Origin of the sequence: Mycobacteroides sp. LB1, assembly GCF_013449725.1 — a bacterium.
Taxonomy (GTDB): domain Bacteria; phylum Actinomycetota; class Actinomycetes; order Mycobacteriales; family Mycobacteriaceae; genus Mycobacterium.
Genome location: NZ_JACCFF010000003.1, coordinates 340,340 through 454,420 on the forward strand (window position 1 = coordinate 340,340; position 114,081 = coordinate 454,420).

At 63.5% G+C, this 114,081-nt stretch carries 109 protein-coding genes, 1 tRNA gene, 2 pseudogenes and 3 riboswitches (2 of these 115 only partly in view); of the genes and pseudogenes, 66 read left to right on the forward strand and 46 right to left on the reverse strand.

What is annotated here, in order from left to right; all coding sequences use genetic code 11:
- Positions 1-142, reverse strand: the 5' portion of a protein-coding gene (locus MLB1_RS15355; RefSeq protein ID WP_180750682.1) for a phage holin family protein. It extends 380 nt beyond the left edge of the window; 142 of the gene's 522 nt are visible here — the first part of the coding sequence; it begins with the start codon at positions 140-142; its stop codon lies off the left edge, out of view.
- A gap of 257 nt (positions 143-399) precedes the next feature.
- Between MLB1_RS15355 and MLB1_RS15360 the strand changes: the two genes are divergently transcribed.
- On the forward strand, positions 400-1,116 hold the full coding sequence (locus MLB1_RS15360) for a serine protease (protein ID WP_180750683.1): 717 nt from the start codon (positions 400-402) through the stop codon (positions 1,114-1,116).
- Positions 1,117-1,131: 15 nt separating this feature from the next.
- Here the strand turns inward: MLB1_RS15360 and acs are convergent, their stop codons facing one another.
- Positions 1,132-3,078, reverse strand: a complete 1,947-nt coding sequence (gene acs / locus MLB1_RS15365) for an acetate--CoA ligase (protein WP_180750684.1) — start codon at positions 3,076-3,078, stop codon at positions 1,132-1,134.
- 182 nt (positions 3,079-3,260) lie between these two features.
- Between acs and MLB1_RS15370 the strand changes: the two genes are divergently transcribed.
- The 5 genes from MLB1_RS15370 (at position 3,261) to MLB1_RS15390 (ending at position 9,232) form a co-directional block, all read left to right on the forward strand.
- Positions 3,261-4,877: an ABC transporter substrate-binding protein gene (locus MLB1_RS15370; protein WP_180750685.1), complete on the forward strand. Its 1,617-nt coding sequence runs from the start codon at positions 3,261-3,263 to the stop codon at positions 4,875-4,877.
- A 125-nt stretch (positions 4,878-5,002) separates the two neighbouring features.
- The gene (locus tag MLB1_RS15375; protein WP_180750855.1) at positions 5,003-5,926 is read left to right on the forward strand and encodes an ABC transporter permease; all 924 of its coding nucleotides are present in this window, start codon (positions 5,003-5,005) and stop codon (positions 5,924-5,926) included.
- Positions 5,919-6,833, forward strand: coding sequence for an ABC transporter permease (locus MLB1_RS15380; RefSeq protein ID WP_180750686.1), 915 nt, complete (start codon positions 5,919-5,921; stop codon positions 6,831-6,833). The genes MLB1_RS15375 and MLB1_RS15380 overlap by 8 nt, the downstream gene beginning before the upstream one ends.
- A gap of 7 nt (positions 6,834-6,840) precedes the next feature.
- Positions 6,841-8,496 carry an ABC transporter ATP-binding protein gene (locus MLB1_RS15385; protein ID WP_371750632.1) on the forward strand — a complete coding sequence of 552 codons (1,656 nt, stop codon included), beginning with the start codon at positions 6,841-6,843 and terminating at the stop codon, positions 8,494-8,496.
- Positions 8,489-9,232: an oxidoreductase gene (locus tag MLB1_RS15390; RefSeq protein ID WP_180750687.1), complete on the forward strand. Its 744-nt coding sequence runs from the start codon at positions 8,489-8,491 to the stop codon at positions 9,230-9,232. The genes MLB1_RS15385 and MLB1_RS15390 overlap by 8 nt, the downstream gene beginning before the upstream one ends.
- 447 nt (positions 9,233-9,679) lie before the next feature.
- Here MLB1_RS15390 and MLB1_RS15395 read toward each other — a convergent pair whose 3' ends face one another.
- Positions 9,680-10,561 (reverse strand): HAD-IB family hydrolase, encoded by an 882-nt coding sequence (locus MLB1_RS15395; RefSeq protein ID WP_180750688.1) that lies wholly within the window; start codon positions 10,559-10,561, stop codon positions 9,680-9,682.
- A 372-nt stretch (positions 10,562-10,933) separates the two neighbouring features.
- Between MLB1_RS15395 and ssd the strand changes: the two genes are divergently transcribed.
- The 7 genes from ssd to MLB1_RS15425 are packed head-to-tail and all read left to right on the forward strand — an operon-like array spanning position 10,934 to position 15,430.
- On the forward strand, positions 10,934-12,019 hold the full coding sequence (ssd, locus tag MLB1_RS15400; RefSeq protein ID WP_219603119.1) for a septum site-determining protein Ssd: 1,086 nt from the start codon (positions 10,934-10,936) through the stop codon (positions 12,017-12,019).
- Entirely contained in the window at positions 12,016-13,176 is a 1,161-nt protein-coding gene (locus tag MLB1_RS15405; protein ID WP_180750689.1) for a TadA family conjugal transfer-associated ATPase, read from the forward strand. Before ssd ends, MLB1_RS15405 begins: the two co-directional genes overlap by 4 nt.
- Entirely contained in the window at positions 13,173-13,949 is a 777-nt protein-coding gene (locus MLB1_RS15410) for a type II secretion system F family protein (RefSeq protein ID WP_180750690.1), read from the forward strand. The genes MLB1_RS15405 and MLB1_RS15410 overlap by 4 nt, the downstream gene beginning before the upstream one ends.
- Entirely contained in the window at positions 13,946-14,527 is a 582-nt protein-coding gene (locus tag MLB1_RS15415) for a type II secretion system F family protein (protein WP_180750691.1), read from the forward strand. Before MLB1_RS15410 ends, MLB1_RS15415 begins: the two co-directional genes overlap by 4 nt.
- A 51-nt stretch (positions 14,528-14,578) precedes the next feature.
- Entirely contained in the window at positions 14,579-14,770 is a 192-nt protein-coding gene (locus MLB1_RS15420) for a DUF4244 domain-containing protein (protein WP_180750858.1), read from the forward strand.
- Between the two features lie 53 nt (positions 14,771-14,823).
- Positions 14,824-15,096 carry a TadE family type IV pilus minor pilin gene (locus MLB1_RS24095; protein ID WP_358146950.1) on the forward strand — a complete coding sequence of 91 codons (273 nt, stop codon included), beginning with the start codon at positions 14,824-14,826 and terminating at the stop codon, positions 15,094-15,096.
- Complete coding sequence (locus tag MLB1_RS15425; RefSeq protein WP_371750637.1) at positions 15,044-15,430, forward strand: Rv3654c family TadE-like protein; 387 nt, start codon at positions 15,044-15,046, stop codon at positions 15,428-15,430. Before MLB1_RS24095 ends, MLB1_RS15425 begins: the two co-directional genes overlap by 53 nt.
- Positions 15,431-15,451: 21 nt before the next feature.
- Here MLB1_RS15425 and MLB1_RS15430 read toward each other — a convergent pair whose 3' ends face one another.
- Positions 15,452-16,087 carry a TetR/AcrR family transcriptional regulator gene (locus tag MLB1_RS15430; RefSeq protein ID WP_180750693.1) on the reverse strand — a complete coding sequence of 212 codons (636 nt, stop codon included), beginning with the start codon at positions 16,085-16,087 and terminating at the stop codon, positions 15,452-15,454.
- A 203-nt stretch (positions 16,088-16,290) separates the two neighbouring features.
- Between MLB1_RS15430 and MLB1_RS15435 the strand changes: the two genes are divergently transcribed.
- Together MLB1_RS15435 and MLB1_RS15440 are read left to right on the forward strand one after the other, a co-directional pair.
- Positions 16,291-16,752, forward strand: a complete 462-nt coding sequence (locus MLB1_RS15435; RefSeq protein WP_180750859.1) for an MmpS family transport accessory protein — start codon at positions 16,291-16,293, stop codon at positions 16,750-16,752.
- On the forward strand, positions 16,749-19,691 hold the full coding sequence (locus MLB1_RS15440; RefSeq protein ID WP_180750694.1) for an RND family transporter: 2,943 nt from the start codon (positions 16,749-16,751) through the stop codon (positions 19,689-19,691). The genes MLB1_RS15435 and MLB1_RS15440 overlap by 4 nt, the downstream gene beginning before the upstream one ends.
- Before the next feature lie 88 nt (positions 19,692-19,779).
- Here MLB1_RS15440 and MLB1_RS15445 read toward each other — a convergent pair.
- Positions 19,780-20,140, reverse strand: a pseudogene (locus MLB1_RS15445) (TetR/AcrR family transcriptional regulator); the annotation flags it as partial.
- Positions 20,141-20,233: 93 nt separating this feature from the next.
- On the opposite strand from MLB1_RS15445, the gene MLB1_RS15450 reads away from it, so the two are divergent.
- Both MLB1_RS15450 and MLB1_RS15455 read left to right on the forward strand, forming a co-directional pair.
- The gene (locus MLB1_RS15450; RefSeq protein WP_180750695.1) at positions 20,234-21,193 is read left to right on the forward strand and encodes an alpha/beta hydrolase; all 960 of its coding nucleotides are present in this window, start codon (positions 20,234-20,236) and stop codon (positions 21,191-21,193) included.
- Between the two features lie 78 nt (positions 21,194-21,271).
- Positions 21,272-22,375 (forward strand): NADH:flavin oxidoreductase/NADH oxidase, encoded by a 1,104-nt coding sequence (locus MLB1_RS15455; protein ID WP_180750696.1) that lies wholly within the window; start codon positions 21,272-21,274, stop codon positions 22,373-22,375.
- Here MLB1_RS15455 and MLB1_RS15460 read toward each other — a convergent pair.
- Positions 22,372-24,711, reverse strand: coding sequence for a DEAD/DEAH box helicase (locus tag MLB1_RS15460; RefSeq protein WP_180750697.1), 2,340 nt, complete (start codon positions 24,709-24,711; stop codon positions 22,372-22,374). The two genes, MLB1_RS15455 and MLB1_RS15460, sit on opposite strands and share 4 nt — an antisense overlap.
- Positions 24,712-25,025: 314 nt before the next feature.
- On the opposite strand from MLB1_RS15460, the gene MLB1_RS15465 reads away from it, so the two are divergent.
- The 3 genes from MLB1_RS15465 to topA all read left to right on the forward strand — a co-directional run bounded on the left by MLB1_RS15465 (position 25,026) and on the right by topA (position 28,898).
- Positions 25,026-25,229 carry a cold-shock protein gene (locus tag MLB1_RS15465; RefSeq protein ID WP_155941032.1) on the forward strand — a complete coding sequence of 68 codons (204 nt, stop codon included), beginning with the start codon at positions 25,026-25,028 and terminating at the stop codon, positions 25,227-25,229.
- Between the two features lie 146 nt (positions 25,230-25,375).
- On the forward strand, positions 25,376-25,954 hold the full coding sequence (locus tag MLB1_RS15470) for a hypothetical protein (protein ID WP_180750698.1): 579 nt from the start codon (positions 25,376-25,378) through the stop codon (positions 25,952-25,954).
- Positions 25,955-26,129: 175 nt separating this feature from the next.
- Positions 26,130-28,898, forward strand: coding sequence for a type I DNA topoisomerase (gene topA, locus MLB1_RS15475; RefSeq protein WP_180750699.1), 2,769 nt, complete (start codon positions 26,130-26,132; stop codon positions 28,896-28,898).
- A gap of 57 nt (positions 28,899-28,955) precedes the next feature.
- On the opposite strand, the gene MLB1_RS15480 is transcribed toward topA, so the two are convergent.
- Positions 28,956-30,515 (reverse strand): adenylate/guanylate cyclase domain-containing protein, encoded by a 1,560-nt coding sequence (locus MLB1_RS15480; protein ID WP_180750700.1) that lies wholly within the window; start codon positions 30,513-30,515, stop codon positions 28,956-28,958.
- A gap of 93 nt (positions 30,516-30,608) precedes the next feature.
- On the opposite strand from MLB1_RS15480, the gene MLB1_RS15485 reads away from it, so the two are divergent.
- From MLB1_RS15485 to MLB1_RS15520, 8 genes are all read left to right on the forward strand, one after another.
- Complete coding sequence (locus tag MLB1_RS15485) at positions 30,609-31,814, forward strand: DNA polymerase III subunit delta' (RefSeq protein WP_180750701.1); 1,206 nt, start codon at positions 30,609-30,611, stop codon at positions 31,812-31,814.
- A gap of 57 nt (positions 31,815-31,871) precedes the next feature.
- A tRNA-Thr gene (locus MLB1_RS15490) sits at positions 31,872-31,944 on the forward strand.
- Positions 31,945-32,151: 207 nt separating this feature from the next.
- The gene (locus MLB1_RS15495; protein WP_180750702.1) at positions 32,152-32,469 is read left to right on the forward strand and encodes a WXG100 family type VII secretion target; all 318 of its coding nucleotides are present in this window, start codon (positions 32,152-32,154) and stop codon (positions 32,467-32,469) included.
- Positions 32,470-32,476: 7 nt separating this feature from the next.
- Positions 32,477-34,441 carry an endonuclease gene (locus MLB1_RS24100; protein WP_255485959.1) on the forward strand — a complete coding sequence of 655 codons (1,965 nt, stop codon included), beginning with the start codon at positions 32,477-32,479 and terminating at the stop codon, positions 34,439-34,441.
- Positions 34,442-34,443: 2 nt separating this feature from the next.
- On the forward strand, positions 34,444-34,851 hold the full coding sequence (locus MLB1_RS15505; protein ID WP_180750703.1) for a hypothetical protein: 408 nt from the start codon (positions 34,444-34,446) through the stop codon (positions 34,849-34,851).
- Between the two features lie 25 nt (positions 34,852-34,876).
- The gene (locus MLB1_RS15510) at positions 34,877-35,143 is read left to right on the forward strand and encodes a hypothetical protein (protein WP_180750704.1); all 267 of its coding nucleotides are present in this window, start codon (positions 34,877-34,879) and stop codon (positions 35,141-35,143) included.
- A gap of 83 nt (positions 35,144-35,226) precedes the next feature.
- The gene (locus tag MLB1_RS15515) at positions 35,227-35,649 is read left to right on the forward strand and encodes an immunity 63 family protein (RefSeq protein ID WP_255485960.1); all 423 of its coding nucleotides are present in this window, start codon (positions 35,227-35,229) and stop codon (positions 35,647-35,649) included.
- 155 nt (positions 35,650-35,804) lie between these two features.
- Positions 35,805-36,509: a DUF4352 domain-containing protein gene (locus MLB1_RS15520; RefSeq protein WP_180750705.1), complete on the forward strand. Its 705-nt coding sequence runs from the start codon at positions 35,805-35,807 to the stop codon at positions 36,507-36,509.
- A gap of 64 nt (positions 36,510-36,573) precedes the next feature.
- Here MLB1_RS15520 and MLB1_RS15525 read toward each other — a convergent pair whose 3' ends face one another.
- The 8 genes from MLB1_RS15525 to MLB1_RS24110 form a co-directional block, all read right to left on the reverse strand.
- The gene (locus MLB1_RS15525) at positions 36,574-36,981 is read right to left on the reverse strand and encodes a hypothetical protein (protein WP_180750706.1); all 408 of its coding nucleotides are present in this window, start codon (positions 36,979-36,981) and stop codon (positions 36,574-36,576) included.
- 96 nt (positions 36,982-37,077) lie between these two features.
- Complete coding sequence (locus MLB1_RS15530) at positions 37,078-37,761, reverse strand: DUF2625 family protein (protein WP_180750707.1); 684 nt, start codon at positions 37,759-37,761, stop codon at positions 37,078-37,080.
- A 23-nt stretch (positions 37,762-37,784) separates the two neighbouring features.
- Positions 37,785-40,058, reverse strand: a complete 2,274-nt coding sequence (locus MLB1_RS15535) for a NucA/NucB deoxyribonuclease domain-containing protein (RefSeq protein WP_180750708.1) — start codon at positions 40,056-40,058, stop codon at positions 37,785-37,787.
- Positions 40,059-40,411: 353 nt separating this feature from the next.
- A complete protein-coding gene (locus MLB1_RS15540; RefSeq protein WP_180750709.1) occupies positions 40,412-40,798 on the reverse strand; it encodes a hypothetical protein in 387 nt (128 codons plus the stop codon).
- A 63-nt stretch (positions 40,799-40,861) separates the two neighbouring features.
- Positions 40,862-41,425: a hypothetical protein gene (locus tag MLB1_RS15545; RefSeq protein ID WP_255485961.1), complete on the reverse strand. Its 564-nt coding sequence runs from the start codon at positions 41,423-41,425 to the stop codon at positions 40,862-40,864.
- Positions 41,406-42,887, reverse strand: coding sequence for a phage portal protein (locus MLB1_RS15550; RefSeq protein ID WP_180750710.1), 1,482 nt, complete (start codon positions 42,885-42,887; stop codon positions 41,406-41,408). Before MLB1_RS15550 ends, MLB1_RS15545 begins: the two co-directional genes overlap by 20 nt.
- Positions 42,887-44,026 (reverse strand): terminase, encoded by a 1,140-nt coding sequence (locus MLB1_RS24105; protein WP_255485962.1) that lies wholly within the window; start codon positions 44,024-44,026, stop codon positions 42,887-42,889. The genes MLB1_RS15550 and MLB1_RS24105 overlap by 1 nt, the downstream gene beginning before the upstream one ends.
- A 98-nt stretch (positions 44,027-44,124) precedes the next feature.
- On the reverse strand, positions 44,125-44,724 hold the full coding sequence (locus tag MLB1_RS24110; protein WP_255485963.1) for a hypothetical protein: 600 nt from the start codon (positions 44,722-44,724) through the stop codon (positions 44,125-44,127).
- A gap of 130 nt (positions 44,725-44,854) precedes the next feature.
- Between MLB1_RS24110 and MLB1_RS15560 the strand changes: the two genes are divergently transcribed.
- Positions 44,855-45,925: a hypothetical protein gene (locus tag MLB1_RS15560; protein WP_180750711.1), complete on the forward strand. Its 1,071-nt coding sequence runs from the start codon at positions 44,855-44,857 to the stop codon at positions 45,923-45,925.
- A 201-nt stretch (positions 45,926-46,126) separates the two neighbouring features.
- On the opposite strand, the gene MLB1_RS15565 is transcribed toward MLB1_RS15560, so the two are convergent.
- Positions 46,127-46,402 carry an HNH endonuclease domain-containing protein gene (locus MLB1_RS15565; protein ID WP_180750712.1) on the reverse strand — a complete coding sequence of 92 codons (276 nt, stop codon included), beginning with the start codon at positions 46,400-46,402 and terminating at the stop codon, positions 46,127-46,129.
- Between the two features lie 44 nt (positions 46,403-46,446).
- Here MLB1_RS15565 and MLB1_RS15570 point away from each other — a divergent pair, with 44 nt between their 5' ends.
- The gene (locus MLB1_RS15570; protein ID WP_180750713.1) at positions 46,447-47,034 is read left to right on the forward strand and encodes a hypothetical protein; all 588 of its coding nucleotides are present in this window, start codon (positions 46,447-46,449) and stop codon (positions 47,032-47,034) included.
- Positions 47,035-47,142: 108 nt separating this feature from the next.
- On the opposite strand, the gene MLB1_RS15575 is transcribed toward MLB1_RS15570, so the two are convergent.
- From MLB1_RS15575 to MLB1_RS15585, 3 genes are all read right to left on the reverse strand, one after another.
- The gene (locus tag MLB1_RS15575) at positions 47,143-47,379 is read right to left on the reverse strand and encodes a hypothetical protein (RefSeq protein ID WP_180750714.1); all 237 of its coding nucleotides are present in this window, start codon (positions 47,377-47,379) and stop codon (positions 47,143-47,145) included.
- Positions 47,380-47,542: 163 nt separating this feature from the next.
- Positions 47,543-48,379, reverse strand: a complete 837-nt coding sequence (locus MLB1_RS15580; protein ID WP_180750715.1) for a hypothetical protein — start codon at positions 48,377-48,379, stop codon at positions 47,543-47,545.
- 41 nt (positions 48,380-48,420) lie between these two features.
- Positions 48,421-49,092, reverse strand: a complete 672-nt coding sequence (locus MLB1_RS15585; protein ID WP_180750716.1) for a hypothetical protein — start codon at positions 49,090-49,092, stop codon at positions 48,421-48,423.
- A gap of 156 nt (positions 49,093-49,248) precedes the next feature.
- On the opposite strand from MLB1_RS15585, the pseudogene MLB1_RS15590 reads away from it, so the two are divergent.
- The 4 genes and pseudogenes from MLB1_RS15590 to MLB1_RS15605 all read left to right on the forward strand — a co-directional run.
- Positions 49,249-49,422, forward strand: a pseudogene (locus MLB1_RS15590) (site-specific integrase); the annotation flags it as partial.
- 318 nt (positions 49,423-49,740) lie between these two features.
- Positions 49,741-50,253 (forward strand): hypothetical protein, encoded by a 513-nt coding sequence (locus tag MLB1_RS15595; RefSeq protein WP_180750717.1) that lies wholly within the window; start codon positions 49,741-49,743, stop codon positions 50,251-50,253.
- Positions 50,250-51,407, forward strand: coding sequence for a hypothetical protein (locus MLB1_RS15600; protein WP_371750633.1), 1,158 nt, complete (start codon positions 50,250-50,252; stop codon positions 51,405-51,407). The genes MLB1_RS15595 and MLB1_RS15600 overlap by 4 nt, the downstream gene beginning before the upstream one ends.
- Positions 51,404-52,561 (forward strand): hypothetical protein, encoded by a 1,158-nt coding sequence (locus MLB1_RS15605; RefSeq protein ID WP_180750718.1) that lies wholly within the window; start codon positions 51,404-51,406, stop codon positions 52,559-52,561. The genes MLB1_RS15600 and MLB1_RS15605 overlap by 4 nt, the downstream gene beginning before the upstream one ends.
- Here MLB1_RS15605 and MLB1_RS15610 read toward each other — a convergent pair.
- A complete protein-coding gene (locus MLB1_RS15610; protein ID WP_180750719.1) occupies positions 52,501-52,923 on the reverse strand; it encodes a transcriptional regulator in 423 nt (140 codons plus the stop codon). The genes MLB1_RS15605 and MLB1_RS15610 overlap by 61 nt on opposite strands.
- 272 nt (positions 52,924-53,195) lie before the next feature.
- Positions 53,196-53,888: a GAP family protein gene (locus tag MLB1_RS15615; RefSeq protein ID WP_180750862.1), complete on the reverse strand. Its 693-nt coding sequence runs from the start codon at positions 53,886-53,888 to the stop codon at positions 53,196-53,198.
- Positions 53,889-54,164: 276 nt separating this feature from the next.
- On the opposite strand from MLB1_RS15615, the gene MLB1_RS15620 reads away from it, so the two are divergent.
- On the forward strand, positions 54,165-54,860 hold the full coding sequence (locus tag MLB1_RS15620; RefSeq protein WP_180750863.1) for a CPBP family intramembrane glutamic endopeptidase: 696 nt from the start codon (positions 54,165-54,167) through the stop codon (positions 54,858-54,860).
- Here the strand turns inward: MLB1_RS15620 and MLB1_RS15625 are convergent.
- On the reverse strand, positions 54,857-55,291 hold the full coding sequence (locus tag MLB1_RS15625; protein ID WP_180750720.1) for a DoxX family protein: 435 nt from the start codon (positions 55,289-55,291) through the stop codon (positions 54,857-54,859). The genes MLB1_RS15620 and MLB1_RS15625 overlap by 4 nt on opposite strands.
- Positions 55,292-55,374: 83 nt before the next feature.
- Here MLB1_RS15625 and MLB1_RS15630 point away from each other — a divergent pair, with 83 nt between their 5' ends.
- Entirely contained in the window at positions 55,375-55,935 is a 561-nt protein-coding gene (locus MLB1_RS15630) for a TetR/AcrR family transcriptional regulator (protein ID WP_180750721.1), read from the forward strand.
- On the opposite strand, the gene MLB1_RS15635 is transcribed toward MLB1_RS15630, so the two are convergent.
- From MLB1_RS15635 to MLB1_RS15645, 3 genes are read right to left on the reverse strand one after another with little or no spacing between them, the layout of a single operon-like run.
- Complete coding sequence (locus MLB1_RS15635) at positions 55,932-56,495, reverse strand: DUF4352 domain-containing protein (protein WP_180750722.1); 564 nt, start codon at positions 56,493-56,495, stop codon at positions 55,932-55,934. The genes MLB1_RS15630 and MLB1_RS15635 overlap by 4 nt on opposite strands.
- Positions 56,492-58,138: a CocE/NonD family hydrolase gene (locus MLB1_RS15640; RefSeq protein ID WP_180750723.1), complete on the reverse strand. Its 1,647-nt coding sequence runs from the start codon at positions 58,136-58,138 to the stop codon at positions 56,492-56,494. The genes MLB1_RS15635 and MLB1_RS15640 overlap by 4 nt, the downstream gene beginning before the upstream one ends.
- 10 nt (positions 58,139-58,148) lie before the next feature.
- Positions 58,149-59,930, reverse strand: coding sequence for a hypothetical protein (locus tag MLB1_RS15645; RefSeq protein ID WP_180750724.1), 1,782 nt, complete (start codon positions 59,928-59,930; stop codon positions 58,149-58,151).
- A 70-nt stretch (positions 59,931-60,000) separates the two neighbouring features.
- Here MLB1_RS15645 and MLB1_RS15650 point away from each other — a divergent pair, with 70 nt between their 5' ends.
- On the forward strand, positions 60,001-60,933 hold the full coding sequence (locus MLB1_RS15650) for a GDP-mannose 4,6-dehydratase (RefSeq protein WP_180750725.1): 933 nt from the start codon (positions 60,001-60,003) through the stop codon (positions 60,931-60,933).
- On the opposite strand, the gene MLB1_RS15655 is transcribed toward MLB1_RS15650, so the two are convergent.
- A complete protein-coding gene (locus tag MLB1_RS15655) occupies positions 60,889-61,284 on the reverse strand; it encodes a DUF2304 domain-containing protein (RefSeq protein WP_358147051.1) in 396 nt (131 codons plus the stop codon). The two genes, MLB1_RS15650 and MLB1_RS15655, sit on opposite strands and share 45 nt — an antisense overlap.
- Positions 61,284-61,994, reverse strand: a complete 711-nt coding sequence (locus MLB1_RS15660) for a glycosyltransferase family 2 protein (RefSeq protein WP_180750727.1) — start codon at positions 61,992-61,994, stop codon at positions 61,284-61,286. The genes MLB1_RS15655 and MLB1_RS15660 overlap by 1 nt, the downstream gene beginning before the upstream one ends.
- A gap of 43 nt (positions 61,995-62,037) precedes the next feature.
- Between MLB1_RS15660 and MLB1_RS15665 the strand changes: the two genes are divergently transcribed.
- Both MLB1_RS15665 and MLB1_RS15670 read left to right on the forward strand, forming a co-directional pair.
- Positions 62,038-62,442, forward strand: coding sequence for a DUF2628 domain-containing protein (locus MLB1_RS15665; protein WP_180750728.1), 405 nt, complete (start codon positions 62,038-62,040; stop codon positions 62,440-62,442).
- A 71-nt stretch (positions 62,443-62,513) separates the two neighbouring features.
- A complete protein-coding gene (locus MLB1_RS15670; protein ID WP_180750729.1) occupies positions 62,514-63,899 on the forward strand; it encodes a wax ester/triacylglycerol synthase family O-acyltransferase in 1,386 nt (461 codons plus the stop codon).
- 20 nt (positions 63,900-63,919) lie between these two features.
- Here MLB1_RS15670 and MLB1_RS15675 read toward each other — a convergent pair whose 3' ends face one another.
- From MLB1_RS15675 to MLB1_RS15685, 3 genes are read right to left on the reverse strand one after another with little or no spacing between them, the layout of a single operon-like run.
- Positions 63,920-65,182 carry a hypothetical protein gene (locus tag MLB1_RS15675; protein ID WP_180750730.1) on the reverse strand — a complete coding sequence of 421 codons (1,263 nt, stop codon included), beginning with the start codon at positions 65,180-65,182 and terminating at the stop codon, positions 63,920-63,922.
- The gene (locus MLB1_RS15680; RefSeq protein WP_180750731.1) at positions 65,179-66,531 is read right to left on the reverse strand and encodes a M1 family metallopeptidase; all 1,353 of its coding nucleotides are present in this window, start codon (positions 66,529-66,531) and stop codon (positions 65,179-65,181) included. Before MLB1_RS15680 ends, MLB1_RS15675 begins: the two co-directional genes overlap by 4 nt.
- Positions 66,528-70,568 (reverse strand): Pls/PosA family non-ribosomal peptide synthetase, encoded by a 4,041-nt coding sequence (locus MLB1_RS15685; protein WP_180750732.1) that lies wholly within the window; start codon positions 70,566-70,568, stop codon positions 66,528-66,530. Before MLB1_RS15685 ends, MLB1_RS15680 begins: the two co-directional genes overlap by 4 nt.
- A gap of 145 nt (positions 70,569-70,713) precedes the next feature.
- On the opposite strand from MLB1_RS15685, the gene MLB1_RS23940 reads away from it, so the two are divergent.
- On the forward strand, positions 70,714-70,956 hold the full coding sequence (locus MLB1_RS23940; RefSeq protein WP_219603127.1) for a hypothetical protein: 243 nt from the start codon (positions 70,714-70,716) through the stop codon (positions 70,954-70,956).
- Here the strand turns inward: MLB1_RS23940 and MLB1_RS15695 are convergent.
- Positions 70,953-71,924, reverse strand: coding sequence for a TerC family protein (locus tag MLB1_RS15695; protein ID WP_180750733.1), 972 nt, complete (start codon positions 71,922-71,924; stop codon positions 70,953-70,955). The two genes, MLB1_RS23940 and MLB1_RS15695, sit on opposite strands and share 4 nt — an antisense overlap.
- A 233-nt stretch (positions 71,925-72,157) precedes the next feature.
- A riboswitch (SAM riboswitch) is annotated at positions 72,158-72,270 on the forward strand.
- A gap of 32 nt (positions 72,271-72,302) precedes the next feature.
- Between MLB1_RS15695 and MLB1_RS15700 the strand changes: the two genes are divergently transcribed.
- The 4 genes from MLB1_RS15700 (at position 72,303) to MLB1_RS15715 (ending at position 76,762) form a co-directional block, all read left to right on the forward strand.
- Complete coding sequence (locus MLB1_RS15700) at positions 72,303-73,652, forward strand: aminotransferase class V-fold PLP-dependent enzyme (RefSeq protein WP_180750734.1); 1,350 nt, start codon at positions 72,303-72,305, stop codon at positions 73,650-73,652.
- Between the two features lie 72 nt (positions 73,653-73,724).
- Positions 73,725-75,314, forward strand: coding sequence for an NAD(P)/FAD-dependent oxidoreductase (locus MLB1_RS15705; RefSeq protein ID WP_180750735.1), 1,590 nt, complete (start codon positions 73,725-73,727; stop codon positions 75,312-75,314).
- Positions 75,311-76,279: an SDR family NAD(P)-dependent oxidoreductase gene (locus MLB1_RS15710; protein WP_180750736.1), complete on the forward strand. Its 969-nt coding sequence runs from the start codon at positions 75,311-75,313 to the stop codon at positions 76,277-76,279. Before MLB1_RS15705 ends, MLB1_RS15710 begins: the two co-directional genes overlap by 4 nt.
- A 63-nt stretch (positions 76,280-76,342) precedes the next feature.
- Positions 76,343-76,762 (forward strand): hypothetical protein, encoded by a 420-nt coding sequence (locus tag MLB1_RS15715; RefSeq protein WP_180750737.1) that lies wholly within the window; start codon positions 76,343-76,345, stop codon positions 76,760-76,762.
- A gap of 15 nt (positions 76,763-76,777) precedes the next feature.
- Here the strand turns inward: MLB1_RS15715 and MLB1_RS15720 are convergent, their stop codons facing one another.
- A complete protein-coding gene (locus MLB1_RS15720; RefSeq protein ID WP_180750738.1) occupies positions 76,778-77,299 on the reverse strand; it encodes a 2-oxo-4-hydroxy-4-carboxy-5-ureidoimidazoline decarboxylase in 522 nt (173 codons plus the stop codon).
- Between the two features lie 128 nt (positions 77,300-77,427).
- On the opposite strand from MLB1_RS15720, the gene MLB1_RS15725 reads away from it, so the two are divergent.
- A complete protein-coding gene (locus MLB1_RS15725; protein ID WP_180750739.1) occupies positions 77,428-78,114 on the forward strand; it encodes a hypothetical protein in 687 nt (228 codons plus the stop codon).
- Between the two features lie 6 nt (positions 78,115-78,120).
- On the opposite strand, the gene MLB1_RS15730 is transcribed toward MLB1_RS15725, so the two are convergent.
- Entirely contained in the window at positions 78,121-78,609 is a 489-nt protein-coding gene (locus MLB1_RS15730) for an inorganic diphosphatase (protein WP_180750740.1), read from the reverse strand.
- A gap of 95 nt (positions 78,610-78,704) precedes the next feature.
- On the opposite strand from MLB1_RS15730, the gene dacB reads away from it, so the two are divergent.
- The 3 genes from dacB to tilS are packed head-to-tail and all read left to right on the forward strand — an operon-like array spanning position 78,705 to position 82,179.
- Positions 78,705-80,159 carry a D-alanyl-D-alanine carboxypeptidase/D-alanyl-D-alanine-endopeptidase gene (gene dacB, locus MLB1_RS15735; protein ID WP_180750741.1) on the forward strand — a complete coding sequence of 485 codons (1,455 nt, stop codon included), beginning with the start codon at positions 78,705-78,707 and terminating at the stop codon, positions 80,157-80,159.
- Complete coding sequence (locus MLB1_RS15740) at positions 80,159-81,229, forward strand: zinc-dependent metalloprotease (RefSeq protein WP_180750742.1); 1,071 nt, start codon at positions 80,159-80,161, stop codon at positions 81,227-81,229. Before dacB ends, MLB1_RS15740 begins: the two co-directional genes overlap by 1 nt.
- Before the next feature lie 56 nt (positions 81,230-81,285).
- Positions 81,286-82,179: a tRNA lysidine(34) synthetase TilS gene (tilS, locus tag MLB1_RS15745; protein WP_180750864.1), complete on the forward strand. Its 894-nt coding sequence runs from the start codon at positions 81,286-81,288 to the stop codon at positions 82,177-82,179.
- A 55-nt stretch (positions 82,180-82,234) separates the two neighbouring features.
- Here the strand turns inward: tilS and MLB1_RS15750 are convergent, their stop codons facing one another.
- Positions 82,235-83,731, reverse strand: a complete 1,497-nt coding sequence (locus tag MLB1_RS15750; RefSeq protein ID WP_180750743.1) for an NAD(P)/FAD-dependent oxidoreductase — start codon at positions 83,729-83,731, stop codon at positions 82,235-82,237.
- Positions 83,732-83,820: 89 nt separating this feature from the next.
- On the opposite strand from MLB1_RS15750, the gene hpt reads away from it, so the two are divergent.
- Complete coding sequence (gene hpt, locus MLB1_RS15755) at positions 83,821-84,402, forward strand: hypoxanthine phosphoribosyltransferase (RefSeq protein ID WP_180750744.1); 582 nt, start codon at positions 83,821-83,823, stop codon at positions 84,400-84,402.
- Positions 84,403-84,429: 27 nt separating this feature from the next.
- Here the strand turns inward: hpt and MLB1_RS15760 are convergent, their stop codons facing one another.
- From MLB1_RS15760 to MLB1_RS15785, 6 genes are all read right to left on the reverse strand, one after another.
- Complete coding sequence (locus MLB1_RS15760) at positions 84,430-85,038, reverse strand: SIMPL domain-containing protein (protein ID WP_180750745.1); 609 nt, start codon at positions 85,036-85,038, stop codon at positions 84,430-84,432.
- Positions 85,039-85,041: 3 nt separating this feature from the next.
- Positions 85,042-85,791 (reverse strand): SIMPL domain-containing protein, encoded by a 750-nt coding sequence (locus tag MLB1_RS15765; protein ID WP_180750746.1) that lies wholly within the window; start codon positions 85,789-85,791, stop codon positions 85,042-85,044.
- Positions 85,792-85,816: 25 nt separating this feature from the next.
- Complete coding sequence (locus MLB1_RS15770; protein ID WP_180750865.1) at positions 85,817-86,878, reverse strand: zinc-binding dehydrogenase; 1,062 nt, start codon at positions 86,876-86,878, stop codon at positions 85,817-85,819.
- Positions 86,878-88,053, reverse strand: coding sequence for an LLM class flavin-dependent oxidoreductase (locus MLB1_RS15775; protein WP_180750747.1), 1,176 nt, complete (start codon positions 88,051-88,053; stop codon positions 86,878-86,880). Before MLB1_RS15775 ends, MLB1_RS15770 begins: the two co-directional genes overlap by 1 nt.
- The gene (locus MLB1_RS15780; protein ID WP_180750748.1) at positions 88,050-89,015 is read right to left on the reverse strand and encodes an alpha/beta fold hydrolase; all 966 of its coding nucleotides are present in this window, start codon (positions 89,013-89,015) and stop codon (positions 88,050-88,052) included. Before MLB1_RS15780 ends, MLB1_RS15775 begins: the two co-directional genes overlap by 4 nt.
- A 217-nt stretch (positions 89,016-89,232) precedes the next feature.
- Positions 89,233-90,060, reverse strand: coding sequence for a Coq4 family protein (locus MLB1_RS15785; protein WP_180750749.1), 828 nt, complete (start codon positions 90,058-90,060; stop codon positions 89,233-89,235).
- Between the two features lie 105 nt (positions 90,061-90,165).
- Here MLB1_RS15785 and MLB1_RS15790 point away from each other — a divergent pair, with 105 nt between their 5' ends.
- Positions 90,166-90,828, forward strand: coding sequence for a helix-turn-helix domain-containing protein (locus tag MLB1_RS15790; RefSeq protein WP_180750750.1), 663 nt, complete (start codon positions 90,166-90,168; stop codon positions 90,826-90,828).
- Here the strand turns inward: MLB1_RS15790 and MLB1_RS15795 are convergent.
- On the reverse strand, positions 90,825-92,393 hold the full coding sequence (locus MLB1_RS15795) for a substrate-binding domain-containing protein (protein WP_255485988.1): 1,569 nt from the start codon (positions 92,391-92,393) through the stop codon (positions 90,825-90,827). The genes MLB1_RS15790 and MLB1_RS15795 overlap by 4 nt on opposite strands.
- Before the next feature lie 617 nt (positions 92,394-93,010).
- Between MLB1_RS15795 and ftsH the strand changes: the two genes are divergently transcribed.
- From ftsH to MLB1_RS15865, 14 genes are all read left to right on the forward strand, one after another.
- Positions 93,011-95,290 (forward strand): ATP-dependent zinc metalloprotease FtsH, encoded by a 2,280-nt coding sequence (gene ftsH / locus MLB1_RS15800; RefSeq protein ID WP_180750752.1) that lies wholly within the window; start codon positions 93,011-93,013, stop codon positions 95,288-95,290.
- Between the two features lies 1 nt (position 95,291).
- The gene (gene folE, locus MLB1_RS15805) at positions 95,292-95,906 is read left to right on the forward strand and encodes a GTP cyclohydrolase I FolE (protein ID WP_180750753.1); all 615 of its coding nucleotides are present in this window, start codon (positions 95,292-95,294) and stop codon (positions 95,904-95,906) included.
- Between the two features lie 7 nt (positions 95,907-95,913).
- Positions 95,914-96,951: a dihydropteroate synthase gene (gene folP, locus MLB1_RS15810; RefSeq protein WP_180750754.1), complete on the forward strand. Its 1,038-nt coding sequence runs from the start codon at positions 95,914-95,916 to the stop codon at positions 96,949-96,951.
- Positions 96,948-97,334, forward strand: a complete 387-nt coding sequence (gene folB / locus MLB1_RS15815; protein ID WP_180750755.1) for a dihydroneopterin aldolase — start codon at positions 96,948-96,950, stop codon at positions 97,332-97,334. Before folP ends, folB begins: the two co-directional genes overlap by 4 nt.
- On the forward strand, positions 97,331-97,864 hold the full coding sequence (gene folK, locus MLB1_RS15820) for a 2-amino-4-hydroxy-6-hydroxymethyldihydropteridine diphosphokinase (protein WP_180750756.1): 534 nt from the start codon (positions 97,331-97,333) through the stop codon (positions 97,862-97,864). Before folB ends, folK begins: the two co-directional genes overlap by 4 nt.
- Complete coding sequence (locus MLB1_RS15825) at positions 97,864-98,331, forward strand: DUF3180 domain-containing protein (RefSeq protein WP_180750757.1); 468 nt, start codon at positions 97,864-97,866, stop codon at positions 98,329-98,331. Before folK ends, MLB1_RS15825 begins: the two co-directional genes overlap by 1 nt.
- A 70-nt stretch (positions 98,332-98,401) precedes the next feature.
- The gene (locus tag MLB1_RS15830; RefSeq protein WP_180750758.1) at positions 98,402-99,883 is read left to right on the forward strand and encodes a DUF6779 domain-containing protein; all 1,482 of its coding nucleotides are present in this window, start codon (positions 98,402-98,404) and stop codon (positions 99,881-99,883) included.
- Between the two features lie 155 nt (positions 99,884-100,038).
- A complete protein-coding gene (locus tag MLB1_RS15835; RefSeq protein ID WP_180750759.1) occupies positions 100,039-100,995 on the forward strand; it encodes a DUF2520 domain-containing protein in 957 nt (318 codons plus the stop codon).
- A complete protein-coding gene (gene panC, locus MLB1_RS15840) occupies positions 100,992-101,924 on the forward strand; it encodes a pantoate--beta-alanine ligase (protein ID WP_180750760.1) in 933 nt (310 codons plus the stop codon). The genes MLB1_RS15835 and panC overlap by 4 nt, the downstream gene beginning before the upstream one ends.
- A gap of 12 nt (positions 101,925-101,936) precedes the next feature.
- Positions 101,937-102,359: an aspartate 1-decarboxylase gene (panD, locus tag MLB1_RS15845; protein WP_180750761.1), complete on the forward strand. Its 423-nt coding sequence runs from the start codon at positions 101,937-101,939 to the stop codon at positions 102,357-102,359.
- A 2-nt stretch (positions 102,360-102,361) separates the two neighbouring features.
- Positions 102,362-103,177: a type III pantothenate kinase gene (locus MLB1_RS15850; RefSeq protein WP_180750762.1), complete on the forward strand. Its 816-nt coding sequence runs from the start codon at positions 102,362-102,364 to the stop codon at positions 103,175-103,177.
- Between the two features lie 45 nt (positions 103,178-103,222).
- Positions 103,223-104,725 (forward strand): lysine--tRNA ligase, encoded by a 1,503-nt coding sequence (gene lysS, locus MLB1_RS15855; protein ID WP_180750763.1) that lies wholly within the window; start codon positions 103,223-103,225, stop codon positions 104,723-104,725.
- 162 nt (positions 104,726-104,887) lie between these two features.
- Complete coding sequence (gene lsr2 / locus MLB1_RS15860) at positions 104,888-105,232, forward strand: histone-like nucleoid-structuring protein Lsr2 (RefSeq protein WP_180750764.1); 345 nt, start codon at positions 104,888-104,890, stop codon at positions 105,230-105,232.
- Between the two features lie 266 nt (positions 105,233-105,498).
- Complete coding sequence (locus MLB1_RS15865) at positions 105,499-108,033, forward strand: ATP-dependent Clp protease ATP-binding subunit (RefSeq protein ID WP_180750765.1); 2,535 nt, start codon at positions 105,499-105,501, stop codon at positions 108,031-108,033.
- A gap of 54 nt (positions 108,034-108,087) precedes the next feature.
- Here MLB1_RS15865 and MLB1_RS15870 read toward each other — a convergent pair whose 3' ends face one another.
- The 4 genes from MLB1_RS15870 to MLB1_RS15885 are packed head-to-tail and all read right to left on the reverse strand — an operon-like array spanning position 108,088 to position 111,810.
- The gene (locus tag MLB1_RS15870; protein WP_180750766.1) at positions 108,088-108,954 is read right to left on the reverse strand and encodes an LLM class flavin-dependent oxidoreductase; all 867 of its coding nucleotides are present in this window, start codon (positions 108,952-108,954) and stop codon (positions 108,088-108,090) included.
- Positions 108,955-108,986: 32 nt separating this feature from the next.
- On the reverse strand, positions 108,987-109,979 hold the full coding sequence (locus MLB1_RS15875; protein ID WP_180750767.1) for an ABC transporter substrate-binding protein: 993 nt from the start codon (positions 109,977-109,979) through the stop codon (positions 108,987-108,989).
- Positions 109,976-110,752, reverse strand: a complete 777-nt coding sequence (locus tag MLB1_RS15880; protein WP_180750768.1) for an ABC transporter ATP-binding protein — start codon at positions 110,750-110,752, stop codon at positions 109,976-109,978. Before MLB1_RS15880 ends, MLB1_RS15875 begins: the two co-directional genes overlap by 4 nt.
- Positions 110,752-111,810 (reverse strand): iron ABC transporter permease, encoded by a 1,059-nt coding sequence (locus tag MLB1_RS15885; RefSeq protein ID WP_180750769.1) that lies wholly within the window; start codon positions 111,808-111,810, stop codon positions 110,752-110,754. The genes MLB1_RS15880 and MLB1_RS15885 overlap by 1 nt, the downstream gene beginning before the upstream one ends.
- Before the next feature lie 110 nt (positions 111,811-111,920).
- Positions 111,921-112,144, reverse strand: a riboswitch (cobalamin riboswitch).
- A 5-nt stretch (positions 112,145-112,149) separates the two neighbouring features.
- Positions 112,150-112,274: riboswitch (cobalamin riboswitch) on the forward strand.
- Positions 112,275-112,301: 27 nt separating this feature from the next.
- On the opposite strand from MLB1_RS15885, the gene MLB1_RS15890 reads away from it, so the two are divergent.
- Together MLB1_RS15890 and MLB1_RS15895 are read left to right on the forward strand one after the other, a co-directional pair.
- Positions 112,302-112,508, forward strand: coding sequence for a CbtB-domain containing protein (locus MLB1_RS15890; protein WP_180750770.1), 207 nt, complete (start codon positions 112,302-112,304; stop codon positions 112,506-112,508).
- Between the two features lie 19 nt (positions 112,509-112,527).
- Positions 112,528-113,322, forward strand: a complete 795-nt coding sequence (locus MLB1_RS15895; protein WP_180750771.1) for a CbtA family protein — start codon at positions 112,528-112,530, stop codon at positions 113,320-113,322.
- 8 nt (positions 113,323-113,330) lie between these two features.
- On the opposite strand, the gene MLB1_RS15900 is transcribed toward MLB1_RS15895, so the two are convergent.
- Positions 113,331-114,081, reverse strand: partial view of an oxygenase MpaB family protein gene (locus MLB1_RS15900; protein ID WP_255485965.1) — the 3' portion only. 626 nt of this gene lie beyond the right edge of the window; the window shows 751 of its 1,377 coding nt (coding positions 627-1,377); the start codon falls outside the window, past its right edge — the gene reads right to left on this strand; it ends in the stop codon at positions 113,331-113,333.

The window sequence follows — 114,081 nt, forward strand, 5'->3', positions numbered from 1 at the left end:
GGCTGGTGGCATCGCGGACCAGATTGCCGATGGTGGGTTCGCCGGTGCCGGTGGCATGCGGATCAGACAGGGGGATGGCGGCGACGGTGATCGGAACACCATTGTTGTCTGTGCGGTAGTTGCGGCTTCCAGGGCTGCTCACTGTGCTCCCTCCGTGTCCCTTGCGGGTCGGGTGTGATTCCGGTGAATCTAGTGCGGCCTATGTTGCCACGTCGGCAGTACCGGGGCTGCGCCGCGTCTGTGCTGAGGGTGTCGTTACCCAATCGATAGGTCTGCGACAGAAGTGACCAGTGTGAATGTTGATTACAATGACGGCAGACGTGGCCGACAGGGGGAGAGATGCGGCCGTTATGAGAAAGGGCGATGAGCCGCATGCGTGAAGAGCATGGGCGCCGGCCAATGAGGTCACTCGGGCGGCGTACGGGTTACGGATTGCCGGTCCTGATGGCGCTGTTTGGCCTCGTCACGGGCGCGATCCCGGCCGTTGCGGCGCCCGCTGCCGGTGCCGACGACAAGGTGCCGATGGGCGGTGGCGCCGGGCTGATCATCAACGGCGACACCCTGTGCACACTGACGACGATCGGCCATGACAACAAGGGCAATCTGGTGGGCTTCACCTCGGCTCACTGCGGTGGTGCGGGCTCACAGGTGGTCTCGGAGGACTTTCCCAAGAAGGGTGTGCTCGGAAAGTTCGTCAACGGCAACGAGCAGTACGACTACGCGACCATCCAGTTCGATCCCGCGAAGGTGGAGCCGGTTTCCACCTACAAGGGGTTCGCCATCACCGGTATCGGACCGGATCCCCAGCCGGGTGATATCGCGTGCAAGCTGGGTCGCACCACCGGGAACTCATGCGGGGTGACATTCGGGGCGGGGGCTGAACCCGGCACGTTCATCAACCAGGTCTGCGGACAGCCGGGCGACTCGGGTGCACCGGTCACCGTCAACGGACAGCTGGTGGGAATGATCCATGGCGCCGCCACCAAACTTCCGGTGTGCATCGTCAAGTACATCCCGTTGCACACGCCGACCACCACGTACTCGATCAACACCGTGCTGGCCGATATCAATGCCAAGAACCGCACCGCCGGAGTGGGTTACACCCCGGTCGGGTAGGCGTGCGTATCGCGGCTACTTGCTGGCCCTGATCGCCTCGAAGACGCTGGGGTCGACCAACGTCGAGGTATCGCCGAGTTCGCGGCCCTCGGCCACGTCCCGGAGTAGTCGTCGCATGATCTTGCCGCTGCGGGTCTTGGGCAGCTCGGGCACCACGTGAATCTCGCGTGGTTTGGCGATGGGCGAAATCTCCTTGGACACCTGGGCTTTCAGATGTGAGACGAGCTCATCGCCTTCGACGGTATGGCTGGCCTTCAGGATCACGAACGCCACGATGGCCTGCCCCGTGGTGTCGTCGGAGGCGCCGACCACGGCGGCCTCGGCAACTCCGTCGTACCCGACAAGCGCGGATTCCACCTCGGCGGTTGAGATCCGGTGGCCGGAGATGTTCATAACGTCGTCGATGCGGCCCAGCACCCAGATGGCGCCATCGCTGTCGTAGCGTGCGCCGTCGCCGGCGAAATACCAGCCCTTGTCGGCGTAGCGGGACCAGTAGGTCTCCTTGAACCGCTCAGGGTCGCCCCAGATGCCGCGCAGCATCGACGGCCACGGTTGATCGAGGACCAGGTATCCGGTGACGGGTTCGTCGTTGTGCGCGGGCTCGAGCCGATTCCCGTCGTCATCAACGATTTTCGCCGAGATACCGGGTAGCGCCCGCATCGCCGAACCCGGTTTGGCGTCGGTGATGCCGGGCAGCGGGGAGATCATCGCCGAGCCGGTTTCGGTCTGCCACCAGGTGTCGACGATGGGTGTGCGGTTGCCGCCGATGACCTCGCGGTACCAGCGCCACGCCTCGGGGTTGATGGGCTCACCGACGCTGCCGAGCAGCCGCAGGCTGGACAGGTCGTGTGCGAACGGGATCTCGCGGCCCCACTTCATGAATGTCCGCACCAGGGTGGGCGCGATGTAATAGATTGTGACACCGTACTTTTCGATGATCTCGAAGTGCCGGTGCTCGTTCGGGGAGGTGGGCGTGCCCTCGTACACCACCTGAGTGGCGCCGTTGGACAGCGGCCCGTACACGATGTAGGTGTGGCCGGTGACCCAGCCGATATCGGCTGTGCACCAATACACGTCGGTCTCGGGCTTGAGGTCGAAGATGTTGAAATGCGTGTATGAGGTCTGGGTCAGGAAACCGCCCGAGGTGTGCATGATGCCCTTGGGCTTGCCGGTGGTTCCCGAGGTGTACAGCAGGAACAACGGATGCTCGGAATCAAAGGCCTGCGGAGTATGTGTGGTGTCGGCCCGTGAAACCGTCTCGTGCCACCAGAGGTCACGCCCCTCGGTCCATTCGACGGGTATCTCGGTGCGGCGCACCACCAGCACATGTTCGACGGAACTCGCCTCGCCCGCCAGTGCCTCGTCCACCGCCGCCTTGAGTGGCGCCGCGGCACCGCGGCGCCACTGGCCGTCGGAGGTGATGACGAGCTTGGCCTGGGCGTCGTCAATGCGCGCGCGCAGCGCCGCGGCGGAGAAGCCGGCGAACACCACCGAATGCATCAGACCAAGTCGCGCACAGGCCAGCATCGCCACGATGGCCTCGGGCAGCATCGGCATGTAGATGGCCACGCGGTCACCGGAAACCAGGCCGAGCTCGGTCAGGTAGTTGGCGGTCTGGCTGACCTCTGCCAACAGGTCGGCGTAGGTGATGGTGCGGGTATCGCCAGGTTCGCCTTCCCAGTGGATGGCGACGCGGTCGCCGTTGCCGGCTTCCACGTGGCGGTCCACGCAGTTGTACGAGACGTTGAGCTTGCCGTCGACGAACCACCTGGCGAACGGTGCATCGGACCAGTCGAGGACCTCGTTGAAGGGCTCATCCCAGTGCAGGCGGCCCGCCTGTTGTGCCCAAAACCCGAGCCTGTCCTCCTCAGCTGCCTGGTACAGGTCTGAGGTTGCGTTCGCTGTCGCCACGAACTCCGGCGACGGCGGATAGCTATTCGGCTCGGTGCTGATTTCGGTCATCTGATCTGGCCTTTCTGCCCTATACAGGTCCGGGACAAAGCCTAGTGGGCGGGCCTGGTTACCGAGAAGTAATTGGTGCGGCCGTCCAGATCCGGCGCGGGGGGTGTGTCGATGGAGAGACATCGGCGCGTCACCCGCCTATGGTCGTCCTACCTAATTCAGCTACCGAGGGAAGGGTGAGGATGAGGTTCCGCCGACTGGCCCTTGTGATGCTTGTTGGCATTGCCGCGCTGCTACCCGCCGGCTGCGGGGACCTCGTGACCCCGGCGCCCCCGGGCTATTTCAGCATGTTCATCACTGAGCCCGAGCACACGCTGATTCCGGGGAACATCACCGAAAACCAGGGCGGCCGGATAATCCGCTCGCTGTTCACTGCCCTCGTCGAGTTCAACAATGACACCGCCGCCGTCGAATACACCGGGGCCGCGGAGTCGATCACCAGCAGCGATAACGTCAACTGGACGATAAAGCTCAAGCCTGGATGGAATTTTCATAACGGGGAACCGGTCACCGCGCAGTCTTACGTGGACGCGTGGAACTACACCGCGCTGAGTACCAACGCGCAGGGGTCATCGAATTTCCTGGCCAATGTCGATGGGTTCGACGACTTGCAGGGTGACTCGAAGACGAACAGACCGCCGCGCGGGACTCAGATGCGTGGGCTGCACGTCGTGGATAACGTGACGTTTACGGTGCGGCTTAACACGCCGTTTGCGATCTACCCGATGACATTGGGCTACACCGCATTTCTGCCGCTTCCTAAGGCGTTCTTCCGGGACCCGGCCAAGTTCGGCGTGCACCCCATCGGCAATGGCCCGTTCAAGGTCGATACCGACTGGGTGCGGGGTGTGGGGATGACGCTCAGCCGTTATGACCAATACGCCGGGCCAAAGAAGGCGAAGGCCAAGGGATTGATCTGGCGGGTGTACACCGAAGGCCTGACCGCATATACGGATATGCAGGCGGGTGCCCTCGACATCCAGCTCGATCTACCCGACTCCGCCTACGAGAACGCCAAGGCCGAATTCGGATCGGCCTTTCTGGAGCGGCCCCGCCCGGATATCACCTCGCTGGGATTCGCAATGTATGACCCCCGATACGCCGATGTGCGCGTACGCCAGGCGATTTCCATGGCCATCGACCGTGAGGCGATCACCGAGGTGATCTTCTCGGGCACCCGCACTCCCGCCACCTCGTACGGTTCGCCGCTGGTGTACGGGTATCGCAAGGGGGCCTGCGGAAAGCTGTGCGAGCTGCATGTCGATGAGGCCAACAAACTGCTCGACGCGGCACATTTCGATCGAGGCAAGCCCATCGAGTTGTGGTACCCGTCATCGGGAAACCATCAAACATGGCTCCAGGCCATAGGGAATCAGCTGCAGACCAACTTGAAAGTGCCGTACATCCTCAAGAGCCTGCCGTGGTCGCAATTCTTGCCGCTGCAGGACAGCAAGGGGATGACGGGGCCGTTCCGGTCGGGCTGGGTGATGGACTATCCGTCGATCTACAACTTCCTGGAATCGCTGTACGGCACGGGAGCTCGGCCCCCGGCGGGAAGCAACTACGGGTTCTACAGCAATCCAGCATTCGACCAACTGCTCCGGCAGGGCAACAACGAACCGACAGTGGAACTTGCGACCAAGGCGTATCAGAAGGCAGAAGACTTGTTGTTCAAGGATCTTCCGGCGACGCCGCTGTTCTATGAGGTCAACCAGGCGGTGCATTCCAAACGAGTGAGCAACGTCAAGATCGGTATCCAAGACTGCATCGAGTACGCCGATGTAGAGGTCACGCAATGACCGGGCGGAAATGGCCGAGCTGGCTGATCAACGAGAAGGTCGACACCAGCGGTGTATGGCAAGCCGTGCGCCCGTGGCCTTTTGACTTATTGGTGCTACTGAAGCATGGGTGGCAGAACGCCGGCATGTTTCGGTACATCGTGAAGCGGCTGCTGCTGGCCATCCCGGTGCTGATCGGAACCTCGCTGCTCATCTACGGCATGGTGTACGCGCTACCGGGCGACCCCATCCGGGCATTGGCCGGTGACCGGCCGTTCACCCCCGAGGTGATGGCTCAGCTGCGTGAACGGTTCCACCTCAATGATCCGTTCTTGGTGCGGTACGGCAAGTACATAGTGGGCTTCCTGCACGGCGATTTCGGTACTGATTTTCAGGAACGCCCTGTCGCGCTGACTGTTTCGCAACGCCTACCGGTGACTTTAAGGCTTACGGTGGTGGCCGTAGCATTCGAGACGATCATCGGAATCATGGCCGGGGTGCTGTGTGCGGTGCGCCGGGGATCGTTTTACGACAACCTGGTTCTCGTCACGACGACCCTGCTGGTCTCGATGCCAGTGTTCGTGCTCGGGTTCTTGGCGCAGTATCTCTTCGGTTTCAAGCTCGGCTGGTTTCCCATCGCCGGAATCCGTGATGGCTGGTACAGCTTTCTGCTACCGGGACTGGTGCTGGCCTCGTTGTCTATGGCCTATGTCGCCCGTCTGACCCGGACCTCGATGCTGGAGACGATGGATGCCGACTTTGTCCGCACCGCCCGCGCCAAGGGCATCTCCGAATCACGCATTCTGATGCGGCACACCCTGCGTAACAGCCTGATTCCCGTGGTTACGTTCATCGGCGCCGACGTGGGGGCACTGCTGGCGGGTGCCGTCGTTACCGAGTCCGTATTCAACATTCCCGGGCTGGGACGGGCGACATTCGACGCCGTGCGAAACCAGGAGGGTGCCGTGGTGGTGAGCATCCTGACGCTCATCGTGTTCTTCTACATCTTCTTCAATCTCGTCGTGGACGTCCTGTATGCGATGCTGGATCCAAGGATTCGTTATGAGTGACGCCGTCCATGCACCCGGCCCGGTGTCGGGTCCTGGAGCCGCCGCCGAGTCGCTGGTGGAGCAGGCCGACCTGTGGGGCAACGCATGGAAGTACTTGCGCCGTAGCGGATTTTTCATCACCGGGTCGATTCTGTTGACGATTCTGGTGCTGATGGCGCTGGCCCCGCAGCTGTTCACCTTCGGGAAGAACCCGCGTGACTGTGACCTCTATCAGGCCCGCAAGGGAATCAGTGCGGCGCATTGGCTGGGCACCGATCTACAAGGTTGTGACTACTACGCCAACGTGGTTTACGGTGCGCGAGTGTCGTTGTCGATCGGGCTGATCTCGATGTTGGGAGTGCTCGTCATCGGGGTGGCCGTGGGCGCGTTGTCGGGGTACTTCGGGGGGATCGCCGACTCGGCGCTGTCCAGGTTGACCGATGTCTTCTACGGCATTCCCACGATTTTGGGCGGAATGATCCTGCTCTCGGTGGTCGGTCATCGCACGATCTGGAGCGTCGCCGGCGCGCTCATCGTCTTCGGCTGGATGACCTCGATGCGACTGGTGCGTTCCAGCGTGATGACCATCAAGCAGAGCGACTATGTCCAGGCCGCCATCGCATTGGGTGCGCCAACCTGGCGAATCCTGGTGCGACACATACTGCCTAATGCCTTGGCGCCGGTACTCGTGTACGCAACCATCGCCGTGGGCGGTTTCATCGCCGCGGAGGCCACGCTGACCTATATGGGTATCGGGCTTGAATTACCCGAGATTTCGTGGGGGCTCCAGATCAACGATGGCCAGTCCCGTTTCGCATCCACACCCAGACTGGTCCTCGTTCCCGCGCTGTTCCTCTCGGCTGCGGTGCTGGGCTTCATCATGGTTGGTGACGCCCTCCGCGACGCCCTCGATCCGCGGAGGAGGTGAGTTGGAGGTGACCGCAAGTTCTTCTCTCATCGAGATCAAGGACCTCTCGGTCGATTTCGAGGTTGACAAGCAGTGGGTGCCCGCCGTCAGGGGAGTCTCTCTGAGCGTCGCCAAGGGCGAGGTGCTCGCCATCGTCGGGGAGTCCGGGTCGGGGAAATCCACCACCGCGATGGCGATCCCGGCGCTGCTGCCGCCCAGCGCGCGGGTTCGCGGCAGTATCCGACTCAACGGTGCAGAGCTCCTCGGCGCCACTAACGACGAGCTGCGTGAGGTGCGCGGCAAGGATGTTGCCGTCATCTTCCAGGAGCCGATGACGGCACTGAACCCCGTGTACACCATTGGCTGGCAGATCGCCGAAGCTGTTCGGGCGCATAAGACGATGACGCGCAGGCAGGCGCGCGATCGTGCCATCGAGTTGCTTGAGCTGGTAGACATGCCCGAGCCTGAGAAGCGGGTCAAGCATTACCCGCACCAGCTCTCCGGTGGGCAGCGTCAGCGCGCGATGATCGCCCAGGCACTTGCCCTGGATCCCGGTCTGCTCATCGCGGATGAACCCACCACCGCGCTCGATGTGACGGTACAAGCCGAGATCCTTGATCTCATGCGCGATCTACGGCACCGCATCGAAGCCGGCATCATCCTGATCACGCACGATATGGGCGTGGTGGCGGATATGGCCGATCGCATCATGGTGATGAAGGATGGCGAGGTCGTGGAAGAGGGGGATGCCGACAGCATCTTCCACCGGGCAACGCAGCCGTATACGCAGCAGCTCCTGGCGGCGGTACCTCATCTGGGCGCGACGCTGGGAGATAGCGACGAATCTTCGGTGCCACCGGCCGATCTGGCGCTGAGCCTGGAACACGTCATCATCGAGTATCGGGGTAAGGGCGGCAGCTTTCGGGCCATCGACGATGTGTCGTTCACCGTCGGCAGGGGTGAGGTGGTGGGGCTCGTCGGCGAATCGGGGTCCGGAAAATCCACCATCGGGCGTGCTGCGGTCGGTCTGCTGAAAATAGCTTCGGGGACCATCTGTGTTGCCGGCCAGGATATTTCGGTTGCCAACCGCAAGCGGCTGCGGGATATTCGGAGCAAGGTGGGGGTGGTGTTCCAGGATCCGGGGTCCTCGCTCAATCCGCGATGGCCGATCGGCCAGTCGATCGCCGAGCCATTGACCTTGCACACCGATATGGACCGCACCCAGCGGGAGAACAGGGTCAAGACCCTGTTGGAGCAGGTACAGATGCCTGCCGCCATGCGAAACCGCTTCCCGCACCAGCTCTCCGGTGGTCAGCGGCAACGTGTTGGTATTGCGCGGGCGCTGGCGCTGGAGCCGACGCTGTTGATCGCCGACGAACCGACCTCCGCGCTGGATGTCTCGGTACAGGCACGGGTGCTCGAACTCTTCGCCGAGCTGCAACGCGAGCACGGGTTCGCATGCCTGTTCATCAGCCACGATTTGGCGGTGGTCGAACTGGTGGCAAGCCGTATCGCGGTGCTCAATCATGGCCGCCTTGCTGAATTCGGCTCGGATACACAGGTATTAACGGCACCGACGGACGAATACACTAAGCGACTGCTGGCGGCGGTACCGGTTCCAGACCCGGAGCTGCAGCGGATCCGTCGCGAGGAGCGTAGGGCACTATTAGCGGACCATGACTGACCCACTTGCACCGTTGGCCGCCCTGCCGGGAGTATCCGGTGCCGCCGAAGCCGCGCGCGACGCAGTGAGCAAGGTCCACCGCCATCGCGCCAATCTGCGGGGCTGGCCGGTGACGGCGGCCGAGGCGGCGGTGCGGGCAGCCAGGTCCTCGTCGGCGCTGGACGGCGGCACGATGAAGCTGAGTGCCGATGGAGTGGTGGAGGATCCGATACTGGCCGGTGCGCTGCGCGTCGGGCAGGCGCTCGATGGTGATGCGCTGACACAGCTGACGTCGGTGTGGTCGCGCGCACCGCTGCAGGCGCTGGCGCGCCTGCATGTCTTGGCCGCTACCGGCATGGCAGACGAGCGGACCCTTGGGCGGCCCCGCGCCGGTATCGACACCGATCGGCTGGAACTGTTGGCGCAGCTGATTTCGGGAGGAACGACGGTATCCGCGCCGGTTCTTGCCGCGATCACGCACGGGGAATTGTTGGTGCTGAGTCCATTTGGATCCGCGGACGGCGTCGTCGCACGCGCCGCGTCCCGGTTGGTGACGGTGTCACGCGGTCTCGATCCACACGCGCTCGGTGTTCCCGAGGTGATGTGGATGCGTCAGTCCGGGAGATACCGGGAGCTGTCCTCGGCTTTCGCGGAAGGTACGCCCGAAGCCGTTGCCGCGTGGATCGTGTTCTGTTGTGAGGCATTAACGGCCGGAGCGGCAGAAGCGACGTCGATCGCGGATACTGCGGTGAGCTGACCGAAACATACTGCGGCGGAACATAAAAGCGGGCGACGATCCGAATGAATCGGCCCGTCGCCCGCTAGCACGGAACCTCCGGTTACCAAGCGTGCTAGGTGGGTTGTGTGGGTGGCCTCGGCGCTTTCGCGACGCTTCTAACTCGGGCTTCACCCAAGAAGCCTGATGAGCTTTCACTGTCCGCGATTGCGCAGGCCCACAACGCTTCTGCCCTTGTCGCGGCGTGCTCCGCGTGGGTGCCGTGGTCCGTGCTGGGAATCCCAGGTCGGGAAATCGATCCTTATCCTCTGGATCGACCTTGGCCTTGCCGGGCTCCGTACCTACTTTCTACACTGAGACGCCGGTCACATCAAGGGGCAATTCATACGGTCATCGCATTGTTACGCGCGCGCCTAAAGTGACGTGTGTCTAGTTCTACGCCTGACGGTCTTCGCGCGAGCGGCTGAGCTACGGCCGCAGCCTGCGAATCAGCGAATAGGTAAGTGCCCCAGCGGCGATGGCGCTCAAGCCAACGGCGGCCGTGGTGGCGGCCGCGGCGCCGGAGGGAACGGGTATCCGATCACCCAGTGAGACGGGCCGCGAGAACGTCAGCACTGGCCACCCCCGCGCCATCGATTCCTTGCGCAGCGCCCTGTCCGGGTTGACGGCTGTCGGGTGACCGACGCTCTCCAGCATCGGTAGATCGGTGATCGAGTCGGAATAGGCGTAGCAGTGCTCCAGTGGGTAGCCCTCGCGCTTGGCGAGTTCCTGGATCGCCGCCACCTTGCCTTCTCCGTAGCAGTAGAAGGCGACATCACCGGTGTACTTGCCATTCTCGACGACCATGCGCGTTGCCATGGCATGGGTTGCGCCGAGGGCGCGTGCGATGGGTGCCACGATCTCTTCGCCGGATGCTGAGACCACCACGACATCGCGGCCGCAGAGCTTGTGGTCGGCGATTAGATCGGCGGCTTCGGCGAACACCAAGGGATCGACGATGTCGTGCAGCGTCTCGGCCACGATCGCCTTCACCTGTTCGACATCCCAGCCCATGCACATATTGGTGATGTGCGTACGCATGCGATCCATCTGGTCGTGATCGGCGCCGGATAGCAAGAAGAAGAATTGCGCGTAGCTCGATTTTAAGACGGCGCGTCTATTAATCAGGCCTTGGTCGAAGAAGGGCTTGCTGAAGGCGAGCGTGCTCGACTTCGCGATCACCGTCTTGTCTAGATCGAAGAAGGCTGCAGTCCGGGGGGCCAGCGTGGTGCCGCTGGGTTGGGTGACGGCCGCGGCATCCCGGTCCTCGGAAGAGGGAAAGGGTCCGGGTGCCGTTGCATCATCGGTCACAGTTCGAGGATAGATCTCACCGACTGTGCCGTTGTGTCCATCCGGAAAGTCCCAGCTCAGCCGGGGTGGTCTGGTAACGGGGTGGTGCCAGAAGAAGGGTTGCCTTTCTTTCCCTTTTTTCGGCTGATTGGTCTTGCCACCCTCACTGGGTACGTGTGTATAGTGGGGTTACTCGGCTATGCCGAGTGTGTCTCAGCCCGACCCCCCGGGGCTGAAGCACGACGACCCTCGCCTCCTCCCCCCCTGGCGAGGGTCGTCCTCTTTTCTGGGGACGTTTATCACCGGTTTTTGCGGTTCACCTTGATCTATCCACAGATTCGCGCCCATCCCCAAACTCGATGAGGCCCCTGGCGCTTCATTTACGCAACCTCGATGGTGGAGTACGTGGAGGGACATGGAGGGGAGCCGATCGTCGTTGCCATCGGTGATCGATGGCTCGGCAACGAGATCGAACGGATCGTCGCTGCGACTGGCAAGCCGCTGATCCTCGCTACCGATGCCTGTTCGATCGGCCGACAAGCTTGGGCCCGTGCGGGGGCGGTCCTGCTCGATGGCGCGGACCCGTCGCTCGAAGCGGTGACTCGACTGCCGCGCCGAGCGCGAGTGTTACTCGTCTGTCGGGACGAGCCGACGAGCGAGGTGTGGCGCAGAGCGGTGGCGGTGGGTGCCGAGCAGGTACTCGCTTTGCCCGAGGACGAATCCCGGCTCGTCGAAGCCTGTTCGGCAATCCCCTCCACCTCGACGACAGGACGCGCTGCGGTGATTGCGGTGGTGGGTGGACGCGGTGGTGCCGGCGCATCCGTTCTGTGCGGCGCGATTGGTCTGTGCGCGCCGGGTGGAGCGCTGATCGTCGATGCCGATCCATACGGCGGTGGTATCGATCTACTGCTCGGTTGGGAGGACGTCGACGGTCTCCGGTGGCCGGATATCGATATGCGCAGCGGTCGGGTGAGCTTCGATGCCCTTCGCCGTGCGCTGCCACATCGGCGCGGACTTGTCCTGGTATCGGGAGACAGGACAGGCGGTGGAGGCAATGCAGAGGCGATCGGCGGAGTGATCGACAGCGCGCGGGAGGTAGGAGTGCCGGTGGTCGTTGATCTCCCGAGGCGGCTCGGCGCAACAAGTGTGGCGGCACTGGACCGCGCTGACCTGGTGGTAGTGGTGACACCCGCCGAGGTGCGGGCGTGCGCAGCGGCCGCGCTCATGGTCACTGCGATACAGGCCGCCAACCCGAATATCGGTGTAGTCGTGCGCGGTCCGGCGCCGAGCGGACTGCGCCCGGCCGAGGTGGCCGAAATCGTTGGAGCCCCACTGATCGCTGCCATGCGTCCGGAACCCAATCTCGGCAATCGCCTCGACAACGGCGGCCTGCGACTGCTGCGACGCTCACCTCTGGCGCGCGCCGCGCAGTCAGTGCTGGCGTTGGTCTCGCATGACGGCAAGGGTACGGCGGCATGACCGGCTCGTTGATCGACCGCGTTCGTGAGCGGCTCGCGACCGAGAATGTGGCGCTTCGGCCGACGGCGGTGGCAGCCGTGATACGTGCTGAATCCGGTGGTGTGCTTGGTGATAGCGATGTGTTGCATAGCATCAAGGAACTGCAGAGTGAGCTGGCGGGTGCCGGAATTCTCGAACCGCTGTTGTGTGCGGACGGTACGACCGATGTCTTGGTGACCGCACCCGATCGCGTCTGGGTAGACGATGGTGAAGGGCTGCGACTCACCACAGTGCGATTCGCCGACGATGCTGCTGTGCGCCGTCTTGCCCAACGTTTGGCTCTAGCGGTCGGGCGACGACTCGACGACGCGCAGCCGTTCGTCGACGGGCAGCTGACTGGTGTCGGTCCGCCGCACTCGGTGGTACGTCTGCATGCGGTGCTGGCGCCGATAGCGGTCGGCGGGACGTGTGTATCGCTGCGCGTATTACGTCCCACCGCTAAGGGTTTGGATCAGCTCATCGCTGATGGCACTGTCGATGAGGATGCGGCCAGGTTGCTTCGTGGGGTGCTGGCGGCCCGGCTGGCCTTCCTGGTCACCGGAGGCACCGGGGCGGGTAAGACCACCTTGCTGTCTGCGCTGCTGGGGGCGATCCACCCTTCGGAACGCATCATCTGCGCCGAGGATGCCGCGGAGCTGGCGCCGCGTCACCCGCATGTGGTCACGCTGGCGGCTCGCGCCGTCAACGTCGAGGGTGCGGGGGAGGTGACCCTGCGCCAGTTGGTGCGTCAGGCATTGCGGATGCGGCCCGATCGGATTGTGGTGGGAGAGGTGCGCGGTGCTGAGGTGGTCGACCTGCTGACCGCCCTCAACACCGGTCATGACGGCGGCGCGGGTACGGTCCACGCGAATGCCCCGGCTGAGGTCCCCGCAAGGTTGGAAGCGCTCGGAGCCCTGGGTGGCCTCGACCGCGCCGCACTCCACTCGCAGCTCGGTGCAGCTATTCAATGTGTATGTCATATAAGAAGATTCGGCAATATGCGTCGACTGACCGAAATTGGGGTGGTATCCAAGGGTGATGACGGGATCGTACGGGTAGTACCCGCATGGAACATCGATGGCCGGCTGTGTTCCGGTGCGGAGCAATTGGAGGCGTTGATCGCACGGAGCATGCCATGACTCCGCACGCCCTGCTGCTGCTTTCGGCTGCGTTACTCATTGTGCCGCAACGGCGCTCGTGCCTACGGCGGGGCATGAGGTGTGACATGTGCTGGAACTGGAGACTGGCGGCGGTGCCCCTGAGTGGTCTTGTGCTCGTGGTGGTGTGGCTGTTGCCGTTGTCGGTGGTGTCCGCGGTGGGCATCGCCGGCGCGACCTTGGGGGTGCGGTGGCACCGTCGTCGCCGATTTATCGTGCAGTTGGAGGAATTGACCGCCCTGGAGTCCGGTCTCGATGTTGTTGTCGGTGAACTGAGGGTTGGCGCGCATCCTGTGCGCGCATTCGAGGTCACTGCCGCAGAGCTCGGAGGAACGGCGGGGGAGACGTTCGCGGCTATAGCCGCACGCGCACGATTGGGAGTGAATCCGGATCCGGCGATCCCCGGAGTGGGACCGGTTGCATCGCAATGGGATCGGATAAGCCGTGGTTGGACGTTGGCCCACCGCCACGGCCTGGCTGTTGCCGAGCTCCTCGACGCATGCCGGACAGATCTTCGGGAGCGGCAACGATTCACGGCGCGCGTGAACGCCGGACTTGCCGGGCCGCGTGCCACTGCCGCGGTGCTGAGCGGTCTGCCGGTGGTCGGAATCGGATTGGGTCAGATGATCGGAGCAAGACCTCTTGCGGTGCTGTGCTCGGGCGGTATGGGTGGCGCGCTGCTCGTTGTCGGGATCGTGTTGGCATGTATCGGTCTGCTGTGGTCTGACCAAATCATTGGGAAGGCGTTGCGATGACCGCGGCCCTGTTGTTGCTTGCCGCGGCGATGTTGGCTGCGCCTGGGGCTATGCGCGCCTGTGGCAGGTTGTCGCGGGGTGATTCATCCATCGTCGACCGGGATGCCACCGAAAAGGGCTTATTGGGAATGGCATTCAGCCTTGACGTACTTGGCGTATGCCTCCGGTCGGGGATGCCGGTCGCGACTGCCGCGTTGGTGGTGACGGCCTCCGCTCCACCCGAGCTGGCCCGGATCCTGAGCCGCGCAGGGGAGATGCTCGCCCTGGGTGCACCGGCATCGGCGGCCTGGACCGATACCGGATCACCAGCGGATCTGGGATATGAGCAGCGCAGGGCACTTACCAGATTGGCACGGCGATCGGCCGATTCCGGAGCAGTGATGGCCGACGGTATTGCCTCGCTGGCCGTGCAGTGCCGTCGTGATGCGGTGGATTCAGCGGTAGCCACCGCCGAACGGGCCGGTGTGCTCATAGGGGCGCCACTGGGCCTGTGCTTCCTGCCGTCGTTCGTCTGTCTGGGCATCGTGCCGGTTGTCATGGGGCTATCGCGCGATGTGTTCATCAGTGGTGTGCTGTGACCCGTGGAAGCGCCGCGGGGCAAAGAGGGAGGGAATCCATTGATACACAACATATTGGCGCAACTGCGTCGACGAATGGTGGTGGTCGTCGAGTCCGAGGACGGCATGTCGACCGTGGAGTACGCGATCGGAACGATTGCCGCGGCAGCGTTCGGGGCGATTCTCTACACGGTAGTCACCGGAGACTCGATCGTCAGTGCGCTCACCAATATCATCACGCGCGCACTCAACACCAGCGTCTAGGCGATGACACCGGAGCCGTCACCGTCGAGGCCGCATTCGGCATTGCGGCGTTGGTGTCGGTGCTCGTGTTGTGTGCCGCCGGAATTCAGGCGGTGTCGATGCAGGTGCGCTGTGTGGACGCCTCACGCGAGGCGGCGCGGTTGGTGGCCCGTGGTGACGAGATGGCCGCGCGATCGGTCGCGCAGCGGATCGCGCCACATGGCGCGGCCGTCGAGGTTCGGCGCGACGGCGACCAGGTGGTGGCGCGGGTTGCCGCCAAGAGCCGGTTGTTGCCTGCCATTACGATTGCTGCCGAATCGGTTTCGGCAATGGAACCTGCAGGCTGACAACGGCTCGGCGACTATCGTCGCGGTGGCGTTGATGGCGGTGCTGCTGGTAGTAACGGCCGGTGGCGTGGCCGTCGGATCGGCGGTCGTGGCGCGGCATCGCGCCCAGGCCGTCGCCGATCTGTCGGCACTCGCCGGAGCTCAGCGCGCACTGTACGGCGCCGCACCCGCCTGCGCCGAGGTAACGGCGATTGCCCGACGGATGGGCGCGACGGTGTCGCGGTGCGTGGTCGAGGATCTCGATGTTGTTGTCACCGTGGATTTTCCGGTGGCACTGGGTCGGTTCGGTACCGGGCCCGCTCGAGCCGCGGCCCGCGCGGGACCGGTCAGCTGAAGACGGTGACGGCAGTACTGATCAGCGGGTCGTTGTCGACTGTGGTGAATCGAGATAGGGAGCCACCGCGGCATAGAAGATCTCGACGTAGATGTTGACCACGTGTTGGCGGTCCAGGTCGGGGCGGGATTGCCACCAATGTCCGAGACGTTCCGCTGCCCCGGACATGGCGTGCGAGAGTCCTTCGGCGAAAAGCTTGGGTATGTCCGGATGATCCTTGGTGATCAGTGCGTAGGTCGTCTCGATGTTGTCCAACCGCAGCGCGGAAAGTTCCTCTCGCGACTCGGCGGGCAGCACTGCGGCGCTGCCGTAAATAAGCTCCCACCGCTCGGGATGAGTCTCCAAGAGTTCAAAGAACAGGTCGGCGGCGGTGGCGAACTGCTCGCGCACTGCCAGCGCGGGATCCGCCCGGTGTACCAGGGCCTGCGCGAAGTCGGCTTGGGCTCGCCGGGCACAGGCCAAATACGCCCCATCCTTGGTTTTGAAATGGCGGTAGGCAATGGGCTTGGTGACGCCTGCGGCTTGAGCAATGTCACTCAAGGACACAGCGGCGAATCCGCGTTCAAAGAACAGCTGTTCGGCGGCGTCCAGCAGGTGCGCGCGGCGTTCTACCCATGGTCGACGCGATCCCGCGCCGGACGTTGAGCCTGCCTCCATGAGGCAACAGCCTAGCCGACTTGTTACTTTCGGTAACAAGAGCTATGTTACCGAAAGTAACAAGAGCTATGTGCGGTCAACCCTGAGGAGCCTGCGATGAGTGGGGGATTCTGCGTGCGGGGATGCCTCCCCGGGCCGGTAACGAGCTGCGAGGAGGATCGCGTGTCCGCTGCCCATACCGCCCTAGCCGGGTGTGCTCAATGATGACCCGGCACAAACAGTCTCGGGGCCAGGCCGGGCGAATCCTTGGCAAGCTATGGATGCCCTTGGTGGCGCTCATTGTTATCGCGGTCGTCGGCTTCGGGGTAAATCGGATTCGAGAGAAGTCGCAGGCGATCAGTCACCCGCCGACTACACGTCCGATTCCGGCCACGGTTGTTCAGATCAATCCCAAGAACGTCACCTACGAGGTGTTCGGCAATTTGGGAACCAGCGGGAAAGTGTCCTATGCAAACCTCAATAGCGAACCCGTCGACGTCGTGCTGACATCACTGCCGTGGTCGGTTTCTGAAACCACGATGTCGTCGGCGGCATCACTGAGCCTGGTCGCTCAGGTTGACGGGGACTCGTTGGGCTGCCGCATTCGGGTCAACGGTGAGGTCCGTGAGGAACAGGTCGTCAACCATGCCAGCGCCGCGGTCGCATGCACGGTGACGGCAGCATGACATCGGGTCAGCAGCCGCCGGAGGACACAGACACGGGTCCGGTGCTGGTACCGCCCGCACCTCCGGTAGCGAAGGAACCCGCAAAGCGCCCGGGGCCAGTGCGATTGCTCCGGGTGCTGGCGATTCCGGTGGTGATCTTCTGGGTGGTGGCTGCTGCGGCCCTGAACATCTTCGTGCCCACCTTGGAAGAGACGACCGCGGCCAATGCCAAGGCGATGATTCCGCGTGACGCACCGTCGTCGGCAGCGGCGATCACCCAGGGTCAGGACTTCAAGGAGTCCGACTACACGAGCATGGCGGTGATTGTCCTAGAGGCCGAGGGCCGCACGCTCGGTGAGCAGGACCACCGCTACTACGACGAGATGGTTCGCCGTCTGCTTGACGACAAAGAGCATGTGCAGTCGCTCATGAATCTGTGGGGTGACCCGGTCACGAGGTCGGGGCAGCAGAGCGCCGACGCGCAGGCCGCGACACTGACGGTCCGGCCGGCCGGAGATCTGGGCGATGCCGACTCGAACAGGTCGATCAAGGCTATTCGCGGCATCATTGAAAAGCTCGACAAGGACAAGCCCGAGGGTCTCAAGGTCTATGTGAGTGGGCCGGCGCCATTGGCCTCGGACACTCTCAATGCCGCCGACGAGAGCATGGTCACGCTGACGATCGTCACCGTGGTGGTGATCATCGCGATGCTCCTTATCGCCTACCGCTCCATCACCCGGGCAATAATCCCGTTGTTCGGAGTCTTGATCACGCTGGCCACCGCACGCGGAGTGGTCTCACTTCTGGTTGAGAATCATGTCATCGGGATCTCCTCGTTCGCGATGAACATGGCTGTATCCCTAGTACTGGGTGTGGCTACCGATTACGGCATCTTTTACCTGGGCCGTTTTCAGGAGGCCCGGCGCGCCGGGGAGGACCGGGAGTCGGCGTATTACACTTCGGTGCGCAGTGTAGCCCACGTTGTTCTGGGGTCGGGCATCGCGATATCGGGTGCGTGCCTGTGCCTTAGCCTGACGACGCTCGACTACTTCCGAACATTGGGGCCACCATGTTTTGTGGCGATGGTTGTCGCCGTCATCGCAGCCCTGACTCTGGGTCCGGCGCTGCTAACGCTGGGCAGCAAGGTGCCCTGGTTGTCTGCGCCGGCCAGGACCAGCCCAGTCTGGCGCAAGCTGGGCACGGCGATCGCCAAGTGGCCCGCCGCGATGATTGCGGTTGCGGCGCTGGTGATTCCGTTGTGCATCGCGAACTTGGCCAACTACACGGTGAGCTACAACGATCGCGATTACGCGCCCAAGAGCGTCGAGTCGTCTCGGGGGTATGACGCCGCGGATCGGCATTTCCAGCCGAGTCAACTGTCCATCGACACGCTGTACATCAAGGCCGATCACGATATGCGCAACACCACCGACATGATCAGTTTGGATCGCGTCGCGAAGAATATTGTTCGGACGCCAGGTATTTCGATGGTGCAGAGCATTACCCGGCCTAATGGCCGGCCGCTGGAGCACGCCTCGCTGCCCTATGCCATGGGTTCGATGGGGACCAAGATCGGCCAGAATCTGGGGTTCTTGAAGGACCGCGTGGCCGATATCGACACCATGGCCGCGCGCATGGGCGACATGATGGCCTCGACCAAGAAGATGGCGGACATAACCGGCCAGCTCTCCGCGGGTACGCAGATGTCTGTAGAAGCTTCGAGGGGTTTGAAGGCTGCGATGGACAAGACCCGCGACAACCTGTCCAACTTCGACGACTTCTTCCGGCCGATACGTAACTATTTGTATTGGGAGCCGCACTGCTTCGATATTCCGATTTGTTGGGCCATGCGCTCATTGAACGAATCGGTCGACAATATTGATGAAGCGACCTCACAACTCGGCCCGATGGTCGATGGCCTGAGCATGGTTGACGCGGCGACCCCGCAGATGATCACGCAGCTCAACGCGATGGCGCAGAACATGGCTGTCATGCAGCAGCTGACGCTCACGATGCAGAGCCTGTTTCATACCACCATCGCGCAGCTAGAGCCGATGATCGATCCGATGGTCGATATGGGGAAGGCATTCGATAACGCCAAGAACGACGATTTCTTCTTCATGCCGCCGGAGTCATTCAAGACTAAGGACTTTCAGACCGGGTTGAAGTTCATGATGACCCCCGACGGCAAGGGTGCCCGGATTCTGATCTATCACCAGGGTGAGGCGATGAGCCCGGAAGGTATCGATCAGATTCAGCGGGCCGAGGCCGCCGCGCACGAGGCGATCAAGGGGACGTCGCTGTCCAATGTTGATCTGCTGGTGGCTGGGGCGTCCGCGAATTACCGTGATGTGCAAGCATTTTCCATGAACGACATTCTGACAATGATGCTGGCCACATTCGGGTTGGTGTTCTTGATCGTCATGGTCATCACCCGGACCCTGGCCGGTTCGGTGATTGTTTTGATCACCGTGGTGCTGTCTTTCCTGGGCTCCCTGGGATTGGCCGCGTTCATCTGGGAAACGCTCATCGGCATTGAATTGCATTGGCTTACACTGCCGATCGCGTTCATTGTGTTGGTAGGTGTTGGTTGTGACTACAACCTGCTGTTGCTTTCTCGGTATCGGGAGGAGCTGCACGCAGGTATCCGCACCGGCCTGATTCGCACCATCGCCGGCTCGGGCAACGTGGCCGTCACCGCGGCCTTCGTGCTGGCCGGAACCATGCTGGCCATGCTCTCCAGCGATGTGGTCAACATCGGTCAGGCCGGATCCACCATCTGTATCGGCTTGATCTTCGACATGATGATCGTGCGGCTGTTCCTGGTCATGCCGCTGGCGCGGATTCTCGGGCCGTGGTTCTGGTGGCCACAGAAACTCCCCACACGAAAACACGTCACGTTCAGGGATGCGCCTGAATCTGGCCCGCAACCAGGCGAGTCGGCAACCGCACGGATTTGATGGATCACCAGTCGCGGGCCGCGGAACGAACAGTGGCCCGCGACTGGTGAGTTTGGGGGAGCCGCAGGGAGTTTCCCGTCGCATTGCCAAGTGGCGTGCGGACCGGATCGGGGCAGTGCAGTTCGCCTGCGGCATCGGCACGTCGAAGCACATCGGCGATATCGCCGACCAAAGCCTCAACCTTGTCGGCGATGCGGCGCTCGAACTCGGCGACCATATCGCCGGGCGGAACATCGAGGGTGCGCAGCGCGATGATGCGGAAGTAGCCCGGATTCCGCAGGTGGAAATCGCAGTAGGCGTCGCTGGCGGCGCGCAGTTCGTCCATGGGTGTGCGCCCATTGCCGAAGGCCGCGTCCATCGTGACCGCGTGGAACTCGCGCTCCACGAAAAAGGCCTGCGGCCGCGTCGAGGATTGCCGCACGCGGTGTCAACATTGCGTTCGGGGTCATGACCGAAGGACAACTCGGCCTGCAGATGCCTGTGCCGCTCCCGATCTAGCGGCCCCGCCGCGACTACCAAATACCTGGCGGTAGCGTGAGCGGATGGTCGTCACCCTGCACCCCAAGTCGGGCCTCAAGGCCCGCTTATCGTTCCTTTTCGTGCTGCTTTTCATCAAGCCGATGCTGATCTTGTTCCCGGTCTTCGACTCGGCTCTGCGGCAGCTCAAGTGGCTGGACCGTGGCGCGCAGCGCGGTCCTGACGCGCCAGGCATCGAACGGACGCGGGTTGCTTTGGCCAACAGGCCCACGGATCTGACGGTTCCGGCGGGGACGGCGACTTTGGACTCCGACACCGCCATTCTCTATCTGCACGGCGGTGCGTTCATCGCCTGCGGGCCGGCCACGCATCGCAAGATCACCGGCCTGTTGGCCCGCCAGCTCAGGGTCCCCGTCTACGTACTCGATTACCGGCAGCTGCCGGAGGTTGGTGTGGGCTCCTCGGTGGCAGACGCGGTACAGGCATACCGTGAGCTGCTGCAGGACTACAAGCGGGTGATTGTCGCGGGTGACTCGGCCGGCGGGTACCTGTGCGGCAAGGTCATCGAGTACGCGCACATCAATGGTCTGCCGAAACCGGTTGCCTATGTGGGATATTCACCGCTGCTTGATCTCGACCTGGGCGCCAATCCGACGAGCACGAGCCGTCACGACGCGTACCTGCCCAAGGGCAAGCTGGTGAGGCTGGCGCCGAAATTCGACAGGGGTCCAGTGGAATTCACCGGAGAACGTCGGATCTTCTCCGTGCCCGTCGAGGCATACCCGCCCACCCTGCTCATCACCGCGCAGAACGAATTCCTCGAGCCCGATGCCATCGAACTCGCCGAGAAGCTCTCTGCCGCGGGTGTGGTGGCCCAGGTGCACAGCTATGCGTGGCAGTTGCACGCCTTCCCGGCTATCGCCGTCTCACGCGATACGGCCGAGGTCGTCGTGCTGTCCGCCGATTTCGTGCGGGAGGCGCTATCGGTCGCCGAGCAGGGGTCGGCGACCGAGCAGGCGGGGTAGCGGCACAGGGAAGCATCTCGCGCATCTCGGTGTTGGTTTGTGCCGGACCAGTCACCAGACGCGAGGAGCCCCCGGAACATGAGCCTGTTGTTCGAGCCCTACCGGCTGCGCGACATCACCATTCCCAACCGAATTTGGATGTCGCCGATGTGCCAGTACTCGGCCGAGCCCACGGGCCCCCTGGCGGGTAGCCCGAACGACTGGCACCGCACCCATCTGATCAGCCGCGCCATCGGCGGTGCCGGTCTCATCTTCACCGAGGCCACCGCCGTGAATCCGCAAGGTCGGCTCTCTCCCTACGACACCGGGTTGTGGAACGACACCCAGGAGCAGGCCTGGACCGGCATCGTGGAGAGCATCAAAGTCCATGGCGCCGTTCCCGCGGTGCAGCTCGGGCACGCCGGGCGCAAGGCATCGACCGTTGCGCCGTGGGACGGGCACCGCTCATTGGAACCATCTGACCCGTTGAGCTGGCCGACAATTGGTCCCACCGATGCGCCGTACGGAGACTTCGCCCCGCCTGCGGAAGCCACCAGCGCCGATCTCACGAAGATCATCGAGGACTATGTGAAAGCCGCCCAGCGCGCGCTGCGGGCGGGTTTCCAGGTACTTGAGATCCACGCCGCCCACGGCTACATCCAGCACCAGTTCCTCTCCCCGGCAAGCAATACCCGCACCGACGAGTACGGCGGCTCCTTCTCCGGCCGGGCCAGGCTCACCCTGGAAACGGTCTCGGCGGTGCGCTCCGTCTGGCCCGAGCACCTGCCGCTGTTCGTCAGGGTCTCGGCGACGGACTGGGTATCCGATGAGCCGGGGCTCGAGGCCGCCAGCTGGACTCCCGACCAGACGGTCGAGCTGGCCAGGCTGCTCCAGACACGCGGTGTGGACCTCATCGACGTGTCGACGGGCGGTAATGTGCCGCATGTCCGCATCCCGACGGGGCCGGGATACCAGGTGCGGTTCGCCCGGCGCATCCAGGCCGAAACACCTCTCCCCGCAGCGACAGTCGGGATGATCACCGAGCCGCACCAGGCCGAATCGATCCTCGCCGCCGGGGATGCCTCCGCGGTCCTACTGGCCCGCGAGCTGCTGCGCGACCCTTACTGGCCGCGCCGGGCCGCGCGCGAGCTGGGTGCCGAGCCGAACCCCACAGTGCCCAAGCAGTACGCGCGGGCGTTCTAGCCCGTGTTTGGCAGCCGGGACAGCACGAGTCGCAGCACCTTGATGGCGGCAGCCTTGTCCAATGGGGAATTTCCGTTGCCGCACTTAGGCGATTGCACACACGACGGGCACCCCGCCTCACACTCGCAGGCGTCGATGGCGTCGGCGGTGGCGCCCAGCCAGGTACCAAGCTGTTCGTAACCCCGGGCCGCGAAACCCGCACCACCAGGGTGTCCGTCGTAGACGAATACCGTCGGTAGATCGGTCTCGGATTGCAGGGCGGTGGACACCCCGCCGATATCGCCGCGGTCGCAGCTGGCCACCAGCGGCAGCAGTCCGATGGCGGCATGCTCGGCGGCGTGCAGGGCGCCGGGGGTTGAGAGCGTGTCGATATCGATGCCGGCCAACGCTTCCGGGGTCACGGTGTACATCGCCGCCTTGGTGCTCAATGTCGACGAGGGCATATCGAGCTCGACGAAGTCGAGGATCTCGCCGGTGGACAGCTTGCGTAGATACCCGATCACCTGATGGGTGACGTCCACCGGGACCAGCCCGATCTGCACATCGCCCAGATCGATCCGTTCACCCTCGCCTGTGATCGCGATATCGATGGTGGAGCGGGCGAATGTCGAGTAGTCGGGACTCGCGTTGTGTACCAGTGCGATTCCGTCACCGAAATCGAGCGAGTCGACCAGGTATGTTTCCCCCGAATGTAGATAGACCGCCCCCGGATGCACCGTCGCCGGGGCGCGCCCGGTATCCACGGTTCCCAGCACCCGCCCGGTGTCGGCTTCCAGGATCATCACCTGGCCACCGATCGACCCCCGGATATCCACCGCTGCATACGGATTAAGGCCCGGGGCCGCGAAGTATCCACCGGGGCGCTTGCGTAGTAGGCCGTCGTCGACGAGCTCCGAGACCACATCGGTCGCCTCGAGGGAGCGCACATCATCCGCTGTCAACGGGAGCTCCGTTGCCGCGCAGAGCAAGTGAGGCCGTAAGACATGTGGATTGGTGGGATCGATCACCACCGCCTCGATCGGCTTATCCAGAAGTGCGCCGGGATGGTGAACCAGGTAGGTGTCCAGTGGATCATCGCGCGCGATCAGCACCACTAAGGAGCCCTGGCCACGTCGGCCGGAGCGGCCCGCCTGCTGCCAAAAGGAGGCCACGGTACCCGGGAAGCCCGCCACCACGACGGCATCCAGTCCGGCGATATCCACGCCCAGTTCAAGGGCGTTCGTTGTTGCCGCACCGGTCAACGCGCCCGTCGACAGGGCCTGCTCCAGTGCCCGGCGATCCTCCGGCAGATACCCGGCCCGATATGCCGACACCTGGGATGCCAACGCCGGATCGACCTCCGCCAATCGATGTGCGGCGCCAAGCGCCGTCATCTCGGCGCCGCGCCGCGATCTGACGAAGGCCAGTGTCCGCGCTCCCTCCTGGACCAGATCTGCCAGCAGCCGGGAGGCCTCGGTACTCACCGGGCGTCTTACGGGTGCCCCGTTCTCGCCGGTGATCGGCAGCAGCGGCGGTTCCCACAGCGCCACCGTGCGCATCCCGTGCGGCGACCCGTCCGCTATCACCTCGTTGACGGGCTGCCCGATCAGCGCCCGTGCTGCCGCGCCGGGATTTGAGGTCGTCGCGCTGGCGAAGACCACCGTGGGATGCGAACCGTACCGCGCGCACAAGCGCAGCAGCCGCCGCAGCACAAGGGCTACATTTGATCCGAAAACACCACGGTAGTAATGGCATTCATCGACCACTAGGTACCGCAATCCGCGCAGGAATGCCGACCAGCGCGTGTGGTTGTGCAATAGCGATATATGCATCATGTCGGGATTGGTAAAGATCCACCGCGAGCTTTCGCGTGCGAACCGTCGCAATTCGTTGGAGCTGTCGCCGTCATATGCGCACGGCAACACCCGGTCGAAAGTGCTTATCCCGGCAATTAATTCGCGTATCGAGCGCAGCTGGTCGTGTCCGAGAGCCTTCGTCGGCGCCAGATAGAGCGCCCGGGCCCGCGGCTCAGAGGCCAGGGCGGTCAGGATTGGCAATTGGTACCCCACCGACTTCCCGGAAGCGGTTCCGGTGGCTACCACCACATGGCGGCCTGAGAACGCGAGGGAGGCGGCCGCGACCTGGTGCGACCACGGAACAGTGACCCCGTGGCCCGCAAAGGCGGCTACCGCATCGGGATGGGCCCATTGCGGCCAGGCATCCAGCTGCGCGTCCCGGGCGGGAATATCGCAAATATGTCGCACCGGGGTCTCACCGGTGGGAGTCCCGGCCACGATCAGATCCAGCAGTTCGCGGCCGTAGCTGACCGTCACCAAAAAACCCCTTGTGACCTGCATAATTGTGCCAAAACGGCGCCAAGTTCGCTACCGCATATGGCCATAACACCAGGGTAAGGCAGGCCGAAGGGAGTCAAAGTTTCACCATTGTTCACCGAAGTTCCCGTCGATTATCTGGCACACGGCTATCGCCAGCGCCCTAAACATGCTCTACTTATGGGGGTCGCAGCTTCTGTGTTCGTGTTTTGCACTCGCAGGATCGACGTTGTGATCGCGGTTCCTGCGAGGGTCTTCTTCACGGGGTATGGCGGTCGGAACGGGGCCCGACGTGCCGAACGGGTATGTCGCACCCAAGTGAAAGAAAGATCAAAGAAATGCCACAGGGAACTGTGAAGTGGTTCAACGCAGAAAAAGGCTTCGGATTCATTGCGCCCGAAGACGGCTCCGCTGACGTCTTCGTCCATTACACCGAGATCACGGGCAACGGATTCCGTACCCTCGAAGAGAACCAGAAGGTCGAGTTCGAGGTAGGCCAGAGCCCCAAGGGCCCGCAGGCCACCGGCGTCCGCGCCGTCTGACCCAAGTCCGTTATATAGAAACGCCCCTGGCCACCCGCCGGGGGCGTTTCTCGTCCCGCCATCGGTGAGCAGACGCGTAGCGCACACAAAACGCGGGATACGCGTGCGCTGAGCGTCTGCTCGCGGAGAAAGTACTGTCTGTCACTGTGAGCCAGCTGTCCTTCTTCTCCGCCGAGTCGGTGCCTCCCGAGGTCACCGATCTGGCAGGGCTGTTGGCCGGTCCCGGTCAGGTGATGGTCAGCGGCTCCGGCGCCCGGATATCGGTGGTCGTCGATCAGCCCTGGCGTGCGCTGGCCCTGGCGGAGATGATCACCGAGACCGGTCTCCAGGCCGAAATGAGCCACACCGACGAGAACCACCCGCTGGTGCGTACGGCCATAGACCCAACGGTGCTGCCGATTGCCCACGAGTGGACCCGTGGGGCGGTGAAAACCGTGCCTGCACAGTGGCTCCCGGGAGCGCGCGAGCTGCGCGCCTGGGTGCTCGCCGCGGGTTCCCCGGAGGCCGACCGTTACCTGCTGGGCCTGGATCCACACGCTCCCGACACCCACTCGCCATTGGCGGCTGCGCTGATGCGGGTGGGCATCGCCCCGACTTTGATCGGAACACGCGGTGCCAATCCCGCGTTGCGGATCAGTGGGCGGCGCCGGCTGGCGCGGCTCCTGGAGAACATCGGAGAACCCCCCGGAGACACCGAGGCATTTCGCGCCTGGCCCAGGGTCTAGCAGGGGCTTAGTACGGCTCGGGACACGCTTTTAGTGACCCTGAAATCGGGAATACCGGAGCCCATATGCAAGGCTAGGTTTGCGCAATTGGCGTGGGGGTGTCATCTTGTGACCACGGTGGACCGCCGGTACACCGTACATACGCGGCTGAATGCGCAGGTAAGGAGACGAAGCAGTGCGACGGCTCGTCATCGTCGAATCACCGACGAAGGCCCGCAAGATCGCTGGCTATCTCGGCGACGGATACGTCGTCGAGTCCTCGCGAGGCCACATCAGGGACCTGCCCCGTGCTGCTGCCGACGTTCCGGCCAAGTACAAATCGGAACCCTGGGCCCGCCTCGGGGTGAACGTCGATGCGGACTTTGAGCCCCTCTACATCGTCAGCCCCGAAAAGAAGGGGACCGTTACCGAGCTCAAGAGCCTCCTTAAGGACGTCGACGAGCTCTACCTGGCGACAGACGGTGACCGCGAGGGTGAGGCCATTGCCTGGCACCTCCTGGAGACGCTCAAGCCCACGGTGCCGGTCAGGCGCATGGTGTTCCACGAGATCACCGAGCAGGCCATCAGGGCCGCCGCCAACGACCCGCGCGATCTGGACATCAACCTCGTCGATGCGCAGGAGACCCGCCGCATCCTCGACCGGCTGTACGGCTACGAGGTCAGCCCCGTGCTGTGGAAGAAGGTCGGACGGAACCTGTCCGCCGGGCGCGTGCAGTCGGTGGCGACCAGGATCATCGTCCAGCGTGAACGTGACCGCATGGCGTTCCGCAGCGCCGGGTACTGGGACCTGGGCGCCGAGCTGGATGGCGGCAGCGAGGCGAAGCCTCCTAAGTTCAACGCCCGCTTGGTCAGCGTGGACGCGCAGCGCGTGGCCTCGGGCCGAGATTTCGACTCTCTGGGCCAGGTGAAAAAACTCGACGAGGTATTGGTCCTCGACGAGGTCCGCGCCAACGCCCTGGTCGCCGGGCTTGCGCAAGCCACCCTGACGGTCGCCTCCGCCGAGGAGAAGCCTTACACCCGCAAGCCGTACCCGCCGTTTATGACGTCGACGCTGCAGCAGGAGGCCGGGCGCAAGCTGCGGTTCTCCTCCGAGCGCACCATGAGCATTGCGCAGCGGTTGTACGAAAACGGCTACATCACGTATATGCGTACCGACTCCACGACGCTGTCGGAATCGGCATTGACGGCCGCACGCAGCCAGGCCGCGGAGTTGTACGGAAACGAATATGTGCATCCTTCGCCCCGGCAATACACCCGCAAGGTGAAAAATGCGCAGGAGGCGCACGAGGCCATTCGCCCGGCGGGTGAGACTTTCAAAACTCCCGGCCAATTGCATTCGTTGGTCGACAATGACGAATTCCGTTTGTACGAGCTGATTTGGCAGCGCACTGTTGCCTCGCAGATGGCCGATGCGCGCGGCACCACGCTGAGCCTGCGGCTGGCGGGTACCGCCACCTCCGGCGAGCAGGTGGTGTTCACCGCCAGCGGCCGCACCATCACGTTCTCCGGCTTCCTGTCGGCATACGTCGAGACCGTGGACGAGCTGGCCGGCGGCGAGGCAGACGATGAGGAACGCCGTCTGCCCCACCTCAAACAGGGCCAGACCGTCACCGTTGCCCAGCTGTCCGCAGACGGACACACCACCAACCCGCCGGCCCGCTACACCGAAGCCTCGCTCATTAAGTCGTTGGAAGAGCTGGGAATTGGGCGTCCGTCGACCTATTCGTCGATCATCCGGACCATCCAGGACCGCGGATATGTCCATAAGCGCGGCAGTGCGCTGGTCCCGTCATGGACCGCCTTCGCGGTGATCGGACTGCTTGAGCAACACTTCGGCCGGCTGGTCGACTACGACTTCACCGCCGCGATGGAGGACGATCTCGACGAGATCGCTTCCGGTAATGAACGTCGCACAAACTGGTTGAACGCCTTCTACTTCGGTGGAGATCACGGCGCCGAGGGCTCGGTGGCACGCGCCGGCGGCCTCAAGCGCCTGGTGGGTGTGAACCTGGAGGAGATCGACGCTCGCGAGGTCAACTCGATAAAGCTGTTCGACGACGACCAGGGCCGCGCCATCAATGTGCGCGTCGGCAAGAACGGGCCGTACCTGGAGCGGATCATCACCGGTGAGGACGGCGAACCCACCCCGCAGCGTGCCAATGTCAAGGACGGCGTCACCCCCGACGAGCTGACCGTCGAGATGGCCGAGGAGCTGTTCGCGATCCCGCAGGAGGGGCGTGTGCTGGGCGTGGACCCGGTCACCGGACACGACATCGTCGCCAAGGACGGGCGTTTCGGCCCCTACGTCACCGAGGTGCTACCTGCGCCGCCGGAGCCGGAGGTAGAGGAAAAGCCGAAGCGCGGCGCCAAGAAGGTCGAAGGGCCGAAGCCGCGCACCGGATCGCTGCTCAAGACCATGACACTTGAGACCGTCACACTCGAGGACGCGCTGAAGCTGCTGTCACTGCCTCGGGTGGTCGGTGTGGACCCGGCCAACAATGAGGAGATCACCGCGCAGAATGGCCGCTACGGCCCATATCTCAAGCGCGGCACCGATTCCCGCTCGCTGGCCACCGAGGATCAGATGTTCACCATCACCCTCGATGAGGCGCTCAAGATCTACGCCGAGCCGAAACGCCGTGGCGGGCAGGCCGCCTCGGCGGCGCCGCTGCGTGAACTGGGTGCGGATTCGGTGACCAGCAAGCCAATGGTCATCAAGGACGGCCGCTTCGGCCCCTATGTCACCGATGGCGAGACCAACGCCAGCCTGCGCAAGGGCGATGACGTGCTGTCGATCACCGACGAGCGGGCCTCCGAGCTGCTCGCGGAGCGCCGTGCGCGTGGCCCGGTCAAGCGAGCCAAGAAGGCGCCGGCGAAGGCGGCCAAGAAAGCTCCAGCGAAGAAGGCGCCCGCGAAGAAGGCCGCAGCCAAGAAGGCGACCTAGTACAGCGGGTCGGGGGTACCTCCCGCTTGCGGGGGGAGAGCGCAGCGACCGGGGGATCTAACTGTGACGCGGACGCGCAACCTGCGTTGACACCGTGCGGCCACGAAGCTCGACGGTCTCGCCGACGTCCCAGCGCAGGGCTTCTTCGTCTCGGGCTTCCATGACGGCGGACGCCGAGGCCAGCACATTTCCCGGCTCGTTCTTGGCCAGCTCGGTCAGGCGGGCGGCCTCGTTCACGGGGTCGCCGATGACGGTGTACTCGAAACGCGCCTGCGCTCCGATATGGCCGGCGATGGCCCGTCCCGCGGAGACTCCGATGCCGAAGTCGTTGGAGCCCAACACATTGGTGAGCCCGTCGGCCAGCTCACGGGCGGCGGCCAGTGCGGCGGCGGCGCCGTCGGGGTGGTCGATGGGTGCACCGAAGATGGCCAGTGCGGCGTCACCCTGGAACTTGTTGACGAAGCCGCCGTGCGTGTTGACGGTGTCGACGATGACCCGGAAGAACTCGTTGAGCACTTGCACGACGACCGCCGGACCGCGGGTGGACGCCAACTGCGTGGAACCCACCAGGTCGACGAAAAGCACTGCGACGCTGCGTTCCTGGCCACCGAGTTCAGTGCCGTATTCAAGTGCCCGGCGGGCGACGTCCTCGCCCACGTAGCGGCCGAATAGATCACGCAGGCGCTGCCGTTCGCCCAGATCACGCACCATGTCGTTGAACCCCGCCTGCAACAGTCCCAGCTCGCTGGCGTCGTAGATGGGCACGTGGGCGTTGTAGTTGCCGCGCTGCACTTCGCTAAGCGCCCAACGTAGTTGGCGCAGCGGGTCGGCGATCGAGGTGGCGACCAGCAGGGTCCCCATTAGTCCGATGGCCAGCGCGATGATCGCCAGGATCAGGATGGAGCCGGTGAGATTTTCGGCGCCAGACTTGAGATACCCCGCTCGCTGTCCCACCACGGTGAGCACGATCGCCAGGATCGGCACGCCGGAGCTCAGCGCCCAGGTGAGGATCTGGCGGACGATAACGCCTGGAGCGGTGACATTTTCGGGGACGCCGCGCCGTAGTGCCTGGATGGCGACCGGACGGAGGACGCGTTCGGACTGCAAGTAGCCGATGATGCTGGTCGTGGTGGCGCCGAGCACGGTGGCGAACATGGCGACCAGGATCGAGCTGTGTGTGGACGACCAGGTGACGGCGACGAAGATCGCGCCACCGACGAGCCACGTCGCCACGCTGATAACGGTCCGGTAGAAGGGCATCTGTAAGGCGCGGACGCGGACCGCCTCAGAACCCTCGGATTCGAAGTCGGGGGAGCTGTACTGCCAGCGCAGAACCGGTAACAGCAGGTAGGTGCTGACGATGGCGCCGGCCACAAACAGGATGAACAGCGAGACACCGAGGATGACGAGCCGTTCCGTGCCGAGCTCAGTCAGTTCGACGCGGTCGCTCGGCGGTAGACCGAACCGCAGGAAGCCCAGCACGAACAACGCGCCGACCAGGTTTGACTGGGCGATACCCATGATGAAGAGCGGCCATGGGGTACGTAAGACCCATCTGGAGTACCGGGCTGCGCGTGCAAGCGGGCGCTGGTCAGCCGTTCCCTCCGCGCCAGTCACCCGTTAACCGTAGCTGTAGGCGGTGACGGAGAGGTTTCACACGCCTAATGCGCATGCCCAGGGCGTCGGTCTTGGCGACTAGGGTTGGGGGTAATGAGCGGGGTTTTCGGGCGCCTGGTGGATCAGGGAGCGGTGGTTTCCACGCTCTCGTCCGCGGCATTGGGTTCACGCGGTGGTGAGGCGGGTCGCATGACCCACGCGTGGTTGTTTACCGGGCCGCCGGGGTCGGGCAGGTCGGTGGCGGCTTTGTGCTTTGCCGCGGCGTTGCAATGTGAGGCCGAGGGACAGGTGGGCTGCGGAGAATGCCGCGCCTGTACGACGACGATGGCCGGAACCCACGCTGACGTGCGCAGAGTCGTGCCCGAGGGGTTATCGATCGGCGTCGACGAGATGCGCGCCATCGTGCAGACCGCGTGGCGCCGGCCGAGCACCGGTCGTTGGCTGGTGGTGCTCATCGAGGACGCCGACCGGTTGACGGAGGGCGCGGGCAACGTGCTGCTGAAGGTTGTCGAGGAGCCGCCGGCGCGGACGGTGTTCCTGCTGTGCGCGCCGTCGGTGGACCCAGAGGACATCTCCATCACGCTGCGGTCGCGCTGTCGGCATGTGGCGCTCGTCACTCCATCGGTGGCGGCCATCGCTGAGGTGTTGATGGACCGCGATGGGATCGATGTCGAGCAGGCGCAATGGGCGGCCTCGGTGAGTGGCGGCCATGTGGGCCGGGCCCGGAGGCTGGCCACCGATGAGCAGGCCCGGGCGCGCCGACTTCGGGCATTGGGGCTGGCGCGGGAGGCCGCCACCCCGTCGCGGGCGTATGCCGCGGCCGAGGAGCTGGTGACGAGTGCCGATACCGAGGCCAAGGAGCTGACGGCCGCACGCAACGAGGCCGAAGAGGAAGAATTAAAGACGGCGCTCGGGGCCGGGGGCACCGGCAAGGGGGCGGGGACGGCGCTGCGCGGATCCGCAGGTGTCTTGAAAGACCTCGAACGCAAACAAAAATCGCGTCAGACACGGGCGTCGCGTGACGCCTTGGACCGCACGCTGATCGATTTGGCCACTTATTTCCGAGATGCCTTGGTGCTGTCGTTCGGTGCCGCCCAGGAGGGGCGGGTCGCGTTGCATCATCCCGATATGGCCGACAGGCTCGGGCCGATGGTGGACAGGGTCCCGCCTGAACAGCTGCTGCAGTGCATCGAGGCGGTGCTGGAGTGCCGGGAAGCGCTGGCGATCAACGTGAAGCCCAAGTTCGCAATCGACGCGCTAGTCGCGACCGCGGGACAGGCGTTGCGCCCGTCTGAATGAGGTTGGGCGTCGGGATTCGGGTGCCGTAGACTCTCGGGCGCCGGGTTCGCCCGGCACGCTGCCCTAGCTCAGTCGGTAGAGCAATTCACTCGTAATGAATAGGTCGGGGGTTCGATTCCCCCGGGCAGCTCAAACAAGCAGGTCGCAGGGTTATGATTGTTTGCTGGCTAACTGCCGGACCCCTGAAGTGGACACTAAATGGACACTAATTCGCACGGCGACGTGTATCCGCGCCTGTGTCTGCCGTATCTACGCCGCTGTTGCGCTGGCAAATTCGACGGCGATACTATCCAGCAATGTCGGGCGGGGTGTGGAGCGGCTTTGCGGGGGATGCTGAGTGACTAACCATTTGCAGGTCAATCCTGAGTTGTTGCACCGGTCCGCCGACGAGATGGATCGGTTGTTGGCTGCGCACCGCGCCGCGCATACCAAGGCGCACGGTTTGATCAATGCGGCGACGTCAGGATGGGTCGGTGGCGCGGCCACCGCGTTGGGGTCTGAGTCGACCGAGTGGCAGGGCCACTCCAAGCACGTCGAGAACGAGTCGACCCACTACCGGGACGCATTCGACCAAATCGGCTATGCGTTCGCGACCACCGAAGAACAGACCGCAGTGAGCATAATCACCACCCGTCTGCCGCAGGCGAAGGCCTGAAGCTCCGATGTCATTTTCGCTGGCCGACCTCAAGCGCGCCAAGGTGGCGTCGTTTCGTGATGTGGCCGACGCGCTCGACGGTATGGCCACCGCCAACCGCGACATGCAACGTGGTGTGGCAGCGCTGCCGATCATGGGGGACGCCTGGAAAGGCGTGTCCGGGGACGCGGCCCACCATGAGCTCGACGGGCACGGTAAATACCTGGGCGGTGCCGCTGATGCCCAACACGGCGCAGCGGCAAGAGTCCGGCGTGCTGCCGATGAGTTCGAGGGTGTGCAACAGCTGCTCAAGAAGGTCGAAAACGATGCCGCCAGTGGCAAGTTCACGATCGATCTGGAAACCGGCAAGGTCACCCCTCCCAAGGGCGAGTACGACAAGAGCGAGTTGGACTATCTCACCAACACGTTGAAGCAGCTCCGTGCGGCCGGGGAGACCGCGAACACGGACTTGGAGGCGGCGGTCAAAGCCGCTAAGGAACTGCCGGAATCATCGAATGCTGGCGGGGCGTTGCCTTCAGTTCCCGCCGCCAAGGATCCGTCGGGGATCGCGGCCCGGTTGAAGGGGCTGGACGCGCCCAACCCAGACGGTGATCCGGGGGCAACCAAAGCCGCTGCCGCTGGCGCCGATACGCAAGCCAACTACAAAGACTGGTACCCGAAAACCGCCGTGCCCGGTGGCGACAAACCCATCGATCCCCGACAGTTGGGCGGTCTGGCCGCTGTGCCGGGTGTAGGCGATGTGCGCGACAAAATACCGCAGCCTCTACAGCGACCCGTGCTGCGCCCTGAGCAGGTCGAGCAATTCAAAACCGAGCAACGCCAAATACTGACCAAGATGGGTGTGCCCGCCGATCAAATCGAGCAGCGTGTCAACGCCGCCGCCGAAAACGCGCAAACCCCCCATTTCAAACCCGATGCGCCCTCTGCCTCACCGACCGATCCGAAATACATCAGCAGAGACTTCGGAGAACAGTTCAACAAGTTCACCAACAACATCAGCGACGGCGGGTCCAAAGCCGGTGATGCCATGCTGCAACAAGGCAAAGAGCTGACCGGACAAGCAGGTCCGGGCGCACCCGGTGTCGCCGAGAAGTGGAAAGACCTTGCAGTCAACACCGGCAAGGGGCTCTGGGACTACACCACCGCCACACCACAAGAACGGGTCGGGTGGCTGTCAGATGAAGCGCAACGCGCCGCCGATAACCCCGGTGGGTACATCGGAGAAAAACTCGTGCAGACAGCTGCGGGTGCAGCCACCGCCCCCATCGGTGGCGAAGCATTCGCCGGAGCACGCGCACTACTCGGAGACCTCCCCCACCACCTACCCGAACCCCACATTCCAGGCGCAGCACACGCGCCCACCGAACCACCAAGCGGTGCTCCTCATCCAGCGCCGGTTGTTGATCACCCAGCGCCATCTCCCTCGGTAGAACACTCCGGCGGCTGGAACCACTCCACGGAGCAATACTCGCCACAAGCCCCACAACTGGCATCCGATCTCAACAATGCGTTCGTTGGTGGTCACCCGACCGCGGATCTGGCCGGACAGGTCGCCGATCACGCCACCCACCACGCACCCGGTATGGGCAGCGCCGCCAACCCTGACCGTGTAGTGCTTGGCAAATGGGCTGGCGATGACGCTGGATACATCGGCGAAGCCAGACATAACGGCGGCATCTATTACGACACTGGAGGCGATGCCTGGAACGCTATTGGCAACGGGCTGAGTAGAACAGATGCCGATGCTCTCGGCTGGCAAGTCAACGAGCAATTTCTGAAAACTCAAATGCAGAACGGTATTCCACGCATCGACTACGTTGTCGAGGGCTCCAAGTTCTCCTCGATTCAGGACGTACTCCGCACCGACCCCAATTCGTTCTCTGCGAAGGAGATAAAGTATCTAATGCAGAACGCCCCGGCATACGGATATGAACGAATTGGCGACTCCTGGGTTCGAGAGGGAGGTAGATGATCATGGATGACGCGTTCACGGAAGAAGCCCAATCTATAGTCGGCCCTTTGCTTTCCGATCTCGGTTTTACGCTGGACGTGATCGATGACCATGTCAATGAAGGTGGAAGAACTGGCTCGGTTGTCTACTACCGGTCCGAGGACTGCAAGGTCCAGGTCTATCAATCCTCGCGCGAGGGCAGCGTAAATTGCATGATCGCGCCATTGGACGCACCCAATGTGTTCGGCCCCCAGGACAGATCCTTCAGCTGGCAGTACCTCACCAAGTTTGCCCCGATGCCCGAGATGTCCCTCGAAGAACTGGCCGAATCGGTGAGCTTCGAACCCAAGACCAGCGCTGAACAGCTGCAGTGGGTGCGAGACAACATCGCTAAGTATTACGAGGCAGCGCACCGCGGAATTCTCCTTTGAAACCCTGCCCTGAGATATAGAAGCCGTGACAAGATTCGAAGACGTCCACTTCTCTAAACCCGATCGGTACTCGATTGGCACGGAGACCGATTCCGGCCGGTACTACGTCTCCATACCCGTGAGCAACGGACTTGTTGACTATGAGGAGTATTACGCGATCGACACGGAGCAGTACAAACTGTTCCTGGACAACAAATCCGCCGCGATCTCCTTCGTTGAAGCGTGCCGACGGCACGAGCACGACGACCTGTTGATTCTGAAACCAGGCACTAATCGCGGTACGCCAGTCTAGGAGTCTGGACGCCGGATATTGTGAGCCCCTGTAGCGTCCGGCTTCTGCATGTCGGCCCAGTTGACTAGATGGGGGCGTATTAGATGACTACGGACCACCCATTGGGCGATAGATCCAGTGAGCTTCAAACCGAGGTCAATGCACTTTCAGAGAGGCTGGGCGTCCGGCCCTTGCCGGTCGGGATTCTTCGGAAGAATGACGATGTCAACATTTTCATTGATGAGGACGGCGCCTACCACTTCGCGTACTACGAACGAGGCAAGCTCGGCTTCGACAAGGTGGGCGGTCTGGATGACCTTCTCTACTGGTACTGCGAAGACATCGTCACGAGCGAAGCTTCAAAGCGGGTGGGTGACCGTAAGGAGCGTTTCAAGTTCGAGTACCAATGGCTAAGCGACTTTGACGTGAACTGGGCCAATAGGCGCGTGCGCGAGCTTGCTGCTCTCTTTCGCAATGGGCAGCCCGAGGATTTGGCGCTGCTTCCCGATATCGGCGAGCCTCTCTAGCTGGCAAGACCAAGGATCGATGACGAGATCGAACGGGTTCGCCGCCAAGGTCATCGACTTCTTGGCATAGACGCGAGAACCCTGTGCAGACGCTGTGAGCGCCGCGTACGCTTCCGTCGGTCAGGGGCATCGTTTCGAGGGGAAGGTCTTCACGAATGTCATCACCGCAGTCGGCAGCACCAGGCTGGTATCCCGATCCATCAGGCGCGCCAGGGCAGCGCTATTTCGATGGCACCAACTGGACCAACACGCCGCCCCCGCCCCCGGTAGCACCAGCGCCAGCACCCAAGCGGAGCCGGAAATGGCCATGGATTGTCGGCGGCGTTGTAGTTCTACTGATCGTTATCGGCCTTGCTGGCGGCAACAAGGAAAGCCAGAAGCCCACTGGCGCAACGCCAGCCGCGATTGCGCCACAGTCAGGTGGCAGTGCGGCGGCGCCCGGAGAGAAGTCGGCGCCGGGGATTGGCGCTGAGGTGCGTGATGGCAAGTTCGCGTTCGTGGTCGACAAGATTGACGTGGGTGAGAAGGTTGTCGGCCGCGATGACAATCAGTTCATGCAGAAGAAGGCACAGGGCGAATGGGCCGTGCTGTCGATGACGGTGACCAACATCAGCGACAAGCCCCAGACGTTCTTCGCTGACAATCAAAAGCTCATCGCTGGCGGCAAGACCTTCTCAGCGGATAGCACCGCATCGGCGTACCTGGGGGACACGTCACTACTGGCAGAGATCAATCCCGGCAACAAGATTGATGTTCAAATCGCTTTTGACGTTCCCGCAGGGACTGAGCCCGATCAGGCCAAGTTGCATGACTCGGCATTCTCGGGCGGTGTGACCCTCAACCTGAAGCGAACGGGCTAACCAAAAAAGGCAATCAGTCCCGCCCCTGAGTTGGTAGGCGTTGGGGCTGGTTGCATATCCGTGACTATCCGCCCGTATCCCATTGGCTCCGATTTGGCTGGGCGGCCAGTAGCGCGGCTGCGACCAGGGGAGCGTCGTCGATAGGCAGTCGTGAAGGAATGTCCACGATCACCAGCCGGCCGCGCCGGTCATCGATCCGCACCTCGCCGTAGGCCCACCCCTGGCCAGTGATCGGAATCCGAACTGTCCGGCTGCCGTATTCGTCGTTCTCAACGTTCGGCAGCTCGAGAACCGAGCACCCCTTGGTGTTGATCTTGGCCATGAGAGTCGATGAGACGTGACCGGCGATGTCTTCCTGCGTGTACACCGCGGCTTCGGTTTCGCCCTCGGCGCCAATGGTTTGCTTCCGGGTCAGGCCGAAGAAGTGCGGCATCTCTTCGATGATCTCGCGAATGGCCTTGTTGGCTTCCATTGGCCAGTTCTACGCGGTGGGTCCGACAGCCGGATAGTCAGCAAACCCAGTTTCGGGTGACTGATTGGGACAGATACGGACATCTGTGGGTGGCTTCTAGATACTCGCCGGTGAAGGGTTCCAGTCGATTGGATACCGATCTGTGTCTTCGAAGAAGCCCTCGTACATCTGCATTTCGCGGCAGATTTCCACCATCGGTATGGGTCGGCGGCTCACTTTGTTGATGTCGTGACCCTCGCGTGTCGTCGGCGGCGGTGAGAGTCCGATACCGACATCGGCTGGCAGGTTCTCGACGTCAGCTTTCCAGTTGGTCCAGCGCCAGTCCTGATAGAAGCCATCGACCTTGTCTGTGCACGTCAGCGCCCAGTGTAGGAAGTCGTAGTGTCCGAATCCGCAAGGCTCCCATTTGAGCGCATCGAATGGCCAGTAGTGGATTTCTCCGTTCGACTCTTTGATGCCGCCCCAGTCTGCGGCGAAGACCCCGCCGAGAATGTCTATGGCGCAAACCATTAGCCCGCTGCCTGTCATGTTATGCAGGCTGGGGAAAGTGTCGGTGCCGCCGCCAAAGATCTTGAGCCATCCGTGATCGGCAAGGATGCCGCCACAGTTGTAGGTGAGCGCGCCCGCACCAGAGCGCACGGTCACCTGTAGCAATTCAAGCTCAGCCTTGGCCCGCTCGTTCGATATCGGCAGAACCTTGTGTGCACCGCTACTGACCCACTTCTGGATTTCCGGCCAGGCTGGCTCATCGACATCGGTCAGCTCTTCAACCGTCCGCAAGGGCTTACTCCCGTCAATCGTTACTAGTGGCGGCCGGTGCGGCTGCGTTTGGCGCGGTTGCCCTTGCCGTTGCCCTTGTTGTTCTTCTTGCTGCCGCTGTTCTTGGAGTGCGAGCCGCTATCGTGCGAGCTGCCGTTTCCATTATGGGTGCTGGCGGTGTTCTGAGTGTTAGGACGGGCGCCATCCCGTGCGTGGTCACGGGTCTGGCTCGTGACCGAGTTATTGCGTACGGCTTGGTTGTCGCGCTGCTGGGCTTCGGATTCGGGCCGGGCGTGTACGGTCTGCGGCTCGCTGTTGTGCTGCGATTGCTGCTGGGCCACGCTGTTGACCGTCCGGGCACCCTGCAAGGCTTTGGAGCGCTGCGCCTGGGATGCCTGCTCAGCACCGGCCTGCTGCACCTGACGCTGTTCAGCCGGGGACGACGGTCGCGCGGGCAGCTTTGATGGCGACTGCGGTGAGGGCCGTGCCGCTATCTGCCTGTCGGCAGCGCGTTGATCGATGGCGCACGTGGCGCATCGAACCCTGCCGTCGTCGCCCCGAAATGCAAGGTTGAAACGGTCGCCTTCTCCGACTTGGTTCTTCTTATAGAAGCCGCCGATTAGCGGGCCTTCCCGGTTGCTTTCATCCCGCGGAACATATCGGACAGAGGAGCCCTCGCCGCCCTCGGCGGTGGACGCAAACGGGTACTCATCACGGGCCTTGCCGGTCTGAGTCGGTATGCCCCCCAAAGCGTCTCGACGCCGACCGGAAGTGTCTATGGGGTTACCCCGTGTCAGAGTGCTGGGCTGACCTTTCTCAATAGCATCAAGCTTGTGGTCGAAATGCTCAGGCATCGTGCCCGCGTTGTACACCAGGGAAGGGTTTTCATTGACGTGCCCGCAATCCATATGTGAGCAGGCCGGCAACGAAGTTGACGGTGGCGCGTTGGGGGCTTTGGGTACCTCGGGGGTTTTGGCGGCTGCGGCGACTTCTTGGGAAAGTTTGGTTGGGTCGGTGGCTGTTTCAGGGGTTACGCGGGTGACGGTGGCTGCCTCGGAGGCGATGTCGTCGGTACCCTTTTTGAGGCCTTGTTCGACGGCGTTCTCGGCGACATTTCCGATGGTTTTCTTGGTGAGTCCTTGTGGGGTGAGAGCGGCAACGATCTGCATCCCGGCCGAGAAGTTTTGCAGGCCCTTGTTATTGGGGTCCGTAGACGCGATGGCCTCGACGGCGATGGAGGTGTTGTTCACCGCGAGCGCAGCCTCGGTGAGCAGGCTGGCGCCGGGGGCTGAGCCCACCCCGGTGGCCATCAGCGCGGCGCCGCCGATGAGCATCGCCGACTGGGTGGGGTGTTCCTGCACGGTCTGCGATACCGCTTGGGCTTGCAGGGCATTGCCGTCGGCTTGGGCTGCCATTGCGCTGCCTAAGAAGTCTCCGGCCTTCTTGAAGCCGTTACCGACAGCACTCACGGCGCCGCCCACCGTGTCTCCGACATCGGACCAGCCGAACTGTGAGTACCCGTCACCCACGGCCAGCGGCGGGTCGACGTAGACCGGCCATGCGGTGGTGTCGGTGGGTGAGATGACTTCGGAGACTTGGTATAGCTGCGGGGCAACCTGTTTGGCCACATACGCCGAATAGACGATGTTCCCACCCGAGTCGCGGGCCTCGGCCGGGGACATCACCCCGAGCGTTTCTGCCTGCGGGGTGGCCCGGTTCAGTGTGAGGTGGCCGCTGGAGTGCATCAGCATCACCGTGTCGGCCGGGGTGCGCACAAACGTGGACACCGACCGCGCGCCGGAGGGTTCGTTGATCCGGGCCACGGTGCGGTAGCCGTCGCGGGTGTTTTCGGCCAGTAGGTCAAACCCTGCGCCAGCATCGGGGTAGACCATCTGCCCAGCCGAGGTGAGCTGGCCACTGCCCAAGTTTGCGGGTAGCACCATCTCCACGGCACCCACCGGGCTCTGAGACACCAAACCGGCGGCCGGGTTCACCGGCAGGCCTGCGGAGCGTTGCTTGCTGGTCAGGGAGGTGTCGAGTCCGGCGGCCGAATCTTGGAACGCTGTTGTCGCGGCTAGGCCGAACTGTTCGGCTGCCGAGGCCACCGGGGCGCTCGCCGAGGGCTGCACACCGGTGAGCGGGATCGCGACGGCCGCGAGCACCGCCAACGCCTTCACCGCCGAAGGCAACCTAGTTAGTCGAGCCTCTAGGAAACCTTGATCGAGGCTTTCGCGCCGACGTGTGGGCCATATCCGGTGGCATTCCCGCACGGAAATAAGCTTGCCCTTACCGGTGCGGAAAGTCTTCTTCTCGGACATAGCAAAGGAATGTACACCGTGATCATGACATGCAAAAGCCGACGTAATCCAGGGTTCTTGAGCATCTTGCCGCTGACAGTTCGGAAACAGTCTCTGAACTGTCAGCGATCTGCACAAACTTCGCTCAAGTGAGACCAGGCGCCGAGTGCTGGTGTGAGTAGTGGTTCATCGACAGGGAACTTTCCAGTTTCCTAGCCGCAAACACTGGACGGTCTACATGTGGGGCGCCGGTCCGGTGCGGGAGGTACTGGAAGTGCTCAAAAACGATGAGGGTGCCCCCGCGCTCGAACCAACGGGGGGGAGGTGAGCGCGGGGGCAGCCAGAACACTAACAGCGGATCGACAAATAGTTCGCTACAGCCGTCCTTCGAGCTGTTCGGGCAGTGGTGGCACCTCGCCGTTGCCGCCTCGGGTGATCCACGCACGTAGTTCGCGCAGGTGCGCCAGGGCGATGCTGAGTAGCTTGGTTTCGGTGTCGAGTTGCGCCCGGACCTTGCCGACTTCGGCGACGAGCGCGGTGACCCGGCCATCGACCAGGGCGATGGCGGCATTGTGGGCTTCGCGCTGCTCGGCCATCGCGGCTTTGAAGGTTTCGCGCTGCTCAGTGGCGAAGGCTTTCCAGTCAGCAGCGCCGTTGGCCTCCTTGCCGTTTCGGCGGTCCACCCACGACTTGATGAGTGTGCCGATCACTCCGCCTGCGAGCAGCCCAACGGCAAGATCAAGCCACTGATCGACGGTCACTGATCTGGCTCGCTGGGGCCGCTGGCTCGGCGATCCTGTGACAGCTTGAGGCCAGCGAGACCGCTACTGAGTAGCCCGACGATCATGGTGGTGTGGTGCCACGTTGACGCTGCGCCCGGTCACGCTCAAGGCCGACGCCTCCGAGGTGAATACGGCGCCGCGTGTGGCGAGCATCTTGCAGAAGTTGCAAGCGTTCGCCGAGGCGTAGCGCGCCCAGCGGGCGCCGACCTCGCGGGCGACGTTCTCAGTGACGGTGCGCCGGGACTGGTCGAAAATCGCCCGCGTCCCCGACCCCTGTAGGGAGTCGGTTGGCTTGCTCTGCGTCAACGCCCATCGGCCCGAAATGGCTAGCCCGTCAATCTCCGTCAGCGGCGCCGCCAGCGTGTCGAATTCCGGTGCCGTCGCCGACGCGGCCACCACCGGCAGCGCTTCGTACCACGTCTGCGTCAGGTCATTGGCCGCCGCCAGATATGGCGTGACCACATCCGGATACGCGTCGGTGACATAGGCCAGCTGCTCGGGCAATGTCAGTCCGGCGATGCGGGCCAACAGGTCTGTGATTTCGCTGCCGAGCTCGAAAGCCAATCGGGTCAGCAGCAGCTGGAAGTCAGCGGCCTCGGTTAGCATCTACCAGGTCCGGCTCCGCGCCCTGCGGGGGCGGGGGCACTTCTTGCACAGGTGAAGTCGCGAGGCGATCAATCAGCTTCGTTACCGTGCCCTGACGGCGCTCCTGCTCGATGAGCTTCTGGTCTCGCTCGGAGATACCGACCTCACGCATGGTCACCTTGGACTGCGCGTCAAGGATCTTTGATCCGACCAGCTTCGATGCGCGGTCAGCGTCCGATGCCGGTGTCGGGGTAGCCGGGTTGCACCAGTTCGGCGAGACGCCGGACACCGATGCGAAAGTCGCGGACGGGTCGCGGTGCTTCATGATCAGGTAGGCCACCTGGCGCCAGGCGCGCGTCCACATGCGCTGGCGCAGCAAGGCGCGCTTGACTAGTCGCGACTCAAGCACGCGCACCGCGGCAGCGGACGGCGGGTTGTCGGTGGAGAATCCGAGGTAGTTCCACGGAATCGCGGACTCGGCCGAGACGTGTTGCAGGTAGTGCTTGACCTGCTCGATATACGGCGTCGGCGGGGCCGGGGTGAACTGTCCGATCTGCGGCAGCGGATCGCCCGGATTCTCCGGCGCCGGAATGAAGTTCATGCGCGACATCGCGACGTTCCACTGCTTTACCAGCTTCTCGCCAGCGGAAGTGTGCTCGTCGATGCCGAACTGGGCGGGGTCAACGCCGAGGCCATACCGCTGTGGCGCGGTGTAGAACTCGCGGTTAATTTCCATGCCCAGCAGGGTCCGACCGATCGCTTCGGTTGCGTACCGGACAGGCGGCGTGATCTCGGAGCGCCCACGAATATCGGAGGGGCGCTCACGGTTCGGGAACTGAACCATCGGCACCACGCCGAGGTTGTGTGTGTCGCGCTGGACATCGACAGACCGGCCGTCGCTGCCGCGCGGCAGCGTGATTGTGGCCTGCGGGGTGTACAGCACCTCGGCAGTCACTACAGAGGTCACCGGGTCGCGGCGCTGAATCAGGCCAGCAGATTCGGTTCGGCGCCGTGAATCCCACAGCACCGTCGCATCCATGGGGGACTCAGCGCTCACCACCACGTCGGGCTCAAACAGGTCTGCGTCACCGGTACCAACACCGACGAAGCTCGTCCCACAGATCAGCGAGTCGACAGCCTGACGGGCTTGCTCAACGTCAAGAGCGTCGTCCCGGTACGCATCGTCCAGCACGGCGCTGTCGCCGCCCAGTACGGACCATCCGTCCCATTCGATGCGCTCAGCGAGCACGTCCACAACGATGCCGGGCGTTCCCACGAACACCTCAAGGTCGGCAAGGTGCGGCGGCACAGCGATATCAAGATTGCGGGCCTGATGCCTGCCTTCGTAGAGGGTGTATTTCTTCTCGTTGACCCGACGCGCCTGCCCGAGCTGTGAACGCATCTTGCCGAGCATTTGCGCCGCGGCCGCGGTGAGGTCGCCAGAGTCCATGAGGCGAGCCAGATCAGTTGACGGTGCGACCATTAGTACACCGCCTTTCTGCTTGCTCGTTTACGTGGCCCCCGGGTTGTAGCCCCAAGTACTGCAAGGCATCCCGATACCAGGGGTGCGATATTCACACTGTTGTCTGAGCGGTCCCAGCCGAAGCCGCCCGCGTCGCGGATGTTGCGCTTCTTGGCACCGGCAACCGCGTCGGTTACCGGCCCTTCGCCGTCATGAGTCAGCAGCGGCAAGCCGTCGTCCAGAAGCTCCGAATCGATCAAGTCGAGCCAAGCGCCGCACGCCTTCGTCATGTCCTGAGCGCCGGTCTGGCGAGCTCGGCAGCGCCGTGCCACCAGGTCTGGCAGCATCGCCGCCGCAGGGGAGGCCGAATCGATCAAGATGTCGACATTCTTCGATGTCTCAGCCAGCCAAATCTTCGCGGCCGCAACATCGAATCCGCTCCACACCTCTTCGACATGGACGCGGCCACCGTCGAGCGCCCACGCCGCCGAGATCGAAATCTCGCGCGCATGCGACATATCGACGCCGATCGCCGACGGCAACGCATTGGACTCCGGCCCAACGTCAATCGCCGAAGCCCACAAGCTCTTGGAGATGATCCGCTTGGTCCGCAGGATCTTGTCCCAGATGCCCAAGCCCTCGCGCAGAAACGACGCCTCGCCGAGGATCTTGCGCATACGTCGAACTGCACGCTCACTGACCCGACTCGGGAAGGCGGGAATGGCCTTGAGCCACTGCGCCCTGTCGTCAGGGTTGCAGCCACGGTCAGCCGAGAACTCGACGTACAGCGACTCACGTGGCCCGTCGTCGTCAAGCTCCGCGCTGTCCTCGCCATCGACATCGATACCAGCATCGAGACGCTGAGTCACGAAAAACTCGCTCGGGTCATCAGGTTTGGGCGGCGTGCCCATCGTCAGGATCAGCGGATTTCTCGCGACATTCGTCGACGGCGTCATGTCATCCAGGGCTTTCGAGGTGAGGATCTGTGCCTCATCGAAAATCAGGATGCCGATGTCCGGGAAGCCACGGCCGAAGCCGCGTTCGCGGGCGCCGAACATGATGACCGAACCGTTGGTGAAGATGATCTTCTCGTCGCCGGATCCGCTGTAAACCCGCTTGATGTGCGGCTTCACATTGGGCAGGTCGGCGATGGCCTGCATTGACTCGAAAGTCTCGCGGGCCGTCTTGAACAGGTGGGCGGTCCAGATGCACCGCAGGCCGGGGTATTTGATGCACAGCGAGAACGCAATCGCACCGATCAGATACGTCTTACCGGACTGCCGGGGATCGAAATCGTCGTGGTATCAGAGGCGTACAGGCCGTCCGGGCGCTTCGCCAAAATCAGGCGGCCCAGGTCGTCTTGCCAGTCGTCGAAGCCGATTCCGAGCAACCGGCAGATCTCGCAGATGGACGGCCACTCCGTCGACACCATGTCGTCCGGTGGGATCACATGGCGCGCCTTGGCGTACAGCGCAGGGACGGCAATATCGGTGCTGTCAGGGATCTTCGCGGCCTTCGCGATCGGGTCAGTGTCACCCGCCAGCTGATCCAGCGTTGCGATATCTTCGGCGATGTCCAGCAGGCGCTTTGACAGCGCCGCCAGATCGCGAATCGGAGTGCTTGCGTGGTCAACCGCAGTCGCCACCCGTATGCGTACTTTGCCCAGCAGCTCGCGGCGGGACTTGCGCGACTCGGGGCCGTCATCAAGGTCCCGCAAGATCTCCAGCAGGCGTTGCGACAGCGACGCCAGCTCGCGGGTGTTCGTCTCGGGGTCCAGCACGACCGGCGCAATGCGATCGCGCATCGACCCCAACAAGTCGGCCTGGTCACCCTCGCGGGCCGCCAGCATCACCGGCATTGACTAGACCTCGTCCGGTACCCACCGAATCGACGGCTGGCCGTCGACAGCGGTCACCTCGGGGATACGCGCGCCGTAGCCCTGATTGCGTGTGATGATGTTCTCCCGGTATCGATCGGTCGGAGGTCATATGAGGCGGCTTGACAAGGTCGTGCGCGATCCCGACGTTCGACACAACCCCCTGTACGGCCCGGCGCCGGACGATCACTGTCCGTGCGGCTCTCGCAGGCAGACGAAGCGTTGCCATCGGGCTACTGACCACACGTGGGTCGCGGAGCGTCCTCCGGCCCTAATTACGGGGCCACGAAGCGGCTATGCCAATCCCCGCTGCTACGCGAGGGTTAGCAACGATTGCGACGATCAACTGACACTTGAACACTGGATCAGCGACGATCTCCTGGAGCGTATTTCGGCCGATAAGAAGGTCGTTGCCGTCCAGGGTGCGTCATGGCAGGCAAGTAGTGAAAAGAAGACAGTCGGCATCAAAGGCGTATCGACCAGGATGTTGTGCGAGAGACATAACAAGGCTCTGTCACCGCTTGACTCTGTTGCCGCGGAGTTCTTCGCCCACCTGCGCGACGACCTGGTTGATATGACGTGGCACCAGGGAGTCGTCGATTTTGCTCGTGGATTCACCATGGTAAATGGTCCACATCTGGAGCTATGGCTACTCAAGGCACTCTGGGGTGCGATAGAAGCGAAAGCCCTTGTAGTTAATGGCCATCGCGCCTATCGCTTTCGCCTTGGGGTTACTAACGACGTGCTCGCCGAGATACTTTGGCGCGGTGCTGAATGGCCTAAGCAGTGGGGTATGTATGTGCTACTTGATCGTGACCACGACGTACCTGTGATCCCGAACTCGGTGCGAGTCCGTCTCGCGAGCATGGGCAGCGAGGTTCTCGGGGGCTTTTTCGAGATTGGAGGATTTGAGTTCCTGATCTCCTTTGAGCTGCCGCCCGTGAGACGCATCTATCGTCCTGCGGCTCTGACCTTTCAGCGAACCGGTTTCCGTAGCTGTTACAAGATGGCCGCGTTCGCGTGGCCGGAGACGGGCCACGAAATGGTGAACGTCTGGAGCCAGCGGGGGCCTAACGAAAGTGTTCGCGTTCCCCCCAATGCCAGGGCAGGGAGCCTCGCCGAGCAGACCTTCCCAGGTTCTTTCAACATCACGAGTGGAGCTGAACGGAACGCTGAACCTTAGCCTGCGATCAATCGTTGTTTAGCGGAGGCTCTGGTGGAAAACGTGGTGTATAGAAAGCCGCCTATGCCATGAGGTGCGACCAGACGCCAGGGGAGGGGTATCCGGGCGGGGCGGTGTCTTCGTGGCCGTCAGCGTGGCACTCAAAGCCGCCTAGGCATTTGGCGTAGTACGTCAGCGATGACATCACCTGTGGCGTTGTGGTCACCACCAACATCTTTCGGTGACGAACTGGGCGCCTATGTCTTCGGGGAGCTTGTCGCTCTTGTCCCGGTTGCACTTTCGGTGCGATGGCACCTTGTTGTCGAGTGTATCGATTCCACCCTTGGCCAGCGGCACAAGGTGATCGACCTGATAACTCAGTGGCTCAAGGTGATTGGCCTCGTAGTCGATAGCCCCACCACAGTGATAGCAAGGCGGCTTGCCTCGCGCTAGGTAGCGTCTGTGCTTGTCGCGGAGTGTGGTGTTTCGGCTGGCCATGTTTTCAATCCTCTGGCCAGGCCATCCGGCGATAGAATCCGTAGATGGCGACATTCTGGATTGCTGTTGCAACGGCTGCCGTGACCGCGTTTGTCTCGGCGACGCCGCCGAGCGTGATTGCATACTTGAAGCATCGGCGACTCGTGCAATTGGAGAAACAGCGTGATGAACTGGTGCGGGACAATGAGTTTCAGTCACGTCAGGAGGCCGCGCTCACCCGGGCTCTGTCAGATGATCCGACTCAGCGCGACATTGGACTGGCTAATTTGGTCGAACTCCGCGACGGTTCGCTGTCCACCCCAGAGCGTGCTGCAAGGGTCCAGACGCACATAGATCGCGTCAAGCTGACCATGTTCGGCAAGTTGACTATTGGGTTAGCAGACTTCTCGGAGGCCAGCCTTGATCGCCAACCCTCATCCCCAGCACTATCGTTTGGAGATACGCCTATTGACCGGGCGATTCGCGAGTGCATGGCCACCCTCGAGGAGCGAGGGCGACAGCTGGACGACGAAATTCGACAGTCAAACAGCAGGCTACGACGGATGGGCTTGAACCTAATTAACGGCAGTACTGATCCGGATGGGATTGTTCCGGACGTGGTTAAGAAACTTCGCGCTCAAGGAGATCATTGAGGCGGTCGATTTCTGCGCAGATGTCGTCCGCCGCGTCTTCGTCACCGCCGATTTGAGCTTGGGCGAATAGTCTTGCCTGGTCTTCGATCTGGCGCATCAGGCCAAGGCTCATCGCCGTGCTAGGCCACGTGTGGCGTGCTCAGCTTTGGCTACGTCAAGCAGGCGGTACAGCTTGCGGCCACGGTCATCCTGCCCGCTCTGCGCAAGCTTGATCTTGTCCTTAGCGCGGCCGTATCCCCTTGAGGCCCATTGACGGACCGTGACGGACCGGACGCCGCAGATGGTGGCTGCCTCTTCGGCGGTAACGAGGGAGTCGGCGCCTTCCGGCGCGAGAACCGCAGTCATGTTCACCCCTGAAATGCGAAAACCCCTCCGCGTGTACGAAGGGGTTCTGAGTGTGGGTATAGCTCTGTCAGTCCCCTCGATAATACATGTAACACTTGGGTTCTCGCATCTCGCCAGTTCTCGGCGTGTCCGCTCCGTACCTCCGGGCTCCTGGATGACCCGACTAGCTCAACTCCCATGGCTTGCGTAAATCGATCGGACCGATTCCGGCGGCGGCCGCATAGCGATCCATCGCTGTCCGTGTGGCCACCATTGCGACCCGAACGCTGCCGAGGAATCGATCAGCTGGAATCGCACTGTCGTAGACAACGAATCGTTCATCGCTGCCTGGGCGCTCCTCTACGGCGTACCTCGCGGACCAATGAAAACCGTGTGCCCTGCCACTGAGTAATCGCCACTCTGACAAGAGGTGCGGCGAAGGCTGGTGTCCCGGCAGAGCGATTGCTGGAATCCGCTCCCCGCCGAGTCGCACAATCTCCGTGTCACTGGTCTTCTTTTCGATGGTTGAACGGCCGATGTTGAGGCGGTCTCCGTCAGTGACCACTTCCTCAGCGCGCTCTTTCAGGCGGATGAGCCATGGGTCTAGGTCTCGGTTGGCGCCATACCAATCCGGGGAGAGGCCCGCTGCGAATTCAAGCTCCCTCTTGCACTGTTCGCGAGCGATCATCAATGCCCGCGTTCGCCGCGTCAGCGAGTTGTCATCAAGAATCCAAAGTGACGTGGCGGATCCGGTGATCGATGAGCGCACGAGTGCGGGGTGCCCAATCCCGCGTACACGACCCAGGTCCAGGAGGGAACTACAGACCACGTAGAGGCAATCCAACGCGCTCTTGAAGGGCGTGACAACGAGTTCACTCATTGACATCACCGTGAACTTGGCATCGTCCTGGTCAATATTCGATCCGCTGCGGGCGCGATCATTGCCTTCGATCCATAAAATGTGCTCTTTGACGACATCGCTACACAGCGCAGCGATGCGAAGGGCGTTGCTGTCCATCATGATCAGAGGCTAGATGAAGTTGCGGTGTGCGGCGGTGAGATTCATGAGTGCGCCTCGGTGACAAGCTCTTCAAGCACCATCCGCGTCCACAGCGGGTAGTGCTCGCTGCGGATCTGCGTCTGGCAGTTGCCGCACTCAATCCAGTCGCGCTGCACGTCGATGTACCGCGTCAGTGTCCGCATGTCGCAGTCAGGGCACGGCGTCGGCAGCGCGATACGCGGCCTCGTGAGGCCCAATTGGCTACGGACTTTCGAGTGCAGCCCATGCCATTCGGCGATGATGTCGGGCGCCCAGTCCTGGCGGCACAGCTTGTCGATTCGCGTCGCGAGGTAGGTGTGCGCCGAGACGACCGCCGCCCGCTCACTGGGGTAACCCTCGCCGGGCGGCTTGTGGCCTTGCTCTGCCACTGAGCTCGCGAGATTGTCGTGCGCTGCCCGTAGGCATGTGGCGATCTGCGTCATCATGTCTGAGGCCCATTCGGCGGGGTGGCCGTAGTCCTTCACCTTGGCGCCGCGCATCTTGTCGCCCTTGTTGGGTGCGGGGAGCTGGTGCAGCTGCACCCAATCGAGTACGACGCGCTCCAGCGCGCTGGCGACGCGGCGCTGGCAGCCCTGACACATGCCGTCCGGCGTGTGGGTGGGCTTGCCGTTGTCTCGCTTGCAATCCGGGTGGGCGCACATCTCGATGGCGCTGCCCTTGGCGGTTGTGGTCATTGGTCAACTCCCATGGATTCGATGAGCCGCACGGTGTCGGCGGATTCGTCCGGCACGAAGCTGATGTCAATGGACTGTGAGCCGTCGCCGTGGGTGTGCGTGCTGACGGATCGCACCTCACCGGTGAGGGTTACGCCGTTGACGAGCAGGGCGCGGTTCCGCAAGGCCGTGGCGACCATCCTCGATGACGCCGGGCTGTCTGCACGGATCGCTGCCGATGTGCTCGGCCACGCTGACCCCTCGATGACTCAGCGCGCGTACATGGCACGCGGGCGGGCGCACAGCGAAGCCGCGACCGCCGTGCACCGGGCGATCAGCGGCCAGCCGTAGGCATCCGGCATCGCCCAGGACGGTGGACACTAAATGGACACTAATTCGCACGACGTGACGACTTTTCGCAACTGTGTTCGACTGTCCATGACTGTCCAAAATCGGAAGTATCCGCAGGTATACGGCTATTTTTCGACTGTCCTTGACTGTTGCTGACTGTCCGTGTTAGTCCACTTTTCCGCGACTGAATAGGTCGGGGGTTCGATTCCCCCGGGCAGCTCCACTCTGGAGCTGGATGTGACGTAGATCCCGTCTGGTTGGGGGCTGTTGACACGCCTTCTGCTGTATCTCTCGCTGCGGGTCGCTAGATTAATGACCATGTGGTTCGCGCGGCGCGGTCAGGGTTCGATCGTTGCTGCGGTGGATGAGGTACTGGCCGCTGCCGCCGGTGTGCCGGAGTCGATTGTCGATGTCACCCGCAGCTGGGCGGAAGCCAACGGTCGCGTAGTCGATATCGAGGATGCACCACTGTCGGCCGGCGTCTTCGGCCAGTGGATCTCCTTCCCCGATCGAGATCTCGTGCAGGTCGGCCGGGGAGTCGTCGGCCGTGACCGCACGATCGCACACGAATTAGGGCACATGGTGTTGGGGCACCGCGGATTGCCGGTTGCGGAGTTTGCGGCCGAACACGTCCGGGCGGTGCCACCAGAGCTGGTTGCCCGCATGCTGCAACGCAGTTGCGGAGTTGACGATGCGGCTCATGTCGGCGACCAATGGCCGGAAGACGAGCTGGCTGCTGAGCGGTTCGCGGCGCTGCTGGTACGTCGCTTGCGGGCGGGGCGAGGTGTCTCTCCGCGGTGGAGCCGTTACGTGGATGACGCACTGGGGTGACCATTACCCACTCCGAGTGGGAGTTCATGCAGATTGCGCGTATCGCAATCCTGATCTGCTTTCTGCCGGTTCTGTTGTATCGGGCCTGGCGGTTAGTGCGGTATCCGACATCTCTTCCGGCGGTTGCGGTCACGAGCTGCGCAGTGACCGTATGGGTCTGGCTTCTCGCATTCACCGACTGGGTGTGGGCGGTCCTGCCGCCGGTGGTTCGGGCTACCAGCATCGGCGGTGGAGCGACGGTAACTATCGCGGCCTGCTTGCAGGTCTTCGCCGTAGGCATCAGTGCAGACGTCTTGCCGGCGCGGATACGTCGTGATCTACGAATCGTCTTCACCGTAGCGGCGCTTGTTCTTACAGCGGTGGCCGTGTGCATGAGTAACAGCCACGCACTGACGGCCACGGATGATCTGTACACGCTCGCCAATGTGCTGATGAACGGTCGTGGCGATCGTGGATCAAACACTGCCTTAGTGGTAAGCAACACCTACCTGATAGTGGTGCTGGTTCAACTCGTTTGGCTTGGGCTGCGGAATGCAGACGCAACACCGGTCGGTACCGGCCTGGGTTTGTTGGGAGCTGCCGCGGCATTCGAGATTCTGTCCGTGGTCTCCGGAGGGATTTGGCGGATGCTGAGCCACGGACACGACGTCATCTCCAGCTACTCCGGTATGTGGCTGCAGAGCCTGTTCGGATGTCTCGGTGCGGGTTTGATGATCATGGGCCTATTCTGGGCACCAGTGATGTTGCGTACTCAGGCGCGGCGGGACAAGCGTCGGCTCCGACCGCTTCACGACGCGCTTGCCAATCTTTTTCCGGGGCTGTTTCCACCGATGGAATCTCGTATTAGGTTGTCGGATTTAGTATTTGAATGGATGACACATATACAAGACGGCCTCACTCTCTTGGTGCAGCGCCGCGGGATTCCGGTGGAAACAGGTGTGCCGATTCCCGCGGATCAAGCCGACCACGTGCTGGGCGTGATGAATTGGATCTCTGGCCAATCGGTTTCGGGTTTCAGCTGTGAATGGCTCCGCCCTCCAACAGGTGTGAGCGATCAGAACTGGGTGCTGGCGATCGCCGATGCGTATCGCAACCATGAGGAGGATTGGGTGGGCCAGGAAGCGAAACGCGAGAGTCTGTCGGCGAGAACGTGAGTGCCAACGCGGCGGCCTGGGAGAGCCTGCGGGCTGTCCGGTTCGTGGTGCTGGGATGCTTCCTGCCGATCTTGCTCTACCGAATCTGGCGGATAACGCGACATCCGACTTCAGTTCCGGCATACGCGGCGTTGGCTTTCGGAGTGTGGGCGTGGATTTGGCTGCTGATATTCGACGACTGGGTGTGGTCGTTGCTGCCGCCGAGTGTGCGCACCATCAGCATGGGTGGTTGGCCGGCTATCACGATCGTTGCCTGTTTACAGGTCTTCGTCGTCGGCATTGCCGGCGATGCTTCGCCGGCACGTATTCGCCGTGGGCTGCGAAACACCTCTGTGGTGGCCGTCCTTGTGCTCATCGTTATCACGGTGTTGGCGAGCCATAGCCGGGTGATCGGCGGCATGGACGATATAAACGCCGCAGCCGAAATCCTCCGGACTGATGGTGATCCCGCAGCGGTCGCTGCATTTGTAATAAGCAATGTGTATGTGATCTTCGTGGTCGTTCAGCTCGCGTGGGTCGGGTTCAGGCACGCTGACCGCACACCCGTCGGGATCGGCCTTGGGTTGTTGACGGCCGCGTCGATAGCCCAGATCGTTGAGAGTATTTGCGGAGGGATCTGGGGCCCCCTGACACGCGGCGAGGGGTTCATGGGGAGCGCGTATGGGCTGTGGCTTCAGACCGGGCCTGGCGGTATCGCTGCGATCTTGATGGTCTTGGGCTTTCTCTGGGCGCCGGTGATGTTGCGTGTTCAGGCACGGCGGGAGATGCGTCGGCTCCGACCGCTGCACGATGCACTTACCGATATTTTTCCGGGGCTTGTTCCGCCGGCGGAGTCGTGGATCCGATTGTTGGACAAAGTATTCGAGTGGAGTACTCATATCCAGGACGGCCTCACACTGTTGGCGCAGAGCCGCCAAGTCCCGCTGGAAACCGACACTCCAGTCCTGAGCGGTAAGTTGGAACGTGCCTTGGCTGTAGCGAATTGGCTGGTCGGCCAAACTGTTCCGGGATTCAGCTCCGAATGGCTCCGAGCTCCAGATGGTGTGAGCGATGAGGCTTGGGTGCTCGCGATCGCCGAGGCTTATCGAGAGCGTCAGGAAGGCTTGGAGGCCTTGGCTTCCTTGTCGGGTATGCCTTCCACCTTGCGAAGGTGATCGACCATATCGGCAATGGCTTGCCGACTGTGCTCGGATAACGCGTAGCTGCGTTGCGCGATTTCACGCACTTTCGAGTCGCGCAGCTGCACAAGCCAATCCAGATCGCGATTCACTGATTCGGCGTAATCGGTGTCATAGAAGTAGGCGGGGCTCACTTGAAAGAACGCCGCCAGCGCCGCGACGATCTCCGGAGCCGGGTTCGATCGTTCGCCCTTGCGTAGGAGGGACAGATAGGGCGACGACAGCTCGACACCGTGCTCGGCAAGTGCGGCGACCACCTCGTTGAGGGAATAGGGGCCGCGCCCGGCCGGGTGCACGGTGGCAAACAGATGGCTCAATCGCCGCGAAAAGTCAGGCACCGTACCCCCTTACATGCTGTCGCTCCGCTGCCCAACGATACACGTCGATGCTGTGCTGTTCATCGTAGGTTTGCGGGTGTCCGAGCGATATGCAACCTATCGGAAGGGTAAGTGATTGACAAGCACTATTTACTGACAGTAATGTCCGGAGTATTCGTTCGGCTAATCAAGATCGAATGCGTCGGCTGATCAATCGCTGTGCTCATCGTGGGGTTGAGCACAGCGGGTGGTCAGCCGAGTTTGTTGGTGCGGCCGTCGAACGCCACCGCTGGCTAGTGACTCCACATTGCGTTGTGATGTACCAGCGCATTGGTAATAAGGACGGCCCCCAGGCATAGAAAGATGATGCGGATCGCGATGGGTCCGTGTCGTGTCACCGTGCGTACCAACGCGCGCTGCACCCGTCGCGCGTCAGGAGACCGTCGCGTGGAGAGCACCAGAATCAGCAGACTCGGCAGCGTGGCGATCACGCCGTAGCCGACCACTAGCAGCAGCCACATCCCCGGCAGCGGGTGACGCGAGGCCAGCATCGCCAGCGCGCTCAGGTACGGCACCGATGTCGGAGCCTCCGCGAATCCCAGCGCGAGCCCCACAAGCGCAAGAAGCCACGGATGGCGTCGCGCAATACTGCGGATCCACGGCGGCGTCACCGGCTCGGAGAACCACGTCAATGATGCAAACGCGATGAGCAGGATTCCGATGATCAGCTGCGCCCAGTACCGAGTCGACGGGGTGATGTCGGAACCCGCGGATACGTCGGTCAACGAGCGCACACCGAGCACCGTCGCCACCCCGAATGTGAACAGCGCCACGAATAGCCCGGTGATGAAGCTGAGTCCGCCGGGAAGTGCGGATCTGCGCTCCAGCCGGCTGGCGTACACAATCGCCGTCGCGACGCCGATATTGAGCACGTTGAGTGCATCCAGGCAGGCGAATCCTGCGAATGCCAGCAACAGGGTGAGCACGATTCCAGAACTTACGGGAAGGCGCATTATGTTCCCGGCTAGCGCGGCGGTGTTGTGTGCACCGCCACAGCGGTCTGAGCACCCGGCCGCATCGCCGCCCCCTACTGCGGCGCAGCGGGCGCCGAAATCCGGCTGACTTTGACGCCGGATGGCACCGTCACGTCGTACTCACGACTGGATCACACTCTGACCTGGGGCAACGGGAGGGCCGGTACCCTGGACCGGATGCCTACTCAGACCTCGGCGGCTGCCGCGCCCCTGCACGGATTGCGGGATGTGCGCACCTATATCGATATCGCCGTTGTGGTCGCTGTTCTTGTCGCCACCAATCTGATTGCCCACTTCACCACCCCGTGGGCGAACATCATTGTGATCCCGGTGGCCGCCTTCGGCCTGCTCGCCTTGATCCGCTACCGCGGTCACTCCTGGGCCGAGTTGGGCTTGGGCCGTGACCATTGGCGTTCGGGCGCCAAGTACGCGGCCGTCGCGGTCGTCATCGTCGGCGCTGTGATCGGAATCGGACTTCTGCTGCCGATGACCCGACCGATGTTCCTCAACAGCCACTATGCGACGACGGTGTCGGGCGCATTGCTCGCCTCCTTCGTCCTGATTCCGCTGCAGACAGTGATCCCCGAGGAGCTCGCGTTTCGCGGCGTACTGCACGGGACGATGGCCAGGGCTTGGGGTTTCCGCGGGGTCGCGGCCGCGGGGTCGCTGCTGTTCGGCCTCTGGCATATCGCGACCTCGCTGGGCCTCACGACTGGAAACGTAGGGCTCACCAAGCTGCTTGGCGTCGGCCCGTGGGCGCAGGTCGCCGGTGTCGCCGGCGCGGTGGTCGCCACCGCGATCGCCGGATTCGTCTTCACCTGGTTGCGCCGCCGCAGTGGCAGCCTGTTGGCGCCCATTGCACTGCATTGGTCGCTCAACGGGATGGGAGTCCTGGCCGCGGTCCTCGTCTGGAACATGGTCTAGCCCCAGACGACGATCGCCGTCGCCGCGAGGAACAGCAGCTGTTCGACGGTGCGCCACCCCAATGGCGTGGAGAGCGGGTTGGTCCGCTGGTTCGCGGCATACACATTGGCCGGAAACATCACCACCAGCAGCAGGCCCAGGCAGGCGGCCGCCAGCACCCTCGTCGGGGGAACCACCACGCCGATCGCGCCGAGTAGTTCGAGTACCCCGGTGAATGCCACCAGGAGTCCGGGCGCCGGAAGCCGGGGCGGCACGATGGCGATCATCGCGTCACGCATCTTCGGTACGAAATGCGCGATCCCGGTCAGCGTGAACATCGCGGCGAGACCGACTGCGACGGCTGCCGGCCAGGAATCGACGGGTGTGAATCCCTGGGCACCGGCCAGATGTGCCAGCACGGTCCCTAGTACTAACGCGATCAGTGGAGCCATGACCGTTCTCCAATCTTGACAGTGACTAGTTCTACGATACCCAAGAACTAGTCACTGTCAAGATCTCGGGCTATGCTGGTGTGATGTCGTATCACCACGGCGATCTCAGGACGGCAATACTGGCCAGCGCCGCCGATATGGTGGCCCGCCGCGGCACCGCAGACCTATCGCTGCGCGAACTGGCTCGTGAAGCGGGCGTCTCGCATGCCGCGCCCGCCCACCACTTCCGAGACCGCCGCGGTCTGTTCACCGCGTTGGCCGCCGACGGATTCACCAAGCTCGCCGAGGCGCTCGACGGTGCACACCCCGACTTCCATGCCGCCGCGCTGGCCTATGTGGACTTCGCCCTGGCCAATCCGGGCCACTACGCCGTGATGTTCGAGCCCGCGCTCCTTGATTCCATCGATGGACCGCTGAATGCCGCGCGAGACCGTGCCGGTGCCGCCTTGAATGCCGGGATCGCGACGTTGACGCCGGGGCAGACATCGGCGGACAGCGCCACCGCGGCCCGTGCGGCATGGTCCTTGGTGCACGGGTTCGTCTCACTGTGGTCCAGTGGGGCGCTTGCCGATTCACGCAACGATGCTGATCCGAGGGAACTTGCCTCGCAGATCGCCTACGCGCTGTTCCCGTCGGCCGACTAGCCGAGCATTACCGCGGCGCCCTTGGATCCGCTCTCGGTGTGCAGGACGATCTCCTTGGGCACAGTGCCGGCGGGCACGTCGTAGACGAGTGCGGAACGTTTCTGTGCGCCGGGTCTGAGCTCCGCACCGGGTTCGAGTTGTTCGGCGTTGCGCGCCAAGATGTTTGCCATACTGTCGGGCACATACTCCTTACCGGCCGCATCCCGAAGCTTCTGTGTGTCCCCGAGGAAGGAATGCGTCACCTTACCGAGGTTCAGAACTTCGACGTGTACGACGACAAAGGCGCCGGTTGCATTCGCCTGTAAGGCCGGATTGGCCGGGTCGCCGACGGTACCGGCATTGCTCACCCGAGTGATCACGAAGGCAAGATCGCCATCTTGCACCTGCTGACCAAGGACGCCGGGCCTGCCTACTTCCGCCGTCACCACCTTGGTCTCAGCGCCGCCACCGGTACCGCCGACCTGGATAAGGGTGGGACGGCTTTCGGACGCGCCGCCGCCTCCGCACGCGGCAACAAGGATCCCGATAATTCCCAGGGCGGGAAGGTATTTCATGATCACGATGTGCGCATCACCGGCAGTGTAATGGTCGACGGGTGTGTCTTGTCATGGCGTATCTCGAAGCGTATCGGGAGGATGCGGCTAGCGGTCGCGAGTGGCTCGCCGGTGCCGGTATTGCGGGCGTGATTGGGAAAGGCGCCCCCGCTGACCTGTATCCGCAGGCGGTGTCCCCGCGCAAAGCGGTACCCGGTGGGATGCATGGTCACCTCCACCGGTGAACCCGTCATGCCGTTCAGCCTGACGATTCCGTCGGTGACATTGTGGGACAAACCTTTTCGGTCAACATCGCAGAGCCTGACGAAGAGGTCGCCCTGACCGCTGTCGGTTGTCGCGTATACGGATGCCGAGACGGGGCCGATTAGATCCAGGTCGCTCGTGAGCGGCCCGGTGGTGAAAACCAGTACATCGGAACGTTTCTCGGTCGAGGAGTTGTCTCGTTGGCCGGAAGCCCTGGCGTCCAGCAATGGCCCACCCACCACCGGCGTGGGGTCTGCCGGGTCGTACGAAAAGGTATCGATGGAGTTATCACCTTGCGGTGCTTGCCAATCAAGACCGCGATCGGCCTGCAGATACAGTGGAGTGGGCGTCGACTCTTTAGGTGGCCACTGCTCGAAGTCCAGCCATTGCCCGGCCTTCTGCAGGTAGATTCGCACCGGTGCGCGGTGGGTCGACGAGGTATCGCTGTGTAGATGCGCTGCCAGCCACGAAAAGCTGTCGGTAATCGCCGTCTTGATTGACTTGGTGTGGTCCCACGGGCCGATGGTGATACGTCGCGGGCAGTCGGCCTGCTGCAGCTCGGTGTAATCGCGCAGCTGGCCCACTAGGAGCAGATCCCACCACCCGGTCACCATGCTCACGGGTGTGCTGAGCGTCGCGAGCCTCGGGGTATGGTTGATCTCGTCCCAATAATCGTCGTCGGTGTGGTCGGTTACTGTGCGCCAGAACGGTTCTGGCTTCCCTATCGCGGCGTTGTCGGCCTGGCCCAGGGGGAGATGGTCCATGGCGTGGCGCACCCGCTTCTCGTGGGCACCCACACGCAGCAGGCGAGTCAGCTGCGAGCCCTCCGGTGAACCGATCGCCGCCGACCAGCTCAGCAGGTTGTGCAGATTGAATGCCCCGCCAGGGTAGAAGAGTTCTGTGAAATTGCTGGTGGTGATCGCCGGGCACATGGCCGCCAACGGTGGCTCGACATAGGGCGCCACCGCCCACTGGGTGTGCCCGAGATACGACGGCCCGGCGGTCGCCAGCGTGCCGTCGCACCACGGCTGTTTCCGAATCCAGGCCGCGGTGGCCAGGCCGTCCTCGCGTTCCTGCCGAAACGCGTCGAACCTGCCCTGGGAGCCGAATTGACCCCGAGTGTCCTGCAGCACTACCTGAAATCCCTGACGAGCCAACAATGTTGACCACAGTTGGCCGATCATGCCCTGTTTGTCGTACGGAGTGCGAAAGATGACGACTGGCATCGGATCCTGCCCGGGTGGACGGAAGTGGTCGGTCGCGAGCTGGACGCCGTCGGGCATCGTCACCTTGATGTCCCGCCGCGTCTGCACTTCGGTGGTGAGGGGTTCGGGCAGGTCGAGTAGCTTTTCAAGGACAGGAGCGGACAGTCGTCCGGTCCAGGTCAAAGCCAGTTCTCCGAGCATGGCGCCCAATCTACCGGGGAGCGAGCGCTCCCACCGGCCCGACGGCTACGCATAACGACAGCGACTGTGTAATCGGTTGCAGAGTAAGTGAATTCCCCGAACCTGGCAGTCTGATGAACACCCGGTTAAGCCCGCCGCGTACCGGAACCTTAACCCTGGGTCCGTTGGTGAGCGAGGCCCACACCGCGCCCTCGGTGTTGCCCAAGTAATTCAGTTCGACGACCCAGTCCGCAGGGAGTAGCGGTCCCGTCAGCGGCATGGTCGCTGTGGACTGCACCAGATAGCCGCAGTCGGGGACCGGCCCCTCGGTGATGGCGCGCGTCCATGTCACCTGGGCGTCCAGCAGGTCGCCATTGCGGTCCAGCATCCGTAACTGGGTGGTGGTGGAACCGATCTCTGGTCGGGGGCGCACCAGGGCGAACATGTGGCTCAGCAGGTTCTCCGGTCGCACCACGTTCTGCAGCACCAGTGGGTCTACCTCCTGGTCGAGCACCGCGGGCCCGCCCGCGACCGCGGCCAATGATTCCTTGACGTTGGCGATGTAGGGCGAGGCGGGATTGTTTTGCCAGCTACGCAGATAACTGACCGTCGAGACCAGGCTGCTCCCCACGAACATGGTCAATGCCAACGCAACCGCCGTGGTGCGTCGTGCAGAGTTGTCCAAGTACCCGCTGCCCGGACGATTGGGGGCGGTGAGCCCGACCGCGGCCAATAGCGTCGCGACCACCACCAGGTCCGGGAGGTACCGCAAGGTCTGCGCGAGCAGCAGCGCCGTGAACGCGGACGAGCGCATGAGATAGATCGGCACCTGACTGGCCACCAGGTAACCCAACAGCGTCAGCCACACGAGCCCTAGCCGCCGCTTGCGGAGACAGGTCAGCGCGATCGTCGCCCCCAGCGCGAGTGCCCCAAGGCAGATCATGAACAGTGACGGCTCAGCCCAGGGGGAGCTCGGCACCCATCGGTCCCAGCGCCACGGCCCGCCCACCAAGCCGGGCAGCATGCCGTGCGTGAACGACCGTTGCAGCAGGGCCCATGTCATCGACAGGTCGGTGCTCCACCGTTTCTGGTCGACTACCACCAGATACAGCGCGATCCATCCCGCGGTCAGTGCGCCCGCGGGAATCCACAGCCAGACGCCCCGCCGCCAGGTCCGTGTCAGTGCGAGCCACCCGTGCCCGCGCAGATAGGCCAGTAGCGCCAGCACCGCGAACGCCACGAATGGAATGACCACCGACTTCTCGAAGAACAGCAGGCCGCCCAGGAACGCGCTCATCGCCGTCGCCGCGTACCGGCGGTTTCCGGTGCGATCCAGCAGTACCGCATCGCCCACGAACCAGCACATCGCGGTCAGCATCGGCAAGGAGTTCAGTGCGGCGGCCCACCAGGTGAATCCTGGTATCGCCAACGGTGTGAACAGCGCGAAGGTGAGGGGAACAAGCAGCACCGGCCGCCATCCCAGGATCACCCACAGCGCCCGCAGTAGCGCCAGGGACGCCAATGCCTGCAGGATCACCAGGCTCAACGCGGGCCAGAACCAGTTCAGTGGTGCGAGCTTGGTGATGATGCCCGCCAGCAGGAAGGCTGCGGGCATGACGTGGCCGTCATGGTCGTCGAACAGGTACGACGGCGAGAACAGGCCCTGCGTGCCGGCACGGCCGACCAGGATCAGGTCGTCCCAGTAGAAATTGCCCCCGAACGCCAACACACCGCGAACCACGAGGTGCGTCAGGATGAGTGCCATCGCTGCGACGGCAACTCGGTTCAGCTGGGCAGGAAGTCGGACGAGCATCAGTGCCAGACCCTATCGGTAGGGTGGGGGCCGAAATCACGAGCTTGCTACGGCATAGAGGAGTCGCCACGTGCGCGCAATGGTTACCGGAGCCGCAGGATTTATCGGATCAACACTGGTCGACCGGCTGCTGGCGGACGGGCACGAGGTAACGGGACTGGATAACCTGGCTACCGGCAAGGTGGCGAATCTGGATGCTGCTGAGGCGCATTCCGCCTTCACCTTCGTCAAGGACGACATCGTCGAGGCGGATCTGGAAGCCGTCCTGGCTGAGTACGCGCCCGAGGTGATCTTCCACCTGGCCGCGCAGATCGATGTGCGCCACTCGGTGGCCGACCCGCAGTTCGATTCCTCTGTCAATGTCGTCGGCACGATCCGGCTGGCCGAGGCTGCGCGCAAGGCAGGTGTGCGCAAGATCGTGCACACCTCCTCGGGCGGATCGATCTACGGGACCCCGGAGCAGATCCCCACCAGTGAGGCGGTCCCCACAGATCCGCATTCGCCGTACGCCGCGGGCAAGGTGGCCGGCGAGATCTACCTCAACACCTTCCGTCATCTGTACGGGCTGGAATGCTCGCATATCGCACCGGCCAACGTGTATGGGCCACGCCAGGATCCGCACGGAGAGGCGGGCGTAGTCGCAATCTTCGCGCAGGCGCTGCTGGCGGGACGCCTCACCAAGGTATTCGGTGACGGTGGAAACACCCGTGACTATGTGTTCGTCGATGATGTGGTGGAGGCCTTTGTGCGCGCCTCCGGCCCGGATGGCGGCGGGCAGCGTTTCAACATCGGCACCGGTGTGGAAACCAGTGACCGGCAACTGCATTCGCTGGTTGCGGCCGCTGCGGGCGCATCCGACGATCCGGAGTTCCATCCGCCCCGGCTGGGCGATTTGCGTCAGTCCTGCTTGGACGTAGGTCTGGCCCGGAAGGTGCTGGGCTGGGAGCCGAAGGTGGCGCTAACGGAGGGAATCGGCCGGACCGTCGAGTACTTCCGGGGCTAGCCCCGGATCGGTTGAGCCCTGCGGGGACTCGGCACCGCGTAGCGCGACTGCGCGCGCCAGCCGCGAGTAGCGCAGCTCCAAATCCTTGAAACGCAGGTAGGTGCTGAGCGTCGTGAACGCAAACGCGATGATGAGCGCATACAACATCAGGTCCGTACCGCGGCCCAGGCCGAGCCAATGTGCCAGTGTGGTGGTGTCATTGGGGCGCAGGATGGCGTAGATACCGGCCATCACGAAGACCACGAACCCGAGCTTCACCCATGCCTTCGCCTGTGCGGTGCTGCGCGAACGTAGCAGGTACACCAGCAGCAGCAAGACCGCGACGATCAGCAGCGGCTGTATCCAGGTGATCACGGCAACCTCCGGCGGAACGCGGTGTCGAACATGATGTTGACCCCGTTGATAAGCGACTGGCCCTTGGCCATCGAATACTCGGTGTACAGGATATCGACCGGCTGTTCTGCCACCCGCCAGTGGTTTTCGGCGATCATCGCGATGAACTCACTGGCGTGGCCCATACCGTTCATGGTGATGCTGAGACCATTGGCAACGGTCCGGTTGAATACGCGTAGGCCGTTGTGGGCATCGGTGAGGTTGAGGCGGCGGGTGCGGGGACTCAGCAGCACAACGGTTTTCAGCACGATGCGCTTGATGAGGGGCACATGGCTTGGCACGGCCCCGGCACCGAACCGGGTGCCGACGATGATGTCGAGAGGTTCCAGGCGCAATCTGTCCACCATGGCCACCACGTCCTTGACCTGGTGTTGGCCATCGGCGTCGAATGTCACGAAGATCTGGGCGCCCGGCTGTGCGCGTGCGTATTCGACACCCGTCTGAATGGCTGCGCCCTGTCCCAGGTTGACGGGGTGCCGGACCACATGCGATCCGGCGCCGTGCGCAAGGGCAGCGGTGTGGTCGGCACTGCCGTCGTCCACGCAGACGATATTGGGGAAGGTGCCGAGCGCCGCGGCGATGACGTCGGCGATGACTGGTCCCTCGTTGTAGGCGGGGATGACCAGCCAGGTATCAGCATTGGCGCTGTTGCTCCCTGGAATGCTCACTGGGATCAACGTAGCACCGGTGACGGCGGTAGATTGCCCCGCTGTGACCGACATACATGATCGCCAGAATCTGGCGGAGATCTGGCAGATGCGTTTCGACTTCTTCGACCGGTACGGCACCCCCGGGTCGACCCCGGAATCGAAGGCGGCCTTCAAGGCGCTGCCCTTCGGTGCGCGTTTTCGGTTGACGGCGAACTTCTGTGCGTTCTTCTTCGGCCCGATCTACTTCTGCGTCAAGGGGATGTGGCAGAAGGGGCTCACGCTGCTGGGTCTGAACGCGGTTCTGATGGTCATCTTTGCGATCCTGCCTCTCCCGGATGCTGCCGTCACGGGTGTCGGCGTAGGTGTGGGCGTCCTGCAGATGAGCATCGCCAACTACGCCTACTACCTCCACTATGTGAAGGGCAGCCAGTCGTGGAATCTGTTTGAGGGCATCGGTTGGCGCTGACCGAAACAGTGCATCACACCCATCCGGCCGATTCCACCGGATCACCCGCCCGGCGCGGTTAAGTTGGCGGGATGAGGCGGTTGTCTGGAGTAGATGCGGCGTTCTGGCATGCCGAAACGGCGGGTTGGCATATGCACATCGGGGGACTGTCCATCTACGACCCCGCCACTTCGCCGGACTATAGCTTCGAGCGGGTACGCAGCCTCATTGTCGAGCGGCTTCCGTCGATGCCGCAGCTGCGCTGGCGGGTCACCGATGTCCCGTTGGGGTTGGACCGGCCGTGGTTCGTCGAAGACGAGGAACTCGATCCCGACTTTCATATACGTCGTATCGGTGTTCCCGCGCCCGGCGGTCGCAAGGAGCTGGAGGAGCTGGCCGGCCGGTTGATGTCGTACAAGCTCGACCGCTCGCGGCCGCTGTGGGAGCTGTGGGTCATCGAGGGGGTCGAGGGTGGACGCGTCGCCACGCTGACCAAGATGCACCATGCAATCGTCGATGGCGTCTCGGGAGCGGGTCTGGGCGAGATTCTGTTCGATATCGCCCCGGAACCTCGACCAGCACCGGCCGATACCGTCGGGTCGCTGGTCGCGCTGGGGCTTCCCAGCAGGGAGCGAATGTTGTTGAGTGCACTGGTCAATATCGGTGTGAAGACGCCCTACCGGGTCGCCAGGCTGGTTGAGCAGACGGTGCGGCAGCAGCTGGCGGTTTTCGGCATGGAGCGGAAATCACCCGGATACTTCGAGGCCCCGCACACTCGGTTCAATGCGTCCGTGTCACCACACCGACGGATCTCCGGTGCGCGCCTCGAGCTTGCGCGGGTGAAGGCGTTGAAGGATGCGTATGGCGTCAAGGTCAACGATGTGGTGTTGGCCATCGTCTCCGGCGCCGTCCGCGACTATCTGGCTAAAAGGGACGAACTGCCCGACAAACCGCTGATCGTGCAGATACCGGTCTCGGTGCGCACCGAGGAAACCGGTGGTGAGGTCGGGAATCAGATCAGCTCGATGACCGTCTCGCTGGCGACGGATATCGAGGACCCGGCCGAGCGGATCAAGGCGATCTACCAGGGAACGCAGGGCGCCAAGGAAATGGCGCGGGCCATGTCGGCACATCAGATCATGGGGCTGACCGATACGACGCCACCCGGGCTGCTGCAATTGGCGGCGCGGGCCTACACCGCCAGCGGGTTGTCCCGGAATCTGGCGCCGATCAACCTGGTGCTGTCGAACGTCCCGGGGCCGGCGTTCCCGCTCTACATGGCCGGCGCACAGCTGGAGTCGATGATCCCGCTCGGCCCACCGGTCTTGGATGTCGCCCTCAACATCACCTGCTTCTCGTACATGGAGCACATGGACTTCGGGTTCGTCACCACGCCCGAGGTTGCCGCCGATATCGACGAGATGGCCGACGGGCTTGAGGCCGCGCTCGTGGAGTTGGAGCACGCCGCGGGGATCTGAACGGCCTACCTGCAGCCGGCTCAGTCGATGACGGGATCAAGCGTTCCCGGCTCATCGCTCCAGAACGCAAGCGCAGCAAGATGTGCCACGATCCCGACGACGGGCCCGCCGATCAATGCGATCACCGTCCGTTCCTCGAGGCCGAGAGGCAACAGCAGCAAGAGCGCCGAGACCACCGTGGCACCAACCCATCCCGCCGAGTACGCGAGGTGACGGGCATGCGCCACCGTGGCAGCCCCGGTCAGGGTGAGGAGCGCGATCATCACCGCACCCGCCGTCAGCCAGCCCAGGAGCGGTCCACCCGCCTGATACGCGGGATCGAACGCCGTCCGCAGCAGCCAGGGGCCGATGGACGCCGCGAGTGCGATACCCACCGCTCCGACCCCGATGATGATGGCGGCAGGGGTCAGCAGCGCGTGCAGACGCCGGTCCCGTTCATCCACGAAATGGGCGATGAGGTTGCCCTGCAGTGCCGTTAGCGGCACCAACAGGGGCGCGCGGGTCAGCGTGACGGCCAGGATCACCACACCGCCGGTGGTGCCGAGATCACCCGCCGTCGACTGCAACAGCACCGGGAAACCCATCACTAGGACCGCGCTGGCCGCAGCCGCGGCGATCGAATGTCGGGCGCCGCGCAGGAATTCCATGACGTCGACCAGTGCGGGCACCGTCAGCGCCTCGCGAGTGGGTTTGGACACGAGCGTGAGCAGCAGCCAGGACATCGATCCCGCCACCGTCGCCCAGAGATAGCCGACAAGCCCTATGGTGGCCACGAAGGTGACGACGGCAACCACCAAACGGATTCCCGCATCGGTGACCATGAGAACGCCGTATTGGGTCCAGCGACTCGAGCCGGCCAGCGCGCCCAGCGTGGTCGCGTGCATACAAAACCCGGCGAGCCCGCCGGCCAGCAATGCCACGCTGAGCCAACGGAACTCGGTGAATACGTGCGATGCCCACAGTGGTGCGGTGCCGACGATCCCGACGGCAGAGGCGATCGCGAATCCGAAGGCGATCCTGATCGGCAGTGTGGTGGCCAGCGGTGACCGCTCCCGCTGCGCCAGTGATAGCCGCACTTCTCGAGTGGTCTCCTGCAGCAGCCCGTTGGCCGCGCCGGTGACCAAACCGAAAGCGCCCCAGAAGACTCCGAACACAGAGAACAACGCGGGACCCAGCTCCCGGGCCGCGAGATACAGCACGATGTAGCCACAGATCGCGCTGATCGCCGTGGCGGCACCGATCCGCGCGACACTGGAGCGGGCGCTGGGGCCGGCGTCGGTCACTTCCGGTCCAAGGGTGGGAGGCGTTTCTCGTACAGCCACGCGGACCACAATGGCCGCAACGATTCGTCGGAGTACCCGGCGGCCAGGCCCGTGAAGTCATCGGTAATGACGGTGCTGTGCCGGTATCGAGTGGTCCAGTCCTGCAGTAGCTCAAAGAACTTCACGTCGCCCAGCCGCAACCGCAATGCGTGCAGCGTCAACGCCCCACGTTTGTACACGCGATCGTCGAACATCAGTTGCGGGCCCGGGTCGGCCAATAGTAAGTCTTGCGGGAGGTCCTTGAGCTTCTGGTGATAGTGCCGGGCGCGGGCATCGGCCGACGGTCCGCCGGACTCCTCGGACCACAGCCATTCGGCGTAACAGGCGAATCCTTCATGCAGCCAGATGTCACGCCAACGGCGTGCGGTGACGCTATTGCCGAACCACTGGTGCGCCAGCTCGTGCGCGACGAGCCGCTCGGAGTGCCGCTCCCCATCGCAATGGTTGGCGCCGAACACCGAAATGCCTTGTGCTTCAAGAGGGATATCGAGATCATCATCGGCGACCACGACAGTGTATCCGGCGGCGAAGGGGTAAGGACCGAACTGTTTGATGAACAGCTTCATCATCTGCGGCTGTCTACCGAAGTCGTATGCGAACCGGTCACGTAGACGCGATGGCAGCGCGGCGCTCATCGGTACCGGATTCTTGGCGAGCTTGACGGTCTGATAATCGCCGATCTGCAATGTCGCCAGGTATGGGGCCATCGGCTCTGGCTGCTCGTAGGTCCAGGTGGTATGCGCCGCCCGTACGCGCCGGGATACCAGCTCCCCATTGGAGATAACGCAGTATGGGCTGTCGCTGCTGATGACAAACCGGTAGCTTGCCTTGGAGCTGGGGTGGTCGTCACAGGGGAACCAGGACGCCGCACCGTTGGGCTGTCCGGCCACCAGCACGCCGTTGGTTAGCTCCTCGAACCCGACATCTCCCCACATGCTGTTGACGGGGCGCGGTGATCCGCCGTACCGAATCACGACGGTCATCGCCGCGCCGGCCGGGATGGCGGTGACCAGCTTGACGGAGATCTTTCCGGCGCGATGTCCGAAATGCGTTGGACGTCTGCCGTTCACGGTCACCTTGGAGACGCTGAGGGTATCGGCGAGATCGAGGGTGAACTCCTTGAGTGTGGCGAGGGTGACGGCGGTGATTGTCGCGGTACCGGTCAGCCGGTTGATGGCCACCTTGTACTCCAGGTCCAGCTCATAGCGTGACACCCGGTATCCGTAGTTACCGTTCTGCGGCAGATAGGGGTCTATGACGGGCGGCCTCGGGGGAAGTCTTTTGGCCGCCTTCTTGCCTGGTTTGGTCATGCGGCCGCTGGACCCTGGTCATCTGGGTCCTTGTCCTTTGGACCCCTGCCGGCCTTGGGCTTCTTTGGTGCCAGTGGGTCCAGTTTGCTCCATGGCGAAATCGGGTTTCCCTGCCATCGGGTAGACGGAGGGACCACATCACCGCGGACCACGAGGGAGGCGGGACCAACGGTGGCACCCGCGCCGAGCTCTGCGGCGGGCAGCGCCACACAATGCGGTCCCAGGGTGGCGCCCTCGCCGAGAGTCACGGTGTCCATTCGCATGATCCGGTCGTGGAACAGGTGTGTCTGCACCACACAGCCGCGGTTCACGGTCGCGCCCTTGCCCAGGGTCACCAGATCGGCCTCGGGTAGCCAGTAGGTCTCGCACCACACACCGCGGCCGATCTTCGCGCCCAGCCCGCGAAGCCACCAGTTCTGCATCACCGTTCCCGATGCGGCGCGTGCAAACCACACGGCGGCAACCGTTTCCACAAATGTATCGGCGACCTCGTTGCGCCAGACAAACGACGACCACAGCGGCTTCTCGACGGACTTTGTGCGGCCCACCACCACCCATTTGGCCACCACGCTGATCACGCCCGCCACCAGTCCGGCAGCCAGCAGCACCACCCCGCTCAATGCGGCAGCCACCCAGAAGTTGAACCGGATGGCAATCGTCTGCAGGGTCAACAGCACCCCGACACCGATCCCGAACGTGACGATGATCGGAATGATGCGGCAGGTTTCGACGATCGAGCGCATGACCTTGAGTCGGAACGGCGGCTCGAATGTGCGCGCGGAGTCCGCGTCATCGGCCTTGCGGCGCAGCCGTTTCGGCGGGCTACCGATCCACGATGAACCCGATTTCGCCTTATGGGGGGTCGCGGACAGCACGGCCACCAGCGCATCGTTGGGAACCTTGCGGCCGGGTTGGGTGATCCCCGAGTTACCCAGGAACGCGCGCTTCCCGATCCGGGCCTTGGCGATGTGGATCCAGCCACCCCCCAACTCATAGGAGGCGACCATGGTGTCATCGGCCAGAAAGGCGCCGTCGTCCACTTCGGTGAACTTTGGCATCAGCAGTGCCGTCGAAATCTCGGTGTTCTTACCGATTTTCGCGCCCAGTATGCGCAGCCACCACGGAGTCAGCAGGCTTGCGTAGATGGGGAATAGATAGTTACGCGCGGCGTCCATCAGGCGTTCGGTGCCCCACAGCTGCCACCCCTGTCGCCCGCGGACCGGGTGGTACCCCTCGTGCACGCCGATCGACAGTAACCGCACCAGCACCACGGTGATGCCGGCGTAAACGATCACACTGACCAACGCCGCGCCGGGAGTCCAGATGAGTGCGGGCACAACGGCTTCACAAATCGTGGCGGCATCCTTGATGCCGAATGCCACCACGGCCAAACCGGCCGCCAACGCCAACAGCGGCAGTCCACCGATCAGGATGGAGGTTATTCCGTAGATCGCAATCCACTGCGCGGCACGGGGTGGACGATAATCGGGCCACGGATGACGCGCCTTACCGGATTTGACGGCCGGCGAACCCTTCCAGTACTGACCGTTCTTCACCCGCCCTATGACACCGGAACCCGGTGCCACGTCGGCGTTCTTACCGATAACCGCTCCCGGCAGCAGGGTGGTGCGTGCCCCTACGGTGGCGTCATCGCCGATGATGATCGGGCCGAGGTGGAACTTGTCGCCATCCACCCAATGCCCGGACAGATCGACTTCGGGCTCGACGGAACTGCGGTGACCAAGGGTCAGCCATCCGGTTACCGGCGGCGAGGAATGGAGGTCAACGCCGTTGCCGACACGCGCACCCAAGGCTCTGGCGTAGTACACCATCCACGGTGCGCCGGAAAGGTTCTCGGCGCCACTGGCGGTGGCCAGCCGGTCGGCGATCCACACACGTAGATGCACGCTCCCGCCACGGGGGTACGTGCCGGGCTGGACGCCGGATAACAGCAGCCGTGCCCCGATGACGGTAATACTCATGCGGCCCAGGGGAGTGATGAACAGCACGAAGGCCGCCAGCACCAACCACCAGTTGACCGTGACCAACCACGGGACCGCGCTGAACGTCGCAAATACGTTGTTGGCCAGGGCAAGCCACGTCGCCCACTGCAGACCTGTGAGCGTGGTCAGCGGAACGGTCGCGATAACCTGCGCCAGCTCTGCCAGGCGCGGCACCGGCTCGACGATTCGTGGTTCGACCGCGATGGGAGGCGACAGCTCGTCCAGGAAGGTGGCCAGCGATCCGAGTCGTGGTTGGTCGTACAGGTTCGCGACTGTCACCTGCGGGTAGCGCTGCCGCAATGCCGCCACCAACTGTGCCGCGGAGAGCGAGCCGCCGCCAAGAGCGAAGAAGTCGGCCCCGGGCCCGTCGATGGGTGCCGCCAGGACGTCGCGCCACAAGCCGGCGAGCCAGCCCATGGTGCCGCCGAGCTCGGTTGCGTCGTCATCGGGACCCGCCCCCGGCGGCGGCCACGGCAGCGCGTTGCGGTCGACCTTCCCCGATGTGCGCGTGGGTAGTTCGTCCAACTTGACCAGGCGTGGCACCAATGCCGCGGGAAGTGATTCGGCCAGGCTTGCGCGGGCCGCTGCGATATCGAAGTTGGGGTCGGCGCTGGCGATGTAGCCGACCAGCAGCGGGGTGCCGCTGGCGGTCTTGCGCACCGCGGCGGCGCCGCCACTCACGCCGGGCAGGTTGACCAGCGCCGCATCCACCTCGCCGAGTTCGATGCGGCGGCCGCCGACCTTCACCTGGTCGTCGGCGCGGCCCTGGAAATACAGCCCGTCGGGTTCCAGGCGTACCAGGTCTCCGCTGCGGTAGGCCCGCGACCACCCCAAAGTGTCTAGGGGTGCGTACTTTTCGGCGTCCTTCTCCGGGTCGAGGTATTTGGCTAGGCCGATACCGCCGATCACCAGCTCACCGATTGCGCCGTAGCCGACCTGATTGCCCTGAGCATCCACGACTGCCAGATCCCAACCGGGTAGCGGCAATCCGATGCTGACGGGGCTCACGCCGTCGAGCTGCGCCGCGCATGCCACCACGGTCGCCTCGGTGGGGCCATAGGTGTTCCACACCTCGCGCTTGAACGAGTCCTCACCTCCGTCGCCCAAGGCCAGCCGCTCCGCCAGATCCGGCGGGCAGGCCTCGCCGCCGAAGATCAGCAGGCGGACGGCCTCCAGAGCTTCTGCCGGCCACAACGCTGCCAGGGTGGGCACCGTGGACACCACGGTGACATCGCGAGATACCAGCCATGGGCCCAGGTCCATGCCACTGCGCACCAGGGATCGAGGGGCGGGGACCAGGCAGGCGCCGTAACGCCACGCGAGCCACATCTCTTCGCAGGAGGCGTCAAAGGCCACGGACAGACCTGCCAGCACCCGGTCGTCCGGTCCGATCGGGTTGTCTTGCAAGAACATCTGTGCTTCGGCGTCGACGAAGGCGGCGGCATTGCGATGCGTTACCGCTACCCCCTTGGGGGTGCCGGTGGAACCCGACGTGAAGATGATCCACGCGTCGTCGCGTGGTGTCGGCTTGGTGGCGCGCCAGCCCCGCGACGACCCGGGGCCGCGAACGAGCCCGTCGGGGGTGATGACGGCTGCCACCTGCGCCTCACCGAACACCAGTGCCGCACGCTCCTCGGGATCATCGGCGTCGACGGGAACGTATGCGGCTCCGGCGGCCAGAGTCGCCAGGATCGCCACGTAGAGCGAGTAGCTGCCGGACGGCATACGGATGCCGACCCGATCACCGCGCCCGATCCCCCTGGCGCCAAGCCATTCGACGCTCGACTCGACGTCGACGATGAGTTCGGAGTAGGTGAGTTGCACCGTGCCGTCGTCGATGGCGGGAGCGTCGGGGTTCTCCGCGGCCGTCGCGTAGAGAATGTCGATCAGGGTGCGCGCCGGAGGCGCGGACCCACCGAGGAGGTACTGCGGGGGGATCGGGTTCTTCGCGCCAGCGGGAGGCTCGGGTTGAGGCACGGGATCCGGTGCCTCTTCGCGCGCGCGGGTGGTGGGTGACTCGTCGGGGCCGGTCACGCTGCTCCTCGTAATTTCCGCGTCGGTTTTATGGGCCCTGGAGGGGTACCGCAGCGAGCCTATCGGTCTGGATCCGGCTGGGCTCGCCGCCGCGCGGAAGTAGCCGCGCAGTAAGGGTGAAATCATACCGGCAGAGTTTGCTGCGATGGGTGCTGGACATCCACGTCATGAAGTACCTCAAGGACGAGAAACAGGTACCCCAGACGGGGCAATCGCCATCCGATCCGACGCGCCGCAATACCTGTACGCCCAGCCGTCAGACCTGCGGATCGGGACCATCACCAAGCCCAACTCCACTGAGATGCGGGACGGCGGCAGCTACGACACGTCCACCGTCGACAAGGACATCACCGCGGTGGTCTCGATGACCTTCGGCGTGCAGCCCTAGGCCTCTTTGGCGGTACGCCTGGTCTTGTACAGGCTGGCAACGGTGGTGATGAGCAGCGTCACGACGATCACCGCAAGGCTTGCCAACGTGGGGATCTCGGGCACATGAACCGACTCGCCGCCGTTGATGAACGGCAGCTCATTCTCATGCAACGCATGCAGGATCAGCTTGACGCCGATGAAGAACAGGATGAACGCCAGCCCCTGAGACAGGTACACCAGCCGCTTGAGCATGTCGCCGAGCAGGAAGTACAGCTGCCGCAGACCCATCAGCGCGAACACGTTCGCTGTGAACACCAGGTACGGCTCTTTGGTGAGCCCATAGATCGCCGGGATGGAGTCGAGCGCGAACAGCAGGTCGGTGGTGCCCAGCGCGACGATCACCAGGAACATCGGCGTCATCAGCCGAGTGCCGTTCTCCTTGACCCACAGCCGTAGCCCGTCCCACTTGTCGGTGGTCCGTAGGTGCTTGCGGGCGAACTTGACCACGGGGTTGTCACCGTCATCGTCATGCTCGGTGTCGCGCGCAAGATTGATCGCGGTGTAGACCAGGAATGCGCCGAAAAGGTAGAAGATCCACGAGAACTCGTTGATGGCCACCGCGCCCAGTGCGATGAAGATGCCACGGAAGATCAGCGCCAAGATGATGCCGACCAACAGCGCCTCTTGCTGATAGACCCGGGGCACCTTGAAGCTGGCCATGATGATCAAGAAGATGAACAGGTTGTCCACGGACAGGCTGTACTCGGTGAGCCAGCCCGCGAAGAATTCCAGCCCGAACTGGCTGCCGTGGAAGAACCACACCCAGAGACCGAAGGCCACCGCCAGTCCGACGTAGATGGTCAGTGCGGTCGCGGTTTCTCGGGTTGTCGGTTCGTGGGGCCGTCGACCGATCACGACGATGTCGAATACCAGGATCGCGACCGTGACGGCCAGCGTGATGATCCATTCGAGCTGAGTTACCTGCACGATTACCTCCGGTCGCCAAAAAACGCCGGAGGTCTCTTCCGCCGACCAGATGACCGGCCCGCGGCACCGATCGGACCAATGATGGCCGACGTGATGACGACACCGCAGCGAAGGAATACTCCCCTCCGCCAGCCAGTGTGCCTCAAAGATGCGGGGATCTGAAATCACGGGGTTGGAATCACAGTGCGCAATGCGCTTGACGGTGGTCGCGGCAGGCGGGCACACTGCGGACAGGTCATGAGAACCAGCGACAAGCCCTGGCTAGCTGGTCGGCAACCCTCCTCCACGGTGGGGTGCTCCAGGTGACGACCTGGTCGTGTCCAATCGGGCTCGGCAAGCGTGGACTCGCCGGGCGGGTCCGGTGAGACAGGATGTCACATGTCAGTATCCGAACAAGCGGTCGCACGTGTTGTTGGGGCCGATACCAAAGTTCCTCTGGCCCAAGGTGGCTGGATCAGGTACGCCAATTTCGACTATGCGGCGAGTGCGCCCGCGCTTTGTGATGTCGCGGACCGCATCACCGAGCTGCTGCCGTATTACGCCAGCGTGCACCGCGGGGCCGGGTACGCCTCGCGGGTGTGCACGACCCTTTACGAGGGAGCTCGGGAAACGGTCGCGCGCTTCGTTGGAGCCGCAGCCGGTCACCATGTGATCTTCACCCGCAACACCACCGACTCGCTCAATCTGCTGGCTTCGGCGGTGCCGGGTGCGGCGGAGCCCGAAAGCCGGCGACATTCAGGGACGGAGCCCGAAAGCCGGCGACATCCAAAGGTGGTGGTGCTGGATATCGAGCACCACGCAAACCTGTTGACCTGGCAGCGATATGGCGCACGGGTGGTGCGGCATCGTGCCACCGTCGCGGACACCATTGCCGCGCTGGACGAGGAACTGGCGCGACGGCCCGCCGCATTGCTGGCTGTCACCGGCGCCTCCAATGTCACAGGTGAGGTATTGCCGCTGGCCGAACTTGCGGCCGTCGCCCACCGACATGGGGCCCGGATAGCGGTGGACGGGGCACAGTTGGTGCCGCACCGTCGAATCGATCTGGCGGCGACTGGAATCGACTATCTGGCCTTCTCCGGGCATAAACTGTACGCACCATTCGGTGCCGGAGTCCTTGTCGGGCAAGGTGACTGGCTCGACGCCGCGCAGCCCTATCTCGCCGGGGGCGGAGCCGTCCGCAATGTGGGCATTGACGGAGCCGACTGGCTCACCGGGCCGCAACGGCATGAGGCGGGCACCCCCAATGTGGTTGGTGTCGCCGCGGTGGCCGCGGCCTGCGAGGCGCTGGGCGCTCTTGGTGAGCTAAGCGATGTCGAGGATGTGCTCACTGCCCAATTACGCGACGGCCTGGACGCGATCGAAGGCGTTGACACCCTGCGTATTTGGGCCGAAGGTCGTGAGGCCCTGGGTATCGTGTCGTTCACCGTCGTCGGATACACGCCCTCGGTCGTCGCTGCCTACCTCTCGGCCGAGCACGGTATAGGCCTGCGTGACGGCAGGTTCTGCGCCCACCCGCTGTTGGCCAGGCTGGGCGCGCCGGGGGGAGCGGTGCGTGCCAGCATCGGATTGGGAACCACCGCAAGCGATATCACCCGGCTTCTCGAAGCCACCGACCAGCTGGTGCGCAACGGTCCCGCCCTGACCTATATCGAACACGATGGGCAGGTAGGTCCTGTCGACGATCCGCGCCCATGGCCGGATTTCTTAGGTCACCTGAGCCAATAAATATATGTAACTAGTAATACGTGGTACTTTCTGTTCGACGCTTAACCAGTCGGACGGACAAGGAAGTCGTATATGACTAGTGCACGTATGGGAAGTCGCGAGGTCAATGGTCGGGAACAGCTCGTTCCTGATCACGAGGTAGTCATCATCGGGGCCGGCTTCGGCGGTATCGGTGCGGGCGTCGAGCTGAACAAAAAGGGCATCGACGACTACGTCATCCTGGAGAAGTGGGATGCGGCCGGTGGCACCTGGCACGCCAACAAGTACCCGGGCGTCGCAGTCGACATCCCGACCTTCATCTACAGCTTCTCCTATGACCAGAAGACCACCTGGTCGAAGTTCTTCACTCCCGGCGACGAGCTGGAAGAGTATGCGCAGGAGCTTGTCGACAAGCACGGATTGCGAGACAAGATTCGATTCAACACCAGGGTTGTGCGCCAGGCATTCGACGAGACATGCAATATGTGGCGCATCAGCCTGGAGGGCGATAGTGAGATCACTGCCCGACACGTGATCGCTGCGACCGGTGGGCTTGAGCAGCCCAAACTTCCCGAGATCGACGGCCTCGACACCTACCAAGGTGTGCTGATGCACACCGCGTTGTGGGACAAGGATGTTCAGCTCGCAGGCAAGCGGGTCGCCGTTATCGGAACCGGTGCGACCTCGTTGCAGTTGGTTCCGGAGATCGCCGAGGAGGTCAGCCATCTCACGGTCTTCCAACGCACCCCGATTTACGTCGGACCCAAGCCCGATCTGAAGTACAACCGCTTTTGGCGTGCCCTCTTTGGATTCCCCGGTCTGGCCAAGGGCATCCGTCACGCCATCAATCTGAGTACCGCATACACGCCGGATGCGCTGTGGCGCCTCGACTCCAAGTATGTCGAATCCGCATCGATGTTCGTGGCCAACAGGATTCGTGCGTGGATGCGTAGCCAGGTTGATGATCCGGTCACTCGGGAAAAGTTACTGCCGTACTACGGATTCGGCTGCAAACGGCCTTCCTTCTCCAACACGTATCTCAAGACGTTCAACCGCCCCAACGTCGCCCTGGCCACTGAGCCGATTCAGCGAATCACCGAGAAGGGGCTGCTCACCGCGGATGGTGTAGAGCACGAAGTCGATGTGCTGATCTGCGCCACGGGATTTCACCTCTGGGAACACACGCCGGCCTTCCCCGTCTCGGGGCGTGGCGGGAAGGATCTTCAGGGATTCTTCCAAGTGAATCGGTACCAGGCGTACCAGGGCGTTTCCATCCCCGACTATCCCAACCTCTACATGGTGACGGGACCGTACGGATATGTGTTCGGTCCGTACCACATGCTGATCGAGTCAACCACCGCGCACGCGGCGCGTGTGATCGCCGAGACCAAGAAGCGTGGGACGACCACTGCCGAGGTGAAGCAGGACGTGCACGACGCCTACTTCCACAAGATGCACGAGCGCAACAAGAATCACCTGTGGCTGTCACCGGCCTGCGCGACGTCGAACACCTACTACATCGACGATCACGGCGACTCACCGTTCCGTCCCGGTGGCTTTGGCGAAATGTACTACCACAACAAGTATTTCCCTCTCGACAACTACCGATACAGCGCCGAGACTGCCGCTCCGGCAACGAAGTCCAGGTCGACGCGGAAGCGCAACAAGGAGGTAGTGGGATGAGGCTGATTCCCGGCCGTAAGCCTGAACTCGTCGTGGTGACCGGTGCCGGCAGCGGTATCGGGCGGGCCATCGCGATCCAATTCGCCAAGGGTGGTGCGGAGGTGGTCGCCTCCGATCTGGATCTGTCCACCGCTCAGGAGACTGCGGAGATCATCCACAAGAAGGGGTATCGGGCCGTCGGCTTCCAGCTCGATGTCACTGATCCGGCAGCCTGGGAACGCTTCGCCGATCAGGTCCGGGCGGAATACGGTGTCGCCGACGTGCTGGTGAACAACGCGGGCATCTTGGTCGGTGGGCGCTTCTTCGACCTCGAGCAGCAACACTGGGAAAAGCAGTTCCAGGTCAACGTGTTTGGCGTCGCGTACGGCGGCAAGGTCTTTGGCAAGCAGATGGCAGAGCGTGGGCGCGGCGGGCAGATCGTCAATATCGCATCGGCGGGAGCTATCACCCCGACGCCGGTGTTCCCGGCGTACTCGGCCTCCAAGGCCGCGGTGAAGATGCTGAGCGAGTGTATGCGGATGGAATTGGGGCCCAAGGGAATCGGTGTATCGGCGGTATGTCCGGGGTTCATCAACACCAACATCGGCGTGAACGCAACCGTTGCCGGTTTGGATGTCAGTGACGACATGCGCGAGCGCGCCAACAACATCATGCGGACCATCCAGTCCTCTGCCCCGATGCGCGTGCTGGACAACCTGATCGGCCCACCACAGGTGGCCCGAGCGACAGTCCGAGCCGCCCGCTACAACTTCGCGGTGGCCCCGGTCCGCCCGGAAGCCTGGTTGGGCTACTTCCTCAGTAGGCTCCTCCCCGGCCTCAATCGGCATTTCATGTATCCGATTCCGTACTGGCTTGGATTGGATATCGACACGCTCATGCCCAGGGTGCAACGCCTCGTCGACAATCTGACCGAGCGCGCCTCGGCGCCCGCTCAGCAGCAGCCCGTCGAGCAGGTGAAGCCTTAGTCCGATCCATTCACCGGGAATTGAACCCTGGTGAATGGGCCGGTCGCCGGTACAGTCGGATCTGTGGCGGCACAGGCTCAAGCGTTTCGTGTGTTCACCGAGGATGCTGCCGGATGGCATGAGCTGACCGGTGGTGTCGGCAGCACCGAGCGTGTCAACGCGCCCGACCTCAAGCATGCGCAGCGGACCAGGCGTTCATTGCGTACCTCGCGGCAGGACTCACCCGCAGCCATCCTGGATGTCTACGTGCATATCGAGTCCGACTCACGATCGGCGCGTAAGCATTTCGCGGGCCTGAGAGTTCCGACCGCGGTCTCCTATGCAGGCACCCCCGAAGGGCTGGCCGGTTTGATCGCCGATATCTACCTGGCTGGCGTGGCCGACGGGGTGACGCTGATTCCCGCGTCGCCGACGACGGATATCAGTTGTGCGGCACACCGGGTGCTGGCATTGCTGCCGCAGCGGGTGCCGCTGGCGGCCTGACCGTGGGCCCTGTGATCACCAGTTGTCGTAGCCACCCTCGGGGCCAAGCATGCGCTCCAGTCGGGTGCGATTGATCTTTGCGAGCTCGTTGCGGGTCACCTTGCGTTCGGTGTCCACGTCGTGGTGCATCCGGTCGGAGATGGCTCGCAGCACCGAGGCGCCGTTCTGTCCGCACAAGTGCATGACGAAGCGATGGCCGAAGTGGTGCTCGTATCGATGGGCGGCGGCCCGCAGCGCGGCCATCATCCCCGGAGTTTCGTCGCGGATCGCGCACTGCTCCGCATGCGAGCGCGCACTTCCTGGGCGTTTGCCCAGTGGGGGATAGGCGATCAGCACCTCGTCCAGCGACTCCTCCGACAACGCGAACAGCTCGTTATCGGCGCACCGGAACAAGAGGTCGTGATCGGCGAACGGCCGTGCCGCGGCGATTTTCCGTGCCCAAGTCACGCTGCCACCACACTCGTACAGCGCGTGAACCGCCTTTGTCTCGGGCATCTGGTTGAAGATCTCGCGGCCGATGCCCTGATGCATCAACATAGGACCATGATTCGGGCCGTCGCCGCTGTTCGCTAGAGGGGGACCGCCAATTTTGCAGGAGCTTAACGCGACGTAACATTGCCGCCGGGCCTGAAGGGTTGGCCCGGCGGGGAAGGAGTGGGGGGACAGTGACGGATCCGTACTGGCAGCAGTATCCGCAGGAGCCATGGCCCGGCTCCGAGCCGGTTCCCTATCCCGAGGATCCGAAGCCCCCGAAATGGCCGTGGATAGTCGCCGGCGTCAGTGTGCTGGCGGTGCTGGCGATAGCCCTTACCTCGATCTTGGTCATCACCCGCCGAACCGAGATGGCTGCCCCGACGACGGTCACGGTCACTCCGTCGACGACGTGGACCGGGCCCAATGACTTCCCGATGCCGTCGATAACGACGACGGAGCCACCCCCGCCCTCGCCACCCCCGCCAAACCCCAGCACCGGTGTCGAGACCACCCCGACAACCACCGAGGCACCCCCCGTTCCCACCACCACCGAGGCGCCGAAGCCGGTGCCCACCACCGGCCAAGGCCCCGGCGGGTCGGGCACCGGAGGCAAGAGCGTCACCTATAGCGCGTGGGGCTCGGGCATCGATCCCGGTCCCGTACATTTTCCCTTGAGGGTCAGCTATTGGACCGGCGCCGAGACGGTCGTCATGGACGGCGCCACACTCCCGTGGGGAGTCTCGTTGACCATCACCAACTTCGCGGCTTCGCCGCGGATGTACGTGAACAATGGTGAGGCCAGTTGCTCGATCACCATCGACGGTGTGGTGGTGGCCAGCAACAGCGGGCCGATGGGCGCCGTATGTATTGCGCCCTGACCGTGGTCAGTGCCCCTGAGTCTTGAGGCGCTCGAACGATGCCAGCACCTCGGCCTCGGCCTCGGCGCGGCCCACCCAGTCGGCGGCCTCGACGAACTTGCCGGGCTCGAGATCCTTGTAGTGCACGAAGAAGTGCTTAATGGAATCCAGCTCGAAGCTCGACACGTCGCCGAGGTCCTGGATGTGGTCCCAGCGCGGGTCTCCGGCGGGTACACACAGCACCTTGTCGTCACCGCCGCCGTCGTCGACCATCTTGAACATGGCGACGGGGCGCGCCTCGACGATCACACCCGGGAAGAGGGGCTCGGGTAACAGCACCAAGGCGTCCAGCGGATCGCCGTCCTCGCCGAGTGTGTTCTCGATGAACCCGTAGTCGGCGGGGTAGGCCATCGGCGTGTAGAGGTAGCGGTCCAGGCGCACTCGGCCGGTCTCGTGATCGACCTCGTACTTGTTGCGCTGGCCCTTGGGGATCTCGATGGTGACGTCGAACTCCACACCCGCTCCTTATCTGATGCTCTTCGCGCACGCGGCTCATCGCCGATACGCCTGTGCCAGTAGGCGGGCACCAGGATAGCGATACCCTGCACAGCATGGTCACGCCCAGGGCTTCTGATGAGGCCCCCACAAGTGGGAGGGACCCCCAGCGTGCGCGAAGGGGCGCGGCCTGGGATCCGCGTCGTTGGCGCCGCTCTACCCACATCCTGCTTGCCATCGCGGTCGTGCTGGCGGTTGCCGCGTTGGTTCTCCTGGCGTCGCTGACCACGGGGGCCTCATCTTCTCGGCAATCGCAGTTGGCCGAATCGCAGCCGGCGCTGGTCACCCCCAAACCCGTCGTGGTGCCGGTTTCCGACAGTGCTCCCATTCCGACGGCGGAGGGACTGGTGCAGGCCCTGGATAAGGCACTGGCTGATCCGGCCCTGGCCATGTTCACCGGCCGGGTCACCGACGCCTTGACCGGCCGGGAACTGTGGCAGCAGGGTTCCACGGTGCCGATGGTGCCGGCGTCCACGAACAAGGTATTGACCGCGGCGGCGTCACTGCTCACCCTTGATCGGGATGCCAAGCTCACTACCTCGGTGGTTGCCGATACCGCGGGACAGCGGGGACTGGTGACTCTGGTCGGCGGCGGAGATCCGATCCTCAGTGCGGCGCCGCCGGGTACTGACACCTGGTACCGGGACGCCGCGCGCATCAGCGATCTGGCCGACCAGGTGCGTAAGTCGGGGGTCACCGTCACGTCGATCACGGTGGATATCAGTCGGTTCGGTGGCCCCGCGATGGCGCAGGGGTGGGATCCGGCCGATATCGACGGCGGCGATGTGGCGCCCATCCAGGCCGTGATGGTCGATGCCGGACGTACGCAGCCGACCGACTACGACTCTCGTCGTTCCACCACACCGGCACTTGATGCGGGCCGTGCGCTTGCCACGGCGCTTGGCGTGGACCCCGACCTGGTGCGGTTGGATGCGGCCCCGCCGGCGGCGAAAACCATTGCGTCGGTTCAGTCGGCGCCGCTTATGGAGCGGCTACGCGAGATGATGAACGCATCCGACAACGTCATGGCGGAGACCATCGGCCGCGAGGTGGCGCTGGCGTCCCGCCGTCCACAATCCTTCACCGGCACCGTCGATGCGGTCACGACCCAACTACGTAGCGCGGGAATCGATCTCACTGGTTTGACGCTTCGCGATTCGAGCGGGCTCTCGGCGGAGGATCGGGTGACCGCGCGCACCCTCGACGATGTCATCAATGCGGCGGCCGGCCCCGACCACCCCAAGCTTCGGCCGTTGTTGGATGTGCTGCCTATCGCCGGTGGCAGCGGCACGCTCTCGGAAAGATTTGTTATCCAGAACCAAGATGCGGCCGGGTGGCTACGTGCCAAGACCGGCTCGCTTACCGGGGTGAACACGTTGGCCGGTGTGGTCACCGATGAGAGCGGCCGGGTGTTGACCTTCGCGTTGATGCAGAACCAAGCCACTGCCCCGACGGCACGCAATGCGGTGGATAGCACCGCGGCGGTGCTGCGATCATGCGGATGTAGCTGATGGCCGAGTCGGGCCAGGTCGCGCAGGGCGGAGTTGAAACCGGGCGTCCTGAGTTGACGGTTGGCCGCATGGTCAACTGGGAGTTCGCCGCCACCGTGGGCGCCAAGTTGGCGCGACCCGCACCACCCACCACCGAGTACACCCGCGAGCAGGCCATCGCCGAGTTGTCGGACGCGGCACGGCGCGCGGAGACTCCGGTGCGTGAGCTCACCGGTCTGGCGGACGGGTTGGCGGTGCCCGAAGCGCGGATTATTGACCGGCCTCGGTGGATTGCGGCCGCTGCGGAGTCAATGCGCCTAATGGCCGGCGGTGAAGGCGGAGACACAGGGTTTTTGTCGGGACGTATCGCCGGCGCGCAGACCGGTGCAGTGCTGGCATTCGTTTCGTCGGGCATTCTCGGGCAGTACGACCCGTTCACCACCGATGGGGCAGGTGCGTTACTGCTGGTCTACCCGAATATCATCGCAGTGGAACGTCAACTTCGAGTGCTGCCAAGCGATTTCCGCATGTGGGTATGCCTGCACGAGGTGACGCACCGTGTGCAGTTCTCGGCTAACCCGTGGCTTGCCGGCTATATGTCGGGCACCTTGGCGACATTGGCAAACGAGCAAGAGGAAGATGTGGCCGGCATGCTTGGCAGGCTGGCCGGGTTTGTACGTTCTCCAAAGAGTCAGGGCGAGAACGGGATCGTCGATCTGTTGCGCGCCATGCAATCCGAACGTGGCAGGGACGCCCTCGATCGTCTGCTGGTTTTGGGAACACTGCTCGAAGGGCATGCCGACCACGTCATGGACGCGGTAGGCCCGGCGGTCGTCCCTTCGGTGTCATCCATCAGGTCCCGTTTCGAGGCGCGGCGTTCGCGGAAACAGCCACCGCTGCAGCGGATCATCCGTGCGCTCATCGGCATGGATGCCAAGATGCGCCAGTACACCCGCGGCAAGAGATTCGTCGACCATGTGGTGGGGAAGGTGGGCATGGAGCGCTTCAACACCGTCTGGCGAGATTCCGAGACTTTGCCCAGACCCGCCGAGATCGAGAACCCGGACCAATGGATAACCCGAGTTCTTTAGCGCTCCGCAGAGCGGTTAAAGCATTTGGAGCCCAGCATCTTCCGGGTGTGACGGAGGTGGCTGTCGCGCTTTCGGGTGGCGCGGATTCGTTGGCACTCGCGGCCGCAGCCGTTGCACAGGGCTGGGTGGTGACCGCGCTCATCGTCGACCATGGGCTGCAGCAGGAGTCGGCTGAGGTGGCAGCCCAAGCGCGGAACCAGGCGCTGGCTCTGGGATGTTTTGAGGCGTCGGTACTTTCGGTGACCGTCGATGGTGCGGGCGGGCTCGAAGCGGCCGCCCGCACCGCCCGGTATACGGCACTCGATCAGGCACGGGGTGTGCTACCGGTACTTCTTGCCCATACTCTCGATGATCAAGCCGAAACAGTGCTGCTGGGACTCGGACGAGGATCCGGTGGGCGTTCGATCGCCGGGATGCGTCCCTGGGACGATCCATGGGGCCGTCCCCTTCTCGACATTCGGCGAACCGAGACGCGCGCCGCGTGTGATGAATTGGGGCTCACCCCATGGGAAGACCCACACAACGTGGACGCGCGGTTCGTCAGGGTGCGCCTGCGGCACGAGGTGCTGCCGCTGTTGGAGCAGGTGCTTGGTGGCGGTGTCGCTGAGGCGCTCTCCCGGACCGCGGCATCGCTACAAGAAGACGGGGATGTACTCGACGCACAGGCGCGGGCTGCTTTCCCCGGCTCGGAGTCTCTGGCGATTTCAGCCCTCCTGAGCCTGGCGCCCGCTGTGCGTCGACGGGTAATCAGACTCTGGCTGCTGACCGGTGGTGCGCAGGACCTGAATGACATCCAGATTCGCGCGGTCGACGCCCTCGTGGTGCAGTGGCGCGGCCAAGGTGGAGTCGCGGTGGGTGCCGACCTGCGCTACCAGCGACTGGTGGCGTCCAGGTTAGGCGACGAACTGGTTCTATCCGTCCACCCCGTTCTTCCGCGAGCAGACGCATAGTGCACGCGTCACCTGACGTTTCTGTGCAATAAGTGTCTGCTCGCGAAATCGGAAGCTAGGTGATCGCGAAGTCCTCGCGTATCGGTGACGCGAGCGTACGGCGGTACTCAACGGGAGGCCATGGCCACAGCTCCGGCACTCCGTCGGCGCCGAGGTACCAGCTATCGCATCCGGTGGACCACACGGTGTTGGGCATCGCCCGGCGTACCTCGGCGTTGAAGGTCTCGGCCGCCTTTGCCGTCGGCGCCACCGATTGAACTCGGCCGGAACGGATCTCGTCGATCCAGTGCATCGCGAACTTCACCTGGGTTTCGGCGATCGAGATGAGTGAGTTGTTCCCGATCGGGCTGTTCGGCCCGATCAAGAGGAAGAAGTTCGGAAATCCGGCAAGCCCGACGGCACGGTAGGCGCGCGGTCCGTCACTCCACACATCGCTCAGCTTGAGCCCGTCGCGCCCGATCATCTCCATGGGGCGCAAGTACGAGTGCGCGTCAAAACCAGTGGCACACACTAGGATATCGAGTTCGTGCAGAACTCCGTCCGTGGTGATCACACCCTGCGGAACGATCCGGTCGATACCGTCGGTGAGCACCGAGACATTCGGCCGCTGGACCGCCTTGAAGAACGGCACCGACATCACCAATCGACGGCACAGCGGCTCGTAATCGGGATGTAGCTTCGCGCGCAGTTCTGGGTCGCGGATGAGCAGTCGATGTGAGGCCCGCACAAATCCCTGAATGAGCCGTCGCCGCGCTCCCGGATTCACCACTGATCCGCCCACGCCGCGTTCAAAGTAGAAGCGCCACATCCGATACGAGAGTCTGTTCAGGATGCGAACGCGCGACCAGATGGACTTCGACATGGTCGAGTACGTGAAGTTGGGTACGGGTGCGACCCACTGCGCCGAGCGCTGGAAGACCGAAAGGCTCTGCACGTCGTCGGCGAGCGCGCTGATGATCTGGACCCCCGAGGATCCCGTTCCGATCAGGCCGACCCGTTTTCCGGCGTAGGACACCGAGTGGTCCCAGCGTGCCGAGTGGAAACACGGCCCGGTAAAGCTCTGCAATCCTTCGATATCCGGCAGGCGCGGCAGATGCAGCACCCCGGTGGCACTCACCACGACGTCGGCGGTGTCACGGCCGCCGTCGGAAAGTTCCAGCTCCCAGTGGGGATGGCCGGGCCCATCCACCCATTCGGCGCGGGTGACGGCGGCGCCGAAACGAATGTTCCTGCGCACATCCTGTTCGTCGGCGAACCTGACGAAATACTGATGGATCTCCGACCCGGGCGAGAATCCTTTACTCCAACCGGGGTTCGGGGCGAAGGAGTACGAGTAGTAGCGCGAGGGCACATCGCACTGCAGGCCCGGGTACGTGTTGTCCCGCCAGGTCCCGCCGACCTCGTCGGCCTTCTCGTACACGGTGAAGTTGGTGATACCCCGGTGCCGGAGCGTGGAGGCCATGCACAGCCCGGACATGCCCGCCCCGATTACGACCACGCGGATATCGCGGGACTCTGTCTTTTCGCCTACCCCGTAAGCGTCATTGCTCACGTTTCCATATTGGCCTATTTCGTAAACAAAGTCACTAGCCAACTCCTCCGGCTTGGATAGGCAACGTCCTCCATGGCACGCTGTCGGTCGTGAGCTGCGAACAGCAACAGGCATGCGGCGAGCAATACAGCGGTGATGTGAAATCGGTGCTCCTCACTGAGGAGCAGATTCGTACGCGGACCCAGGAGCTCGGCGCCGCGATTGGCGAGAAGTACCGCGATATCGAGGGTGACCTACTGCTGGTGACCGTGCTCAAGGGTGCCGTCATGTTCGTCTCGGATTTGGCCAGGGCTATCTCGATCCCCACTCAGATGGAGTTCATGGCCGTCAGTTCCTATGGCTCGGCAACATCGTCCTCCGGGGTGGTGCGCATTCTCAAGGACCTGGACCGGGACATCCAAGATTTGGACGTGCTGATCGTCGAGGACATCATCGACTCCGGCCTCACCCTGAGCTGGCTCATGCGCAACCTGGCCTCACGCGGCCCGCGTTCGCTCAACGTGTGCTCGCTGCTGCGGAAGCCCGAGGCCAAGAAGGTCGACGTCGACGTTGCCCTCGTCGGATTCGAGATCCCTAACGAGTTTGTGGTCGGTTACGGGCTGGATTACGGCGAGCGTTACCGCGACCTGCCCTTCATCGGCACCCTGCACCCGCGCGTCTACATGGACTAACTGCGTCTGACGCCCTTCCGTGGGTGCTCATTGCAGCTCCCACACCACGGTGATTTCGGCAGTGACGGTCTGCTGACCCGCCTCCACCGGGGGGCCGCCGCCCGCCCGCAGAGCCATGAATTCAGGTCTGGGATGCGACGCCGAGTGTCCGCCGGTCTCATCGATGCGCAGCACCTTCCCAAGGGAGCCGCCGGAGAGAGTGGCGTACTGCTGGGCCCGCGCCCTGGCATCGGCGAATGCGCGCATCCGTGCCTGTGTGGAGAGATCGGTGCTGTCCTGCAGGTCGAAGCTCACCCCGGATAGCTGCGCGGCCTCGCCTCCGGCGGTGACGGCCTTGTCCAGCACATCGGACACCTTGGAGAGGTCACGGACGGTGATCCGCACCGAATTGTCCGCGGCGTAACCGGTTATCCGGTTGCCGTCGAACTGCGGGTGCACCGACATCCAGGCGGTTCGGACATCCTCTGCGGCCACCCCTGAATCGAGCACCGCATCGATCACCGCGCGGGCCTTGGCCTTTACATCGGCCATCACCCCCGAGATGCGGCGCGATCGCACCGACACCCCGACGGTGGCCATGAACACGTCGGGACTACCGCTGGCCTCGCCCCGGCCGACAACCGTGATGTCGCCCATGGTCTAGTTCAGCTCCCAGATGACGCTTACTTCAAACGTCACGGTCTGCTGGCCCGGTTCCAGTGGAGGGGCGAATGAGGCGTCCGCCTGCATGGGTGCCCGCTTGCCCATCATCGGTGCCGGGGGCGGCACCGACCCGTGTGATTCATCGATCCGCAGCACCTTGCCCAGCTTGGATCCCGACAGGCCGGCGTACTGCTCGGCGCGGGCCTTGGCATCGTTGAAGGCACGCTCCCGCGCACCCTTCACCAGGTCGGCATCGTTATCAAGATCGAAGGTGACGCCGGACAGCCGCGCGGAGTCACCACCGGCCTGCACCGCCTTGTCCAGTACCTCCGAGGCCTTCTTGAGGTCGCGGACGCTTATGCGCACCGAATTGGTGGCGTTGTAGCCGGTGATACGTGGTGCACCGCCTTGCGGATAGGTCTGTTCGGGTTGGATGGACAGCTCGTTGGTCTGTACGTCCTCGCGGGCCACTCCGGCCCCTACGACGGCGTCGATGACGGCCTGGGCCTTCTCACTGGCCTGCGACAGCGCGCCGGACACGTCCTTGGCGGTCACCGATACGCCCACGTCGGCGCGCAGCACATCGGGTGCACCCTTGACCTCGCCCTTGCCGATGACGGTGACATTCCGGGTGGACTCTGGGCTTGCGTCGGAGTCGTCGCCGCAGCCTGCGAGCAGCACGGCCATTGCCGCCGTTACCGCGACCGCGGTCGCTCGAGTTAGTGCTTTCCGTCTCAGTACCTGCATGTCACTTCCTGTCCTCCCCGACCTTTTAGGGCACCACCAGAATCTTGCAGTGGCGCTCCGGATCGCCGAGATCGGCAAATGCCGATCCGACATCTTCCAGACCTACCTCACCGGTGACGAGTGGCGCAACATCGATCTCGCCGTGAGCGATTCGCCGCAGCGTCTCGGAGAACTCCGAGGGGTCGTAGGCGAGTACGAATTGGATTGCAACTTCCTTCGCGATCCCGAAGTAGGGGGTGATGGCATCGGCCTCCATGCAGACGCCCACGACCACCACCCGGGAGCTATGCGGTGCGTCGCGCAACACGTCGTTGAGGATGCCCGGCACCCCGACGGCTTCGAAGATCACCGGTGCGCCCTGGAGCCGCGAAGTCGGCGACATCCAGCCCTTGCTAACCCGGGACCAGGCCTCGAAGGTGGGTTCGGCGGCGGGGTCGACGACCTCGTGTGCCCCCATGAGCCGTGCCAGATCGCGTCGGGCAGGGGAGAAGTCGGCGGCGACGATCGGCTCGATACCGAGGTTGTTGAGGGCGGCTATCACCGCCGCTCCGATGGGGCCGCATCCGATGACGATCGCTCCGGTACCCGGCTGGATACCCGATTTGTTGACGGCGTGCAGACCGACCGCCATCGGTTCGGTCAAGGCCGCGTGCCTGGGATCGAGCCCGTTGGGGATGGGCAGCAGCAGGGGTGCACTCAGCAGCATCTGCTCGGAGTAGCCGCCAAGAGTGCTGTTGCTGTACACGATCGGCTCGATACCCTTGGCGGATAGCAGGATCGGAATCGAGGTCACCGCGGTGCCGGGGGCGGGAGCCACCGTCCCCGGTCCGGCTTCGATCACCTCTGCGGCGAACTCGTGCCCCATGAACACGTCGGTCGCCAGGTCGACGCCGTCCGTCAGGCTGGGCACGCCCGACATCTGTTTGGACAGTTCGAGGGCCAGTGCGCCGTGTCTGGCGAAATGCAGGTCGGATCCGCAGATTCCGCACGCGGAGACCTTCACGAGCACCTGGCCTTCACCCGGTACCGGTTCGGGGACATCGTCGCGATAGACCATTGCGCCGTTGCGCAGTACCGATGCTCGCATCATGACCTTTCCGCCATGTGTTGGCCGATGGCTTTCGCGACTGCCTCGCTGGCCCGCCCCAGCAGCTTCTCGCGCTTGGCCTGCGCCCAGTCGTGCGAGACCTTGGCCGCGGTCAGCTGGCCGGTGAAATGTGGAATTACCTTGCGGGCAAACAGTTCATAGGACTTGAACGTCGCCTCCGGGCGTGCCCAATCGTGGCCGAGCATCAGGAAGGTGCCGAAGCCGCCCGATTTGTCGAGCAGATCCTGGATGTATTCGATCGCGTCATCGGGCGTCCCGATGCAACAGTTCCCTTGTTCTACATAGGACTTGACGAATTCCCGCGGATCGAGTGGTGCGCCGTCGACCTCGTTCGCGAGGGGGAGCACACCGACAGCGCCGAAATAATGGGCGTAATCGGGCAACCCGTAGGTGCAGTCCTCGATCGCCTGCTCGCGCGTCTCGGCGAGATGCATGATGCCGAGCACCCGCCAGCTGGACCGATCGGGCTCGGGATGCCCATGGCCTGCGGCCTGCTCACGCACCACCTCCCAGGCATTCTCGAGCGCCGCGAACCCGCCCGGGATCGACGCCGACAGAGATAGGAGGCCAGCGCCCAGTTTTCCGGCCAGACGGGGACCCGAGGGCGAAAACATGGCGGCAGTAAGGATTTCCGGATGGGGATAGGTATAGGGACGCAGCTGAAGTTGCGCGTCGCGCAGTGTGAACCACGAGGTTTCGCGGTTGATGCGTTCATCCGGGGACGCGCGCAACAATGCTAGGATCGCTTCGAGCGACTCCTCCTGCATCTGTCGCTGATCCACCGGATCGATACCCATCATGTAGGCGTCGGTGGGCAATGCCCCCGGCCCGGTGCCGAAGATAACCCGGCCCCTGGTGATGTGATCGAGCAGTATCCAGCGGTCCACCACCATGAGCGGGTGGTGGTACGGCAGCGATACCACCCCGGTGCCCAGCCTGATGTGCTTGGTGCGCTCGGCGGCGGTGGCGATGAAAACCTCGGGACAGGAGATCAATTCGTATCCGCCGGAGTGGTGTTCACCGAACCAGGCTTCGTGGTAACCGAGCCGGTCCAGCGCTACCACCCGGTCCAGGTCGTATTCCAATGCGGTGGTGGGATTCTGGCCCACAGGGTGAAACGGTGTGATGAAGGCGCCAAAACGAAGGGGGGTCATTGCGCCACCTGCCGCAGGAACTCCAGCAGTGCGGCATTGACTTCCTGCGGCCGCTCCTGCTGAATCCAGTGCCCCGCGCCCTCGATCATGATGTCGCCCCGGTTATCGATGCGGTGTTTCAGGCTCCCGGCGTGGTCGGTGAAGCCGAGTACGGGATCGGCGGTACCCGCGATGAATAACGACGGCACAACGACATCCGCGCCCACCAGATGCTGGGTGAGTGCCCAGTTGCGATCGAAATTCCGGTACCAGTTCAGCCCGCCGGTAAAGCCTGTGCTGGCGAATTCTGCTGTGTAGTGGTCTAATTCAGCTTCGCTGAGCCATCCGGGAAGCTGCTCTGGTGCTGTCATGCGCTCGATGAATCCGGCCGGGCCGGGGGCAATCATCGTGGCGCCGTCGATATGGGCCATGCCCGCCAACATGCATCGCATCGTCGCTGCCGGATCACGATTCAGCTCGGCGTCGGCGACGCCGGGTTCCTGGAAGTACAGGATGTAGAAGAAGTTGTCGCCGAACAGCTTTTTCCATGCCTGGGTGGGCGCGACCTGGCTGCGTCGGGTGAAGGGGACCGACAGACCCGCGACACCCTCGACGCGTTCGGGGACCGCGAGCGCGGTATGCCAGGTGACGACGGCACCCCAATCGTGTCCGACGAGCGTCGCCTTGCTGGCACCCACATCATCGAGGATTCCGAGCAGATCATCGGATAGCGCCTCGATGTTGTAGTCATCGATGTGCTCGGGCGCACTCGACCCGCCGTAACCCCGCTGATCGGGAGCGATGACGTGATATCCGGCGGCGGCGAGCGTTGGAATCTGGTGACGCCAGGAGTATGCCAGCTCGGGGAAGCCATGGGCCAGAACGACTACCGGCTGCCCGGGTTCACCTGCCTCAAGAGTGCGCAGGCGCACCCCGTTCGTTGCGATGTCACGTTCCCGGATGTCGACGGCGGTGTCGGTCATGGGTGCATCTCACCTTCTGGGGTGGCCAACAGCGTTGTTGCTTCTGGGCCACTAAACCACAACGCGCAATCGCCGACCAGGGACCAGGATCGTCGGTCACACTGGATCGATGGAGTTCACCGTCGCGCGGCCAGGTGGTGAGGGTCTGCTGGACACAGGGACACCGTCGGTTCCGTCGCCGGCCTTCGCGGTCGAATTGTGTTGAGTCGATGAATGTTCAGGCAGCCACGGGCCCGGCGGCCAGAATCTGCTCGTAGTTCCACGGAGTCGGCGGTGTGATGCTCGGTGGTGTCCACTCGGTGGTCCATCTGCCTTGTGGATGAGCCACCTCGACCGAGCTCACGCCGAGTATCTCCTGGACTTCGCGGTACGGCTTGTCGAGTAGCGCTTCCCAGGGGGCTGCCATCAGCAGGTCGGCGCGACGGCCGCGTTCCACCGCTTGGCGGTAGTAGCGAAGCTTGAATGACACCGATCCGCCGGGCAGGGTGAGTGCTCCGAACATCCCTAGCTTCTCCAGCGGGCCAGCGGGTTCCATTTGTCCGCAATGGAATCCGATGTTGGCCATCTCGCCTGCGATATCGGGACCGTAGCCGCCGATGGTGTGAAACAGGTCGTGCAGGGCTGTGCCCCGAATGATCATGTAGTAAAAGTCGTCGTCCCAGTTGTTCTTCTCGGCGATCGGTCTGATGATGTCGGCCTCGCCGAACACTCCTGCGTCGAGCTTGTTGGTATGCAAAAACGACAGGTAGGCGTGCCCGAGACTGCCGAACGGTAGCGAGGCGAGGTATTTCTCGTCGCCAAGCACCGCAAGTAGATCGGGCTTCTTCTGGAACAACGCGCGGCCGTTCGGGTGCGACCGTACCTGGTAGTACGCACGCGCGAGGACCGGGGCTTCCATCCCGAGAAATGCCTCGTAGATATCGCCGTGGTACTTCGAGCTGAACAGCATGCGCCAGGCTTTGAGCCAGGGCGTCCACGTCACTTGATCCGGTACGGATCCACTCGGATTTGAGTATTCATCGAGGTCTGCGGGGTTGTTGGGCATATAGACTCGGGCCTTTCCGGTTGATGCCGGGTCGAGATCGTCGCAGTCTTGATAATAGGCATCTAGCGAGAAGTGTCAATATATGGTGTCAGGAGGCTGCGGTCGATGGCTCGCACGAGTGCAGGCGAGAGCAAGGCTCCCCGGGGCCGCGGTAGGCCTCCAGGTGGCGGAAACACCGCACAGCAGGCGCAAGCTCAGCTTCTTGATGCCGCAGAGCGGCTGTTCATCGAGCGTGGGTACGGCGCATCCACGATGGACGCCATCGCGCGGGACGCGGGATATAGCCGGGCTGTCATCTACCGACACTTCCGAAATCGTGACGAACTCATGGATGCGCTTGTGGTGCGAGCGACCATGAATGAGATCGCCAAGATGATCGGCCGGCTCATCGTCTTGAATGACCTCGCCGAGATCATCCCCGAGTCAATGGTGATCGTTTCGGTAGAAGTTGGCGCCAACCCCCTGCTGCGGGTGCTCGCGGACCGCGACGATCGCGGCACTGTCGCATCGCTGATTGTCAACGCCCCGAACCTCATTGACCTGTTGACGTCGATGTATGCGGGGGTTTTCAGCACTCGCATGTCGGAGGTGCGTCAGGGCGTGCGACCCGAGGACGCGGCGCGCTATGTGCTGTCCGTCGCGCTGTCGTTGTTGCTTGGATTGATCCCGGGTACCGATAACCCCGAGCAGGTTCGGCGCTATGTCAGGGTTTTCGTGTTGCCAACCCTGCTCGCGAACCCGCCTGAGCCCGAGGCCGTCTTCGTTTAGCGTGCGGCGGTCCGAGCCCTGATGAGGTCGGTAACGATATTGGGGATCTCGTCGGCGCTGCGTGCCACTCGGCTGGCACCACCGGGGGTGGATTCCGAAATCTGTTTGAGGACATCGGCATCCGCGTCCTCGGTGATACCGAGCGTGATGAGCACGACGGGCCGTGCCGGGTCCTGTTCCTTCTTCAATGTGGCGAGCAGCCGATCCAGCGAGATACCGTTCGGATCCTCATTCGTGCCGTCGGTGATGATCACGACGCTGTTGATGGCGTGGGGGTTGTACGTGGACTGGACCTTCCGGAATGCCGCGAGAGTGGTGTCATACAAACCGGTTCCACCACCCACGAGGGAATCCAGACCCCGGCCGTCATCGAGGAGGAGCTGGCGTTGGGGCCTGTCGCCCACCTTCTCGCTGAGAGGTCGGATGGGCTGCAGTTCTCGCCAGTCCTGGCCCGGCCCACCCTTGTCGATCGAGAACACCCACAACCCGATCTGCGCGTTCTCGGGGAATAGCGGAAGTCCGTTGTCGATCGCCTGGCTCAACAGCGCGACACGCGTCACCGGCCCTGCGGGCGCCCGCATCGAGCCTGACACGTCGAGTACGGCAAGCATCCGGGAAGGTAAGGCCAGCACCGCATATCGGCGCATTGCCGTGTCGAATGCCGTCAGGTCGTTGACGGTGAGCGTCTCCACCGTGCCCACGCCCTTGCCGTCTAGCGGCGTGAAGTCGGGCCCCCGGAATCCGGCGCCCGCCAAGGCATTTGCACCGTTGCTGCCGGAGAGACGCTCTGCGAGGGCCTCCCCGGAGTGCTTGGCCTTGGCGTGTTGATCGTTAGCGGATTCGGTGACCGCAATTGGATAGTTCAGGGTTGGGGTGCCGGTCGCGGGTACGACGGCGACGAGTTTCGCGTCCGGGTGTTTGGCGTTGTAGTCGACCAGCTGTTGCTCGGTCGACACCGCCAGGCCGCCGGCCTTGGCGACCTCTCCCAGACGTTCCTCGGCGCTGCTCTGTCTGGTGTTGGTCAGCTGCGCCTGCGCGATGGGAACGAGCGCCGCGGTGATCGCGTTGGGATCGCTCTTTCCCTGTTCGGCCTCGGCGAGGGCGCCCAGCACGGGACCGGCCGCGACGGTGTCATCGAGCGGATTGCCGACCCGGAGGCCGGGCTGTTTCAGCACGCTCAGCCACGAATCAAACGTCGGGGCCTCTCCTTGCTTGGCCGCCACCACGACAGGGGTTCTGGCCACTGATTGGCTTGCCGAATCCAGTGGGGACCCGGTGGTCCGCAGCTGCTTCACGAGCCAGATCGACGAATCGGGGAGCCACAATGCGGGCGCACCGCTGGGCTTGCCGATCGTCGCGGCCGTCGCTGCTGAGGCCTTCGCGTCCACGATGAGTTTTGCGCAGCCGAGTTCCTTCGCGCTCGCGTCGTCAACCACTGTCGATATGACGGGTGCGATGGCAGGGTCAGCGGTGACGGTGAAGGTATTGATATCGCCGCACCGGTCGGACAGCGTCTTATAGGCGAATACCCCGAGCCCGCTCAGCAGGATGGCGATCACCGCCAGCGCAATCCACTTCGGCAGACTCGATCTACCCGAGCGTTGTCTCTTGCGATTGCGTTCACTGTGGCGACCAGACATGACTGGACCTCTTCGTTCTAGGCCGCACGCAGACCTGGTGCCCGCGTTCGTGAGGCTCGGGCGATAGTACCGTGAACAAGATCACGACTTGCATGCCTGACCAGGCAATTGACGGTCATCGAGGGGATTATGCGATCGCTGGTGGGGTTGGTGCTGTGTGGGTTGTTAGCTGGGTGTTCCCTAGCTTTCGGTCCTTCGAATTGAACCGAGAGAGACGTCGAGACGATTCTGCGGAATTCGAGGTTCACGGCGCGCTTCCAGAAGGTGAGGGATCCGTCGGCGATGGCATTCATCGCCGGACCGCCGATGCCCGGTGCAATGACGTCGCGATCACTCAGGACATTCAGGTCACCCGACGAGGTCTACCTGCATATTGTTCTTTTCAACACCTAGCGCCGGCGACACCCGCGGTTTCGCCGAGCGCGCAATGCGGGCTGGGCAAGTGAAAACGCAGGTGAGGTAGCCTGAGGGTTCATCGTGTACCTCTATAACTTCCCCCATGACTACGGAAGGAACGGGCCGCTGACAGCGGCCGACGCTGTATGAACCGGACAAACGTGTTTCGCACCCTGGGCGTCATCGTTGTGGTGCTGCTGTTGGGGTGGTCGTTCTTCTACTTCGGCGACGACACCCGCGGTTACAAGCCCGTGGACACCACGGTCGCGATCAAGCAGATCGACACCGACAACGTCAAGAGCGCCCGCATCGACGACCGCGAGCAGCAGCTACGGCTGGACCTCAAGTCTGCGAACGGCGATACCGAAGGTAAAGACAAGGTCATCACTAAGTACCCCACCGGGTACGGAGTGCCGCTGCTGGAGAAGCTGAACGGCAAGGGTGCGACCGTCAACACCACGGTGAACCAGGGCAGCATCCTGGGCTCGCTACTGCTGTACCTGTTGCCTGTCCTCCTGCTGGTGGTGCTGTTCTTCGCGTTCAGCCGCATGCAGTCCGGTGGCCGGGGCATGGGCTTCGGCTTCGGTAAATCGCGCGCCAAGCAGCTCACCAAGGACATGCCCAAGACCACCTTCGCGGATGTTGCAGGTGTGGACGAGGCCGTCGAAGAGCTCTACGAAATCAAGGATTTCCTGCAGAACCCGTCCCGGTATCAGGCGCTCGGCGCGAAGATCCCGCGCGGTGTGCTGCTCTATGGACCGCCCGGTACGGGTAAGACCTTGCTGGCCCGCGCGGTCGCCGGTGAGGCCGGAGTGCCGTTCTTTACCATCTCCGGTTCGGATTTCGTGGAAATGTTTGTGGGCGTGGGCGCTTCGCGGGTGCGTGATTTGTTCGAGCAGGCCAAACAGAACAGCCCCTGCATCATCTTCGTCGACGAGATCGACGCCGTTGGACGTCAGCGTGGTGCCGGTCTGGGCGGCGGGCACGACGAGCGCGAGCAGACCCTCAACCAGCTGCTGGTGGAGATGGACGGCTTCGGCGAGCGACAGGGCGTCATTCTCATCGCGGCCACCAACCGCCCCGACATCCTGGATCCGGCGCTGCTGCGTCCGGGCCGCTTCGATCGGCAAATACCGGTGTCCAGCCCGGATCTAGCTGGCCGAAAGGCCGTGCTCAGGGTTCATTCGGCTGGGAAACCCTTCGGTCCCGACGTCGACTTCGACGGACTGGCCAAGCGCACCGTGGGCATGTCCGGAGCCGACCTCGCCAATGTCATCAACGAGTCGGCGCTGCTGACCGCGCGCGAGAACGGCACCGTGATTACCGCTGCTGCACTTGAGGAATCGGTCGACCGGGCGGTCGGAGGACCGCGCCGGAAGGGCCGCATCATCAGCGAGCACGAGAAGAAGATCACCGCCTATCACGAGGCCGGGCACACCCTGGCGGCGTGGGCGATGCCCGATATCGAACGCGTCTACAAGGTCACTATCCTGGCCCGCGGCCGCACCGGCGGGCATGCCATCGCAGTTCCGGAGGAAGACAAGGGATTACGCACGCGCTCGGAGATGATCGCGCAGCTGGTCTTCGCGATGGGTGGCCGCGCAGCCGAGGAGCTGGTGTTCCGCGAGCCCACCACCGGGGCGTCATCCGATATCGAGCAGGCCACCAAGATCGCGCGGGCCATGGTCACCGAGTACGGCATGAGCGCAAAGCTCGGCGCCGTGCGGTACGGCACCGAACACGGGGACCCCTTCCTGGGCCGCACCATGGGAACTCAGGCCGATTACTCGCATGAGGTAGCCCGCGATATCGATGACGAGGTCCGCAATCTCATCGAGGCGGCGCACACCGAGGCATGGGCCATCCTCACCGAGCACCGCGATGTGCTGGACACGTTGGCCGGTGAACTGCTGGAGAAGGAAACCGTGGTCCGCAAGGAGCTCGAGGAGATCTTCAAGGATGTCCCGCGCCGCCCGCGCCTGACCATGTTCGACGACTTCGGCGGCCGCATCCCCTCCGATAAGCCCCCCATCAAGACCCCGGGTGAGCTCGCTATCGAACGCGGTGAACCCTGGCCGCCGCCGGTTCCCGAGCCGGCGTTCAAGAAGGCCATCGCCGAGCAAGCGGGCGCAGCCACACCCGCCAACGGGATGCAGCCGGTGCCCACCGGTTGGAATGGCCCCGTACCCAACGGGCCTGTACCCAATGGTCAAGGTGGGCAACAGGTTCCCCCCGGCACCAACTATGGTGCGCCCGCCGGCTGGTATGCGCCTGGTTGGCCGCCGCAGGGACAGGCCACGCACCCGCAACCGGGGTATCCACCGCACCCGCCTACCCCGCAACCGGGCCAGCAGCCGTATCCGGTGCCGACTCCGCATCAGCAGCCAGGTCCGGCTCCGGACGAGGGCAGCGAGAGCAAGAGCTGACATGAACTCGTCCGAGACGACCGAGCACAACGGTCAGCCGACCAGTCACGTCTTCGACCAGGCCCGCGCCGAGGCGGCAGTGCGTGAACTGCTGTTGGCGGTCGGTGAAGACCCGGACCGGAATGGGCTTGTGGACACCCCGGCCCGGGTGGCGCGCGCCTATAAGGAGATATTCGCCGGGCTGTACAGCGATCCGGACACGGTGCTGAACACCACCTTCGACGAACAGCACGATGAGCTGGTGCTGGTGAAATCGATACCGATGTATTCGACATGTGAACATCACCTGGTGTCCTTCCATGGTGTTGCGCACGTCGGATACATCCCCGGTCAGACTGGTCGCGTCACGGGACTGTCGAAAATCGCTCGTCTGGTTGACCTTTACGCAAAACGGCCGCAGGTGCAGGAGCGGTTGACGGCGCAGATCGCTGACGCATTGGTCCGCAAGCTGGAGCCGCGCGGAGTGATCGTGGTGGTGGAGGCCGAACATCTGTGCATGGCAATGCGCGGCGTACGCAAACCCGGAGCGACAACCACCACCTCTGCCGTGCGCGGCCAGTTCAAGACCGACGCTGCCTCACGGGCCGAGGTTCTCGACCTGATGATGAGGACATGACCGGGACGTGACGGATACCCCCGCGCTAACCCACATCCTGGGAGTCGTCAACGTCACCGACGACTCCTTCTCTGACGGTGGCAAATTCGTCAGGCAGTCGGACGCGGTGGCGCACGGCCTGGCGCTTGCCTCCGCCGGTGCTGACATCATCGATGTCGGGGGCCAGTCGACCCGGCCGGGCGCGACACCCATCAGGCAGAAAATCGAACTGCAACGGGTTATCCCGGTGATCAAAGAGCTTGCCAGCCACGGGATCAACATCAGCGTGGACACCATGCGTGCGGAGGTCGCCGCTGCCGCGGTGGAGGCCGGCGCCAACATGGTCAACGATGTCTCGGGCGGTCGCGCCGATCCGGCGATGGCCCCGTTAATGGCGGACCTGGGTCTCCCCTGGATCCTGATGCACTGGCGTTCAAAGGATTTCATCCACACGCCCACCACTCGGAACTATCGTGATGTCGTCGCCGACGTGTCGCGCGAGCTCATGGAGTCGGTGGAAGTCGCGCTCAAGGCCGGTGTCTCGCACGAGCGGCTCATTCTCGATCCCGGCCTCGGTTTCGCCAAGACCGCGCACCACAATTGGCTCTTGCTCCAAGCGATCCCGGATCTCCAGGAGCTCGGATTCCCGATTCTCATCGGTGCTTCCCGGAAACGATTCCTGGGCTCCCTGCTCACCGATCTCAAAGGGGTGGAGCGACCGGCCGACGGGCGCGAAATCGCTACCGCCGTCATCACCGCACTCGGTGCGCTGCACGAGGTGTGGGGTGTGCGCGTGCACGATGTCACGGCATCCATGGATGCGCTGAAAGTGGTGCGCGCCTGGGAGACCGGCGGGGTCGAGACCATGGAAGAGGACGGGGAAGAGGGTCGGGGAGGCCCGCAGGACCAGCCGCCCGAGCAAGAAGCTGCACCTGCCGTCGAGGCCTCACCAGACGAGGTGACCACCGAGGTGACCGTCCGGACTGTGCGGACCCAACCCAAGACCGCGTCCGGTAAGTGGCGTCGTGAGGTTGCACAGCGTGGCACCAAAGGTGTCAACAAATGACCGATCGCATCGAGCTCCGTGGCCTGAAAGTCTTTGGATACCATGGAGTTTTCGAACATGAGCGTCGTGATGGCCAGGAATTCTCGGTGGACATCACGGTGTGGCTGGATCTTGATACCGCCGCGGCGACGGATCAGCTGACCGACACCTTCGACTATGGAGAACTTGCTCAGCGTGCCGCCGCGATCGTGTCGGGTCCGCCGCGCAATCTCATCGAATCGGTCGCGGGTGCCATTGCCGATGACGTGATGACCGACGCCAGGGTTCATGCCGTAGAAGCGGTCGTTCATAAACCCAACGCACCAATTCCGTTGACCTTCAGCGATGTGGCGGTGGTGGCCCGCCGTTCCCGGCGATCGCGTTCCGGGGGATCGTCCCAGTGACACGCGCGGTGCTGTCCATCGGATCCAATCTCGGGGACAGGCTCGCGCATCTGCAATCGGTCGTCGACGCGCTGGGCACGGATGTGGTGGGGGTATCGCCTGTCTACCAGACCGCCCCGTGGGGACCGGTTCCACAGGCAGACTTCCTCAATGCCGTCGTCGTCGCCGAGGGGGGTGAGCCCCGGGAGTGGTTGGCAGTGGCGCATCGCCTGGAGCAGTCTGCCGAACGGATGCGTGCGGAGCGCTGGGGGCCAAGGACTCTCGATGTCGATGTGATCAGCTGCAGGCAGGGCGTCGACCTTGAATTCTCTGTCGAGATCCTTTCCGATGATGCGGATCTCACACTGCCGCATCCCCGTGCGTATCAGCGCGCCTTTGTACTGGTGCCGTGGCTGGCGATCGAACCGGACGCGGTGCTGACCGTCGACGGACAGGTTCGCCCGGTGGCCGACTTGCTGGCCAGACTCGAACCGGTCGAACGCGATGGTGTGCGACGGACGGATGACGCGCTGACCGGGCCGGTGTCGTAGTGGGGCCCACCCGAATCCGTGATCTGTTGATCGCGGGCGCCGTCACCGTGGTCCTCGGCTACTTCTTTGTCTTGGCGGCCTACGGATCCTTGCCGCCGATTCCCTTACTCGCCGGTGTCTCGCTACTTGCACTGGCGATCGTCGAGGGTGGGTGGGCGTTCTACATCCGCAACAAGGTCAACGACGGCGAGATAGGGGCGGGCGTCGGGCGTTTGCCGGCGCTCGCGGTGGCGCGTTCGGTGGTGGTCGCGAAGGCCTCGGCGTGGCTCGGCACGCTCATGGCCGGATGGTGGATGGCGATGCTCATCTACGTCCTGCCGCGGCGCGCACAGTTGGCGGCCGCTGTGGCGGACACCTTTGGCGTGGTGATCGCGACCGGATGCGCGTTGGCGCTCGTGGTCGCGGGGCTATGGCTTCAGCATTGCTGTAAGTCGCCGCCCGACCCACCCGCGACCGCCGCCCGATAGCACCTACGCATGTCGAATCGCCGAATCGAGGTCGGCCAGCACACTGCGCTGTCCGGGTACAGTCACCTCCATGACGATTCCCACCCGCGCGGCGAAGCCACGGCGTGGCAGCCGCCGCCCCGGGTGGGCGTTGCTGACCGCGTTGCTGGTGCTGGCGATCGGGTCCGGGATAGCGCTGGTTTTCACGGATAAGGCCATCTATCTACGTGTCGGTTTGTTGCTGGCGCTGTGGGCCGCGGTCATAGCGTCATTCGCCGCGCTGACCTACCGGAGGCAAAGCGATGCCGATCAGGCGAAGGTGCACGATCAGAAACTCGTCTACGACTTGCAGCTGGAACGGGAGATTTCGGCGCGACGGGAGTACGAGCTGACCGTCGAGAGCAGATTGCGTCAGCAGCTGGCAGGGGAGATCGAGGCGCAGGCCGCTGACGAGATCGCGACGCTGCGCGCCGAACTCGGTGCGCTGCGCACCAACCTGGAGATTCTCTTCAACACCGACCTGAGTGACCGGCCCGCGATCGAGCACGATCCGATTCGTGCACTGGGGCCCTGGCCCGGCGCGGAACCGAAGCCCGGACCGGGCACAAGCGCATCGGCGGCGGCTGCCGCGTTCACGCATTCCGTCCGCGAGCCGGAGCCGCAGCGCACACCCGAGTACCAAGATGTGACTGCCGTCGAGGAGGACACACGTACCTCGGAGTATCCGATCATCGATGTCGTCGAAGACCCTCATCACGTGGATGGGGACGAGGCCCCTCCGACGCCGCCGTATCCGGCGCCTCCGTACTACGGAGCCGCGCAACCTCACGAGCCTGAGCCGTATCAGCAACCGGTTTCGTCCGGAACTCATTGGCGTCCACAACCCGAACCGCAGGTGGCGCAGCCCCCGATACCGGAGCGCGAGCCCGTGGACCCGGCCGCCGTGGAATCCGCACAACCAGCGTATTGGGCTGCCAGGCAAGAGGATTGGGATGCCGCGGCCGACGGTGAAGACTGGGATCCGGTGCCGCAGCCGATGGCGCCGCCGGAGCAGCCGGCCGCCCAACCCGCATGGAACGCGCCTCCTCCCGATTGGACACCTCCACCTCCACCTCCGAGCACCTGGGCCCCGGCACCCGCCGAGGGCCAATGGCTTCCTCCCGGAACCAGCGGAAGCAATTGGGCCTCCAACGAATCTGCGCCGCCGGCACCCACAGGCCCCTACCCGGCTGAACCAGCCCCAGGACGCCACTCCGGAATACCGTCTCGGCATCAGGCACCGGCCGCGGCCGAAACCGGTGGCGGTGGGCACTGGGCACCCGAACCGTCCTACCCGCCCCCGCCCCCGCCGCCATCAGCGCCGGAACAGCCGAGCCATCCGGAGAGCTCGGGTGGCCACCGCGCCCCGGAACCCGAGGAATCGCGCGGTCGACGGCGGGCTCCTGAGCCAGAGGAATCTGAGGAAACTCAGGGTCGGCGTCGGGTCGAGGAAACGGGCGGCTTCTCGGTCGCCGATCTGCTCGGGCGTCTTCAGGGCGACTCCGGCGGTGGCCGCCGTCGGCGCGAGGACTGACTTCAGCCGATTTCGTCACTGTGCGTGAAAGTGAGCAATCTAACGGCCCAGGCCCCTGCCGATAGCGCAGCGACCGGATTATTCTGCTGAATGACCGTCCGGTACCTGCAGGGCAGGACTGGAACGTTTCTATTCTGCGAGGTGTCTCGTTCAGCATGTCTGAGGCTTTCAATGTGGACGGCCAAGCCGATGGGGCACTAGACGGCCTGCGGCCTGCCCGTCTTGCCGTCGGCATTATTTCCGCCGGCCGAGTTGGTACCGCGATGGGCGTCGCCCTGGAGACAGTGGGTCACGTCGTCGTCGCCTGCAGCGCGGTGTCCGACGCGTCGCGACGGCGTGCCGAGAAACGTTTGCCGGAAAGTCAGGTACTGCCCGCCCAAGAGGTGGCCCCACGTGCAGAGCTCTTGATACTCGCGGTACCGGATCACGAGCTGGCGGACCTGGTCTCGGGTCTTGCCGCCACCGGTTCGGTGCGGCCCGGCACCATCGTTGTACACACCTCCGGCGCCAACGGCATCGCAGTCCTGGGGCCGCTGACCGCTCTCGGATGCATTCCGCTGGCAATCCATCCGGCCATGACATTCGTCGGCGGAGACGAGGACGTTGAACGACTTCCCAACTGCTGCTTTGGAATTACTGCGGCCGATGAGACGGGTTACGCCATCGGTACGGCGCTGGTGCTGGAAATCGGTGGCGAACCGGTGCGGGTACGCGAGGATGCCCGCACCCTGTATCACGCAGCTCTGGCGCACGGAAGCAACCATGTGGTGACGCTGGTTCTGGATGCGATCGAGGCGCTGCGTTCGGCGCTCTGGGGACAGGAATTGTTGGGGCAGGAGACAATTGGCGAAGCACCGGGCGGACTGCCGGAGCGGGTGCTGGCGCCGCTGGTGCGCGCCGCCGTCACCAACGCGCTGGATCGTGGGCAGGCAGCGCTGACAGGTCCGGTGGCGCGGGGAGACGGCGCCGCCGTCGGCCGCCATCTCGACGCGCTCGCCGAGGCGGATCCTGCACTCGCGGAGGCATATCGTGCCGACGCCCGCCGTACCGCGCAGCGCGCGCATGCCCCTCAATCGGTTTTTGCGGCTTTGGAAAAGGATTCACGGAGATGACGAGTTTGTATGGGCCTAAGGGCCCGAAGGGCTACCTGCGTGGAGAGCTCACGGTTCACCAGGATCCCGACACGATGTACGACGTGTCGAAAGCATTGCGGCACACCGGCCGGCGAATCATGCTGGTCCCGACTATGGGCGCCTTGCATGAGGGCCACTTGACGCTTGTTCAGCACGCCCGGAAGGTGCCGGGTGCGGTGGTCGTGGTGTCGATTTTCGTCAATCCCTTGCAGTTTGGACCGGGCGAGGACCTTGACGCCTATCCGCGCACACTGGACTCGGATGTCGAGAAGTTGCGTGACGAGGGTGTGGAGCTGGTGTTCGCACCGACTGTGGAAACGATGTTCCCCAACGGTCAGCGCACCACCATTCAACCCGGACCTCTCGGTATGGATCTTGAGGGTGCCTCACGTCCAACGCATTTCGCCGGAATGCTGACGGTGGTGCATAAGCTGCTGCAGATCGTGGCGCCCGATCAGGCGTACTTCGGGGAGAAGGATTACCAGCAGCTGGTGCTCATCCGGCAGATGGTCGCCGATCTGAACCTCAAGACCCGCGTCGTTCCGGTGCCGATTGTCCGCGAGGCGGATGGGTTGGCGATGTCCTCGCGGAATGTCTACCTGAGCGACGAGCATCGCGAACAGGCCGGAGCATTATCTGCTGCCTTGCTCGCCGGAATCTATTCGGCCTCAGCGGGTTCGGAAGCGGCCCTGGACGCCGCCCGCGGGGTGCTCGATGAGGTACCGGCAATACAGGTGGATTACCTGGAGGTGCGGGGCGCCGATCTCGGCCCCGCCCCCGCTCATGGACCCGGCCGCATGTTGGTGGCGGCCAAGCTGGGGAGCACCCGGCTGCTGGACAACGTTCCCGTCGAAATCGGCCCGTCCCAGCCGGCCGACCCTGATCACGAACTACCCTGGCGAAATTGACTGGAGGACCTGATGTTCCGCACGATGATGAAGTCAAAGATCCATCGCGCCACCGTGACACACGCCGATCTGCACTACGTCGGTTCCGTCACCATCGACCCCGATCTCATGGAGGCCGCGGACCTGCTGGAGGGTGAGCAGGTCACCATCGTCGACATTGACAATGGTGCCCGGTTGGAGACCTACGCGATCACGGGCACGCGAGGCAGTGGGGTCGTCGGAATTAATGGTGCTGCAGCACATCTGGTACACCCGGGGGACCTAGTGATCATCATCGCCTACGGTGTGATGAGCGACGAGGAGGCCCGTGCTTTCACGCCGCGGGTGGTATTCGTGGACTCGGACAACAAGCAGGTTGACCTGGGCGAGCACTCCGGCGACCCTGCCTACGTGCCCGAGAACTTCGGCCTGGTGTCACCGCGCGGTTTGGTGTAGCCGTGCTGCTGGCAATCGATGTACGCAACACCCATACCGTGCTCGGGCTGGTCGCCGGCGCGGGTGATCACGCCAAGGTTGTTCAGCACTGGCGGATTCGTACGGAAACGGAGATCACCGCCGACGAGCTGGCACTCACCATTGACGGACTGATCGGCGACGAGAGCGAGGCGCTGACCGGGGTGGCGGCGCTTTCCACCGTGCCGTCTGTGCTGCATGAAATGCGGGGGATGTTCGACCAGTATTGGTCGAAGGTGCCGCAGGTTCTCATCGAGCCGGGAGTGCGCACCGGCCTCCCGCTTCTGGTCGACAATCCCAAGGAGGTTGGCGCCGACCGGATCGTCAATTGCCTTGCTGCGCATCACAAATTTGGTTCGGCATGCATCGTGGTGGACTTCGGATCCTCGATCTGCGTCGATGTGGTGTCGGCGAAGGGCGAGTTCTTGGGGGGTGCGATCGCCCCGGGTGTGCAGGTGTCTTCCGATGCCGCCGCCGCCCGCAGCGCCGCCTTGCGGCGTGTGGAGCTGACCCGGCCGCGTTCAGTCGTCGGCAAGAACACGGTTGAGTGCATGCAATCGGGAGCGGTTTTCGGGTTCGCCGGGCTGGTGGATGGGCTGGTGGAACGGGTACGTCGTGATATCGAGGGCTTCGGCGGCGCAGGCGTCACGGTGCTGGCGACGGGCCACACCGCGCCGTTGATCCTTCCCGAGACCCACACCGTGGACCGTTACGAGGAGCACCTCACACTCGACGGCTTGCGGCTGGTGTACGAGCGTAACCGGGCTGACCAGCGCGGCAAGGCTCGTGCGGCTAGGTAGATAACGAATCGTCCGGCTGAAGCACTACCGCTAAGCTGCCGAGACGTGACTGATCCTGATGCGCAGACCAGCTTGCCGGAACAATTTCGCATCCGGCAGGCCAAGCGCGAGAAGCTGCTCGCTGAAGGCGTCCAGCCGTATCCGGTGGAGGTCCCCCGGACACATAGCCTCAAGCAGATTCGCGACGCCTATACGGATCTGGAGACCGACACCAGCACGGGCGACCAGGTGGGTGTTTCGGGTCGTGTCATCTTCTCGCGCAACACCGGCAAGCTGTGCTTTGCGACGCTGCAGGAGGGGGATGGCACCTCCCTGCAGGTGATGGTCAGCCTCGCCGGCGTCGGCGAGCAGGCGCTCACCGATTGGAAGACCGATGTGGATCTCGGTGACATCGTGTTCGTGCACGGTGAGGTCATCAGCTCGCGACGCGGTGAGCTGAGCGTCCTGGCCGACAGCTGGCAGATGGCGTCGAAGTCCCTTCGACCCCTGCCCGTTGCTCACAAGGAGATGTCCGAAGAAACCAGAGTGCGCCAGCGGTACGTGGATCTCATCGTGCGGCCGGAGGCGCGTCAGATCGCGCGGCAACGGGTCGCGGTGATGCGAGCGATTCGTGACGCTCTGCACCGGCGCAGCTTCCTGGAGTTGGAGACGCCGATCTTGCAGACCCTCGCCGGTGGTGCTGCCGCGCGGCCGTTCACTACGCATTCCAATGCGCTCGATATCGACCTGTATCTCCGTATTGCACCGGAACTTTTCCTGAAAAGGGCGCTTGTTGGCGGCTTCGACAAGATTTTCGAACTCAATCGAGTTTTTCGAAATGAAGGGTCAGATTCCACGCATTCTCCCGAATTCGTGATGCTGGAAACATATGAGACCTACGGCACATACGACACCGGCGCGACAATGATCCGTGAGCTCATCCAGGAGGTAGCCGACGACGCAATGGGTTCTCGGCAGGTGACGTTGCCCGATGGATCAATCTATGACTTGGATGGCGAGTGGACGACGTTGGAAATGTATCCGTCGTTGTCGGAGGCGCTCGGTGAGGAGATCACGCCCGATACTCCGGTAGCCGTGCTATGGAAGATCGCAGATCGGGTGGGCGCTGAGATTCCCACCGATCGCGGTTTCGGCCACGGAAAACTCATCGAAGAACTTTGGGAACATCAGGTCGGCGACAAAATGTACGCACCGACGTTTGTTAGGGATTTCCCGGTCGAGACGTCTCCACTGACTCGTCAGCATCGGAGCATCGCGGGTGTGACCGAAAAATGGGATCTGTACGTTCGCGGATTCGAATTGGCGACTGGGTACTCGGAGTTGATCGACCCGGTAATCCAGCGTGAGAGGTTCGCTGACCAGGCACGATTGGCCGCCGCCGGTGATGACGAAGCGATGAGCCTCGATGAGGATTTCCTCGGCGCGATGGAGCATGCGATGCCTCCCGCCGCAGGAACGGGTATGGGTATCGACCGGTTGTTGATGGCCCTTACGGGATTGGGAATTCGGGAGACGATCTTGTTCCCGATTGTCCGCCCTACGCTCTGATCTACCCGTTCGAATTTTCTTCTACTTTTCAACTATGGGTGTAGTGAATCGCTTGCCTTGAGCGGAACACGCGCAGCCTTACGGGTATGTTGAACTTTGCGGCAATCCGTGGCATGTTTGAGGTGGACCAACGGGGGTTCCGCATTTGGAAGGACAAAGGGAATGGCTAAGAAGGTCACAGTCACGCTCGTCGACGACGTCGATGGTGAAGCGCCTGCCGACGAGACCGTTGAATTCGGTATTGACGGCGTGACTTACGAGATCGACCTTTCTTCTAAGAATGCGGAGAAGCTGCGCAATCAGCTCTCTACGTGGGTTGAGCACGCTCGCCGTGTGAGCGGCCGTCGGCGGGGGCGCGGGAGCTCGGGACCGGGTCGCGGGCGTGCCAGCATCGACCGTGAGCAGAGCGCAGCGATCCGGGAGTGGGCGCGTAAGAACGGCCACAATGTGTCGTCGCGCGGTCGCATTCCCGCCGAAGTTGTCGACGCGTTCAACGCGGCCAACTAGTACATCCCCCGGTATTTCGCTTACGGCGAAGCCGGCTCAAATCGGAAACGTTTTCACCGCATCTGGCGTTGTTTTGGTTGCTTGACAAGCACCGCCGGGTGCGGTGATTTCGTGTACTGAGGTATGCGAACTCCGCACCGACCACGGCCGACCACTAGAGTGGCAATTAGGTCCTAGTGCCAGCGGGGATGAGCCGTTTGGGGGGAACCCCGAGCGGCAGGATGAGCCGCTTGCGCGAAGACCGGACGAGGAAGCGAGGGAGACCGATGTTCGAGAGATTCACTGACCGCGCGCGGCGGGTGGTTGTGCTGGCCCAAGAAGAGGCCCGCATGCTTAATCACAACTACATCGGCACCGAGCACATCCTGCTGGGCTTGATCCACGAGGGTGAGGGCGTCGCCGCCAAGTCGCTGGAGTCGCTGGGCATTTCCCTGGAGGGGGTGCGCAGCCAGGTCGAGGAGATCATCGGCCAGGGGCAGCAGGCGCCGTCCGGGCACATTCCTTTCACTCCCCGCGCCAAGAAGGTGCTGGAGCTGAGCCTGCGCGAGGCGCTGCAACTCGGCCACAATTACATCGGCACCGAGCACATCCTGCTGGGCCTCATTCGTGAGGGTGAGGGTGTCGCGGCTCAGGTGCTGGTCAAGCTGGGAGCTGAGCTGACCCGGGTGCGCCAACAAGTTATTCAGCTGCTGAGCGGCTACCAGGGCAAGGAGACCGCCGAATCCGGTACCGGTGGCCGCGGTGGCGAGGCCGGTACCCCGTCGACCTCGCTGGTACTTGACCAGTTCGGCCGTAACCTGACTGCCGCCGCCCTGGAGGGCAAGCTCGACCCCGTCATCGGCCGCGAGAAGGAAATCGAGCGGGTCATGCAGGTGCTGAGCCGTCGCACCAAGAACAATCCGGTGCTGATCGGCGAGCCCGGTGTCGGTAAGACTGCCGTCGTCGAGGGTCTGGCACAGGCCATCGTGCATGGCGAGGTGCCCGAAACCCTGAAGAACAAGCAGCTGTACACCCTGGACCTGGGGTCCCTGGTGGCCGGCAGCCGCTACCGCGGTGACTTCGAAGAACGCCTCAAGAAGGTGCTCAAGGAGATCAACACCCGGGGCGACATCATCCTGTTTATCGACGAGCTGCACACCCTGGTCGGCGCGGGTGCGGCCGAGGGCGCGATCGACGCGGCCTCGATCCTCAAGCCCAAGCTGGCTCGTGGTGAGCTGCAGACGATCGGTGCGACCACTCTCGACGAGTACCGCAAGTACATCGAGAAGGACGCCGCCCTGGAACGCCGGTTCCAGCCGGTGCAGGTGGGCGAGCCGACCGTCGAGCACACCATCGAGATCCTCAAGGGTCTGCGCGACCGTTACGAGGCGCACCACCGGGTGTCCATCACCGATGGCGCGTTGGTGGCCGCGGCGACTCTGGCCGACCGGTACATCAACGACCGGTTCCTGCCGGACAAGGCGATCGACCTGATCGACGAGGCCGGTGCGCGCATGCGCATCCGCCGGATGACCGCTCCGCCAGACCTGCGTGAATTCGACGAGAAGATCGCCGACGCGCGCCGGGAGAAGGAATCGGCCATTGACGCCCAGGACTTCGAGAAGGCCGCGCGGTTGCGTGACTCCGAGAAGCAGCTGGTCGCGCAGCGTGTCGAGCGTGAAAAGCAGTGGCGCTCAGGGGACTTGGATGTAGTTGCCGAGGTTGACGATGAGCAGATCGCTGAGGTGCTGGGCAACTGGACCGGTATCCCGGTCTTCAAGCTGACCGAGGAGGAGACCACTCGGCTGCTGCGTATGGAGGATGAGCTGCACAAGCGGATCATCGGCCAGGAGCAGGCCGTCAAGGCTGTCTCCAAGGCCATCCGCCGCACCCGTGCCGGTCTGAAAGACCCACGGCGCCCATCGGGTTCGTTCATCTTCGCCGGCCCATCCGGTGTCGGTAAGACTGAGTTGTCCAAGGCGCTGGCCAACTTCCTGTTCGGCGACGACGACGCGCTCATCCAGATCGACATGGGCGAGTTCCACGACCGCTTCACCGCTTCAAGGCTTTTCGGCGCTCCTCCGGGATACGTCGGCTACGAGGAGGGCGGCCAGCTCACCGAGAAGGTGCGGCGCAAGCCGTTCAGCGTCGTGCTGTTCGACGAGATCGAGAAGGCCCACCAGGAGATCTACAACACCCTGTTGCAGGTCCTCGAGGACGGACGTCTCACCGATGGCCAGGGTCGCACTGTGGACTTCAAGAACACGGTGCTGATCTTCACCTCGAACCTGGGTACCTCGGATATCTCGAAGGCCGTGGGCCTTGGGTTCTCCGAGGGCGGCGGCGGCTCGAACTATGAGCGGATGAAGCAGAAGGTCAACGACGAGCTCAAGAAGCATTTCCGTCCGGAGTTCCTCAACCGCATCGACGACATCATCGTTTTCGAGCAGCTGACGAAGGAACAGATCATCGAGATGGTGGATCTGATGATTGCGCGAGTCGGCAAGCAGCTCAAGGGCAAGGACATGGCCATGGAGCTCACCGACCAGGCCAAGTCCCTGCTGGCCAAGCGTGGGTTCGATCCGGTGCTGGGTGCGCGGCCGCTGCGCCGCACCATCCAGCGGGAGATCGAGGACACTCTCTCGGAGAAGATCCTGTTCAACGAGATCGGGCCCGGCGAGCTGATCTCGGTCGACGTTGAAGGCTGGGACGGCGAGAGTGCCGGCGAGGACGCAAAGTTCACCTTTGTCAGCCGTCCGAAGCCTGCACTGGTCACCGGTGACGAGCCTGCCGCCGATCTGGCGGCCTCGGCCTCGGAGTAGATCTGATCGAACGCCCGGCCATCCGCATCATGCGGTGGCCGGGCGTTCGGCGTTTCACGGGTGTAGCAGCGGCCTGACTTCCCGGCCGAGCGTATGGATGTAGCCGATGAGGTCGGGCTCGTTCCCGGTGGGGGACGCGATAAAGTCCGTGATACCGAGGTCCCGCAGCGCAAGCAGCTGTGCGGCGACCTCAGCCGCGTCCCCACCGATGCTCGCCGAGGCGTCGAAGGATATCCCGGGGTAATGGCCGGGATCGGTCGCGATGAGTTGAGCGGCACCGGCGCCGACACTGATGGTGCGACTGAGGAAGATCCGATGACCGGGGCCGGGATCGATCTGTGTGCAGTGCGCGGCGACGGTATCGGCCGACACCATGCTGGTCAGCAATGTGCCGTCACCCAACAAGCCGGCCAGGCGCAGTGATTTGGGACCGTTGGCGCCGATCATGATGGGCAGTGGCTCGGTGGGCGGCCAGTCCAGCCGCACCCGGTTCAGCTGCACATACCGCCCGGCGGCACTGACCTCCTTGCCTGCCAACAGGTCCCGCAGGGCGGTCACGTACTCCTCGAGAAGTGTCAAGGGTGAGCCGACCTTGGCGCCGATTTGTGCCATATGGGGCTGCCAGCCGTGCCCGATTCCCGGCACCACCCTGCCGGGAAAACTACGGGCCAGGACGCTGTAGTCCATTGCCGCCGTCACCACATTGCGCACCGGCGCCGAGAGGAAACCGGTACCGACGCTGATCCGCTCGGTCGCGGCGAGGGCCAGGGAGGCGTACGCGATCGACGTGGTGGCGAAACAGTCCTCGCAGACCCACAGGTGGTCGAGCCCGGCATCATCGGCCGCGCGCGAGATGTCAGGCAGCCGCTCGGGTGGAAGGGATGGCGGCACCATCAGGCCGAGGGAGATGGGGGAGCTCATATCGACACCCTATGTGCAGGTGCTGACAGTGCTCAGAATCCCTTGTCGCGCAGGTAGTTCGCAAGGGTGACGATGGCATCAGGATTGCGCGGTCCCTCAACCAGCGCGGCATACGGCAGCACGATGAAGTTCCCGTCGCGCACCGCTTGGGTGTGGCTCATCAGCGGTTGCGCCCTGAGAAGGTTGATCTTCGCGTCGGCGGTGTTGTTCGGTCCCACCCCGTAGTCGCAGATGATGATCACCTGTGGGTCACGCTGGGCGGCGGTCTCCCACGCAGTGGTGGTCCAGCTGTCGTCGAGGTCGGAGAAGATGTTATGGCCGCCGGCCTTCTCGATGATCTGTTGTGGCGCTGCGTTCTTACCCGAGGTGAACGGCTCGGCCTCGCCGCTGTCGTACAGGAATACGCGTGCCGTTGGCTGCGCGTGTGGGATGCGTGAGTGCACGTCGTCGATGGTCTTGCGGTACCTGGCGATCAGGTCGCGGGCACGTTCCTGAACCCCGAAGAGGGCCCCCAGATTGGTCAGGTCCTCGTACAGTGCGTCGAGCGGTGGTTTGATGCCTCGCCGGACGGTTCCGGGTTGACGGCACGCCTCGGTGAGCTGGTAGGGCACCGCACCGATGGAACGCACCCAATCCGGGGTCAGCCCGGCGGTTTCGTTGAATCCGTAACTCCACCCGGCGAATACGAGATCGGGGCGTGCGGCCTGCACGGCTTCGCGGGTGAATCCCTGTCCCAGGTTCGTGGTGGATTCGAACTGCGCCTTCCACGGTGAGGTCTTGACGTCGCGGTCTTGTCCGGCATCGATGAAGTAGCCCGCCATTCGGTCCTGCAGGCCGAGAGCAAACAGGAGCTCGGTAACCCCGGTGTCATTGCTGACAGCTCGGGTTACGGGAACCGGAACCTCAAGTGGTGCACCGCAATTATCGACGGATACCCGCTCGGTTCCGGGATTCTGAGTCTCGATGGTCGCGCAGCTCGCCGATATCAGCGACACCACGACCGTCATGCTTACCAGGGTCTTCATTCTGTCTCCTCGTGTGGGTCGAAGATGATCTGCGGGACACCGCTTCGCGGATGCGCGATGACATGACAGCCGATGCCGAACCAGCGGGCGATGGACTCGGTGGTGATGACCTCGTGCGGTGTCCCCGACAGCACCACATGGCCTTCCGCCATTACGTGGATCGCATCGCAGTACTGTGCCGCGAGGTTGAGGTCGTGAAGTGCGGCGATGACCGTAATACCCAGGATCCGAGCCGAACTGAGTATCGAGTACTGATGGCGGACATCCAGATGGTTGGTCGGCTCGTCGAGAACCAACACGCGCGGTTGCTGTGCCAGGGCGCGGGCGATGAGAACCCGCTGCCGCTCGCCACCGGAGAGGGAACTGAACCTCCGGCCGGCGAGTGCCGTCACATCCGCCGTCTCGGTGGCCTCCGCACAGATACGTCGGTCCTGCTCGGAGGTGCCGCGCAGGGATGTGCCGTGCGGTAGCCGGCCGGTGGCGACCACTTCCTCGGCGGTGAAGTCGAAATCCAATGACATGTCCTGGGTTAGCGCCGCCACCTGGCGGGCGTTCTCCCGCATGCTGATTGCGTGCACGGATACTCCGTTGACCTGAACATCGCCCGATACCGGAACAAGCGCCCGGTACAGGCAGCGCAGGGTGGTCGACTTGCCGCTGCCATTGGGGCCGACAATGCCGACAAATTCGCCCGACGCGACCTCAAGATCGATATCCGAGACGATCCGTGCGCCGGCGATATCCACCGACACATCTCGATAAGTGACCTCCATCAGCTCACCGCCCCTGCCGACATTGCGCGGCGGCGCATCAATCCGACGAAGACCGGTACCCCGACGGCCGCTGTGATCGCGCCCAACGGAAGCTCCTGTGGCGGAATCGTGGTCCGCGCAACAAGATCGGCGGCAACCAGGAAACATGCGCCCAGCACGGGTGCAACGATCAAGACCCGGCGATGGTCCGCGCCGACGAGCAGCCGTGCCGCGTGAGGAATCACCAGTCCCACGAATCCGATTGCTCCGCAGATCGATACATAGCATCCAGTCATCGCGGCGGAGAGCACGAACAACGCCACCCGGAACCGACCGGCAGGTAGGCCCAGCGATGCGCTCACCTCGTCGCCCATGGCGAGGGCGTTGAGCTGGCGGGTCAGCCCTGTGACGCAAACGATCCCGATCACCGTCGCCGCGAGCGCCACCGGCACCTTGTCCCAGGATGACGCGCCCAGGCTGCCGAGCAGCCAGAACATGACACTGCGCGCCGCCTCACCGTTCGGCGCCAAGAACACCAGTACCGTCGTCACCGCGGACAGGCCGTAGCCCACGGCCGTGCCTACCAGGACCAGCCTGAGCGGCACCAAACCCTGTGGAGTACGGGCAATTTGGTAGACCAGCGCTGTTGCGGCGAGGGCGCCGAGCGATGCCGACAGCGATAGTGCATAGGCGCCGAAAGCGCCGAGCACGCCGTAGACCACTACTGCGGTCGCACCGACGGAGGCTCCCGATGAAATGCCGAGAACGTATGGATCTGCCAGGGCGTTACGGACCATCGCCTGCACGACCACGCCCACAATGCTGAGCCCCGCGCCGACGAGGATTGCGAGAATCACTCGCGGCAGCCTGGACTCGACGACGATCCGGTAGTTCGCAGCATCGGCGGCTCGAACAGAGCCGCCGGTCCCGCCCACCCAGAGGAAATGCAGACAGTCGCGCCAGGGCACTTCGGCTGTACCGAACACGAGCGCCGCCACGGACAGCAGTACCAGCGCCGCCAAGCCGCCGCCCGCCGCAAGGACCACTGATCGTCCCTGCTGTGCTGCGGGCATCGGCATCCCTGCGTCGTCGGGTCGCCTGCGTCGTCACGGGAAGAGCCAGGAGGTGGATACGCCGAATACCTGCGCCGTCCACCAGCTGATCCCTCGGCGCCGGCGAAGGCCACACCGGATGGTGCGGCCGCATTGGCAGGTCTTCGGACTCGCGGACACAAGGCTTGTGCTCAAGCCTCACCTACCGGCGGCTGCTTCCCGGGCGTGCCCAGTGCTTGTTATGCCGCTGTCGTTTCCACTTACCGCTGCGGGGCAGTTCCGGATTTACACCGGATTCCCTCTTGCGATCTCCGGAAGCACCCCTGGCGCTCCCGGAGAAACCAATACGAAGCCAAAACTATCACTCGAATGCGCAGCCCAGCTGCGTCGACTAAGCTCAATCCGTCCTTCGACAGGACGGGAACCTGGTGTAATCCCAGGACGGTCGCGCCACTGTGAGAGTCAGACCCTGCCGTCGATAAGAACGAATCGGGACGCGGTATCCCGAAAGGAGCAACATGGCCCACACAACGTCCGCCAGCCGTCCGGTTGCGGTATCGATTCCCCAGGCAGCGCTGTGGTTGAGCGCGACCACGTTCCTCGCGCTACTCGCCTATTACTTCATCGGCATCGACCAGGGTGCGGTGTCGATCTTTGGCAGCGATATGCATGTCCATGAATTTGTGCATGACGCTCGCCACCTGCTGGGTTTCCCCTGCCACTGATCAAGAGGCGGATAACTCAGTGGAAAAGTCAATAATCCTGCGCGGCTTAGGCTTTGGCGCCATCGGCGGGCTGCTGTCCTTCATTTTCGGATGGATATTCGTCGAACCCGTTATCAACAGGGCCATCTCGTATGAAGAGGGCAGGGGCGAGGCGCAAGCCGCACTCGACGCGGCGGCCGGTGTCCACGCTCATCACGAGGGTGCGGAACTGTTCAGCCGGTTCGCGCAGGCCAATGCGGGCCTGGCTCTTGGGGTCATCGGATTCGGCATCGCGATGGGTGCGCTGTTCGCGGTGACCTATGTGGTGGCCATCGGTCGGGTGGGCAATCTCAGCCCGCGTGCGCTGGCGCTCTCGGTCGCGGGCGGTTTGTTCCTGGTGCTGTACGTCGTGCCGTTCCTGAAGTTCCCGGCCAATCCGCCGGCGGCGAGCGCCGACGGCACTATCAAGGAGCGCACCGGCTACTTCGTGTTGATGATCCTCGTCGCGGCGATCGCGCTGGCAGTGGCGCTCTGGGTGGGCAGGAAGCTTACCGAGCGTTGGGAGACGTGGACGGCCACGCTGGTTGCGGCCGCGGTGTTCGTGGTTCTGGTGGTTCTGGTCATGGCAGTGACGCCGGGGTTCGTCGAGGCACCACAACCGCTGCTAGATGCCAACGGGACGATCGTCTACCCGGGCTTCCCGGCGCATGACTTGTACCTGTTCCGGATGTACTCGTTCACCACGCAGGCGATCATGTGGGCGACGATCGGTATCGGGTTCGCGACCGTGATCGGGCGCAAGCCGGCCAGTACGGACGCGGCGGTCACCGTCTAGGGATCGGACTAGGCGGCGGTGAACTTCCGTCCCGAGGTGTTGCCGTCGTGCATCGCAAAGGTCGTCTTCACCCGTAAGGGTTTCTCCGCGACGTCCAAGGCCAGTTTTATGTAGTTGCCCGGATTCGGTATGGCTGCCCCATGGACCAGTCGACGCACCACGCCGATACCGGGGATCTTGTCGCGCATCGCGGCGACGTGTGAGACCGGGATAGCGACGGCCTTGAGCGCGAGTCCCGCTAGGCGATGGTCAACCCATTGATAACCGGTGTCGCGGAAGAATTCGTCCATGGCCTCGGGGCCCATGATGACCGAACCGGTTGCGCTGAGAAACAGTGAACCGGCACGGGTGAGGATCGGCCCCAGGAGTGTCTCGCCGCCGGGGACGGCCGATGTCGCGCGATTGATGGCGCCAAGTCCCACCTCGACGAGTTCGGTGCGCCAGGGTGAGGAGTTGCCCGATCGCGCGAGCAGGTAGTCGAGATTGTGCATCGCATCCAATCCCGTTCGGGGAATGAGTTCTTCGGCGACACCGAAAACGTGCGCCCACCGCAGTGTGTGGTGCCAGCTGTCATCGAGGTCTTCGAGGGTGCATGGCCGCCCGTGCCGATGGTCGATGAGTAGTGCACCCAGGCTTGCGGCCTCCAGGAAACCCAGCATCGATGAGTTGGATATCGGGTTGCCGTTCTGGGCGTACTGCTCCTCGCCCCACGCGGAACGTAATCCCTTGCGCGCCAGCGAATGCACCAGACGTACCCGG

Excerpts from the sequence above, each read along its gene's own strand:
- MLB1_RS15720 (WP_180750738.1), bottom strand. The coding sequence starts at position 77,299 with ATGTTGATGCATCAGGGCATCGGCCGCGAGATCTTCAACCAGATGCCC.
- MLB1_RS15880 (WP_180750768.1), bottom strand. The coding sequence starts at position 110,752 with ATGGAGGTCACTTATCGAGATGTGTCGGTGGATATCGCCGGCGCACGG.
- MLB1_RS23940 (WP_219603127.1), top strand. The coding sequence starts at position 70,714 with ATGGGTGCTGGACATCCACGTCATGAAGTACCTCAAGGACGAGAAACA.
- MLB1_RS24105 (WP_255485962.1), bottom strand. The coding sequence starts at position 44,026 with ATGCAGGCCATCGCCGACCTGCCCAATGTGAAGCCGCACATCAAGCGG.
- panD (WP_180750761.1), top strand. The coding sequence starts at position 101,937 with ATGTTCCGCACGATGATGAAGTCAAAGATCCATCGCGCCACCGTGACA.
- folE (WP_180750753.1), top strand. The coding sequence starts at position 95,292 with ATGAACTCGTCCGAGACGACCGAGCACAACGGTCAGCCGACCAGTCAC.
- MLB1_RS15710 (WP_180750736.1), top strand. The coding sequence starts at position 75,311 with ATGAGGCTGATTCCCGGCCGTAAGCCTGAACTCGTCGTGGTGACCGGT.
- dacB (WP_180750741.1), top strand. The coding sequence starts at position 78,705 with ATGGTCACGCCCAGGGCTTCTGATGAGGCCCCCACAAGTGGGAGGGAC.
- MLB1_RS15630 (WP_180750721.1), top strand. The coding sequence starts at position 55,375 with ATGTCGTATCACCACGGCGATCTCAGGACGGCAATACTGGCCAGCGCC.
- MLB1_RS15560 (WP_180750711.1), top strand. The coding sequence starts at position 44,855 with ATGAGGCGGCTTGACAAGGTCGTGCGCGATCCCGACGTTCGACACAAC.
- MLB1_RS15875 (WP_180750767.1), bottom strand. The coding sequence starts at position 109,979 with ATGAAGACCCTGGTAAGCATGACGGTCGTGGTGTCGCTGATATCGGCG.
- MLB1_RS15705 (WP_180750735.1), top strand. The coding sequence starts at position 73,725 with ATGACTAGTGCACGTATGGGAAGTCGCGAGGTCAATGGTCGGGAACAG.
- MLB1_RS15505 (WP_180750703.1), top strand. The coding sequence starts at position 34,444 with ATGGATGACGCGTTCACGGAAGAAGCCCAATCTATAGTCGGCCCTTTG.
- MLB1_RS15830 (WP_180750758.1), top strand. The coding sequence starts at position 98,402 with ATGACGATTCCCACCCGCGCGGCGAAGCCACGGCGTGGCAGCCGCCGC.
- MLB1_RS15450 (WP_180750695.1), top strand. The coding sequence starts at position 20,234 with ATGGTCGTCACCCTGCACCCCAAGTCGGGCCTCAAGGCCCGCTTATCG.
- lsr2 (WP_180750764.1), top strand. The coding sequence starts at position 104,888 with ATGGCTAAGAAGGTCACAGTCACGCTCGTCGACGACGTCGATGGTGAA.
- MLB1_RS15785 (WP_180750749.1), bottom strand. The coding sequence starts at position 90,060 with ATGCCCAACAACCCCGCAGACCTCGATGAATACTCAAATCCGAGTGGA.
- MLB1_RS15520 (WP_180750705.1), top strand. The coding sequence starts at position 35,805 with ATGTCATCACCGCAGTCGGCAGCACCAGGCTGGTATCCCGATCCATCA.
- MLB1_RS15585 (WP_180750716.1), bottom strand. The coding sequence starts at position 49,092 with ATGACCACAACCGCCAAGGGCAGCGCCATCGAGATGTGCGCCCACCCG.
- MLB1_RS15865 (WP_180750765.1), top strand. The coding sequence starts at position 105,499 with ATGTTCGAGAGATTCACTGACCGCGCGCGGCGGGTGGTTGTGCTGGCC.
- MLB1_RS15415 (WP_180750691.1), top strand. The coding sequence starts at position 13,946 with ATGACCGCGGCCCTGTTGTTGCTTGCCGCGGCGATGTTGGCTGCGCCT.
- MLB1_RS15640 (WP_180750723.1), bottom strand. The coding sequence starts at position 58,138 with ATGCTCGGAGAACTGGCTTTGACCTGGACCGGACGACTGTCCGCTCCT.
- MLB1_RS15440 (WP_180750694.1), top strand. The coding sequence starts at position 16,749 with ATGACATCGGGTCAGCAGCCGCCGGAGGACACAGACACGGGTCCGGTG.
- MLB1_RS15565 (WP_180750712.1), bottom strand. The coding sequence starts at position 46,402 with ATGGCCAGCCGAAACACCACACTCCGCGACAAGCACAGACGCTACCTA.
- folB (WP_180750755.1), top strand. The coding sequence starts at position 96,948 with ATGACCGATCGCATCGAGCTCCGTGGCCTGAAAGTCTTTGGATACCAT.
- MLB1_RS15485 (WP_180750701.1), top strand. The coding sequence starts at position 30,609 with ATGAGCGGGGTTTTCGGGCGCCTGGTGGATCAGGGAGCGGTGGTTTCC.
- MLB1_RS15575 (WP_180750714.1), bottom strand. The coding sequence starts at position 47,379 with ATGACTGCGGTTCTCGCGCCGGAAGGCGCCGACTCCCTCGTTACCGCC.
- MLB1_RS15375 (WP_180750855.1), top strand. The coding sequence starts at position 5,003 with ATGTTTCGGTACATCGTGAAGCGGCTGCTGCTGGCCATCCCGGTGCTG.
- MLB1_RS15465 (WP_155941032.1), top strand. The coding sequence starts at position 25,026 with ATGCCACAGGGAACTGTGAAGTGGTTCAACGCAGAAAAAGGCTTCGGA.
- MLB1_RS15410 (WP_180750690.1), top strand. The coding sequence starts at position 13,173 with ATGACTCCGCACGCCCTGCTGCTGCTTTCGGCTGCGTTACTCATTGTG.
- MLB1_RS15390 (WP_180750687.1), top strand. The coding sequence starts at position 8,489 with ATGACTGACCCACTTGCACCGTTGGCCGCCCTGCCGGGAGTATCCGGT.
- MLB1_RS15545 (WP_255485961.1), bottom strand. The coding sequence starts at position 41,425 with ATGCTAACCGAGGCCGCTGACTTCCAGCTGCTGCTGACCCGATTGGCT.
- MLB1_RS15460 (WP_180750697.1), bottom strand. The coding sequence starts at position 24,711 with ATGCAGGTCACAAGGGGTTTTTTGGTGACGGTCAGCTACGGCCGCGAA.
- MLB1_RS15885 (WP_180750769.1), bottom strand. The coding sequence starts at position 111,810 with ATGCCGATGCCCGCAGCACAGCAGGGACGATCAGTGGTCCTTGCGGCG.
- MLB1_RS15625 (WP_180750720.1), bottom strand. The coding sequence starts at position 55,291 with ATGGCTCCACTGATCGCGTTAGTACTAGGGACCGTGCTGGCACATCTG.
- ssd (WP_219603119.1), top strand. The coding sequence starts at position 10,934 with ATGGTGGAGTACGTGGAGGGACATGGAGGGGAGCCGATCGTCGTTGCC.
- MLB1_RS15760 (WP_180750745.1), bottom strand. The coding sequence starts at position 85,038 with ATGGGCGACATCACGGTTGTCGGCCGGGGCGAGGCCAGCGGTAGTCCC.
- MLB1_RS15525 (WP_180750706.1), bottom strand. The coding sequence starts at position 36,981 with ATGGAAGCCAACAAGGCCATTCGCGAGATCATCGAAGAGATGCCGCAC.
- acs (WP_180750684.1), bottom strand. The coding sequence starts at position 3,078 with ATGACCGAAATCAGCACCGAGCCGAATAGCTATCCGCCGTCGCCGGAG.
- MLB1_RS24110 (WP_255485963.1), bottom strand. The coding sequence starts at position 44,724 with ATGCCGGTGATGCTGGCGGCCCGCGAGGGTGACCAGGCCGACTTGTTG.
- MLB1_RS15370 (WP_180750685.1), top strand. The coding sequence starts at position 3,261 with ATGAGGTTCCGCCGACTGGCCCTTGTGATGCTTGTTGGCATTGCCGCG.
- MLB1_RS15595 (WP_180750717.1), top strand. The coding sequence starts at position 49,741 with ATGTGGTTCGCGCGGCGCGGTCAGGGTTCGATCGTTGCTGCGGTGGAT.
- MLB1_RS15770 (WP_180750865.1), bottom strand. The coding sequence starts at position 86,878 with ATGCGAGCATCGGTACTGCGCAACGGCGCAATGGTCTATCGCGACGAT.
- MLB1_RS15645 (WP_180750724.1), bottom strand. The coding sequence starts at position 59,930 with ATGCTCGTCCGACTTCCTGCCCAGCTGAACCGAGTTGCCGTCGCAGCG.
- MLB1_RS15740 (WP_180750742.1), top strand. The coding sequence starts at position 80,159 with ATGGCCGAGTCGGGCCAGGTCGCGCAGGGCGGAGTTGAAACCGGGCGT.
- MLB1_RS15835 (WP_180750759.1), top strand. The coding sequence starts at position 100,039 with ATGTCTGAGGCTTTCAATGTGGACGGCCAAGCCGATGGGGCACTAGAC.
- MLB1_RS15790 (WP_180750750.1), top strand. The coding sequence starts at position 90,166 with ATGGCTCGCACGAGTGCAGGCGAGAGCAAGGCTCCCCGGGGCCGCGGT.
- MLB1_RS15890 (WP_180750770.1), top strand. The coding sequence starts at position 112,302 with ATGGCCCACACAACGTCCGCCAGCCGTCCGGTTGCGGTATCGATTCCC.
- MLB1_RS15670 (WP_180750729.1), top strand. The coding sequence starts at position 62,514 with ATGAGGCGGTTGTCTGGAGTAGATGCGGCGTTCTGGCATGCCGAAACG.
- MLB1_RS15780 (WP_180750748.1), bottom strand. The coding sequence starts at position 89,015 with ATGACCGACACCGCCGTCGACATCCGGGAACGTGACATCGCAACGAAC.
- MLB1_RS15435 (WP_180750859.1), top strand. The coding sequence starts at position 16,291 with ATGACCCGGCACAAACAGTCTCGGGGCCAGGCCGGGCGAATCCTTGGC.
- MLB1_RS24100 (WP_255485959.1), top strand. The coding sequence starts at position 32,477 with ATGTCATTTTCGCTGGCCGACCTCAAGCGCGCCAAGGTGGCGTCGTTT.
- MLB1_RS15380 (WP_180750686.1), top strand. The coding sequence starts at position 5,919 with ATGAGTGACGCCGTCCATGCACCCGGCCCGGTGTCGGGTCCTGGAGCC.
- panC (WP_180750760.1), top strand. The coding sequence starts at position 100,992 with ATGACGAGTTTGTATGGGCCTAAGGGCCCGAAGGGCTACCTGCGTGGA.
- MLB1_RS15455 (WP_180750696.1), top strand. The coding sequence starts at position 21,272 with ATGAGCCTGTTGTTCGAGCCCTACCGGCTGCGCGACATCACCATTCCC.
- MLB1_RS15775 (WP_180750747.1), bottom strand. The coding sequence starts at position 88,053 with ATGACCCCCCTTCGTTTTGGCGCCTTCATCACACCGTTTCACCCTGTG.
- MLB1_RS15580 (WP_180750715.1), bottom strand. The coding sequence starts at position 48,379 with ATGATGGACAGCAACGCCCTTCGCATCGCTGCGCTGTGTAGCGATGTC.
- MLB1_RS15570 (WP_180750713.1), top strand. The coding sequence starts at position 46,447 with ATGGCGACATTCTGGATTGCTGTTGCAACGGCTGCCGTGACCGCGTTT.
- MLB1_RS15550 (WP_180750710.1), bottom strand. The coding sequence starts at position 42,887 with ATGGTCGCACCGTCAACTGATCTGGCTCGCCTCATGGACTCTGGCGAC.
- ftsH (WP_180750752.1), top strand. The coding sequence starts at position 93,011 with ATGAACCGGACAAACGTGTTTCGCACCCTGGGCGTCATCGTTGTGGTG.
- MLB1_RS15430 (WP_180750693.1), bottom strand. The coding sequence starts at position 16,087 with ATGGAGGCAGGCTCAACGTCCGGCGCGGGATCGCGTCGACCATGGGTA.
- MLB1_RS15870 (WP_180750766.1), bottom strand. The coding sequence starts at position 108,954 with ATGAGCTCCCCCATCTCCCTCGGCCTGATGGTGCCGCCATCCCTTCCA.
- MLB1_RS15765 (WP_180750746.1), bottom strand. The coding sequence starts at position 85,791 with ATGCAGGTACTGAGACGGAAAGCACTAACTCGAGCGACCGCGGTCGCG.
- MLB1_RS15535 (WP_180750708.1), bottom strand. The coding sequence starts at position 40,058 with ATGTCCGAGAAGAAGACTTTCCGCACCGGTAAGGGCAAGCTTATTTCC.
- MLB1_RS15405 (WP_180750689.1), top strand. The coding sequence starts at position 12,016 with ATGACCGGCTCGTTGATCGACCGCGTTCGTGAGCGGCTCGCGACCGAG.
- MLB1_RS15700 (WP_180750734.1), top strand. The coding sequence starts at position 72,303 with ATGTCAGTATCCGAACAAGCGGTCGCACGTGTTGTTGGGGCCGATACC.
- MLB1_RS15360 (WP_180750683.1), top strand. The coding sequence starts at position 400 with ATGAGGTCACTCGGGCGGCGTACGGGTTACGGATTGCCGGTCCTGATG.
- MLB1_RS15515 (WP_255485960.1), top strand. The coding sequence starts at position 35,227 with ATGACTACGGACCACCCATTGGGCGATAGATCCAGTGAGCTTCAAACC.
- MLB1_RS15680 (WP_180750731.1), bottom strand. The coding sequence starts at position 66,531 with ATGACCAAACCAGGCAAGAAGGCGGCCAAAAGACTTCCCCCGAGGCCG.